The sequence below is a fragment of the Corynebacterium sp. A21 genome (assembly GCF_052266655.1).
Taxonomy (GTDB): Bacteria; Actinomycetota; Actinomycetes; order Mycobacteriales; family Mycobacteriaceae; genus Corynebacterium.
The window spans coordinates 692,059-805,904 of sequence record NZ_JBQPQY010000001.1; the positions used below are offsets into that span (position 1 = coordinate 692,059).

General features: G+C 62.6%; 111 protein-coding genes, 1 tRNA gene and 2 pseudogenes (2 of these 114 only partly in view). 83 read left to right on the top strand and 31 right to left on the bottom strand.

The genetic code is table 11. The features are described 5' to 3' along the window. Window positions 1–892, bottom strand: partial view of a transketolase gene (gene tkt / locus ACTU46_RS03095; protein ID WP_443378841.1) — the 5' end (the start) only. It extends 1,202 nt beyond the left edge of the window; the window shows 892 of its 2,094 coding nt (coding positions 1–892); its start codon is at window positions 890–892; its stop codon lies off the left edge, out of view. A gap of 482 nt (window positions 893–1,374) precedes the next feature. On the opposite strand from tkt, the gene ACTU46_RS03100 reads away from it, so the two are divergent. After that, the gene (locus tag ACTU46_RS03100; protein WP_443379440.1) at window positions 1,375–2,334 is read left to right on the top strand and encodes a heme o synthase; all 960 of its coding nucleotides are present in this window, start codon (window positions 1,375–1,377) and stop codon (window positions 2,332–2,334) included. 97 nt (window positions 2,335–2,431) lie between these two features. On the opposite strand, the gene ACTU46_RS03105 is transcribed toward ACTU46_RS03100, so the two are convergent. The 5 genes from ACTU46_RS03105 to mptB form a co-directional block, all read right to left on the bottom strand. Beyond that, a complete protein-coding gene (locus tag ACTU46_RS03105) occupies window positions 2,432–3,394 on the bottom strand; it encodes a quinone oxidoreductase family protein (RefSeq protein ID WP_443378844.1) in 963 nt (320 codons plus the stop codon). A 241-nt stretch (window positions 3,395–3,635) separates the two neighbouring features. Further along, window positions 3,636–4,652: a COX15/CtaA family protein gene (locus tag ACTU46_RS03110; protein ID WP_443378847.1), complete on the bottom strand. Its 1,017-nt coding sequence runs from the start codon at window positions 4,650–4,652 to the stop codon at window positions 3,636–3,638. 80 nt (window positions 4,653–4,732) lie between these two features. Then, window positions 4,733–5,512, bottom strand: a complete 780-nt coding sequence (locus ACTU46_RS03115) for an ABC transporter permease (protein ID WP_443378850.1) — start codon at window positions 5,510–5,512, stop codon at window positions 4,733–4,735. A 4-nt stretch (window positions 5,513–5,516) separates the two neighbouring features. Further along, the gene (locus ACTU46_RS03120) at window positions 5,517–6,482 is read right to left on the bottom strand and encodes an ABC transporter ATP-binding protein (RefSeq protein ID WP_443378853.1); all 966 of its coding nucleotides are present in this window, start codon (window positions 6,480–6,482) and stop codon (window positions 5,517–5,519) included. 39 nt (window positions 6,483–6,521) lie between these two features. Next, window positions 6,522–8,297, bottom strand: coding sequence for a polyprenol phosphomannose-dependent alpha 1,6 mannosyltransferase MptB (gene mptB / locus ACTU46_RS03125; RefSeq protein ID WP_443378856.1), 1,776 nt, complete (start codon window positions 8,295–8,297; stop codon window positions 6,522–6,524). Window positions 8,298–8,566: 269 nt separating this feature from the next. Here mptB and ACTU46_RS03130 point away from each other — a divergent pair, with 269 nt between their 5' ends. The 7 genes from ACTU46_RS03130 (at window position 8,567) to ACTU46_RS03160 (ending at window position 14,912) form a co-directional block, all read left to right on the top strand. Continuing rightward, window positions 8,567–9,301 carry a helix-turn-helix transcriptional regulator gene (locus ACTU46_RS03130; RefSeq protein WP_443378859.1) on the top strand — a complete coding sequence of 245 codons (735 nt, stop codon included), beginning with the start codon at window positions 8,567–8,569 and terminating at the stop codon, window positions 9,299–9,301. Beyond that, window positions 9,298–10,740, top strand: a complete 1,443-nt coding sequence (gene sufB / locus ACTU46_RS03135; RefSeq protein ID WP_443378862.1) for a Fe-S cluster assembly protein SufB — start codon at window positions 9,298–9,300, stop codon at window positions 10,738–10,740. The genes ACTU46_RS03130 and sufB overlap by 4 nt, the downstream gene beginning before the upstream one ends. Before the next feature lie 3 nt (window positions 10,741–10,743). Further along, complete coding sequence (sufD, locus tag ACTU46_RS03140) at window positions 10,744–11,934, top strand: Fe-S cluster assembly protein SufD (RefSeq protein WP_443378865.1); 1,191 nt, start codon at window positions 10,744–10,746, stop codon at window positions 11,932–11,934. Between the two features lie 92 nt (window positions 11,935–12,026). Continuing rightward, window positions 12,027–12,782 (top strand): Fe-S cluster assembly ATPase SufC, encoded by a 756-nt coding sequence (sufC, locus tag ACTU46_RS03145; protein WP_443378868.1) that lies wholly within the window; start codon window positions 12,027–12,029, stop codon window positions 12,780–12,782. 8 nt (window positions 12,783–12,790) lie between these two features. Next, window positions 12,791–14,056, top strand: coding sequence for a cysteine desulfurase (locus ACTU46_RS03150; RefSeq protein WP_443378871.1), 1,266 nt, complete (start codon window positions 12,791–12,793; stop codon window positions 14,054–14,056). Further along, window positions 14,053–14,499, top strand: coding sequence for a Fe-S cluster assembly sulfur transfer protein SufU (gene sufU, locus ACTU46_RS03155; RefSeq protein ID WP_443378874.1), 447 nt, complete (start codon window positions 14,053–14,055; stop codon window positions 14,497–14,499). The genes ACTU46_RS03150 and sufU overlap by 4 nt, the downstream gene beginning before the upstream one ends. Then, entirely contained in the window at window positions 14,496–14,912 is a 417-nt protein-coding gene (locus ACTU46_RS03160) for a metal-sulfur cluster assembly factor (protein ID WP_443378877.1), read from the top strand. Before sufU ends, ACTU46_RS03160 begins: the two co-directional genes overlap by 4 nt. A 116-nt stretch (window positions 14,913–15,028) precedes the next feature. Here the strand turns inward: ACTU46_RS03160 and ACTU46_RS03165 are convergent, their stop codons facing one another. Then, complete coding sequence (locus tag ACTU46_RS03165; RefSeq protein ID WP_443378880.1) at window positions 15,029–15,694, bottom strand: hypothetical protein; 666 nt, start codon at window positions 15,692–15,694, stop codon at window positions 15,029–15,031. Window positions 15,695–15,780: 86 nt separating this feature from the next. Between ACTU46_RS03165 and ACTU46_RS03170 the strand changes: the two genes are divergently transcribed. From ACTU46_RS03170 to ACTU46_RS03200, 7 genes are all read left to right on the top strand, one after another. Continuing rightward, the gene (locus tag ACTU46_RS03170; RefSeq protein ID WP_443378883.1) at window positions 15,781–17,412 is read left to right on the top strand and encodes an ABC-F family ATP-binding cassette domain-containing protein; all 1,632 of its coding nucleotides are present in this window, start codon (window positions 15,781–15,783) and stop codon (window positions 17,410–17,412) included. Window positions 17,413–17,684: 272 nt separating this feature from the next. Next, window positions 17,685–18,095: a hypothetical protein gene (locus ACTU46_RS03175; RefSeq protein WP_443378886.1), complete on the top strand. Its 411-nt coding sequence runs from the start codon at window positions 17,685–17,687 to the stop codon at window positions 18,093–18,095. Between the two features lie 157 nt (window positions 18,096–18,252). After that, window positions 18,253–18,747, top strand: coding sequence for a DUF1990 domain-containing protein (locus ACTU46_RS03180; RefSeq protein WP_443378889.1), 495 nt, complete (start codon window positions 18,253–18,255; stop codon window positions 18,745–18,747). Window positions 18,748–18,763: 16 nt separating this feature from the next. Further along, window positions 18,764–19,039 carry an alpha/beta fold hydrolase gene (locus ACTU46_RS03185; RefSeq protein ID WP_443378892.1) on the top strand — a complete coding sequence of 92 codons (276 nt, stop codon included), beginning with the start codon at window positions 18,764–18,766 and terminating at the stop codon, window positions 19,037–19,039. Next, a complete protein-coding gene (locus tag ACTU46_RS03190) occupies window positions 19,012–19,356 on the top strand; it encodes a hypothetical protein (protein WP_443378895.1) in 345 nt (114 codons plus the stop codon). Before ACTU46_RS03185 ends, ACTU46_RS03190 begins: the two co-directional genes overlap by 28 nt. Before the next feature lie 251 nt (window positions 19,357–19,607). Next, a complete protein-coding gene (locus ACTU46_RS03195; protein ID WP_443378898.1) occupies window positions 19,608–20,447 on the top strand; it encodes a GDSL-type esterase/lipase family protein in 840 nt (279 codons plus the stop codon). A gap of 135 nt (window positions 20,448–20,582) precedes the next feature. Beyond that, window positions 20,583–22,277, top strand: a complete 1,695-nt coding sequence (locus tag ACTU46_RS03200; RefSeq protein WP_443378901.1) for an AMP-binding protein — start codon at window positions 20,583–20,585, stop codon at window positions 22,275–22,277. A gap of 134 nt (window positions 22,278–22,411) precedes the next feature. Here ACTU46_RS03200 and ACTU46_RS03205 read toward each other — a convergent pair whose 3' ends face one another. Further along, entirely contained in the window at window positions 22,412–23,776 is a 1,365-nt protein-coding gene (locus ACTU46_RS03205; RefSeq protein WP_443378903.1) for a PFL family protein, read from the bottom strand. 15 nt (window positions 23,777–23,791) lie between these two features. After that, window positions 23,792–24,058, bottom strand: coding sequence for an ACT domain-containing protein (locus ACTU46_RS03210; RefSeq protein ID WP_443378906.1), 267 nt, complete (start codon window positions 24,056–24,058; stop codon window positions 23,792–23,794). 136 nt (window positions 24,059–24,194) lie between these two features. On the opposite strand from ACTU46_RS03210, the gene ACTU46_RS03215 reads away from it, so the two are divergent. The 3 genes from ACTU46_RS03215 (at window position 24,195) to ACTU46_RS03225 (ending at window position 26,137) form a co-directional block, all read left to right on the top strand. After that, window positions 24,195–24,449, top strand: a complete 255-nt coding sequence (locus ACTU46_RS03215; protein ID WP_443378908.1) for a PLD nuclease N-terminal domain-containing protein — start codon at window positions 24,195–24,197, stop codon at window positions 24,447–24,449. A 27-nt stretch (window positions 24,450–24,476) separates the two neighbouring features. After that, window positions 24,477–25,130 carry an NAD(P)H-binding protein gene (locus tag ACTU46_RS03220; RefSeq protein WP_443379443.1) on the top strand — a complete coding sequence of 218 codons (654 nt, stop codon included), beginning with the start codon at window positions 24,477–24,479 and terminating at the stop codon, window positions 25,128–25,130. A 323-nt stretch (window positions 25,131–25,453) separates the two neighbouring features. After that, a complete protein-coding gene (locus ACTU46_RS03225; protein ID WP_443378911.1) occupies window positions 25,454–26,137 on the top strand; it encodes an NAD(P)-dependent oxidoreductase in 684 nt (227 codons plus the stop codon). On the opposite strand, the gene ACTU46_RS03230 is transcribed toward ACTU46_RS03225, so the two are convergent. From ACTU46_RS03230 to acnA, 3 genes are all read right to left on the bottom strand, one after another. After that, a complete protein-coding gene (locus tag ACTU46_RS03230; RefSeq protein WP_443378913.1) occupies window positions 26,134–26,931 on the bottom strand; it encodes a glutamine amidotransferase in 798 nt (265 codons plus the stop codon). The genes ACTU46_RS03225 and ACTU46_RS03230 overlap by 4 nt on opposite strands. A gap of 121 nt (window positions 26,932–27,052) precedes the next feature. Beyond that, window positions 27,053–27,619 carry a TetR/AcrR family transcriptional regulator gene (locus ACTU46_RS03235; RefSeq protein ID WP_443378916.1) on the bottom strand — a complete coding sequence of 189 codons (567 nt, stop codon included), beginning with the start codon at window positions 27,617–27,619 and terminating at the stop codon, window positions 27,053–27,055. 117 nt (window positions 27,620–27,736) lie between these two features. After that, the gene (gene acnA / locus ACTU46_RS03240) at window positions 27,737–30,538 is read right to left on the bottom strand and encodes an aconitate hydratase AcnA (protein ID WP_443378919.1); all 2,802 of its coding nucleotides are present in this window, start codon (window positions 30,536–30,538) and stop codon (window positions 27,737–27,739) included. Window positions 30,539–30,838: 300 nt separating this feature from the next. Between acnA and ACTU46_RS03245 the strand changes: the two genes are divergently transcribed. From ACTU46_RS03245 to ACTU46_RS03255, 3 genes are all read left to right on the top strand, one after another. Further along, window positions 30,839–31,345 carry an Rv1476 family membrane protein gene (locus tag ACTU46_RS03245; RefSeq protein WP_443378922.1) on the top strand — a complete coding sequence of 169 codons (507 nt, stop codon included), beginning with the start codon at window positions 30,839–30,841 and terminating at the stop codon, window positions 31,343–31,345. A gap of 682 nt (window positions 31,346–32,027) precedes the next feature. Beyond that, complete coding sequence (locus ACTU46_RS03250) at window positions 32,028–33,911, top strand: DIP1281 family NlpC/P60 protein (protein ID WP_443378925.1); 1,884 nt, start codon at window positions 32,028–32,030, stop codon at window positions 33,909–33,911. Window positions 33,912–33,934: 23 nt separating this feature from the next. After that, window positions 33,935–35,017 (top strand): ferrochelatase, encoded by a 1,083-nt coding sequence (locus ACTU46_RS03255; RefSeq protein WP_443378928.1) that lies wholly within the window; start codon window positions 33,935–33,937, stop codon window positions 35,015–35,017. On the opposite strand, the gene ACTU46_RS03260 is transcribed toward ACTU46_RS03255, so the two are convergent. Beyond that, the gene (locus ACTU46_RS03260) at window positions 34,984–35,754 is read right to left on the bottom strand and encodes a hypothetical protein (protein WP_443378930.1); all 771 of its coding nucleotides are present in this window, start codon (window positions 35,752–35,754) and stop codon (window positions 34,984–34,986) included. The genes ACTU46_RS03255 and ACTU46_RS03260 overlap by 34 nt on opposite strands. 34 nt (window positions 35,755–35,788) lie before the next feature. Here ACTU46_RS03260 and ACTU46_RS03265 point away from each other — a divergent pair, with 34 nt between their 5' ends. From ACTU46_RS03265 to ACTU46_RS03275, 3 genes are all read left to right on the top strand, one after another. Then, window positions 35,789–36,631 carry a DUF3097 domain-containing protein gene (locus ACTU46_RS03265; protein WP_443378933.1) on the top strand — a complete coding sequence of 281 codons (843 nt, stop codon included), beginning with the start codon at window positions 35,789–35,791 and terminating at the stop codon, window positions 36,629–36,631. A 255-nt stretch (window positions 36,632–36,886) separates the two neighbouring features. Continuing rightward, window positions 36,887–37,315 carry an NfeD family protein gene (locus ACTU46_RS03270; RefSeq protein ID WP_443378935.1) on the top strand — a complete coding sequence of 143 codons (429 nt, stop codon included), beginning with the start codon at window positions 36,887–36,889 and terminating at the stop codon, window positions 37,313–37,315. After that, complete coding sequence (locus ACTU46_RS03275) at window positions 37,316–38,572, top strand: SPFH domain-containing protein (protein WP_443378938.1); 1,257 nt, start codon at window positions 37,316–37,318, stop codon at window positions 38,570–38,572. It abuts the gene before it with no gap. A gap of 156 nt (window positions 38,573–38,728) precedes the next feature. Here the strand turns inward: ACTU46_RS03275 and ACTU46_RS03280 are convergent, their stop codons facing one another. The 4 genes from ACTU46_RS03280 to ACTU46_RS03295 form a co-directional block, all read right to left on the bottom strand. Next, a complete protein-coding gene (locus ACTU46_RS03280; protein ID WP_443378941.1) occupies window positions 38,729–40,792 on the bottom strand; it encodes a hypothetical protein in 2,064 nt (687 codons plus the stop codon). Between the two features lie 27 nt (window positions 40,793–40,819). Next, the gene (locus tag ACTU46_RS03285) at window positions 40,820–41,440 is read right to left on the bottom strand and encodes a MarR family transcriptional regulator (protein WP_443378943.1); all 621 of its coding nucleotides are present in this window, start codon (window positions 41,438–41,440) and stop codon (window positions 40,820–40,822) included. 94 nt (window positions 41,441–41,534) lie between these two features. Further along, window positions 41,535–42,230: a TVP38/TMEM64 family protein gene (locus ACTU46_RS03290; RefSeq protein WP_443379446.1), complete on the bottom strand. Its 696-nt coding sequence runs from the start codon at window positions 42,228–42,230 to the stop codon at window positions 41,535–41,537. Window positions 42,231–42,328: 98 nt separating this feature from the next. Continuing rightward, on the bottom strand, window positions 42,329–42,766 hold the full coding sequence (locus tag ACTU46_RS03295; protein WP_443378945.1) for a hypothetical protein: 438 nt from the start codon (window positions 42,764–42,766) through the stop codon (window positions 42,329–42,331). Between the two features lie 424 nt (window positions 42,767–43,190). Here ACTU46_RS03295 and ACTU46_RS03300 point away from each other — a divergent pair, with 424 nt between their 5' ends. Further along, complete coding sequence (locus tag ACTU46_RS03300; RefSeq protein WP_443378948.1) at window positions 43,191–43,691, top strand: hypothetical protein; 501 nt, start codon at window positions 43,191–43,193, stop codon at window positions 43,689–43,691. 190 nt (window positions 43,692–43,881) lie between these two features. Here ACTU46_RS03300 and ACTU46_RS03305 read toward each other — a convergent pair. Then, window positions 43,882–43,967 (bottom strand) — tRNA-Leu (locus ACTU46_RS03305). 213 nt (window positions 43,968–44,180) lie between these two features. Here ACTU46_RS03305 and ACTU46_RS03310 point away from each other — a divergent pair. From ACTU46_RS03310 to ACTU46_RS03325, 4 genes are read left to right on the top strand one after another with little or no spacing between them, the layout of a single operon-like run. Continuing rightward, window positions 44,181–45,812: an ABC transporter transmembrane domain-containing protein gene (locus tag ACTU46_RS03310; RefSeq protein WP_443378951.1), complete on the top strand. Its 1,632-nt coding sequence runs from the start codon at window positions 44,181–44,183 to the stop codon at window positions 45,810–45,812. Beyond that, on the top strand, window positions 45,809–47,626 hold the full coding sequence (locus tag ACTU46_RS03315) for an ABC transporter ATP-binding protein (protein WP_443378954.1): 1,818 nt from the start codon (window positions 45,809–45,811) through the stop codon (window positions 47,624–47,626). Before ACTU46_RS03310 ends, ACTU46_RS03315 begins: the two co-directional genes overlap by 4 nt. Window positions 47,627–47,658: 32 nt before the next feature. Beyond that, window positions 47,659–48,198, top strand: a complete 540-nt coding sequence (locus tag ACTU46_RS03320; RefSeq protein ID WP_443378955.1) for a YbhB/YbcL family Raf kinase inhibitor-like protein — start codon at window positions 47,659–47,661, stop codon at window positions 48,196–48,198. Between the two features lie 13 nt (window positions 48,199–48,211). Next, complete coding sequence (locus ACTU46_RS03325) at window positions 48,212–48,631, top strand: DUF7937 domain-containing protein (RefSeq protein WP_443378957.1); 420 nt, start codon at window positions 48,212–48,214, stop codon at window positions 48,629–48,631. Window positions 48,632–48,719: 88 nt separating this feature from the next. Here the strand turns inward: ACTU46_RS03325 and ACTU46_RS03330 are convergent, their stop codons facing one another. The 3 genes from ACTU46_RS03330 to ACTU46_RS03340 form a co-directional block, all read right to left on the bottom strand. Then, entirely contained in the window at window positions 48,720–49,832 is a 1,113-nt protein-coding gene (locus ACTU46_RS03330; protein ID WP_443378959.1) for a quinone-dependent dihydroorotate dehydrogenase, read from the bottom strand. Between the two features lie 65 nt (window positions 49,833–49,897). Beyond that, on the bottom strand, window positions 49,898–50,923 hold the full coding sequence (locus tag ACTU46_RS03335) for a hypothetical protein (RefSeq protein ID WP_443378961.1): 1,026 nt from the start codon (window positions 50,921–50,923) through the stop codon (window positions 49,898–49,900). A 24-nt stretch (window positions 50,924–50,947) separates the two neighbouring features. Continuing rightward, window positions 50,948–51,874, bottom strand: a complete 927-nt coding sequence (locus tag ACTU46_RS03340; RefSeq protein WP_443378963.1) for an aldo/keto reductase — start codon at window positions 51,872–51,874, stop codon at window positions 50,948–50,950. An 87-nt stretch (window positions 51,875–51,961) separates the two neighbouring features. On the opposite strand from ACTU46_RS03340, the gene ACTU46_RS03345 reads away from it, so the two are divergent. The 10 genes from ACTU46_RS03345 to aspA all read left to right on the top strand — a co-directional run bounded on the left by ACTU46_RS03345 (window position 51,962) and on the right by aspA (window position 61,738). After that, window positions 51,962–52,792 carry an undecaprenyl-diphosphate phosphatase gene (locus tag ACTU46_RS03345; RefSeq protein WP_443379449.1) on the top strand — a complete coding sequence of 277 codons (831 nt, stop codon included), beginning with the start codon at window positions 51,962–51,964 and terminating at the stop codon, window positions 52,790–52,792. Window positions 52,793–52,827: 35 nt separating this feature from the next. Then, entirely contained in the window at window positions 52,828–54,081 is a 1,254-nt protein-coding gene (mshC, locus tag ACTU46_RS03350; protein ID WP_443378966.1) for a cysteine--1-D-myo-inosityl 2-amino-2-deoxy-alpha-D-glucopyranoside ligase, read from the top strand. A 145-nt stretch (window positions 54,082–54,226) separates the two neighbouring features. Further along, a complete protein-coding gene (locus tag ACTU46_RS03355; protein ID WP_443378968.1) occupies window positions 54,227–54,607 on the top strand; it encodes a hypothetical protein in 381 nt (126 codons plus the stop codon). Window positions 54,608–54,916: 309 nt separating this feature from the next. Continuing rightward, entirely contained in the window at window positions 54,917–55,993 is a 1,077-nt protein-coding gene (dctP, locus tag ACTU46_RS03360) for a TRAP transporter substrate-binding protein DctP (protein ID WP_443378970.1), read from the top strand. Beyond that, window positions 55,990–56,562 (top strand): TRAP transporter small permease, encoded by a 573-nt coding sequence (locus ACTU46_RS03365; RefSeq protein ID WP_443378972.1) that lies wholly within the window; start codon window positions 55,990–55,992, stop codon window positions 56,560–56,562. Before dctP ends, ACTU46_RS03365 begins: the two co-directional genes overlap by 4 nt. A 3-nt stretch (window positions 56,563–56,565) precedes the next feature. Continuing rightward, the gene (locus ACTU46_RS03370) at window positions 56,566–57,876 is read left to right on the top strand and encodes a TRAP transporter large permease (RefSeq protein ID WP_443378974.1); all 1,311 of its coding nucleotides are present in this window, start codon (window positions 56,566–56,568) and stop codon (window positions 57,874–57,876) included. 123 nt (window positions 57,877–57,999) lie between these two features. Continuing rightward, entirely contained in the window at window positions 58,000–58,683 is a 684-nt protein-coding gene (locus ACTU46_RS03375) for an HAD family hydrolase (RefSeq protein ID WP_443378977.1), read from the top strand. Between the two features lie 15 nt (window positions 58,684–58,698). Further along, complete coding sequence (locus ACTU46_RS03380; protein ID WP_443379451.1) at window positions 58,699–58,974, top strand: phosphoribosyl-ATP diphosphatase; 276 nt, start codon at window positions 58,699–58,701, stop codon at window positions 58,972–58,974. An 11-nt stretch (window positions 58,975–58,985) separates the two neighbouring features. Beyond that, window positions 58,986–59,831, top strand: coding sequence for an ATP phosphoribosyltransferase (hisG, locus tag ACTU46_RS03385; protein WP_443378980.1), 846 nt, complete (start codon window positions 58,986–58,988; stop codon window positions 59,829–59,831). A gap of 461 nt (window positions 59,832–60,292) precedes the next feature. Beyond that, entirely contained in the window at window positions 60,293–61,738 is a 1,446-nt protein-coding gene (aspA, locus tag ACTU46_RS03390; RefSeq protein ID WP_443379453.1) for an aspartate ammonia-lyase, read from the top strand. Between the two features lie 67 nt (window positions 61,739–61,805). Here aspA and ACTU46_RS03395 read toward each other — a convergent pair whose 3' ends face one another. Both ACTU46_RS03395 and ACTU46_RS03400 read right to left on the bottom strand, forming a co-directional pair. Beyond that, on the bottom strand, window positions 61,806–62,159 hold the full coding sequence (locus ACTU46_RS03395; protein ID WP_443378982.1) for a DUF202 domain-containing protein: 354 nt from the start codon (window positions 62,157–62,159) through the stop codon (window positions 61,806–61,808). Further along, entirely contained in the window at window positions 62,156–62,533 is a 378-nt protein-coding gene (locus tag ACTU46_RS03400; RefSeq protein ID WP_443378985.1) for a YidH family protein, read from the bottom strand. Before ACTU46_RS03400 ends, ACTU46_RS03395 begins: the two co-directional genes overlap by 4 nt. Before the next feature lie 43 nt (window positions 62,534–62,576). Here ACTU46_RS03400 and ACTU46_RS03405 point away from each other — a divergent pair, with 43 nt between their 5' ends. From ACTU46_RS03405 to ACTU46_RS03460, 12 genes and pseudogenes are all read left to right on the top strand, one after another. Then, on the top strand, window positions 62,577–64,292 hold the full coding sequence (locus ACTU46_RS03405; protein ID WP_443378987.1) for a formate--tetrahydrofolate ligase: 1,716 nt from the start codon (window positions 62,577–62,579) through the stop codon (window positions 64,290–64,292). Between the two features lie 124 nt (window positions 64,293–64,416). Continuing rightward, window positions 64,417–65,934, top strand: a pseudogene (locus ACTU46_RS03410) (cryptochrome/photolyase family protein). 147 nt (window positions 65,935–66,081) lie between these two features. Beyond that, window positions 66,082–67,608 (top strand): SDR family oxidoreductase, encoded by a 1,527-nt coding sequence (locus tag ACTU46_RS03415; RefSeq protein ID WP_443378989.1) that lies wholly within the window; start codon window positions 66,082–66,084, stop codon window positions 67,606–67,608. 251 nt (window positions 67,609–67,859) lie between these two features. Continuing rightward, window positions 67,860–68,507 carry a lipocalin family protein gene (locus tag ACTU46_RS03420; protein ID WP_443378992.1) on the top strand — a complete coding sequence of 216 codons (648 nt, stop codon included), beginning with the start codon at window positions 67,860–67,862 and terminating at the stop codon, window positions 68,505–68,507. A gap of 54 nt (window positions 68,508–68,561) precedes the next feature. Continuing rightward, a complete protein-coding gene (locus ACTU46_RS03425; RefSeq protein WP_443378995.1) occupies window positions 68,562–69,356 on the top strand; it encodes a glycosyltransferase family 2 protein in 795 nt (264 codons plus the stop codon). A 2-nt stretch (window positions 69,357–69,358) separates the two neighbouring features. Beyond that, window positions 69,359–70,318 (top strand): polyprenyl synthetase family protein, encoded by a 960-nt coding sequence (locus ACTU46_RS03430; RefSeq protein ID WP_443379456.1) that lies wholly within the window; start codon window positions 69,359–69,361, stop codon window positions 70,316–70,318. Continuing rightward, the gene (locus ACTU46_RS03435) at window positions 70,311–71,228 is read left to right on the top strand and encodes a phytoene/squalene synthase family protein (RefSeq protein ID WP_443378998.1); all 918 of its coding nucleotides are present in this window, start codon (window positions 70,311–70,313) and stop codon (window positions 71,226–71,228) included. The genes ACTU46_RS03430 and ACTU46_RS03435 overlap by 8 nt, the downstream gene beginning before the upstream one ends. 3 nt (window positions 71,229–71,231) lie before the next feature. Next, window positions 71,232–72,833: a phytoene desaturase family protein gene (gene crtI / locus ACTU46_RS03440; protein ID WP_443379001.1), complete on the top strand. Its 1,602-nt coding sequence runs from the start codon at window positions 71,232–71,234 to the stop codon at window positions 72,831–72,833. Next, a complete protein-coding gene (locus tag ACTU46_RS03445) occupies window positions 72,833–73,183 on the top strand; it encodes a lycopene cyclase domain-containing protein (protein WP_443379004.1) in 351 nt (116 codons plus the stop codon). Before crtI ends, ACTU46_RS03445 begins: the two co-directional genes overlap by 1 nt. Then, window positions 73,180–73,476 (top strand): lycopene cyclase domain-containing protein, encoded by a 297-nt coding sequence (locus ACTU46_RS03450; protein ID WP_443379007.1) that lies wholly within the window; start codon window positions 73,180–73,182, stop codon window positions 73,474–73,476. The genes ACTU46_RS03445 and ACTU46_RS03450 overlap by 4 nt, the downstream gene beginning before the upstream one ends. A 2-nt stretch (window positions 73,477–73,478) precedes the next feature. Then, window positions 73,479–74,333 (top strand): prenyltransferase, encoded by an 855-nt coding sequence (locus ACTU46_RS03455; protein ID WP_443379010.1) that lies wholly within the window; start codon window positions 73,479–73,481, stop codon window positions 74,331–74,333. Window positions 74,334–74,433: 100 nt separating this feature from the next. Further along, window positions 74,434–75,024: a MarR family winged helix-turn-helix transcriptional regulator gene (locus tag ACTU46_RS03460; protein WP_443379012.1), complete on the top strand. Its 591-nt coding sequence runs from the start codon at window positions 74,434–74,436 to the stop codon at window positions 75,022–75,024. Between the two features lie 42 nt (window positions 75,025–75,066). On the opposite strand, the gene ACTU46_RS03465 is transcribed toward ACTU46_RS03460, so the two are convergent. Next, entirely contained in the window at window positions 75,067–75,936 is an 870-nt protein-coding gene (locus tag ACTU46_RS03465) for a RecB family exonuclease (protein ID WP_443379015.1), read from the bottom strand. A 78-nt stretch (window positions 75,937–76,014) separates the two neighbouring features. Here ACTU46_RS03465 and ACTU46_RS03470 point away from each other — a divergent pair, with 78 nt between their 5' ends. The 16 genes from ACTU46_RS03470 (at window position 76,015) to ACTU46_RS03545 (ending at window position 93,916) form a co-directional block, all read left to right on the top strand. Further along, entirely contained in the window at window positions 76,015–76,170 is a 156-nt protein-coding gene (locus tag ACTU46_RS03470) for a hypothetical protein (protein WP_443379017.1), read from the top strand. 766 nt (window positions 76,171–76,936) lie between these two features. Next, window positions 76,937–77,395 carry a hypothetical protein gene (locus ACTU46_RS03475; RefSeq protein WP_443379020.1) on the top strand — a complete coding sequence of 153 codons (459 nt, stop codon included), beginning with the start codon at window positions 76,937–76,939 and terminating at the stop codon, window positions 77,393–77,395. 89 nt (window positions 77,396–77,484) lie between these two features. Next, window positions 77,485–78,744: a M18 family aminopeptidase gene (locus ACTU46_RS03480; RefSeq protein ID WP_443379023.1), complete on the top strand. Its 1,260-nt coding sequence runs from the start codon at window positions 77,485–77,487 to the stop codon at window positions 78,742–78,744. A gap of 23 nt (window positions 78,745–78,767) precedes the next feature. After that, on the top strand, window positions 78,768–79,604 hold the full coding sequence (locus ACTU46_RS03485) for a tRNA (adenine-N1)-methyltransferase (RefSeq protein ID WP_443379026.1): 837 nt from the start codon (window positions 78,768–78,770) through the stop codon (window positions 79,602–79,604). A 53-nt stretch (window positions 79,605–79,657) separates the two neighbouring features. Next, window positions 79,658–81,172: a proteasome ATPase gene (arc, locus tag ACTU46_RS03490; protein WP_443379029.1), complete on the top strand. Its 1,515-nt coding sequence runs from the start codon at window positions 79,658–79,660 to the stop codon at window positions 81,170–81,172. 10 nt (window positions 81,173–81,182) lie between these two features. Continuing rightward, a complete protein-coding gene (dop, locus tag ACTU46_RS03495) occupies window positions 81,183–82,748 on the top strand; it encodes a depupylase/deamidase Dop (protein WP_443379031.1) in 1,566 nt (521 codons plus the stop codon). A gap of 56 nt (window positions 82,749–82,804) precedes the next feature. Beyond that, window positions 82,805–82,999 carry a ubiquitin-like protein Pup gene (locus tag ACTU46_RS03500; RefSeq protein WP_443379034.1) on the top strand — a complete coding sequence of 65 codons (195 nt, stop codon included), beginning with the start codon at window positions 82,805–82,807 and terminating at the stop codon, window positions 82,997–82,999. Window positions 83,000–83,004: 5 nt separating this feature from the next. Next, window positions 83,005–84,432: a Pup--protein ligase gene (pafA, locus tag ACTU46_RS03505; protein WP_443379037.1), complete on the top strand. Its 1,428-nt coding sequence runs from the start codon at window positions 83,005–83,007 to the stop codon at window positions 84,430–84,432. Window positions 84,433–84,452: 20 nt separating this feature from the next. Next, complete coding sequence (locus tag ACTU46_RS03510; protein WP_443379039.1) at window positions 84,453–85,403, top strand: helix-turn-helix transcriptional regulator; 951 nt, start codon at window positions 84,453–84,455, stop codon at window positions 85,401–85,403. Further along, on the top strand, window positions 85,404–86,396 hold the full coding sequence (locus ACTU46_RS03515) for a helix-turn-helix transcriptional regulator (protein ID WP_443379042.1): 993 nt from the start codon (window positions 85,404–85,406) through the stop codon (window positions 86,394–86,396). A gap of 31 nt (window positions 86,397–86,427) precedes the next feature. Beyond that, on the top strand, window positions 86,428–86,736 hold the full coding sequence (tatA, locus tag ACTU46_RS03520; protein ID WP_443379045.1) for a Sec-independent protein translocase subunit TatA: 309 nt from the start codon (window positions 86,428–86,430) through the stop codon (window positions 86,734–86,736). Window positions 86,737–86,873: 137 nt separating this feature from the next. Further along, complete coding sequence (gene tatC / locus ACTU46_RS03525) at window positions 86,874–87,845, top strand: twin-arginine translocase subunit TatC (protein WP_443379048.1); 972 nt, start codon at window positions 86,874–86,876, stop codon at window positions 87,843–87,845. A gap of 189 nt (window positions 87,846–88,034) precedes the next feature. Further along, window positions 88,035–90,821 (top strand): DEAD/DEAH box helicase, encoded by a 2,787-nt coding sequence (locus ACTU46_RS03530; protein WP_443379051.1) that lies wholly within the window; start codon window positions 88,035–88,037, stop codon window positions 90,819–90,821. Window positions 90,822–91,073: 252 nt separating this feature from the next. Then, window positions 91,074–92,183 (top strand): alpha/beta hydrolase, encoded by a 1,110-nt coding sequence (locus ACTU46_RS03535; RefSeq protein ID WP_443379053.1) that lies wholly within the window; start codon window positions 91,074–91,076, stop codon window positions 92,181–92,183. A 129-nt stretch (window positions 92,184–92,312) separates the two neighbouring features. Continuing rightward, window positions 92,313–92,885, top strand: a complete 573-nt coding sequence (locus ACTU46_RS03540) for a phosphoesterase (protein ID WP_443379056.1) — start codon at window positions 92,313–92,315, stop codon at window positions 92,883–92,885. An 830-nt stretch (window positions 92,886–93,715) separates the two neighbouring features. Next, entirely contained in the window at window positions 93,716–93,916 is a 201-nt protein-coding gene (locus ACTU46_RS03545; RefSeq protein WP_443379059.1) for an antitoxin HicB, read from the top strand. A gap of 26 nt (window positions 93,917–93,942) precedes the next feature. Here ACTU46_RS03545 and ACTU46_RS03550 read toward each other — a convergent pair whose 3' ends face one another. Next, on the bottom strand, window positions 93,943–94,557 hold the full coding sequence (locus ACTU46_RS03550; RefSeq protein ID WP_443379061.1) for a trypsin-like peptidase domain-containing protein: 615 nt from the start codon (window positions 94,555–94,557) through the stop codon (window positions 93,943–93,945). An 82-nt stretch (window positions 94,558–94,639) separates the two neighbouring features. Between ACTU46_RS03550 and ACTU46_RS03555 the strand changes: the two genes are divergently transcribed. The 4 genes from ACTU46_RS03555 to ACTU46_RS03570 are packed head-to-tail and all read left to right on the top strand — an operon-like array spanning window position 94,640 to window position 98,036. After that, window positions 94,640–95,758: a M24 family metallopeptidase gene (locus ACTU46_RS03555; RefSeq protein ID WP_443379064.1), complete on the top strand. Its 1,119-nt coding sequence runs from the start codon at window positions 94,640–94,642 to the stop codon at window positions 95,756–95,758. Window positions 95,759–95,763: 5 nt separating this feature from the next. Continuing rightward, window positions 95,764–96,546, top strand: a complete 783-nt coding sequence (ygiD, locus tag ACTU46_RS03560) for a 4,5-DOPA dioxygenase extradiol (protein ID WP_443379067.1) — start codon at window positions 95,764–95,766, stop codon at window positions 96,544–96,546. A gap of 3 nt (window positions 96,547–96,549) precedes the next feature. Beyond that, entirely contained in the window at window positions 96,550–97,290 is a 741-nt protein-coding gene (locus tag ACTU46_RS03565) for an SDR family oxidoreductase (RefSeq protein WP_443379070.1), read from the top strand. Window positions 97,291–97,298: 8 nt separating this feature from the next. Then, on the top strand, window positions 97,299–98,036 hold the full coding sequence (locus ACTU46_RS03570; protein WP_443379072.1) for a precorrin-6A/cobalt-precorrin-6A reductase: 738 nt from the start codon (window positions 97,299–97,301) through the stop codon (window positions 98,034–98,036). Between the two features lie 42 nt (window positions 98,037–98,078). Here the strand turns inward: ACTU46_RS03570 and ACTU46_RS03575 are convergent, their stop codons facing one another. Both ACTU46_RS03575 and ACTU46_RS03580 read right to left on the bottom strand, forming a co-directional pair. Beyond that, window positions 98,079–98,594 carry a peroxiredoxin family protein gene (locus ACTU46_RS03575; RefSeq protein ID WP_443379075.1) on the bottom strand — a complete coding sequence of 172 codons (516 nt, stop codon included), beginning with the start codon at window positions 98,592–98,594 and terminating at the stop codon, window positions 98,079–98,081. Between the two features lie 37 nt (window positions 98,595–98,631). Further along, window positions 98,632–99,414, bottom strand: a complete 783-nt coding sequence (locus tag ACTU46_RS03580; protein WP_443379078.1) for a hypothetical protein — start codon at window positions 99,412–99,414, stop codon at window positions 98,632–98,634. A 126-nt stretch (window positions 99,415–99,540) separates the two neighbouring features. Here ACTU46_RS03580 and ACTU46_RS03585 point away from each other — a divergent pair, with 126 nt between their 5' ends. From ACTU46_RS03585 to ACTU46_RS03595, 3 genes are read left to right on the top strand one after another with little or no spacing between them, the layout of a single operon-like run. Further along, window positions 99,541–100,113, top strand: a complete 573-nt coding sequence (locus ACTU46_RS03585; protein WP_443379081.1) for an FxsA family protein — start codon at window positions 99,541–99,543, stop codon at window positions 100,111–100,113. Next, window positions 100,110–101,741: an apolipoprotein N-acyltransferase gene (lnt, locus tag ACTU46_RS03590; RefSeq protein WP_443379083.1), complete on the top strand. Its 1,632-nt coding sequence runs from the start codon at window positions 100,110–100,112 to the stop codon at window positions 101,739–101,741. The genes ACTU46_RS03585 and lnt overlap by 4 nt, the downstream gene beginning before the upstream one ends. A gap of 53 nt (window positions 101,742–101,794) precedes the next feature. Then, window positions 101,795–102,598, top strand: a complete 804-nt coding sequence (locus ACTU46_RS03595) for a polyprenol monophosphomannose synthase (protein ID WP_443379085.1) — start codon at window positions 101,795–101,797, stop codon at window positions 102,596–102,598. Window positions 102,599–102,687: 89 nt separating this feature from the next. Here the strand turns inward: ACTU46_RS03595 and ACTU46_RS03600 are convergent, their stop codons facing one another. Beyond that, on the bottom strand, window positions 102,688–103,074 hold the full coding sequence (locus tag ACTU46_RS03600) for an RNA polymerase-binding protein RbpA (protein WP_443379088.1): 387 nt from the start codon (window positions 103,072–103,074) through the stop codon (window positions 102,688–102,690). A 111-nt stretch (window positions 103,075–103,185) separates the two neighbouring features. On the opposite strand from ACTU46_RS03600, the gene ACTU46_RS03605 reads away from it, so the two are divergent. The 6 genes from ACTU46_RS03605 (at window position 103,186) to ACTU46_RS03630 (ending at window position 107,255) form a co-directional block, all read left to right on the top strand. Further along, a complete protein-coding gene (locus ACTU46_RS03605) occupies window positions 103,186–103,530 on the top strand; it encodes a hypothetical protein (RefSeq protein WP_443379091.1) in 345 nt (114 codons plus the stop codon). Window positions 103,531–103,533: 3 nt separating this feature from the next. After that, window positions 103,534–104,229, top strand: coding sequence for a YceI family protein (locus ACTU46_RS03610; protein ID WP_443379094.1), 696 nt, complete (start codon window positions 103,534–103,536; stop codon window positions 104,227–104,229). Between the two features lies 1 nt (window position 104,230). Then, window positions 104,231–104,413, top strand: a complete 183-nt coding sequence (locus tag ACTU46_RS03615) for a hypothetical protein (RefSeq protein ID WP_443379097.1) — start codon at window positions 104,231–104,233, stop codon at window positions 104,411–104,413. A 935-nt stretch (window positions 104,414–105,348) separates the two neighbouring features. After that, a complete protein-coding gene (locus ACTU46_RS03620) occupies window positions 105,349–105,783 on the top strand; it encodes a hypothetical protein (RefSeq protein WP_443379100.1) in 435 nt (144 codons plus the stop codon). Window positions 105,784–106,124: 341 nt separating this feature from the next. Further along, a complete protein-coding gene (locus ACTU46_RS03625; protein WP_443379102.1) occupies window positions 106,125–106,277 on the top strand; it encodes a hypothetical protein in 153 nt (50 codons plus the stop codon). A gap of 357 nt (window positions 106,278–106,634) precedes the next feature. Then, complete coding sequence (locus ACTU46_RS03630; protein WP_443379105.1) at window positions 106,635–107,255, top strand: hypothetical protein; 621 nt, start codon at window positions 106,635–106,637, stop codon at window positions 107,253–107,255. Window positions 107,256–107,339: 84 nt separating this feature from the next. Here ACTU46_RS03630 and ACTU46_RS03635 read toward each other — a convergent pair whose 3' ends face one another. Then, entirely contained in the window at window positions 107,340–108,713 is a 1,374-nt protein-coding gene (locus tag ACTU46_RS03635) for a glucose-6-phosphate dehydrogenase (protein ID WP_443379107.1), read from the bottom strand. 115 nt (window positions 108,714–108,828) lie between these two features. Between ACTU46_RS03635 and ACTU46_RS03640 the strand changes: the two are divergent. Together ACTU46_RS03640 and ACTU46_RS03645 are read left to right on the top strand one after the other, a co-directional pair. Further along, window positions 108,829–109,080, top strand: a pseudogene (locus tag ACTU46_RS03640) (trehalase-like domain-containing protein); the annotation flags it as partial. A gap of 401 nt (window positions 109,081–109,481) precedes the next feature. Further along, on the top strand, window positions 109,482–109,892 hold the full coding sequence (locus ACTU46_RS03645; RefSeq protein ID WP_443379109.1) for a four-helix bundle copper-binding protein: 411 nt from the start codon (window positions 109,482–109,484) through the stop codon (window positions 109,890–109,892). A gap of 780 nt (window positions 109,893–110,672) precedes the next feature. Here ACTU46_RS03645 and ACTU46_RS03650 read toward each other — a convergent pair. Then, window positions 110,673–111,827 (bottom strand): flavin-containing monooxygenase, encoded by a 1,155-nt coding sequence (locus ACTU46_RS03650; protein WP_443379112.1) that lies wholly within the window; start codon window positions 111,825–111,827, stop codon window positions 110,673–110,675. Between the two features lie 33 nt (window positions 111,828–111,860). Continuing rightward, window positions 111,861–112,931, bottom strand: a complete 1,071-nt coding sequence (locus ACTU46_RS03655; protein WP_443379115.1) for a methyltransferase domain-containing protein — start codon at window positions 112,929–112,931, stop codon at window positions 111,861–111,863. A 107-nt stretch (window positions 112,932–113,038) separates the two neighbouring features. On the opposite strand from ACTU46_RS03655, the gene ACTU46_RS03660 reads away from it, so the two are divergent. Continuing rightward, window positions 113,039–113,846: the 5' portion of a BTAD domain-containing putative transcriptional regulator gene (locus tag ACTU46_RS03660; RefSeq protein WP_443379118.1), read on the top strand. It continues 2,909 nt past the right edge of the window; 808 of the gene's 3,717 nt are visible here — the first part of the coding sequence; its start codon is at window positions 113,039–113,041; its stop codon lies off the right edge, out of view.

Below are 113,846 nucleotides of genomic sequence, written 5' to 3' on the forward strand. Positions count from 1 at the left end.
CACGCTTGGTCGCGGCAACCTCTTCCTCACCCAGGGCGGCACCGTGGGCGGCACCCGTGTTCATCATGGTCGGGGCCGGGAAGCCGATGATGGTGCGCACGCGGACGAAGGTCGGGCGGGAGGTGTCGGCCTTGGCTGCGGCCACAGCTTCCTCGATGGCCACGACGTCCTCGCCGCCCTCGATCTCGATGGTCTGCCAGCCGTAGGCCTGGTAACGGGCGACGACATCCTCGGTGAAGGCGATCTGGGTGTCATCCTCGATGGAAATGCGGTTGTCATCCCAGAAGACGATCAGGTTGCCCAGCTGCTGGGTGCCGGCGAGGGAGGAGGCTTCACCGGTCACTCCCTCCTGGAGATCGCCGTCAGAGGCGATGACATAGATGTAGTGATCGAAGGGGGAGTCGCCGGCCGGAGCCTCCGGGTCCAGCAGACCACGTTCGCGGCGGGCGGCCATGGCCATGCCCACCGAAGCGGCCAGACCCTGCCCCAACGGGCCTGTGGTGATCTCCACACCATCGGTGTGGCCGTACTCCGGGTGGCCCGGGGTCAGTGACCCCCAGGTGCGCAGCGCCTTGAGATCCTCAAGCTCGAGCCCGAAACCACCCAGGTAAAGCTGGATGTACTGGGTGAGTGAGGAATGTCCGGCGGAGAGGATGAAGCGGTCGCGGCCAGCCCAGTTCTTCTCGGCGGGATCATGGTTGAGCACACGCTGGTACAGGGTGTAAGCCAGGGGAGCCAGGCTCATCGCGGTGCCCGGGTGGCCCGAACCGCAGTTCTGGACCGCATCGGCGGCAAGCACACGGACGGTGTCAACCGCCTTGGTGTCTACCTCGGTCCAATCAGCGGGGTAGTTGCGGACGGTCAAGGCCTGAAGATCGGGCGACAGGGTCACGATGGTGATACCTCACAAGTTCTAGTTGCTGGAAAATTCCGGTTTGGTGATACCAACATTTTGGGCCTCGGAAAAATTCCGACGGACCCGGGTCGCTGGGACGTGCCATCCGAAAATCTGCGTCGGGTACCACCATAGTTGTTTTTGGTCCCGGGCTGTGACATCGATACCACTACTTTGGGTGATGTGCGGCTACCCACGGTCGCCCAGGGGAGATCAAGGCGGCGGGGGATTGTGGAATGCGGGAGCTGAGCGGATAGCATGGAACAGCTGTATATGAGACTTCACTGGCAGGTCTCAGGGGGCCGGGAACTTTTCCGGCATCGCAGCCGACTACTGGGTCAGCACGCTCCGCACCTGTACCGGTGGAGCGCCGCAGAAGCCCGTCGACGCGAGCGCGCGCCGGGTCTGGGTCGGTATTTTCGGAGCGACTTCAGTCGTGAAGAACCCCGGAATGACGACGCAGCACTGCGATACAAAGAATCACTGAAAGTTGGAGGAATCAACCCTTGGACACCATCAAGGCCTATATTGCGCTGACGAAACCAAGGGTGATCGAACTACTCCTTGTGGCCACGATCCCTGCGATGCTGCAGGCGGAACGTGGCGCCAATAACATCACGCTCATCCTGCTCACCGTGATCGGTGGTTGGATGGGCGCCGCAGCAGCCAACACCTTCAATATGGTGGAGGATTCCGATATCGACCAGAAGATGGGTCGAACCCGAGCCCGGCCGCTGGTCAAGCACACCGTCTCCAACCGGGACGCCACGATCTTCGCTTGGGTGCTGACCGTCCTGAGCTTCCTGTGGCTGTGGCTCCTATGTGACTCACTGAGCGCCGCGATTTTCGTGTTGGTCACCATCGCCTTCTACATCTTCGTCTACACCAAGCTGCTGAAGCGCCGCACCTCTCAGAACGTCGTCTGGGGCGGTGCCGCAGGCTGCATGCCCGTGGTCGTCGGCTGGGCCGTAATCACTGACAACCTGCCCGCCGAGGTCCCCGACCAGTGGTGGCAGGCCATCGTGATGTTCCTCATCGTCTTCTTCTGGACACCGCCGCATACCTGGGCACTGGCCATGAAGTACAAGGATGACTACGCCGCCGCCGGTGTACCGATGCTGCCGGTGGTGCGTACCCCCGTCGAGGTCACCCGCCAGATCGTCTGGTACACCCTGGCCACCGTCCTGGTCTCCCTGCTGCTGATCCCCGCCACCTCATGGATCTACCTGGTCGCCTCCATCGGCGGTGGAATCTGGTTCCTGCTCAGCGCCATCACGCTGCACAACGGCATCAAGAAGGGCGGCGAGGTCAAGCCGCTGAAGCTGTTCATCCTCTCCAACAACTACCTCGCCCTGGTCTTCGTGGCGCTGTCCGTGGATGCGGTCTTCAACTGGGACACCATCGGCATGATGCTGGGCTGGAACACCACGTTCTTCTGATCCCCGATAGCTGAATAGATAAACCGGGAGGGGCCGCCGAAAATTCGGCGGCCCCTCCCGGTTTTGACCTGATTGCGGGTGGTGTCGGGACGGGGAGCTAACTCACCTGCAGCACGATTGAACCGGTGGTTTTTCGGGCATGGATATCACGGTGGGCCTGCGCGGCATCGGCAAGCGGGTAGACCCCGCCGATCCGGAAATTCAGGGTGCCCTCCACGATGCCCTGGGTGATAGCTTGGGCACGCATCGCGAACTCACCCTCACCGGCGGTGTAGGCGCCGGCGGATGGCCGAGTGAGGAAAATCGAGCCGTGGGTATTGAGCAGCTGCGGGTCAAAGGGCCCCACCGGGCCAGAAGCGGCACCGAAGAGGCAGACGAGGCCACGAGGGCGAACGGCCTCCAGGGATTCATTGAAGGTCTCCTTGCCGACGCCGTCATAGACCACGTCCACCCCGACCCCGCCATTGCGTCGGCGAACCGCCTCGGCCAGCCCCTCGGAGTAGCGGAAGACCTCCGTGGCACCAGCCTCCAACGCCAACTCGGCCTTCTCATCGGTGGAGACCACCGAATACACCCGAGCGCCCTTTGCCACTGCCATCTGGGTGGCCAGCAGACCCACACCACCGGCGCCGGCAGTGATCAGGCAAGACTCACCCTCCTGCAGATCATGCACCCCGTGAGTGAGATAGTGCGCGGTAATGCCCTGCAGCAGCATTGTTCCGGCGACCAGGGGATCGATGCCCTCTGGGACTGCGACGAGTCGGTCCCTGGCGACACAGACCTGCTCGGCATAGGAACCGAAGGCGTCCATCCAGGCCACCAGGGTGCCTGCCGCAATGGTGCCCTGCGGATCATGCAGCACCCGACCAGTACCTTCCAATCCCGGCACGAAGGGTGTGGCGGCGTGGTAGATGCCTTCGCGGTAATAGGTGTCGATGTAGTTGACACCGGCGACATCCACCGCGATGAGTACCTGATCGTCATTCGGGGTCGGGGGGTCAATATCCCGAAGCTGCAGAACCTCCGGGCCACCTGTCTCTGAGATTTGAATTGCCTTCATATGCTCAAGGCTAATGAACTTCGACTCCGGCTGTGGCCGATTGTGGGTGATCCACCGGGTGGCACCGGATTCCGGCCGACTAATTCAGGATGCGAGTGCCCTGCCTATCTTCCCGGGCACCTCGACTTTCCAGGCTTTCCGGGCGAGGCTTGTGGCACCGGGACAGCTGCACCCCGTATCCAGGTTGCCGATACCTGGATGCGGGGTGCAGCTGTTGTGGCGTCTGTCGCAGGAAGGTCTGCTACTGCGTGAGGGTGGCCTCACGCCGGTGGAGAAGCTCATCACCTTCGGTGGAGCCGGTACGCAGCTCTGAACCACCCTGGCGGAGGATGCCGTGGGAGTAGAGGAAGGCCGAGAAGGCCACGACGACGGAGGACATTGCGATATGGACGGGAACAGACCAACGGGGCACACCGAGGTTGTATTGGGCGATGCCGATGCCAGCCTGGACCAGAATCATCGCGATCAGGACCCAGCCGGTCTGCTTGGCACCGGTGGAGGCCTTCTTCCAGAAGAGCATTGCGACAATGATCAGGGTGAAGGCCAGGTAGACGTACATGCTGTAGCCGTGCACGTGGGCGATCCAGTCGATGTCCACCTCTAGGCGGCCCTCCATGCCCACGCCATCATCACCGGAGTGCGGGCCGGCACCGGTGACCATCGTGCCGGTGGCCAGCACCACGGACAGGGAGATGACGGAGATCAGGGTCATCACCCGGATCAAGGCAGGGAAGGCGCGGGTCGGGGTGCCGTCATCGGGTTGGGCGAGCCGGGTATAGAGCAGCGCAGCGACCCACACCAGCACCATGGAGGGGAGGAAGTGGATAGCCACAGTCCACCAGTGCAGGTCCATCAGTACCGAGATGCCGCCGAGCACCGCCTGGACGATGATGCCCACACCGGAGATGACAGAATAGACCACGATTTCGGTGCGGCGCTTGGCGCGCATGATCAGGAAGAAGAGGATGATGGCGGCGGCCGCGACCACGAAGGTCAGCATGCGGTTGCCGAATTCGATCGCCTGGTGGAGCCACGGTGCGGCACCTGCCTGGGGGACCAGGGAGCCTTCATGGCACAACGGCCAGGTGTCACAGCCGAGACCGGAGCCGGTCACCCGGACGATACTGCCGGTGACGGTGATGCCGCCTTGTGCCAGCAACAGGATGAAGGCGGCGATCCGCTGGATCCGCAGGGTGGGGATCCACGGTGTTTTGGGGGCTGGGTTATCGGTTGAGGCAGAGGTAGTCGCGGTACTCATAATTCCTGAGTCTAGCCCTCCTGCCAGCCACAATGACAATCTCTTCCGGGGACTGACAGTGGCTTAGGCCACCGTGTGATTTAGGCGGCGAAGCGGAACCATTTGGTGGCCGCAACCGACGCGAGGAGCAGCCAGACTGCCAGGATCAGCAACTGGATCCAGGGGATCGTACCCTCGAAGGAAAGCGTCAGGCCCGAGGCCAGCGCCACCGAGGGGATCAGGTTGGCCCAGCCGGCATCATGCAGGCCCTGGGCCATCATTACCCAACCGACCAGGCCGCAGAGGATCACCCAGATCAGGTTCGCCAGGGCCAGCACCACCTCGGAGCTCAAGGTGCCACCCATCAGCAGGCCGAGGGAGGAGAAGCTCGCCACACCGATGATGAGAGTCAGGGCGCCGACCATGATGCCGAGAGCATCGGGCCGCCAGCCCAGGACCAGCGCGGTGCCACCCAGCAGGATGGTCTGGATCAGCACCATCGTCACCACTGCGGCGGCCTTGCCCAGGATGATCGTCCAGGCGGGGACACCGGATGCGCCGGTGCGCTTCAGAGCACCGTATCGGCGGTCAAAGGCCAGTGCGATGGCCTGGCCGGTGAATCCGGAGCTCATGGCGGCAATCGCCAGGATCATCGGGAAGGCCACGTCGATCGGCTTGTCGGTATCAAGGATCTGAACCTTGGCGAGCACGAGGAGCATGGCGAAAGGAATGATCATGCTCAGCAGCTGCTGTTCGCCATGGCGGAGGAAGAGCTTTGACTCGATGCGGGCCTGCGCGGCGATCATCCGCCCGGTCGGGGCTGATCGGGGATCCGGGGAGAAGGTCCCCGGGGCAAAAGCCGTGGAATTGTTGGCGCTCAAGATATTAGCTCCTCAGTTCTTTGCCGGTGAGCTCGAGGAAGACCTGCTCGAGATTACGGTGGTCGGCCTCCAGCCGGCGGATCAGTACATCCTGCTTTGCGACGGCCGCGGTGAGCGCCGCCAGCAGCGGCGGGGTCGCCGCGGTGGGCAGGGTGTAGTGCAGTGGGCGGATCGCCTGGAGGGCGGGGATCTGGAAGCCAGCGGTGGCCAACGCGGCGTCGATAAGCGGGGTGTCCAAGGCCTGCTCCGTGGTCAAGCTCAGCGTCTGAATTCCGGCGGCATCGCCATTGGTCAGCTCCGCTGGGGTGCCGGCGGCAACCGTGCGGCCATGATCGATGATCATGATGCGGTCGGCCAACGCCTCCGCCTCATCCATCAGGTGGGTGGTCAGCACGACGCTGACCCCGTCCCGGCGCAGCTGGGCGATCAAGTCCCAGACCAGCAGCCGTGATTGGGCATCCATACCGGCGGTCGGCTCATCGAGAAACACCAGTTCCGGCCGGCCGATCAGCGCCAGCGCGAGGGAAAGCCGCTGCTGCTGGCCGCCGGAGAGGCGGCGATAGGTGGTGCGGCGCTGCTCCTGCAGGCCGACGACTTCGAGCAGCCACTCGGGATCCTGCGGGTTGGCATTGTAGGACGCCGCCAGGTGTAGCATTTCGCCGACGCGGACACCGGAATAGGAGCCACCCCCCTGAAGCATGATGCCGGTGCGACGCCGTACCTGGTCGGGATCTCTCGTGGGATCCACCCCGAGCACCCTGATGCTGCCGGAGCTGGGGGATTGGAATCCCTCGCACATTTCGATGGTGGTGGTCTTGCCGGCGCCGTTGGGGCCGAGGAGGGCGAAGACCTCGCCCTGTTCGACCCTGAGATTCAGGTCGGCTACTGCCGTGGTGGATCCGAAGCGCTTGAAAACATCACGCAACTCCAGTGCGGGGGCAACCGCGGGGTCATCCGTAAGTTGGTGCACGGGCCCGCCCTGAACGTCCGATTGAGCAGTCACAGACAGTTAGTCTAGGACAAGGGGCGCCCGAACTCTTAATAGCCACCAGCCCAGCCCCCCGATGATGACGAAGCTCACGGCCGCCCCCACATAGATCGCGACCACCGTATCTGGCGGGAGGGCCAGGCCCCGGGGCAGCACAAAGAAGCTGAAGGCCGCGGAATAGGCCACCACGCAGACCCGGAAGAAGAGTCGGTTGGCCCACGCCGCCAGGGGAACGATCGCCCACAACATGTACCAGGGGTGCACCACGGGAAAGAGGATGACCAGCACAAAAGTTGACACTCCCAGCGCACCTACCGGGTGAATTGTTCCGCGGAAGGTGGCGAAGAGCATGCGGACAATGAACGCGCCGGCCACGGCCACTCCTGCCGCCCGGGTGATCACCAGTATGGCGGCGGTGTGATCGCCCAGGCCGAGCAGCATGCCCAGCCAGCCGGCGATGACTCCGGAGTCGGTGGTCACCGACATCCAGCTCCGGATGGAGGCCGCGCCACCCTGTCCCGTGATCCAGCCGAGGCCGATGCCGGAGAGCAGGGTGAACGCCGCGATGGTGAGGGTGAGGATGAGGATCTGGCAGAGGACGGCCAAGCCGATGGCGGACCAGCGGGCGTGGCCACGCTGATGTAGGTGTCGGGCAAGTGCCATACCCACGAAGCCCAGTGCCAGGAAACCAGTGACCTTGACCATTCCGGCACAGGAAATCAAGGCGGCAGACAGGACGATGAGGGCCAGGCCCTTGTTTCGGTGTGCATCATTGAGATGGTCAATCCCGCGTAGGCCGACCTCGAGCCCCAACAGGGCGAAGCCGAGCAGCACCGATTCATTATGGATGCCGCCGACCAGATGCAGGATCGTGAGTGGATTGAGGATGCCCAGCCAGAAGGCGGCGGAGGGGTTGACCCGGCAGCGTTTGGCCAGCATGACCACGGCCCAGCCCGCCACCAGAACGCCCGCCAGGGAAAGGACACGATGTGCCAGGACGCCGAGCAAGATGGAGTCATTGGTTAATCCGCTGATGAGAGCGGCCAGGCCCAGTGCGACCGGGCCATAGGGGGATGCCGACTGTGACCAGATGAAAGGCACCGAGCGTGCCAGTGGGTTCTCCGTCCCCAGCAGTGCGACCGGGCCCGCAGAGTAAGGGTCCAGTCCTTGGAGGACGATCGAGCCATTCGCCAGATAGGAATAGATGTCCTGGGTGAACAGTGGGGCAGTGAAGATAATTGGCAGGGTCCAGCCAATGAAGGTGCGGCGCAGCTGTGAGATGGTCGCGGTGCCCCGGAGTTGGGAGTGGTGCCGGAGTGGTGCCCCCACGTAGGGGACCATGAAAATCCAGGCCACCACCAGGAGGCCGACGCCCACCAGGACCACCATTGAGGAGGTCTGCAGCATTCGCGACATCAGGGAGCCGCCCGGATAGTACTGATAAGGATTGTCGACCACCGGAAGGGCTCCGGCACCCAAGGCGCCGAAAGCGAGCATCAGGGCACCAACGGTGCCGATCCAGCGCAGCACCGTAAAGCGGGTCAGGTCCGGTCCGGCCAGCTCTCGGTCTGGCTCGGTGGGGAGATTCTCGGGACCATCGGCCGGGACGGTGTCGGAGCCACTCTCCGGCGTGTGGCGATCGACGGTGGACACGGCAGGCACAGAGGTGGCTTGCACCATCGGCTCATGATGCAGTTCGGCGGAACGGGAGCCCGCGGTACCGATTCGTGGCAGGTCGCGGGTGAGTGTCCGCCATATCCTCCGGAGCAATGGGTCTGATGGTTGCACAGGCCACATCCTACGCAGGCCGACGGACCTGCCTTGTCACGCCCGCCAAGATTCTCCGCACACCCGCCAAGATTTCCTGCTCCCCTCGCCCGGAGAGTGTCTGGGGAAAGGAAAAGTCGAGGTTGGAGGTGGCTCATTGACGCTCTTGGGGAAGGGTGTTGCATTCGGGTGCACACGTTGGACAAGGGAATAGAATTAGGGCACACTAGTGTTGTCTAATGATGAGAGCCGAAATAACAGGGGCCTGGGCGGCCCGGAAAATCTGGGAGGTGAAGACTGTGACTGAAGCCATTGTGCGCAGCACGACTGAGACCCGAGCTACCGAGACCCGCTCCACGGAGGGCGAGACCCGGCACCAGCTCATGCTTCATCTTCTTCAGAAGGGGCCGTCCACTGCTTCTCAACTCGGTGATCATCTCGGCATTTCTGCCGCAGGTGTCCGTAGACACCTGGACATTCTGGTGGACGAGGGGCTGGCTGAGGCGGTTACCCGTCGCAGTCGACCACGTTCCGGGGTATCTCCCTCCAGGGGGCGTCCCGCGAAGGAGTTTCGGCTGACCGATTCCGGTCGGACACATTTCGGCCATGACTATGACAACCTGGCACTTCGGGCCTTGACCGCACTGCGTGATATCGGTGGGGAAGCGGCCGTGAGAGAATTTGCCAGGAAGCGTATCGCTGAGATCGTCGAGGGCATCGCCCCCGCCGATGTCGGTGAAGAATCCGTGGAGGCCACAGCCCGGGCCCTCGCGGAGGCATTCGGTGAGCACGGATACGCTGCCACCGTCACGAATGCCGGCGGAGGGGTTCAGATCTGTCAGCATCACTGCCCGATCTCGAACGTCGCCGTAGAATTCCCAGAGATCTGCGAAGCGGAACATGAGGCAATTTCTAGCCTCGTGGGAATTCACGTCCAGCAGCTGGCTTCCATTGCTGAGGGACACGGCATCTGTACTACGAATATTCCCTTGACCCCCATTAACAACACTCCTGATGAGAGGAGCGGACAATGACCCAAACTCAGAATCCCGGTGTCAACACCCCCAAGAGTGATGACGAGATCATCGACTCGATTGGCCCGTACAACTTTGGTTGGCACGATGACGACGCCGCCGGCGCTTCCGCACGACGCGGCTTGAGCGCTGAGGTTGTCACGGATATTTCCGGCAAGAAGGATGAGCCCGAGTGGATGCTCGCAGCTCGCTTGAAGGCGCTTGATATCTTCGACAAGAAGCCGATGCCGACCTGGGGCGCCGACCTTTCAGGTATTGACTTCGACAACATCAAGTACTTCGTCCGCTCCACCGAGAAGCAGGCCCAGTCGTGGGAAGACCTGCCCGAGGACATCAAGAACACCTACGACCGCCTGGGTATCCCGGAGGCTGAGAAGCAGCGTCTGGTCGCCGGTGTCGCAGCTCAGTATGAGTCTGAGGTTGTGTACCACCAGATCCGCGAGGACCTGGAGGAAAAGGGTGTCATCTTCATGGACACCGATACCGCTCTGAAGGAGCACCCGGAGTTCTTCCATGAGTACTTCGGCAGCGTCATCCCCGCCGGTGACAATAAGTTCTCCGCGTTGAACGCAGCTGTCTGGTCCGGTGGATCATTCATCTACGTTCCCAAGGGTGTCCACGTGGACATCCCGCTGCAGGCCTACTTCCGTATCAACACCGAGAACATGGGTCAGTTTGAGCGCACCCTGATCATCGTTGATGAGGATGCCTACGTCCATTACGTCGAGGGTTGTACCGCTCCGATCTACAAGTCCGACTCCCTGCACTCCGCAGTCGTCGAGATCATCGTGAAGAAGGGCGGCCGCTGCCGCTACACCACGATTCAGAACTGGTCCAACAACGTCTACAACCTGGTGACCAAGCGCACCAAGGTTGAAGAGGGCGGCACCATGGAGTGGGTCGACGGCAACATCGGCTCCAAGGTCACCATGAAATACCCGGCAGTCTGGATGACCGGACCCTATGCCAAGGGCGAGGTTCTCTCGGTGGCCTTCGCCGGCGAAGGCCAGTTCCAGGACACCGGCGCCAAGATGATTCACATGGCTCCGCACACCTCCTCGAACATCGTCGCCAAGTCGGTGGCCCGTGGCGGCGGACGATCCGCTTACCGTGGTCTGGTGCAGATCAACGCCAACGCGCACCACTCCACCTCCAACGTTGAGTGTGACGCCCTTCTGGTGGACAACATCTCCCGTTCGGACACCTACCCCTACAACGACATCCGCAATGATCACGTGTCGCTGGGCCACGAGGCAACTGTCTCGAAGGTCTCCCAGGAGCAGCTCTTCTACCTGATGAGCCGCGGCCTGGCTGAAGATGAGGCCATGGCGATGATCGTCCGTGGTTTCGTCGAGCCCATCGCGAAGGAATTGCCGATGGAGTACGCACTTGAGCTCAATCGCCTGATTGAACTGCAGATGGAAGGATCGGTGGGTTAGGGAATGACCGACACAATCGTTAAAGACGTAACCGTTAAGGCTGCCACCCCTCACAACACGAAGGGTGATATCTTCTCATCCTTCGATGTGGAGGACTTTGAGATCCCGAAGGGCCGCGATGAGGTCTGGCGTTTCATCGCGCTGCGCCGCATCCGCGGCCTGCACAACGGCACCTTCGCAACCGCAGTGGAGCAGGACATCTCCGTTGAGCTGCCGGCCTCCGCTTCCGGAATCAGCATCGCCACCTTGAACAAGGGCGATGAGCGTCTCGGCCGTGCCGGTGCTCCGGTCGACCGCGTCGCGGCTCAGGCCTGGACCTCCATGGAATCCGCGCAGCTGGTCAAGTTCGACCGCGAGTCCGTCAACGCTGAGCCGGTGGTCCTCACCATCACCGGTCGTGGTGAGGATGTCACTTCCTTCGGCGCCACCGTCATCGAGGTTGAGGCGGGCGCTGACGCGACCGTCGTGCTGCGCTACCAGGGTTCTGGTACGCACGCAGACAACATCGAGTTCCTGATCGGGGACAACGCACGTCTCAACGTCGTCGTTGACATCGACTGGGCAGATGACGCCGTGCACCTTTCCGGCCAGCTGGCGCAGCTCGGCCGCGATGCCGTGCTCCGCCACAACCTGGCAACCTTCGGCGGCCAGATCGTCCGTGTCGTGCCGCGCGTGAAGTTCACCGGGCCCGGTGCCGATGCTGAACTTCTCGGTGTCTACTTCGCCGACGATGGACAGTACATCGAGCAGCGACTGCTGATCGACCACTCTGTTCCGAACTGCCGCTCCAATGTCTTGTACAAGGGTGCACTGCAGGCTGATCCGTCCAGCGATAAGCCTGAGGCACGTACTGCCTGGGTCGGCGATGTGCTGATCCGCGCCGAGGCTCATGGAACCGATACCTACGAGGTCAACCGCAACCTCGTGCTCACCGAGGGGGCGCGCGCCGATGCCGTGCCGAACCTTGAGATTGAGACTGGCGAGATCGCCGGTGCCGGCCACGCCGCCACCGTCGGACGCTTCGACGACGAGCACCTCTTCTACCTCATGACCCGTGGTATTTCGGAGGAGGAAGCCCGCCGACTCATTGTCCGTGGCTTCTTCTCCGAGGTGATCAACCACGTTCCGGTCGAATCGATCAGGAATGAGTTCGAAGCGCGTATCGCCGCCGAGCTCGAGGCTGTCACCGCTTAAAGGACCACACCGCTTTATCACGGCACCGCCTCAGCCCGGCTCCACCGGGCGAGTAGCGGCATCACCCACGATCTAGAACTGAAAGAGCATCAATGAGTACCCTTGAAATCAAGAACCTCTCCGCCCAGGTCCTGCCGAACGATGATTCCGCTGAGCCCAAGCAGATCCTGAAGGGCGTGAACCTCACCATCAACTCCGGCGAGGTCCACGCTGTCATGGGCCCGAACGGCTCCGGCAAGTCCACCCTGGCTTATGTCATCGCGGGTCACCCCCGTTACGAGGTCACCGGCGGCGAGGTGCTGCTCGACGGCGTCAACATCCTCGAGCTCGACGTCGACGAGCGTGCCCGCGCCGGCATGTTCCTGGCCATGCAGTACCCGACCGAGATCCCGGGCGTCTCCATGTCCAACTTCCTGCGCTCCGCAGCCACCGCTGTCCGCGGCGAGGCCCCGAAGTTGCGCGACTGGGTCAAGGAGGTCCGACAGGCTCGCGAGGACCTCGCCATCGATCCTTCCTTCGGTGAGCGTTCCGTGAACGAGGGCTTCTCCGGTGGCGAGAAGAAGCGCCACGAGGTGCTGCAGCTCGATATCCTCAAGCCGAAGTTCGCCGTCATGGATGAGACCGACTCCGGTCTGGACGTCGATGCATTGCGTGTCGTCTCTGAGGGTATTAACCGCTACCAGGAGGAGACCAGCGGCGGTATCCTGCTGATCACCCACTACAAGCGCATCCTCAACTACATCTCGCCGGACCAGGTTCACGTGTTCGCCGACGGCCGCATCGTCGCTTCCGGCGGCGCTGAGCTCGCCGACAAGCTCGAGGCCGACGGCTACGACCAGTTCCTGTGAGGACTGAGATGACCTTCACGAACCCTGACGGAACCCTCGACGTCCAGGCCATCCGGGCAGAATTCCCGATTCTCTCGCGCACGGTGCGAGAGGGGAAGCCCCTGGTTTACCTGGATTCCGGTGCGACGTCACAGCGCCCGGAACGGGTATGGCGGGCGGAGGAGCACTTCGTGCTTCACACGAACGCTCCGGTCCACCGCGGTGCCTACCAGCTCGCGGAGGAAGCCACCGACGCCTATGAGACGGCGCGCGAGAATATCGCCGCCTTCGTGGGGGCGGACTCTGATGAGATCGCCTTCACCAAGAACGCCACCGAGGGGCTCAACCTCATCGCCTATGTACTTGGCGATGATCGGGCAGGGGAACTGCAGGTCAAAAAGGGCGACACGGTCGTCGTCACGGAGTTGGAACACCATGCGAACCTGGTGCCCTGGCAGGAGCTGTGCCGTCGTACCGGTGCCACCCTGAAGTGGTACTCGATCACCGAAGACGGCCGCATTGATCTCGATTCACTCGAGCTCGATGAGACCGTCAAGGTAGTGGCCTTCACCCACCAGTCAAATGTCACCGGTGCGGTGTCTGATGTCGCTGAGCTGGTTGCCCGGGCGAAGGCCGTTGGGGCGCTGACGGTGCTGGATGCCTGCCAGTCGGTGCCGCATATGCCGGTCAACTTCCACGAGCTGGATGTCGACTTCTCAGCGTTCTCCGGTCACAAGATGCTCGGCCCCGCCGGGGTCGGCGCCTTCTACGGAAAGGCGGAGCATTTGAAGAAGCTGCCGCCATTCCTAACCGGTGGTTCGATGATCGAGATCGTGCAGATGGATGGGTCCACCTACGCCCCGGCACCGCAGCGCTTCGAGGCGGGTACCCAGATGACCAGCCAGGTCGTCGGGCTCTCTGCCGCGGTGGATTTCCTTCGCGAGGTGGGTATGGAAGCCATCCATACCCATGAGCAGGACCTTATCGCCTATGCGTTGCCGAAGCTGGCGGAGATTGAGGGTCTGCGGATCATCGGTCCGCTGGACACCCACCTTCGTGGTGGTGCCTTCAGCTTCGTGGTCGACGGCATTCACCCCCACGATCTGGGGCAGGTGCTCGATGACCGCGGCGTGTCCATCCGGGTGGGTCACCACTGCGCCTGGCCGCTGCACCGTTGCCTGCATATTCAGGCCACAGCACGGGCATCTTTTTACCTGTACAACACCCGCGAGGAGATCGACGCCCTGGTCGACGCCATCATCGCGGCTAAGGAATTCTTTGAGGTGAGCAAGTGAATCTGGAGTCCATGTACCAGGAAGTGATCCTGGACCATTACAAGCACCCGATGCACGCTGGCCTTCGGGATCCCTTTGAGGCTGAGGTGCACCACGTCAATCCTTCCTGCGGCGATGAGATCACCCTCCGGGTGCACCTCTCCGCGGACGGCAAGGTTGTCGAGGATGTCTCCTATGACGCTGAGGGTTGTTCCATCAGCCAGGCCTCAACGTCGGTCATGGCGGAAGAGATCCTCGGCAAGCCGGTTGAGGAAGCAATGACCAAGCTCGCCTCTTTTGAGGAGATGGTCACCTCCCGCGGCAAAAAGGAGGGTGACATCGAGCTGATCGGAGACGGCGTCGCCTTTTCCGGCGTGTCCAAGTACCCCGCCCGAGTCAAGTGCGCCCTGCTCGGCTGGAAAGCCTTCCAGGCCGCAACCGCAGATGCATTGGAGAAGCTATGAGTGAACAAGACACCACCCAGACCGAAAACACTGAATCGACTGAGTCCAGCAGTACTTTCGAGAAGCAGACGGCTCGTCCCACGCAGACCGAGGAACAGATCGCCATGGCTGCTGATGTCGAGGAGTACATGCGCGACGTCATCGACCCCGAGTTGGGCATCAACGTCGTTGATCTCGGCCTGGTCTATGACATCTGGTTCGAGGGGGAGCGTGACGCCAAGATCGACATGACCTTGACCTCACCGGCCTGCCCGCTGACGGATGTCATCGAGGATCAGTGCAACTCGGCGATCGTCGGCAACAAGGTTGCCGACAGTCTCACGATCAACTGGGTGTGGGTGCCCTCTTGGGGCCCGCACATGATCACCGAGGATGGCCGCGAGCAGCTTCGCGCGCTCGGTTTCGCGGTCTAGAAACCGCAACGATCTAAGCACCGCAGGAAACAGTTCACCCCGGTCCGCCAGAAATGGCGGCCCGGGGTGTTCGGCGTCCCCGGACGCTAATCGACGCCGCGTCTGGTACGGGTGTGCTATTCCGCGAGCAGGCAACCCCAGAGGAATGCGGCATTGGGCGGGGACACCGGGAATTCAGTCGGGGCATTTGAGATCAGCAGATTCAGGGGGCTGTCGGAGTCACCACGGTGGGTCTCAAGGGAGTCCACGCAGTAACTCAGTCGCTCGGCGCCTTCGCTCGAGGGGCTGATGCTGCCTACGTCCCCGCCGTTGTGGCGGGCGTCCTCATTGATGAAGGAGAAGACGAGGAAGAGCATGATCAGGATGCTCAGTACCCGGCCCCAGCGAAATCTTTTCTTCACGAGGGGTTCTTCGATGCTCGCCTTCGCTGTGCTGGTGCTGCGAGCGCTACTGCGGGCGGGGCGGGCGCCGGTGGTGGGCACCCACTGGGAGGGTGGTGGTGCGGGCTGGGAGTATCGATGGCTGTTCGATTGTGGTGCGGGGTGGCGGCTGGCCTGCCGCATGGCCAGGGTGGGGACAATCTGGGCGCTGATGTCGGTGATGCTGTGCGGGCTGACGCCATAGTTGGCGACGGCGTCGATAAGCTGTTTCCGGCTGGGGTCACTCGCGAAACGCAGCACCAGGGTGCCGTTCTGATAGGGCGAGGTGGAGTAGCGGACCAGGTAGTCCCGCCCGGTCTTCGGGTCTGCCGGATTTCCGTCCTGAGATGTGGTCTTCGCCATACCCGCAGTCTATGTGGTGGCGGGGAACCCTGTGCCCGAATACCGCCGTTTAAGTTCCGGCTCCCAGGTTGATACACTGGCCCGTTGTGATTGTCACCAATGATCTTGAAGTTCGCGTCGGCGCCCGAACCCTCCTCAATGCCCCCGGGCAGCTCTTGCGCGTCCAGGCCGGTGACCGCGTCGGACTGGTCGGCCGCAACGGTGCCGGAAAGACCACCACCATGCGTATTCTCGCAGGTGAAACCCAGCCCTACGGGGGAACGGTGTCCTCTTCAGGCGGCATCGGATACCTGCCTCAGGATTCCCGTGAGGGAAATATTGAACAAACCGCCCGGGACCGCGTGCTCTCCGCCCGCGGCCTGGACCAGATCCGTTCCGCCATGGAACGGCAGCAGGAAATCATGGAGACCACCCTCGATGACGGCAAGCGTGACGCCGCCATCCTGAAGTACTCCCGTTTCGAGGAGGAATACTCCTCCCTCGGCGGCTATGAAGCTGACTCCGAGGCCGCCCAGATCTGCGAGAACCTGGGCCTTCCGGCTCGCATTCTGGATCAGAAACTCAACACCCTCTCCGGCGGTCAGCGCCGTCGTGTGGAGCTGGCGCAGATCCTCTTCGCCGCCACCAACGGCTCCGGAAAATCGTCCACCACGCTGCTGCTGGATGAGCCCACCAACCACCTTGACGCAGACTCCATCACCTGGCTGCGCGGCTTCCTCTCAAAGCACGAGGGCGGTCTGATCATGATCTCCCACGATGTTGAGCTGCTCAATGACGTCTGCAACAAGGTCTGGTACCTCGACGCGGTGCGCAGTGAAGCTGATGTCTACAACATGAACTTCACCAAGTACAAGGATGCCCGAGCCACCGATGAGGCCCGTCGTCGCCGGGAGCGCACCAACGCCGAGAAGAAGGCGGGTGCGCTGAAGATGCAGGCCGCCAAGCTCGGTGCGAAGGCCACCAAGGCCGCCGCCGCCAAGCAGATGCTCGCGCGTGCGGAGAAGATGGTCAACTCCCTCGATGACATCCGCGTGTCCGACCATGTTGCCCATATTTCCTTCCCGGAGCCTGCCCCCTGCGGCAAGACCCCGATGAATGCGAAGGGCCTGACCAAGATGTACGGCTCCCTCGAGGTGTTCGCCGGCGTGGACCTGGCCATCGACAAGGGCTCCCGCGTGGTTGTCCTCGGCTTCAACGGCGCCGGTAAAACCACCCTGCTCAAATTGCTCGCCGGTGTGGAACGCACCGACGGAGAGGGCGGCATCGTCTCCGGCCACGGCCTCAAGGTTGGCTACTTCGCCCAGGAACACGACACCATCGACCCGGATAAATCCGTCTGGCAGAACACCCTGGAAGCCTGCCCGGATGCCGTGGAGCAGGACCTGCGCGGTGTGCTCGGTGCCTTCATGTTCACCGGCGATCAGCTGAACCAGCCTGCCGGCACGCTCTCCGGCGGTGAGAAGACCCGACTGGCACTGGCCGGACTGGTCTCCTCCCGCGCGAACGTGCTGCTGCTTGATGAGCCCACCAACAACCTGGATCCGGTATCCCGTGAACAGGTGCTGGACGCGATCCGTACCTACACCGGTGCCGTCGTCTTGGTCACCCATGATCCGGGTGCCGTCAAGGCACTGGAGCCGGAGCGCGTCATCGTGCTGCCGGAGGGCACCGAAGATCTGTGGAACGACCAGTACATGGAGATCGTCGAGCTGGCCTAAGATTTTGCGGGAAATCCGAGGTCACGCCCTCTCGCGGCGTGACCTTCGGGTGTTGATCCCGCAAAAATCCCGCAGGTATCCGTTGCGCTGAGATCGCCTGCTTCAGTATCCACCGGACCTTCGCTCTTGACCCTTGAGGTTTCGGCGGAAGGGTTTTGTGGCTGGTAGTCGAGCTGCCGGCGAGGCCCCGGCTTGGGGCGGTTCATCACCAAAGTCACCGCCGGCCGATAATCTTGGGACATGCAGACACTTTCATGCAGACACTTTTAGGAATGCTATGTCCCACTGCGGTCGTGGGCTGGGTGGTGAGCCTGCTGGTATTTGTCGCCACCGCTTTGATGGCCCTTGACGGTTGGGATACGAATATCGGTGCCGGGGCCGCGCTGCTGGTCGCCCTGCATTTTGCCTTCCTGTCGGGGTTGATCACGATTGCCGCCGTGGTGGCCTGGGCGGTTGGGCGGGTTCGGGGCCAGCTGACCGAACCTTATGTCCCGCTACGGAACTTGCTCTGGGGCGCGACAGCGGTGCTGGTGCTTGGGGCAGCAATGTTGCTGTTCACTGGCTTCCATCTGACTAGTCCCGGGGTCGTTTACCTGCTGGGCGGTGCAGTGGTCACCGGAATTACCGCCGTGGTGGTTTCAGTGAATCCCCGACAAGAATCCCATCGGAGAGCTACTGGCTGAAGTCGCTAGGAAACAATGAGGAGTCGACCAAGCTATGGATGGATTCACTTCTACCCTATGCAAAGTCATTTCTGAAATGTGTGAAGGGGAAAGCCCGGCACCGTTGCAGAAACATACCTGAATCTGGGACAGGGCCACCCCGGTAGGATCGATGACCATGACGAACCTGAGCTACCCCGCGCACCTTCGCGGATTGAGCCTGCGGTTGGCAGCGGGGGAGACCCCTGTCGAGCTCGGTCTGCAGGGCTGGCAGATCACTGATCGCTCCCTGCTGCTTGGCCACGGCCGGGACTGCTTCGAGCAGGCCACCGAGCGGTTGCTCAGCTGGCGGGCCCACGCCCATGCCCACGTCAGGGTTCATCAGGAGGGCCAGGTGCTTCGCCTGCGTTTTGGTCCGACGCTGTCGCCCTGCCTGATCCTGCGTGAGGAGCGTAGCCCGGAGCGCACCTTATTGATGTACGGCACCATGCCCGGGCATGTGGAGCGCGGCGAAGAGGCTTTTCTTATTTCGCGCTCGCCACAGGGGGAGGTCATCGCACGCTGCGTGGCCTTCTCGCAGCCGGACTGGTTCTGGGCCCGGCTGGGCAGGCCGGTGGCCCGACTGGTACAGCTGGCGGTCACCGGCGCCTACCTGCGGGGCATGCGCCCCTGATCTACGCTGTGCTGCCATGAGTGGGCAATGCAGTGTGATCCGCGGGGTGGAACGGGCCTATAGCCTGACCGGTCCAGAGTCGGGCCCGCCGGTACTCCAACTCCATGGGCTGGGGTCGAGCCGTCGGCGCGAGGACGTCAGCGGTACCCATGCCACCGCTGCCGCCGAGGGGCTGCGGGTGCTGCGTATCGACGCCCCGGGGCACGGGCCCTCCAGCCCAGTTGTGGCCGCGGCGGACTATACCCGGCAGGCTATGCCCAGCTGGTGGCCGACTTGGTGCGGGAAGTTTTAGGGGAAACCCCGGTGCACGGGGTGGGGGCCTCGATGGGGGCGGGAGCGCTGATCCACGCGGCCGTCGAGAAGCGGTTTCCCCTGGCTTCGCTGACCCTGTTGATTCCACCGACCGCCTGGGAGGAACGGCAGGCGCGCCGGGCCGGATATGAGGCCACTGCGGAGTTCATTGAGGCGCAGGGCTTTGCGGTCTTCGCGAACCTGGCTGGGGAATTCCCGCCACCTTCGGCCGCAGCTGCGAGGCAGCCGGTCCAGGTGCCCGATCTGCGCCCAGAGTCTGCAGCGGCGGTCCCGGTGCCTCATACTCCGGCGGGGTAGCGGCCTGGCCCGGGCGTGTCGCGGGGTTCATCCATTCACTCACGTAACCATATTGTTATGCTTCTTGGAGCCTCGATCCAGCCAGCCCCCAGCAGATGCCATATTTACTGGTACTTTTGTGACTGAAGAGATGAGAGTTAGCCCCTGAGGTTCATGAGTCCTTTTGTTCCCCCAGCTATCTTGGGATAATTTTCCCAGCCGTAACAAAGTCGCGGGCGCGGCCGAAGTAAGCCCTGAAGGTGGTATTGAAGATGAAGAAACGTTCTCTGGCGGCAATCGCTGCTACGGTCCTGACAACCATGGGATTGGCGGTGGCTCCCCAAGCGGCTGCCTCCCCGAATGCACTGGTCGCTTTCGGTGATTCCGTGATGTCCAACCCGGCGATTCCGGAGTGGATCAATGCCAAGGCAATGGGATCCTCCGGTTCTTCCGGAAGTGCCGGTACCGGCAACCGGACTAACTGCCCGACTGATCCGAATGGCTTCGCCAAGCACGCGGCCTGGCAGCAGGGCTTGACCCCACATGATTACTCTTGCACCGGCGCCTCCGTCTTCAGCGGTGGCGTTTCCCTGGCGCAGCAGGTCGATTGGGCCATGCAGGATGGTCACCTCGATGGTGGAACCCGGGAGGTGCTCCTCAACTTCGGTTTCAATGACACCTATGGCCCGCTGTTGAACGGTGCCTCGGAACAGTGGATCCGTGACACCTACATCAACATCGCCGCCGGCCAAGTTGACCGCATCAGGTCTGCCGCTCCCAATGCGGAGATCAAGATCGTCGGTTACCCGGCCATCACCAACGGCCACGCCGTCTGCCTGTTGCAGCTGGGCAACAATATCCGGACCTATGAGCCGCTGCCGATCATCGTGCAGTCGGAGAATCTCATCCAGTCCATGCAGTCCGGCCTGGCAGCGCGCACCGGCACCAAGTTCGTCGATGTCCGTGCCGCCTCCCGCGGCCATGAGATGTGCGCCCCCGACGGTCAGCGTTGGTATGGCGCGATCTTCGACTTCGGCGAGTCCATCAACCTACCGATCCACATGACCGCTCGCGGCATGACCGAGGTCGGCGGAGTTATCGCCCGCGCCTAAACCCTGTGTGCCGCATCTGGTCGAGCTTGATCCAGATGCGGCACACCCTTAAGACACTCCCCACTCCGCAGCCTTTCCCGGGCCCGTTTTCTTCGGCCCGAAGGGGCAACGACACAGACCCGAGGAAACCTCAACGTGGCAAAGAATCAACCGATCGGCTCCGTCCTAGACGTGGAGATTCCGCGCACTGTCCTGGCCCGGCAGTTCGTGGAGTCGGTGCCTTCCTTGGCTGGCGCCGGCGCCTTGGCTTTCCGTGGAGTTGGCGGGGTGGCCACCCTCGGCCAGGCCGTCACCCGCTGGGGAATGTCCTTCGCGTTTCTGGCGGAAGCCGCTGCCAGCTACAGTCCCCAGCGCGCCGCCGTCATCGATGACATGGGTCAGCTCAGCTACCGTGAACTTCGCGACGGCGCCCGGGCGCTGGCCCGCGGCCTCCGTGCCCGGGGTGTGCGTGAGGGCGATAACGTCGGTGTGCTCTCCCGTAATAGCCGGGTTAACCCGTTGACCTTGATCGCCTGCGCCTACCTCGGCGCCAGCCCGCTGATCATGAACCCCTATTCCTCGGGGCATCAGGTCCGCGCGGTCCTGAAGCAGTACGGTGGCGTGGCGCTGGTCGCCGATGCCGAGTATGTCGAGGCCATCGGCGACACCGCCGGTATCCAGGTCATCCTCGGCTACAACCCCTCACCAGCGGACCTCCCGACGTCGGTGACTGTTCATCCCGGCATCATGGAGGTCATCGCTGCGGCTGACCCGAACATCAAGCTGCCGACGCGGCCGGTTCAGCACCCCACCATCATCATGTCCTCCGGCACCACCGGCACTCCGAAGGGCGTGGTCCGCGGCGTGCCGAAGACCCCGCAGGTGCTCGGCTCGGTGCTCCCGAAGGTGCCCTGGCGCCTCGGTGGTACCATCCAGCTCAGCGCCTCACTCTTCCACGCCTGGGGCTGGCTCAACCTCAACATCGCCCTGCTGACCAAATCCACCATGGTGCTGCGCCGCAACTTCGATCCGTCCCAGGCCGTGAGTGACTGCGCCGAGCACGGTATCAACGGTGTGGTCTCGGCGGCGGTTTTCCTCCGTGATTTCATCGCCGTGTTGGAGTCTGCGGAGGGCGCGGATCCGGCACTGCGTTCCCAGGTCGGGCCGCTGGAGTTCATCGTCTCCTCCGGCAATGCCATCCCGCCTTCCCTGGTGCGCACTCTTAACAACCGTTTCGGTCCGGTGGTGTGCAACTTCTATGGTTCCACCGAACACGGCCCCGTCGCCGTGGCCAGCGGCGCCGAATTGGCGGCAGACCCGGACCGGGCGGGCACCGTCGCTACCGGCGTTCGTACGGTCATCCTGTTGGAGGATGGTTCGGAAGCGCCGGTCGGCGAGGTCGGTGAGATCTTCAGCTCCAACTCCGAATCCATGCGGGGCTACCTCTCCGCCAAGGATGAGGTGCGCTCCCATGACGGGATGCTCGCCACCGGTGACCTCGGCTTCTTTGATGCGCAGGGCTACCTGCACGTTCGTGGCCGCGCCGATGACATGGTGATCAAGGGCGGCGAGAATGTCTACCCGCGGGAGCTGGAGGAATTCCTGGTTAAGCAGGAGGGCGTGGCGGATGTCTTCGTCAAGGGTGTACAGAATGACATCATCGCCGACCTGAACTGCTACCTCGTCCGCGAGGACAGCGAGGCTGGGCGGGCGCTTGATGAGGATGCGGTGCGCAAGCTCGCCAGCGATAATCTGGCCTGGCAGAACATCCCCGACAATATTGTCTGGTGCGAGGAACTGCCCCGCAATGACGCTGGCAAGGTCGTGCCGCGGGAACTTCCTGAGGTTTAAGTCTTTACAGCGGTGCGCGGAACTTCCTGGAGAACTTAGCCGGGAATAACGAAAGGTGCGCGGAGCCGGGTTGAAGATCCCGGTTCCGCGCACCTTTCGCCTTCGGCTGCCAAGCCGCCGATGTTACCGGCGCACTAGTTCCGGAAGCCGTGGACCGGGGAGGGGATGAACCCGCCACGGTTGATGAAGGCGGAGTTGCCGACCTGGTTGACCGGGATGACCGGGGCATAACCGAGCAGGCCGCCGAAGTTGACCTCATCGCCGGGGACCGTTCCCGGCACCGGGATGACTCGGACCGCAGTGGTCTTATGGTTCATCACACCGATGGCCGCCTCATCGGCAATCATGCCGGCGATGGTCTCCGCGGAGGTGTCACCTGGGATGGCGATCATGTCCAGGCCGACCGAACAGATGGCGGTCATGGCCTCAAGCTTGTCAATGGAGATGGCGCCGGAGCGCACGGCATCGATCATGCCCTTGTCTTCGGAAATCGGGATGAAGGAACCGGAGAGCCCACCCACGCGGGAGCAGGCCATCATGCCGCCCTTCTTCACGGCGTCGTTAAGCAGTGCCAGGGCAGCGGTGGTGCCGTGGGTGCCCACCTGGTCCAGGCCCATGACCTCCAGGATATTGGCCACGGAGTCGCCGACCTCAGCGGTCGGTGCCAGGGAGAGGTCGACGATACCGAAGGGAACCCCGAGGCGCTCGGCGGCGAGGTTGCCCACCAGCTGGCCGGCGCGGGTGATCTTGAAGGCGGCCTTCTTGATCTCCTCGGCGACCTCATTGAGGGTCGCGCCTTCCATGCCGGTCAGGGCGCGGGAGACCACACCGGGGCCGGAGACACCGACACTGACCACGCAGTCCGGCTCCTCGATACCGTGGAAGGCACCGGCCATGAAGGGGTTGTCACCGACGGAGTTGGCGAAGACGACCAGCTTGGCGCAGGCGATGGCGCTGCGGTCGGCCGTCATTGCGGCAGCTTCCTTGACCACGCGACCCATCTCGGCGACGGCGTTCATGTTGATGCCGGCGCGGGAGGAGCCGATGTTGACGGAGGCGCAGACCACGTCAGTGACGGTCAGGGCTTCCGGGATGGAGCGGATCAGCTTCTTCTCGGCAGTGGTGCCGCCCTTTTCCACCAGCGCGGAGTAGCCGCCGATGAAGTTCACGCCGACCTCCTTGGCAGCGCGGTCCAGCGCCTTGGCCAGGTCGACGGGATCACCGTCGAGGCCACCGGCGATCAGCGAGATCGGGGTGACCGAAATCCGCTTGTTCACGATCGGGATGCCGAGTTCGCGTTCAATGCCCTCGCAGACCTCCACCAGTCGGCGGGCCTGGGTGGAGACACGGTCATAGACGGCCTCACAGGTCTCGGCCATGGTGGAGCGGGTGCACTCCAACAGGCTGATGCCCATGGTGACCGTGCGGATATCCAGTCGGTAGCGCTCGATCATCTCGATTGTGTCGAGGATCTGAGTGCCCTTATCATCGAATGCCATGGTGAGTTTCTATCCCTAAATTTCGTTGACTGCGGTGAAGAATTCTTCGGACTGGATGCGGATGACCAGCTTCTCCTGATTTTCCACGTCTGCCATCTTCTCCTGGACGGTGGCGATGTCCAGCCCCTCGGGGAGGACGACGTGCAGGATCATGGTGAAGAAGTTGTCCATGATGGATTGCTGGACGTTGTGGATGTTGATGTTCTGCTCTGCGATCGCGGTGGCAACGGCGGCGATGATTCCGGTGTGGTCGATTCCGGTGACAGTCATGATGGCTTTCATGTCTGCTCATGCTACCTGGGTGAGAATTCCCGTCTCGACTGGGGGTTTGGTCACATCCCCTCCTCAGGGCGGTTGAGCTGGCAGTCCCGTTGCGTTAGCAGGAAAGTTTCCGCGATGGCTAATATGCTGGGGTCTTGTGGATGACCTGATCAGATATCTTCAGAAGAACGTTCATGAGCAGCGCCGTGAATTGCAGCGCCGGATCGGCCGGAAGGGCGAGCGTGCCCTGATCGTCGGGGTAGTACTTGAGCTGGCCACCAAAGTGGCCACCTGGGTTTCTCTCGCGCGGCGTTCCCGGGATGAGGTCCGCGGCCCGAAGTGGGTGTGGGCGCTGGGTGCTTTCCTCAACGGCATCGGCCCAGCCACTTACTTGTTTGTCGGCAGAAAGTAGTTGTGCACCGTAACATCTATAACTGTGATGAAAAATGCGCTGATCGTCGGCGGCAATGAAACTGTCGCCCGGCTGACCACCCCGAAGCTGCTTGCGGGGGGATTCTCCGTCACGTCGGTGATCCGTGACAAAGACCGGGTCGGGGAGATCCTGGAGCTGGGGGCGTCCCCGGTGATCCAGGACATCGCCCGGGCTGATGTGAATACCTGGCGGACCCTGCTCTCCGGAATACAACTGGCGATCTGGTCCGTCGGGGAGTCCGCGGAGAGCTCACCGGAAGCTGAGTACGATGCCGCGATCCAGCTGATCGACACCATCGGCTCCTCACCCAACCCGCCGAGGTTGCTGCTGCTCAGCGCCACTGCGCATACTGCTGCGGAAGCGGCTGCGGACCCTGATCTGGCGGAGCTGCTCGCGGCCCGGCGCGCGGTGGATGCCTACTTCTGTGCTCGTGCGCTCGAGGATGCTCTACTCATCGGCCCCGGAAATTTCCATGATGATGCGCACTGCGGCATTCGGCTTATCGACGCCGCGGCCACCCCGGCGAAGTTCGATTATCCGGGCAGCACCTCCCGGGAGCTGGTGTCCCAGGTGCTCGCTGAGATGGCCTGCCGCGAGGATCTGCCGCTACGCGGCCGACTCGATTTCATCGACGGTCAAGGAAACGTCGAGGTCCTCTAGGAAGCTATCCGTCATTCCCTCCTGCAGGAAGAGCACCGGGAAGCCGGGGGATGCAAGCATGAGGGTGGCCCGGGGGTCCGTAGATCGCCAAGCTGAAATCGCTCATCGAGCTGTTGGATAGATGTCCCGGATGAGGGTGGACATGCCTCCTGGCTCCTGAGTTGGGCTTGCGCTGACCGGCGGAATCATGAGGGAAAGAGGTAGTGGCGAGGTATCCGGGAGGATGGTTGGCGGCGACCGGAGAAGATGATCTGTTCCACATTCTCATCGATATTGAGACCGGGGTCCCTGCGAAGCGCGGAAGCCTTAACTAGGGTGGGGCCATGGTAGACACAAAGAGCAAAAAGGTACTGATCATCGGCGGCCACGGCCGCGTGGCCCTGATCGCGACCCCGAAGCTGATTGCTGCCGGGCACGATGTCACCTCTGTTATCCGCAACCCGAACCACGTCTCCGATATCGAGGCCATCGGTGCGACTCCGCTGATCCGCGATATTATCGGCTTGGAAGTTGAGACCTGGGAGAAGCGCCTGGTCCAATATGACGTGGTCATCTGGGCTGCCGGGCACGGCGACAGTGGAAGTGTCGAGGGCACCTACGCGGTGGACCGCGACGCGGCACTGACCTCGATCGAGGCCATTCGCAATCTCCTGGCGCGAGGGGAGCAGGTTCCCCGCTATCTCATGGTGTCCTTCCTGGGGTCACTGAATCTTCAGGTGGATCCTGAGGATGACTTTTATGCCTATGCCGAGTCGAAGAAGAAGGTGGACCGGGAGCTATTGGCCACCGAGGGGCTGGATACCCTCATTCTGGCCCCGGGATTGCTGACGATGGAGGAGTCCACCGGCGGCACGCTTCTCGAGGATGAGAATGAGCAGGTCTGGGATCGTAAGACCTCCCGCTACCTGGTTGCCGATGTGATCACGGAGATGACCGGGCGGAGCAAGCTGCCCGAGAAGAAGATCCTCGCCTTCACTGACGGGAACACTCCCGCCAATAAGTTCTAGCCAACGAGTGTCGGCTGCAGTTCGCGCCCCGGACGTCGGTCCGTGGTGCGGACTGCGGCGGTGCGGACGGGAGCCGCACTTTTCAGGGCGCAGTATCCGACGAAATTGCGGAGCACCTGATGGGACCAGGTGGTATCCACGCTGGGCAGACCCGCGATGATGTGGTCATAGTCCGCTGGGGAGAAGTATCCGTAGTTGAAGTAGAAGTCCATCCGGTCTTTCATCGCCGCTGCGTCCATATCTGCATGGAACTGGCAGGCCCAGGTCCACTCATTGGTCCGGACCATCTGCACCGGGCAGCTCGGGCCGGTAGCCAGCACCGTCATGCCCCGGCCGATTTCCTCGATGTTCTCGGTGTGCCCGGTCAGGGAGGTGAAACGCTCAGGAAGATTGGCGGTCAGCGGGTCGTGTCGACCGGCCTCGGTCAGCTCGACCACAGTGGGTCCGCTGGGCTCGGAGTGGCTGCGGCCGACCTTGCCGCCGGTGGCGTAGGTCAGGAAACTGGCGCCGTAGCAGACCAGCAGGGTGGGGATGGGGGCCTTGGCGAGCCAGGTCAGTTCCTCGTGGACCCTGCGCTGCCAATCGCCATAATCAAAATCCGTGACATTGAGTGAACTGCCGCCGACGATGACGCCGTCGAAGCTACTGAGGTCGCCGATCCGGGAGACCTCGGAATCAAGCATTCGCTGGGTCAGCTCCTCGGGCCGCAGGCCGGAGGCCTTGAGCACGTCGCGGTATTCGGCAGCGGCAACGGCTGCGCCTTGACGAGGGGAAACGAGAAGCACTGAAACCATACCGAGCAGTATAGACCAAGCGGTATATATGTTCCATAATTTGCAGTCTAGAAGGAGAATGGCCCGCCCCCGGGGCACGTATGAAGGTGCCTCGGAGGCGGGCTGGAAATCCTCGGTGGTCTTAGGAACTGCGGCGGACCGAGTCCTCCACGAGATCCAGCATCTGGTCCAGCCCGGCCGCCGATCGGCCGGAGGCCAACCGGGAGAGGAGGCCGTCCATCACGGTCTCCAGGTAAACATGCAGGACATCGACGGGCACGTCGGTGCGCATCCGCCCTTGCTCGGCATTGCGGGTCAAGCGTGAGTGGATGGCCTCGTCGAGGACCGCCTGATGTTCCTGCCACCGGGCCTTGAAGACCTCGTCGGTGCGGATCATCCGGGTGATCTCCAAGCGGGTGGCCAGCCAATCGTGTTTTTCCGGGTGGTCCAGAAGATCACGCATGACTTCGACCAATCCTTCTTCCGTCACCACCTCGGCCATTCGTGCCGCATCCTCGCGTGCGAGAGCGAGAAAGAGGTTCTCCTTGTCACCGAAATGATGGAAGATGGCTCCGCGGGATTTGCCGGTGGCCTGCTCCAGTCTTCGGACCGTCGCACCCTCATATCCGAAGTCGGCGAAACACTTGCGTGCACTTTCCAGAATCTCGTGCCGACGTTTGGATAGCTCAGGTTTACTGACAACAGGCATTAGCGCCTCCTTGTCTTGGAGTGGCCCACATATCGGGAACCACAAAGGGGACTGCACCAGCGATACCGGGACAGGCCCGGAATCGAGGTACAGCCCCCTTCAGCTGAACGCGATGAACTAGGAGTTGATCATCTGGCGCAGAACGTACTGCAGGATACCGTCGTTGCGGTAGTAGTCAGCCTCACCGGGGGTGTCGATGCGGACGACTGCGTCGAACTCAACCTTGTCGCCGTTGTCCTTGGTGGCGGTGACGTGGATGGTCTCCGGGATGGCATCGCCTTCGTTGAGGGCGATGATGCCGGAGATATCGAAGGTCTCGGAGCCGTCCAGGCCCAGGGACTTCCAGGACTCGCCAGCCGGGAACTGTGCCGGGATGACACCCATGCCGATCAGGTTCGAGCGGTGGATACGCTCGAAGGACTCGGCGATGACAGCCTTGACTCCCAGCAGACGGGTGCCCTTGGCAGCCCAGTCACGGGAAGAGCCGGTGCCGTACTCCTTGCCACCGAGGACGACCAGCGGGGTGCCGGCGGCCTGGTAGTTCTGGGAGGCATCGTAGATGAAGGCCTGCGGAGCACCTTCCTGGGTGAAGTCGCGGGTGTAACCACCGGAGACATCATCCAGGAGCTGGTTCTTCAGGCGGATGTTGGCGAAGGTGCCGCGGACCATGACCTCGTGGTTACCACGACGGGAACCGAAGGAGTTGTAGTCCTGACGGGCGATGCCGTTGGCGTCCAGGTACTGCGCGGCCGGGGTGCCGGGCTTGATGGTGGATGCCGGGGAGATGTGGTCAGTGGTGACCGAGTCGCCGAGCAGGGCCAGGACGCGGGCGCCCTGGACATCCTGAACCGGGGAGGGCTCGACGGACATGTCGTCGAAGTAGGGGGCCTTACGGATGTAGGTCGAGTTCTCGTCCCACTCGTAGACCTTGCCCTCGGGAACCTCAAGTGCCTGCCAGCGGTGGTCACCGGTGAAGACGTCCTTGTAGTCCTCGACGTAGAGCTCGCGGGAGATGGACTGCTTGATGGTCTCCTGGATCTCCTCGGCGGAGGGCCAGATGTCCTTCAGGAAGACGTCATTGCCTTCCTGATCCTGACCCAGCGGCTCCTTCTCGAAGTCGAAGTCCATGGTGCCGGCGATGGCGTAGGCAATGACCAGCAGCGGGGAAGCCAGGTAGTTCATCTTCACGTCGGGGGAGATACGACCCTCGAAGTTACGGTTACCGGACAGCACTGCGGTGGCGGCGATGTCGTTGTCGTTGATGGCTGCGGAGACCGGCTCCGGCAGCGGGCCGGAGTTACCGATGCAGGTGGTGCAGCCGTAGCCGACGAGGTAGAAGCCCAGGGCTTCGAGGTCCTCCCACAGGCCGGAGCGGTCGAAGTAACCGGTGACGACCTGGGAACCCGGGGCCATGGAGGTCTTGACCCACGGCTTGGCCTTCAGACCCAGACGGTTGGCGTTGCGGGCGACGAGGCCGGCACCGAGCATGACCGAGGGGTTGGAGGTGTTGGTGCAGGAGGTGATGGACGCAATGGCGACCATACCGTGGTCGACGACCATTTCCTGACCAGCGTATTCGACCTTGGCCGGTGCGGTGGCGCGGCCGGCGTTGCCGCGGGCCAGGCTCGGGGCGTCGGCAGCGACGGCGGCGATCTCCTGGGGGATGCCGTGGTCGCCGGTGTTGCCACCCTCGGAGACGAAGTCCTGGACGTCGGAGACGCCGGAACCGTTGGTGTAGCTGCTCAGGTCCTTACGGAACTGCTGCTTGGACTCGGCCAGGATGATACGGTCCTGCGGGCGCTTCGGGCCGGAGATGGAGGGAACGACGGTGCCCAGGTCCAGCTCGAGGTACTCGGAGAACTCCGGCTCGACGGAGGTCTCGGGGTTCAGCCACATGCCCTGAGCCTTGGCATAAGCCTCGACCAGTGCGATGGAGTCCTCGTCACGGCCGGTCAGGCGCAGGTAATCGATGGTCTCGGAGTCGACCGGGAACATGGCGGCGGTGGAGCCGAACTCCGGGGACATGTTGCCGATGGTGGAGCGGTTGGCCAGCGGAAGCTGGGCAACGCCGGCACCGTAGAACTCGACGATCTTCCCGACGACACCGTGCTTACGCAGCATCTCGGTGATGGTGAGCACCACGTCGGTGGCGGTGACGCCAGCCGGGATCTCGCCGGAGATCTTGAAGCCGACGATGCGCGGGATGAGCATGGAGACCGGCTGGCCGAGCATGGCAGCCTCTGCCTCGATGCCGCCGACGCCCCAGCCCAGGATGCCCAGGCCGTTCTGCATGGTGGTGTGGGAGTCGGTGCCGACGCAGGTGTCGGGGTAAGCCAGACCATCGTTGTCGAAGACGACGCGTGCCAGGTACTCAATGTTGACCTGGTGGACAATGCCGGTTCCCGGGGGAACGACGCGGAAGTTGGAGAAGGCGCCGGTGCCCCAACGCAGGAACTGGTAACGCTCCTCGTTGCGCTCGTACTCGATGTTGACATTGTCCTCGAGAGCGGAGGAGGTGCCGAAGCTCTCGATGATGACGGAGTGGTCGATGACCATCTCAGCCGGGTTCAGCGGGTTAACCTTGTCCGGGTCGCCGCCCAGGGTCTTGACGGCCTCGCGCATGGTGGCCAGGTCGACTACACAGGGAACGCCGGTGAAGTCCTGCATCAGGACACGTGCCGGGGTGAACTGAATCTCAGTGTTCGGCTCAGCGGACGGATCCCAGTTGGCGATGGCGTTGATGTGATCGGCGGTGACGTTCTTGCCGTCCTCGGTCCGCAGGAGGTTCTCGCCGAGAACCTTGAGGGAGTAGGGCAGCTTCTCCATGCCGGGCACAGCGTCGAGGGCGAAGAAGTCATAAGACTTCTCGCCAACTTCGAGCTTGCGCTTGGCGTTGAAGGAGTTCTTGCTTTCAGTCACAGTGAGCTCCAATGCTTCGGATTTAATGGGTAAGTTCTGCGGACGGCACCGACATCGGCTGGAAGTGGCAGCCGCCAGAACACGACGGATCGCACCTCTAAGTCTAGGGGGGAGTCCCGCCGTCTGCCGATAGTCTAACAGTACGAGCGTTCTGTTGTGTGGCATTGCCCCCTCGACGTGCCCCGGCCCAGCGAAGGGTGGGGGCCTAATATAACGGGGGCATGGGATTTAGCGATCCCCTTATTGTTGAGACAGTCTCACCTGAACACCGCACAGCCCAGCACAAGGACGGTCACCTGCATGATTCCCGCCGAAGTCAATATTGAGGACCTCGCATCCCAGCTCCAGGAAGATGGGGTCGCCATTGGCGAGGTTGCCCGGGACTACCCCTCAATGGAGGGGGAGCTGCAGGGGGTATTGGCCGATGCGGACACCGCGGGATTCGGGTCGGTCGGCATGGTCCTGCTCGATCGGGCACCGGCCCAGACTGCAGATCAGCGAGACATCGCCAGTGAGCTGATCAATGCCACCGGGCTGGATACGGTGATCGTGCGCAGTCCGGGCTCCGGGGCCATTGTCAGCGAGGTGCACACCCGGGCAGATATTGAAGCTGCCCAGTGGCACTTCCTGGGAGATAGTGACTATGTGGGGGCGACCCGGAATCTGGTGGACCAGATCACCGCCACTCCAGGGCCAAATTGGGTGCTGGCATCCTCCCTGGCAATCATTCTCATTCTGGCGGTGGTGGTGTTGACCTGGCTCGGTCTCAGTGGCCGAAAGGGTCTCATATCGGTCTCGGGGTCCTGAAGCTGCTGCGGGATTCTCTGTCGGCGGTTGGGTGCTGGTCACCTTTTTAGAAAGGCTTGTTAAGTAAATCGGATCGGCATGGTCCAGGTGCTGGGTCCGGAGATCTAGGTATGCCTGATTTTCTTAGGTGCGGACCGGGGTCCAGATATGTTTCTGAGATTGGTTTCTCAGGTTTGGGCCAAGAACCCTCAAGTCAAGGTTGAGGAAATGACCTCCCTTCCGGCGACGGGGGATATGCCACCGTCCCCACCGTCACCCGTTCCGGCCCCTGCGATGAGGGGTGCCAGATTTCCGTTGTGATCATTGTCACTATCTGGGGTCCGGTTTGTGATCTGGCTGGCAGGGGCAGTTGTTCGGTAATGTTTCAGGCCTTTACTTTTGTGACTCTTGTGAACAATGTCTGCGCCTGTAGCTGCTGTGGCCTATGGTTCTAATGTCGGCTCACGGGTCGATGACTTTAACTGAGACAATTTTGGATTGTTCCCAAAAATGTCAGGCCCTGGGGCTTGACGGGGAGTGGCCCTTATGGCTCCGGGCACGCGGGGAAGCTTGCCGGGAGGGGTCAAAATCTCAAATCAGTCATGATTGAGATCGTTCCGTGAGCAAAAGTATTGGACGGTCGGCCGGCTGTCGGAAGAGGTGGTTTTCCATTTCTTCGGCGGCCCCGAGAAGAGGAGAATCTGTGGCTTCCACCCACGACGCACCCGGGCAGCACATCCGCCTACTGCTCAAGCGCACCGCAGCTGTCGTTATCTGTGGTGCACTGCTTGCCCAGGCTCCCCCCGCGCTGGCCCAGCCAGTCAACCCTGACGACGAGACACTGCAGGCGGTGCGTGATCAGATCGGAAACGGCACTGCCACGGTCTCCACGCTCGCCGGCCAGATCTCGCAGTCGCAGGATGAGATCAACAAGCTCGAGCTCGACATCGGAGGTCTACGCGAAAGCGTGAACAAGGCCCTGGTGGACCTGCATGATGCCCAGGCCACCGCCGAGCAGGCTCGACAAGCCGTCACCGCGGCGAGGTCGGATCTGGATGGAACCCAGGCAGAAATCGACACCGCCCAGGAACTTCTCAATGAGATCTCCCGGGCCGCGTATCGCAATGGTTCGAAGAATGCTGCCGTGACCGCGGCGGCCGGTGGCGAGAGCGTCGAAGATTCACTGGACCGTCAGACCTACCTGCGAACCAATGCCGAGAGCCAGCGCTCGGCCGTCGATAAGCTTGATGAGCTGCGCACCCGCCAGGCGAATGAGGAATCCCGGCTGCGCGAGACCCGTAACCTCGCCGAGCAGCGCGAGGCTTCGGCGGAGGCCGCGAAGGCGGACACCGAGCGTCAGATCGAGGAGACCAACTCACGCCTGGCGGGGATCACCGCGGAACGTGCCCGTCTGGCTGCTGAGCGGGACACCGCCCAGGAGGAACTGAACCGCTCCCGGGGCAATGCGGATCAGCTGCAGACGCAGCGCCGGGAGTACCAGGAACATGTGGCCGCGGAGGCCACCCGGAAGCAGGCGGAGGCAGCGGCCACCGCCGCTGCCGAAGAGCGTGCCCAAGCCGAGGCTGAAGCCATCAAGGCGGAAGCGGCGGCGAAAACCGCCGCAGAGAACGAGCGGGCAGCAGCCGCCGAGAACTCAGTCGCGGTGGAGCCCGAAGCGCCAGCTGAAACACCTGAGGTTACCCCTGAGGTCGCCGAAAACAGCGAGGCCACTGAATCCCGCCAGGAAGCTGAAGCCGCCCGGGCGGCTGAGGTTGTGGAGGCCGCGGAGGTCGAGGAGGCAGCGGAAGCTGCGGAGCGCGCGCGTCGAGAAGCAGATGCCGCAGGTGAACGCGATGCGCAGGCACAGCAGCTTCGCGACGTCGCGTTAGTCGCTGCAACCGCCGCCGCCGCAGCGCTGGTCGCCCAGAACATGGCCGATCACAGTGCACTGGACAACCCCTATCCGAGCGGCGAAGACGCCGCCGATGTCCCGATCGCCGCGGTCCAGAACCCGGCGGCTGCCGATACGGCCCCCGAAGAGGACTCCGCCGAAGCCGGGGAGGACTCCAGCTCACCGCTGGCGGAGGTGGAATTGGTTCAGCTGGAGCCGTTGGAGACCTTGGAGTCCGTCAGCGAGCAGGCACAGGAGACCGTCTCGGGCTCCCGGGAGGAACTGATCGAGCAGGTGATCGCCCGCGCCCAAACCCAGGTCGGCGTACCTTATTCCTGGGGCGGCGGTGATGCCAGCGGCCCGACGACGGGCATCCGCGATGGTGGGGTGGCTGATAGCTACGGCGACTACAACAAAGTCGGTTTCGATTGCTCCGGCCTCATGGTCTATGCCTTCGCCGGCGTCGGCATCGCCCTGCCGCACTACACCGGTTACCAGTACAACCACGGAACCAAGGTTGATCCGAACCAGATGCAGCGCGGTGACCTGATCTTCTACGGTGCCAACGCGGAGCATCATGTCGCCATTTACCTCGGTGACGGCAAGATGCTCGAGGCCCCGCAGTCCGGTTCCACTGTTCAGGTCAGCGATGTGCGCTGGTCGGGGATGTCACCCTCGGCGGTTCGTTTGATCTAGGGTCGTATTGATAGTCTGAATTCATGTCTGAATCAAGGACTCATAACTATGATGCTCTCCTCGTCCTCTCCTTCGGTGGTCCCGAAGGGGAGGAGGAGGTTATTCCTTTTTTGGAGAATGTCACCCGGGGTCGAGGCATCCCCCGGGAGCGCTTGAAGGTTGTCGGCGAGCACTACTTCCACTTCGGTGGGGTCAGCCCGCTCAACCGTCTCAACCGCGAGATCATCGCCGAACTGCAGGTTGAACTGGGGGACCGGGGGCATCAGCTGCCGGTCTATTTCGGCAACCGCAACTGGCACCCGATGGCCGAGGAGACCGCCGAGCAGATGGCTCGGGACGGGGTGAACAACGCCCTGGTCTTCGCGACCTCCGCCTGGGCGGGTTATTCTGCCTGCCTGCAGTACCACGAGGATATCCGCCGGATCAGAATGCACCTGGCGCAGCAGGGACTCCCTGAGGTCAACTTCACCAAGCTGCGGCAGTTCTATGATCATCCGCTGTTCATCGAGGTCATGGCCCGCAATGTCCGCGCCGCCTTCGAATCCCTGCCGGCGGATAAGCGGGAGGATGCCCGCCTGGTCTTCACCGCGCATTCGGTGCCCTCGGCCGCGGATCAGGCCGCCGGTGGTCCCGATGATGGACATCTCTACTCACGCCAGGTGATCGAGGCATCCCGTCTCGTCGCGGCGGCAGCAGGGGTCACACAGTGGGATCAGGCCTGGAACTCGCGCTCCGGCAACCCGGCAACCCCGTGGCTGGAACCGGATGTCGTCGATCACCTCACCCAGATTCACCAGGATGAAGGCGTATCAGCCGTGGTGTTCTGTCCGATCGGATTCATCTCCGATCACATGGAGGTGATTTGGGACCTTGACTCCGAGCTGGCGGCTGCCGCAGATCAGCTGGGCGTGGCCTTCGCCCGCGTCGACACCGCCGGCGCGACACCGGAGTTTTCCCGGATGGTCGTCAACATCATCGAGGAACTGCTTGACGACGCCGCGCCCGCCCGGCTCAGTGACCTCACCCTCTCGGGTTGCACCCTCAACGGTGCGCCCTGCGCGCCGGGCTGCTGTCAGATCTCCCGGCCAAACTCCCGCACGGCATAACTGACCCCGGCCATCCGCGCCTGCCGAATGTGGCGCCACAGCCCCAGCAGGTGCGGATCCATGGAATGATCTGCCATCCGCTCGGTGACGGTCTCGATGATCGCGGCCACGCGGTCCGCCCGGGCGAAGAGCTTCGCGGCGCGCGCCGGGGTGGATCCGGGAAGCCCTGGGGTGTCATAGAAGTCCGCCAGGGTGCCCACCGTCAGTCGTGGATTATTCAACGCGGTGGTGCGGTAGCCGGAACCCTCGATCAGCTTTGCGGCCTTGTTGGTCGCCTCGGACAGCAGGAGATCGGCATCGCCGGGGGAGAGATAGGCTGGAGCCGGCAGCGGGCCGGACTCCTGAAACCATTCCCACTCGGTTCCGCCTTCCCCGGCACTGGGCACCAGCACATGGGTGGTCAGCGGATCGATATCACGCAGGATGATGGCGCCCATTCCATTGGCCGCTGTCGCCTGGGCGGCCTCGGTGCCGGCGCGCAGGCCCGGGGCTTCGCCGGGGCCGGAGAGCACCAGTCTCATCACCGGCTCTTCGCCGGCGGTGAGCGCCTGTTCGGTGACTTCCCGGGTGGCGCGCAGCAGGTCCGGGATGCCGCGGCCGTCGACAAGCGTGTGCCTGCCGCCGAGGGCCTGCAGGGCTTCGACCAGCTCATCGGTGGACTCGAGTCCGTGAAGCCAGGCGGCCAGCCAGACGGCGGTGTTCTGGAGGGGGGAGTAGACATTGGCGCGGATATCCATGGTGCTGGGAGTCTAGCCGATAAGGTGGAAACCCATGAGCTTCAAGGACCCTTATTCCCATGACATCCTCGCCGGGCATTCCCGCAACACCCGTCCGACCTACCCGAAGATCCCGGCGGAACCCGGCATCGTGGTGGAGGTCAAAGCCAGCGGCTATGTCGGCGCGGTGGTTGGTTTCGAGCGCACCTATGATGGTGATTTCATCCGGTTGGAGGATCGGCGCGGCGCCCAGCACCTATTTAAGATGCGGGAAGGTGCCTTCCTCCTTGAAGGCAAGCCGGTGACCTTGACCCGATTCGTGCCGACGCAGGCACCACAGCGCTCGAACTCGGGTTCGCGGAAGGTGGCGAATGTGCAGGCCAAGGTTGCTGCGCCCTCACGGATCTGGGTGGAGGGCATTCACGACGCCGCGATCGTCGAGAAGGTCTGGGGGCATGACCTGCGCGTTGAGGGGGTGGTGGTGGAATACCTCGAGGGACTGGACAACCTCCCGGAGCGACTGGCGGAGTTTCAGCCCGGACCGGGACGCCGGGTCGGGGTACTCGCCGATCACCTGGTCAAGGGCTCGAAGGAAACCCGCCTGACCGAGAGCGTCGGAGAACACGTCCTGGTCACCGGCCACCCCTATATCGATATCTGGGCTGCGGTGAAGCCGGAGCGAGTGGGCATTAAGGCTTGGCCCCAGGTACCCCGCGGGGAGGACTGGAAGACCGGAATCTGTCAGCGCGTGGGGTGGTCAGACCCGCGGGAGGGCTGGCACCGGGTGTTCAACGCAGTGGGATCTTTCCGGGATCTCGATTCAACCCTGATCGGCGCGGTGGAGCGCCTGGTGGACTTTGTGACCACGCCGGAGATCTCCAAGTCTGATCTCATGTAGCTCTCCAGCAGCCAGGGGGCAGTCGTTGTTGCCTGTCGGGCGCCCACGTATCCGACCCGGGGTGTGCGCACCGCGCAATAAGTTATAGCGCATATGTCTGCTGGAGTTCAGGCACCAGTAGCAGAGGTGGCACCAGTGGCCGTGCGCTGGTGCGCGACCCATGCGTTGCGGCTTATTGCGCAGGTGCGCAATCAGAAGTGCGCCAGATAAAGAGTTCCGCCCTGAGCTGTCCCTTTTTCAGGTAGTTTGAGGTTTGTGGGAGCAATCGTTTGGTTCATCGCGGCTTTGGTACTCGGCGGCCTAGAAATGATGGTCGGCGATTTCACGCTGCTCATGCTGGGGGGCGGGGCGCTGGCTGCGGCGGGAGTCTCGGTGGCTGGTGCTCCCCTGTGGGGTTCCACCCTGGCTTTTGCGCTGGTCTCCATCGGATTGATGGTGTTTCTCCGGCCGGCGCTGAAAAAGCGGCTCCAAAAGCCCATGGTGCTCGACACCTCGACGAAGGCGCTGGTGGGAATGCGTGCCGAGGTCCTCGAAGAGGTGGACGGCGGCAACGGTCAGGTGCGGTTGGATGGTTCGATCTGGTCTGCCCGGAGCATGGACCCCTCACATTCGTTTACCGTGGGCGAGCGCGTCACGGTCATTAGTATTGACGGCTCAACGGCCGTCGTATGGAAGGAACCTTAAATGGTCGAAACAATCCTCCTTCTGGTGGTACTTATCTTTGTTGCCACCGTCGTAATCAAGTCCATAGCCCTGATTCCACAGGGTGAAGCTGCGGTGATCGAACGTCTCGGCCGTTATACCCGGACGGTCTCCGGTGGCCTGACCTTTCTGTTCCCTTTCATTGACCGCGTGCGCACCAAGATCGACACCCGTGAACGCGTGGTCTCTTTCCCGCCGCAGGCCGTGATCACCCAGGACAACCTGACCGTGGCCATTGATATCGTGGTGACCTTCCAGATCAATGACCCCGCCCGCGCCATTTACGGCGTGGACAACTACATCGTCGGTGTCGAACAGATCTCGGTGGCGACTCTCCGCGACGTCGTCGGTGGCATGACCCTGGAGGAGACCCTGACTTCCCGTGATGTGATCAACCGTCGCCTGCGCGGCGAGCTGGATGCCGCCACCACCAAGTGGGGTCTGCGCATCAGCCGCGTCGAGCTCAAGGCGATTGACCCGCCGGCATCGATCCAGCAGTCCATGGAGATGCAGATGAAGGCCGACCGCGAGAAGCGTGCCACCATCCTCACCGCCGAAGGCCAGCGTGAGTCCGATATTAAAACCGCCGAAGGCCAGAAGCAGGCCCGGATTCTTTCGGCCGAGGGCGAGAAGCACGCCACCATTCTTCGCGCGGAGGCCGAGCGCCATGCGGCGATCCTGAACGCCGAAGGCGAGCGTGCGGCCAAGTACCTGCGCGCACAGGGTGAAGCGCGTTCCATCCAGAAGGTCAATGCCGCGATCAAGGCTTCCCAGTTGACTCCTGAGGTGCTGGCTTATCAGTACCTGGAGAAGCTGCCGAAGATGGCGGAGGGGCAGGCATCCACCATGTGGATGATCCCGAGCCAGTTCGGCGACTCCCTGGAAGACTTCGCCAAGGCACTGGGCAAGAAGGACGATGAAGGCGTCTTCCGTTATGAGACCACTCCGGTTCCTGAAGAGACCCGGGAGTGGGCAGAGGCAGATAATCTGGAGGAGTGGTTCTCCACCAAGTCTGATCCGGCTATCGCAGCTGCCGTCGCCGCCGCCAATGCGGTGGCGCAGAAGCCGGTTGACCCGGAGCCCGGTGAACTCCTGCCGAAGAAGAACGGCGGCGCACAGCGCGCTGTCCCGACCACCAACTCACTGCCGTCTCCAGCGGCTGAGGACACCTTTGGTTCCGCCAGTGAGCAGCCCTCGCTGCCGGACTGGGGTAATAACCCGGAGACCCCGCGCAGCTGATCCACTTCGGCTGATGCCAAAGCCCGCGTTGAGGCGGCGGCACAGCCTGGAGCACCGCGGCGTCGATAAGCACTGCACCCCGTCACCGAGATGGCCCAGGATGAAACCAGGGCTCGTCCCGGGGCGGGGATTTTTCAGTTATCCGCCGTACAAAAATCAGCCTGAGGTCCAGTCGGCACATAATTCGCGCGGGGCACCGTTCAGCGCCGCGGCGTGCCAGCCGGTCTCCGGGGTCCAGGTTCGGACCTCAGTGAGCGCACGCCCCTCCCCGTGATACGCGGACTGGGAGTGAACCGCCACCACGATCTTTGCCCTGCTGGCCCGGGCCAGGTACAGGAATTCTCCCGGTGGGATATCAATGCTGCTCAGCTGTCGGCCGTCACCTTTGTCCAGGAAGCGGAACCCACGTTTTGATGTGAGGGTGATAACGTGGCCCCAGGACTCATAGCGCAGCGGGTCCTCGGCGGGAGGTTCCACCCGCAACAGGTTCAGGTCCGCGTCCAGGTGGAATGCGGTACCGTTCCCACTGCTGACCAGATAGCCCTCCCCAAAGCGGAATCCCGCTAAAAGCGTCTCTCTCTCAGTCAAGAGGGGGCGCAGACGCGGTGTCTTATCAGGGCCGTCCGACCCCGTCAGTGCCACGGCGTAGTCGAACCTGCCGGAGGTCAGATTGAAGCGGGCGAGCCGGACCAGCCCGTCATCCAGGTCACGGGACAGCTCCCACCCATCGGGAAGCTGCAGTGGGGCTGATCGTTGTGGCGGGCCGGATACCGCCGCCTCGATAGGTTGCGCCACTGATTCCTCCCCGAGCAGGAAAGAGCCCGTAGCGCCGGTCACCACGGCACCCCGGCCGGAATCGGCGCGGAGGCGAAGACCGCTTAGCGGCAGCACCGGGACAGGTATCAGGGTCTCCCCGAGAAAAGCTCCGGTGGCCAAGTCGAAGCTGCGGGCCACCGGGAGTTCCCGGTCGAGGATCCAGAGCCGCGAATCATCGGCGGCCACCTGGGTGTCACGAAAGTGCCGCGGGGAAGGGGGCGGTGCTACCTCATCGAGGCTGACATCAAGGATCAGGTTGCGGGGATGCCAGCCCTGGGCGTCGATATAGCCGTCCTTGGCGGCAGTGACCTCCTGCCAGAACCGGTGCGGTGATTCGAACTGCTGGTGGTAGCCGATCTCGGCGAAGATCCGGGTGATCTTCATATGGTTGAGATAATCCACGGTGCCGTGAGTAGCGTCAAAGAAGTATCCACTGAGGGTCTGATCTCCGATGGCGGGGATCCTGGAGTACAGCGTGGCGGCCCAGCCGTCACCGCGGAACAATGACTCCCAGGAGACCTTTCCCCGGGACACATTGGGTTCTGCATTATGGGGATTGATAAAGCCCCGGCGGCTGCTCAGCAGATTGTCCACTGGCGCAGTACCCGTGGCATCAAAGCCCAAGGCCAGGCGGATGGTCTGGCCGACCCGGTAATCCGGCACAGTGCCCTCCATGGCAACCTCGCTGATCAGTACCCGCAGGAGAGGCCTGCCTGTCAATGACTCCGGGTGAGCGGGGATGGCGGCGAGGTAGCCGGGAACGCTGGCGGTATCCGGTGGCGGCGGAATCAGCTCGGCCGGACCTAGGGCGGGTTGCTCCTGGGCCGGCCCCGGCCAGGCGGGATCGGGAATCTCGGAAGGGAAGGTGATCTCGGTGACCTCCACGCGCTCATCCCGGTGCTCCACGGCAAGCATCACCCCGGTCTCCTGATCAAGGTGGATGACCAGCGGGCCGTGCTCGACGAGGAAATGAATGAGCCAGGTCTTCCGGCCGAGCAGCAGGCCGGTGGTGATGGCGGCTGGCGGGGAAAGGTACCGGGGCAGATTCTCGCTGAGCTCCCGGGAGGACAACACCAGCCAGAGCACCGCGCCGATACCTTGGAACCGTGGGGTGTGGTGATGGGTGGGCACGGGAAGCTCGCCGTCTTCACCGAAGCCCCAGCATTCCTGCCGGTTACGCCGGAGGATCTCAGTGTCCCCGCGGCGCAGGTGCAGCAGGAGCCCGTGCCGGCTGACCTGGAGATCCACTGGGTCTGGTGCGATGAACGGGTCTTCGGGGTGGGTCGCCACGAACAGGGGCTCACCTGCCGAGAGCGCCTGTGTTCGGGCGAGGCGGGCCTGATAGGGCACGGTGTCGCCGTGTCTGAGCAGGTCGATGATCTCCTGGAAGGTGGGGACGGACATGCAACCGAGTTTAAGGAGCCGGGGGACTCAGCGGTCTTCGTCGGGGTGATTCGCCCAGTCGATCAGGTGGACCGCCAGACCTGAGCCGGCATTCTCCGCCTGCCAGCCGGCTGCCTGCAGCCGCTGGGACATGGCCTGTTTGGAGATGCCGAGTTCCTCGGCAGCCTCATTCTGGTTCAGGCCGCGCCGCACCAGTGAGGTGGCCTCGCGGCCTTCAAGGGAGCGCTTGGAGAGCACCTGTCCCAGCAGCTGGAAGGCGGCGGCGATATCGGAGGCCGCAGTTCCGGCGGTCTTGGTGGAGTCCACGACCTTGACCCGGACGGTGCCTGCCCGGGCGCTCCGGCTGGCCGGACCGAAGGCAGCGGTGGCCACGGCGCGGGCGGCAACCTCGACCTTTTCCGGCTGATCAGTCGAGAAGTCCAGGCTGGAGTCGATACCGAGGCCAATGGCCCACTCGCCGTCGGAGAGCAGGGCCATCACCACATCGCAGGCAGCTTGGGCCGAGTCGATGACGGCACAGATATCCTCCACGCCGAGGAGCTCAAACTCGCCGACCCCCTCCAAGGTGGACAGTGCGGCAGCGGAACGCTTCACCAGATCTGCCCGACGAACGGCTTTCCCACGGTAACGGGCATGCACTGCCAGCACGGTAACTTCTCCTTGTTCTCAGGCGCACCGAAAAGAGGCGCACTCACACTCTGAAACTTCAACGATAATTCTCAGTGTACCTGGGAGTCCATGCTTAGGGCTTGACGGGGAGCTTGGTGTCTAAGGCGAGTCCCAGTACTCCCATCACAGCCAGGGCGATGGTGATCGCCACCAGGGCCGGATCGGCCTGTCCGGTGAGGGTGTTGCCCAGCAGGACAGTCACGATGGTGCCCGGTGCGGACCCGACCAGGGTGGCCAGGGCGAAGGGGATCAGCGGGACCGAGGTCAAGGCTGCAACATAGTTGAGCACGGAGAAGGGGACCCCGGCGATCATGCGCAGGGAGGTCACCGCCAACCAACCGCGGTGTCGCAGTCGGGCGTCGATGCCGACGACCGCGGGGTGGGTCAGACGGGGGCGGATCCATTCGCCGAGCAGGCTGCGTACCAGGCTCAGGGAGATGGCGGCGGCGACGGTGGTGGCGGACAGTGCCAGGGCAATGCCCAGCCAGGGGCCGAAGAGAACGCCGGCCGAGAGGGTGAGGAGGGTCCGCGGAATCGGGAATTGGGTGATCAGGACGTAGCCGAACCAGAACAGCACCACAAACCAGTTGCCGGCGGAGTCCGCCCAATCCCGGAGGGTACTCAGCGGGGGAACATCGACCACCACGGTGACGACTAAGAAGCTCAGGAGGGCGGCGATCACCAGGATCCGCCGCAACCAGGACCATTCCAAGAAGGTGGTTATGGCATCGCTGAAGATTCCGGCGAGAAATTGCCCGAGGCTTCTCATCCGGGTGGCGATGCTGAGAGATTTCACGGGAGGTGAGCTTAGTGTGCCTCCGCTGACCTGCCCAAGCCGGGGGTTGTCGGTGTCCGGTGGGTCTGATCCTAATCGCGTGGGAAAATGAAGCGCCCGCCGATCCAGATGGCCCCGGTCGCGGTCAGTGGGATGAGCATCCAGATCGGCCAGAAATCCTGCGGACCATTGGTGATGGCGATGATGCTCCACACCACCAGGCTGATGACGGTGGCGGTGGCGACCATGAAGAAGGGGACTCCGGAGGCTTTTCGGCTGACCTCGCCGGCACCGGTGTGGTGTCGGGCCGGCGCGGGCAGTGGCATGCTCGGTGTTGACCCCTGGTGAAGTTGTACCCGTCGGCCCACTTCACTTAAATCTGCGACGACCTCCTGCGCAGTGTCCTCGTCTGGGGCCTCGGCGATAGCAGCCAGCCTGCGGTCCAGATCCGCCAGGTCGATCCAACCATTGGCGAAGGCATTTTGGGCGGTGGCGAAAGCCGTGGGGCGAGTAGGCTGCGGATCGCTCATGAGCTGGGGTACCTCAATGTCAGGGGTGGGAGGCTAACACGCTGTAGCTTAGTTCAGCACTTTCAAATATTCAGCCCATTCAACGGCACCCGGGAGGTGCGCTCTCCGTTGCCGGAGACGGCGATTTCAGGGGCGCCGGGGTCGGCGGACAGTCACCCGTTCGAATCAATCATGAGAGTTGCTCTAAAGGGTCTGCACTGTTCCAGACGACGTCGAGGACGTGGCTGGCAGTGGGGGAGATATTGCCCGATATTCTCCTAAATTAGGCCTATTAGCTGCGGTGATGAAATGTGAGCTCGGTGGCCCCTGCGGGATTCCAGGCCGCCGGGAGGGAAGATAAGTATTACGTTTGGGGCTCAATTTGATAAACTTATCATTAAAAATACCCCTATGTTGAGATAAGATTTCCGCTAAAGTTTGAGAGGTGAGTTCCCTTCGCCTTCATCCCGCTACCGAGGACCAGGTCCTCGAGGATTCTTTCCGGACGCTGTTTCCTTCGCTCGCCTCGCCGCTGCCGGATGAGGCGACGGACCCTGCACCGCCCCATGGCCACTCTCCGTTGCCGGCGGAGATCGGGGAGCTGTTGCGTGTAGCCGTTGAGTCCTATCACCTCAGCCGCTTCGGTAATCACACCGATCCCGAGCTGGAACCCCTCGCAGACTACTGCGCCCAGCTGGCGACAATCAAGGATCTGCCGCTGGAGTCAACGATCGCCCTGGAACAGGTCGGCTTTGAGCGGGTCAGCGTCAAAGTGCACGCCTACCGGATCTCCGAGGCTGCATCCCTGGCCCAGCTTTTCGGGGAGCAGGCCAGGGAGTACCGGGACGCCGCCTACAGCTATGGCCTTTCGCAGGCGGTGGGTCTGGATCAGGATCGGTGGTTCCTCTATATCGCGGTGCTCACCGCATCTTCCACCATGCGCTGACTCGGGGAAACCCATCCAAGGGGGATAAGTAGCTGCCAGGAGCCCGGGAATCACGGTTTTCAGCCCCCGGACATGCCTTCCTGCAGCTATTCCGCCACGCTCCCCGGTCCCCATGATCAGCAAGTCAGTGCGCCCCGCAACGAAGAAAGCCCTGATCTCAGTGAAGAGATCAGGGCTTTCAAACAATCTGTGCCCGGAGGGGGACTTGAACCCCCACGTCCGTTAATAGGACACTAGCACCTCAAGCTAGCGCGTCTGCCATTCCGCCACCCGGGCTGGGTGTTTGTGTCTTCAACCTCTCGGCTGGGCACTTGCAATACTGTAGCCCGAAGCCTTATTTCTTCACAAATCGGCAGGTAGACAGGGGTTTTTCAGGCCTTGTTAATGACACTGTTGTAATCCTGATGAGGGGAGGGGCCCCGCAGCCGGACTTTCCGCCTTTTCGGCGCCCCTATTGCGGCCCGGCGGCTTCCGGTAACCTCAGGCGCCATGGCCCCGCGTTTCCGGCGCATGCGTACCTGGTCCTGGTTCGTGCCCGAGGATCCCCCGAATGACCGCCCGCTTATCGACGCCGCGCTGGGCCCCAGCACCGCGCCCGGGGCTGGCATCTCCCGAAGCACCTGGCGCTTTCTCTGGGCACACCGCATGGCCTCAATCGGGGTGACAGTGAGCATGCTCCTGGGCAACCTGCTCGGTGCGCTGGTGTCCGTGGTCATCGGCCGGGGGACCGATGCCGCCTTCGGCGAGGGGGAATTGGGTGCGGTGCTGCTCCCGGTGGGCCTGATCATCGGCCTGTTGTTCGTCGGCTTCATTCTCGAGACCACGGGTGACGCCCTGACGGATCTGGGCTCCGCCCGGACCGTGCACACCATGCGTCTGGAGCTCAGCGGGAAGCTATTGCGCGCCCACCACCGCAGATTGGCGCCCGGCACGGTACTCAACACCGTGGACCAGGATTCCGTCCAGGTGGGGGAGCTGAAACAGATCCTGAACTTTCCGGTGATGATGATCGGTTTTCTGATCGGCTCCACGATCGCCCTGATCCCGATCTCCCCGGTGATCGCGCTGCTGCTGCCGATCGTGGGGGTAGGCACCGGGCTGGCCTCCTGGCTGACGGCCAAACCACTGACCCAGGTGTCCGCCCGTCGTCGCGCCGCCGAAACAAGGTCCATCGCGCTGGCCACCGATCTGGCACAGGGCTCCCGGGTGGTCAAGGGCCTGGGCGCCATCGAACAGAGCGAGCAGCGGTTCGCGGTCGCTGCGGATCAGGCACTGGAGATCATGCTGGTTGAGGCCCGCCTGCAGGCCTGGCTGACCTTTCTCCGGCAGCTGGTACCCACCCTCGGCACCATCGGCCTGCTCTTCTACGCCGGAGCCCTCGCCTTCAAGGGGCAGATCACACCCGGGGAGATGATCACCGTCACCCTGCTGGTGCCACCCTCGCTGACCGTCATGGGGCATTCCTTCGGCCTGCTCACCGAAGTGTGGGCCCGGGGTGCCGCCTCCACCGCCCGGGTGGCGGAGCTGGTCCATGATCTGGCCGAAGACCCCGGCGGGCTGCGGGACTCCGCCCCTCCCAGGGCGGTTCCACCAGGCCTGAGCGTGTGGCACCCGCAGTCCGCCACCGAGCAGCAGGCCATGGAACGGGCCCTGGCTCACCTGGCGGAATCCGGGGAGGCTATCTTCGCCCCGCACCGGGTCAGCGTCTTCGAGGGCACCCTGGCCGAGAACCTCGACCCCCTGAACACCGTCCCGCCCCGGCAACTGGTGGCCGCACTCGAGGCCGCCGCCTGCCGCGATATCATCCTCCGCCTGGGAGGAGACCCGGATCATCTCCACGACGCCCGGGATCTGCCGCCGGCCCAGATCGGGGAAGCCGGGTTCAATCTCTCCGGTGGGCAACGCCAGCGGGTGGCCCTGGCCCGGGTGCTCGCCCGCGATCCAGCCGTGCTCATCCTCGATGATCCGACCACCGGGCTAGATGCCGTGACCCTGGATCGGGTGGCCCGCTCGATCAAGCAGTTGCGCTCGCACAGATCGACCATCATCCTCACCGCCAACCCCACCTGGCACGCGCTGGCGGACCGGGTCGTCGACACGCTCGGGGAGCTGCCACGATGAGCACCCCAGCACAAAGCGCCGACCTCCTCCAGCCGGCCACCCTGACGCACTCGTTCCGCCACCTGAGATCCCTACCCAGCCGGCCGGGCCCGCGCTGGTTCCTGCTCGCCCTCCCGGTGTTCCTGTTGACCCTGCTGGGGATGGTCGGCTCCTCAAATCTGCTGGGCTTTTCCGTCGATATCATCGCCGGGCAGTCGCTTCCCCTGCTCGGCGGCGGCGCCCGAGGCTTCGCCCTGCTCCTGCTCCTGGTCGCCGGCTGCCTGCTGCTGGAAACCACCGGCCGCGCCGGGGCCGGCTACCTGATCACCTCACGCACCCGCCGACTCTCGGTGGACCTGCGCAAGGACGCACTGTCTGCCACACTCAAGGCCCCAGTGCCCGAGGTGCTGGCCCTGGGCACCGGCAACGTGATCACCAGACTGACCCAGGACATCGACACGGCCGTCCGCATCACCTCGATGATCGGCGTCCGACTCATGATCACCGTGCTGATGTTCCCGGCCACCCTGATCTCCCTGGGCCTGATCCACTGGGGATACCTGCTGCTTTTCGGACTCGTCGCCCTGATCCTGGTCCCCGGGGTCCGCACCGTCCTCATCCACATCCCCCCGGCGAGCAATATCGTCTCCAGCGCCGAAGCCCGACGCAATAACCTCCTGCTTGACACCATTCGCGGCGCCGAGACCCTGCGCGCCCTGAACCTGGGCACCTGGGCCACCAACAGAATGGCCCTCTCCTCTTGGAACGCGGTGCAGGCCAGGGCAGACCGCACCCCGATCTTCACCCGCATTCTCGGACTCGGCTTCCTCGCCTACGGGCTCCTCCTGCTCAGCTCCTTCGCCCTGGGCACCTGGCTGGTCCATGCCGGCACCCTCAGCCCCGGCGCGGCCACCGCCGCCGTGATCCTCATCGTGCGCATGGAGATCCACGTGTTCAACGTGATGTTCTTCGCCAGCGAGATCCAGACCGCCGTCACCGGACTCGGCCGAGCCGTCTCCCTGGCGACCCTCAGCGGGGGACAGGCGCGCCGGGCAGAACCCGCAGATCTGATACTGGCCCCTGAAGTCAAGATCAGTGGCTTGTCCTACGCTTATCCTGGTGGTGCCGCTGTTCTACAGAACCTGGATCTGACCCTCAGCGCTGGCACCACGACCGCTCTGGTGGGAACCTCAGGGGCGGGAAAATCGACCCTGGCGGCGCTGATCGCCGGGCTGCAGCGCCCGGATGCCGGGCGCGTGTGGCTCGGCGGCGTCGATACGCGGGAGGTCTCTGATACCTGGACCGCCCGGCAGGTGACCCTGCTCAGCCAGGAGGTCCACCTCTTCTCCGGGCCACTGCGCCGAGACCTGCGCATGGCGGCCCCCGGCGCGGCGGATGCGGTGCTTATCGACGCCCTCGCAAAGGTCGGGCTGGCACCGGGTACCGCGCATTTTGCCCGCTGGTTCCCCCAAGGGCTCGACACCCCGATTGGGGCCGGTGCGGAGGAACTCGCCCCGGAGATCGCCCAGCAGATCGCGCTGGCGCGCGTGGTGCTGCGGGACCCGCCGGTCCTGATCATGGATGAAGCCACCAGTGAAGCCGGCAGTGACAACTCCCGGATGCTGGAGCAGGCAGCCACCGCAGTGGCGCAGGGGCGGACCTCCTTGGTGGTGGCTCACCGACTGGATCAGGCGATGGCCGCCGACCGGGTCATCGTCATGGCGCAGGGCGAGATCGTCGAGGACGGCACACCTGCTCAACTGCTGGCCGCCGGGGGCTACTACGCCGGCCTGTACCGACGTTGGCGGCCGGGGGCTACCGGGCAAAACAGCTGAAATAACCTGTGGCTTAGGGTACAAACGAGAATATGAGTACCTACGCACATGACAGCCGTTTCCCCGGTCCTGACCCTTATGCTCCCCTGAAGGACCTTCCAGCCTTCCCACTGAGCTCCCTGGACCTGGAGAATGGGGCACAACTGGGTGTGGAACAGACCGCCGACCACCATCTCTCACCTCACCTGGCCTGGTCCCAGCTGCCCGAGGGCACCAAGTCCCTGGCGGTGACCTGCCTGGATCCCGATGCGCCCACCGGTGCCGGCTACTGGCACTGGGCGGCCTTCAACATCCCGCTGAGCACCACCGAGCTGCCCACCGGTGCCGGCTCCACCAGGGACCTCGGGCTGTCGGGGGTGATCACCCTCAAGGGGGATTCCGGTGATCACAGCTACTTCGGCGCTGCACCACCGGCCGGTCATGGCCCGCACCGCTACCTCTTCGCGGTGCACGCCGTGGGAGTAGAGCAACTGGATATCCCCGAGGATGCCACTCCCACCGTCCTGGGTTTCAACCTCTACTTCCACACCCTCGGTCGCGCAATACTCTGGGGTTGGCACGAGAACAGTTAAGCTGGATCACATTATGGCTAAATCCTCCACCGCCCCTGCCGGGTTCCGCGTTCCGCTTCCGCTCCGAGTCGGCGGCGCCTTCATGGCGCTGGCCCTGGTACTCTTCATCTTCTTGATGATCGAGTGGCTCACCACCGGCTTCTTCGCCCCCTTCGCGGTGACCCCGCGCTTTGTGGTGATCGTGCTCGCCGCCCTGATCCTCGGCGCCTTTGCGACGATGAGCCGTAATCAGGAATCCAGCCGCACCCAGGTCATCGCCCTGGCGGTGGCCATGGTACTGGTGATCCTGAGCCGCTTCCTGCCGAATGAGGCGATCGCCGAGATGGCGCAGGAATGGCTGCTTGGCTATGTCATCCTGGCACTGATCTGTGCTCTGGTGATCCGCCGCTCCATGACACCGAAAACCCCGGCGAAGAATCCGAAGAAGAAGTAACCCCGGAACAGCCACAGCACCGCCCGAAACCACAGCGTGGTCTCGGGCGGTGCTGTTATCTCGCGCTCCGGGGTTGGGGCCCGGAGCCTCAGGCCTCGAGCCAGGGGAGATCGCAGCCGATGGCCTCGGAGATATGGCGGAAGCCGTGCGCCTTGAGCTGGGTGGCGATACCCCGGTGGATGTCACGGATCCAGTCGGGCCCGCCGTAGATGAAGCCGGTGTAGCCCTGCAGCAGGGTGGCTCCGGCGGCGATGCGCTCCCAGGCCTGCTCCGGGGTGGTGATGCCACCGACCGAGATCAGCACCTGCTGATCCCCGACGCGGGCGTAGAGACGCTTGAGGATCTCCAGGGAACGCTCCGCCACCGGCAGCCCGGAAATGCCACCGGCACCCATGTCGGCGACCTCGCGCGCCGGAGTCCGCAGACCCTCGCGGGAGATGGTGGTGTTGGTGGCGACGATGCCCGCTAGACCCAGCTCCAGGGAGAGATCGGCCACGGCGTCGACATCCTCATCGGAGAGATCCGGGGCGATCTTGACCAGCACCGGGATCTCGCCGCTGGCCTCCTGCACGGCCTTGAGGATCGGGCGCAGGGACTCCACGGCCTGCAGGTCACGCAGACCCGGGGTGTTCGGGGAGGAGACGTTGACCACCAGGTAATCAGCCAAGTGGCTGAGCAGGGAGGCGGACCGCCGGTAGTCATCGACAGCCTCCGCCGCCGGAACTACCTTGGTCTTGCCGATGTTGATGCCGATGATGTCCTGGGATTTGCGACGACGCAGGTTCCCGGCGACCTCCGCGGCCCCGTCATTGTTGAAACCCATCCGGTTCAGAATGGCCTGGTCAGCCTTGAGGCGGAAAAGTCGGGGCGTGGGATTGCCGGGTTGTGGGGAGGCGGTGACGGTGCCGAGTTCGGCATAACCGAAACCGAGCGGCGACCACACATCCGGGGAACTGGCGTTCTTATCGAAACCGGCGGCCAGCCCTAGCGGCCGGGGGAAGGTGACCCCGAAGACCTCCTGGGAGAGACTCTCATCTTTGACCGGGAGAACCTGGCCCATGGCCCGGTTCGCCGGTCCGAGGAACTGTGCCGCGCCCAGCGCGTTATTGATGTACCCGTGGATCCGCTCGGGACGGATGGTGAACATCACCTTGAGCGCGCTGTCGTAGAGCTTCTTGCGGAGGGGGAATGGTGTGGCCATGGTGTTATCTCCTCAGTCGAGGTGGGGGCGAGGTCAGAAGATGAATCTTTAAGGAACCCGCTGGATCAGGACAGCGGTTGTGCAATAACCTGGAGACCATCACCGGACTCCGAGGCAGCGAGCAGCGTGCCATCGTCGAGGACGAGGATGTTCTTGGCATCGGCCACCGAGTTCACCTGGCCCTTTTCCGTGGGGACACCCTCGGAAATATCGTAGGCCGTGATGGTGTTCGTCGCGGTGGCGGCGATCCACGCCAGGTTATTGGCCGGATCCCAACTGATGCCCCAGGGGCTTTCCTCCACCGGGGCAGTCTGATGCAGCCGGATGATGTCGCTGGCGGAGTAGACCGCGATCTGGGGAGCGAGGTTATCTGAGGCCAGGACCAGTCCATCCGGGCCAGCGGCAATCTGGCCCACCCCGATGCCGACACGCAGGGTGGCACCCTGCTCATTTTCCGTCCAGTTCACGTCCTGGATCAGGGTCTCCGGATTCCAGGTGCGGATCACGGCATCGGGCTGTCCCTCGACCGGCACGGAGATCAGCTGGGTGTTGGCGCCCTCGACCACGAAGGTCTCCGGCTCCTGGCCCTCGCGGTAGATGCTCAGCGATTCATCGATGTCATTGCCCACCAGCAGTTCGCCGGTGGAGGTCTGGGTGGCCACGGTGGCGGGGCTCTCCACGGCGACAACATTGTTCAGCGCCGGGGCGGCGGCGTCAATCAGGTAGACATCGGTACCGCAGGGCAGGGTGAAGGTATCACCGGAGCCGCTGACCGCGAGATCACCGCAGGTGGTGTCAATGTCGAGGACGGTGGCATCCCCGGACTCTTGGGCGGCGAGATCACCGATGCTCAGCGTGGTCTCCGAGCGCAGGGCGATGATCTCCCCGGCGCGCTCCATATCGGTGACATGTGCCCGCTCGGCGGGAAGTTCGATGATGCGGCCAGCCGGGTTGCTGGCCGCCGGGGAGACGAGGGCCGCCGCGTTCCCCATTTCCGGGCCCGGTTCCGGCACACTGCCGGTGGTACAACCACTCAGGAAGACGGTGGCCGTAGTGGCCAGGGAGCACAGGATCAGTCCACGCTTTTTCACAAGTTTCAAGCCTACCAGCAGGCACTATCGGGAGACGTCGTCGAGCGCCTTGCCGATCGCGCGGGGGAGGGTCTTGCCCGCGGCGTCGAGCAGTTCCGCCAACTGGGTCCGGGTGCGCACCCCGACCACGGCACTGGAGACCCCGGGGCGGTCCCGGACCCAGGCCAGGGCGGCCACCGATGCGGAGATCCCCAGACCTGCGGCCGCGGTACTCAGCGCCTCGACGATGGTGCGGGTGTGATCTCCCAGATAGGCGTGCACCTCCGCCTCACGTTCGGAATTCCCGGCCGGGGTGGGGATACCGCTGCGGTACTTGCCGCTGAGCACGCCCTGGCCCAGGGGGGCGGCGGCGATCACCCCGACCCCGAGGTGCTGGGCGGCCGGTACCAGCTCCTCCTCAATGCGGCGTACCAGCAGGGAGTATTCATTCTGCGCGGCGACGATCCGCCCCGGGGTGGCAGCCCCGGTCACGGCCAACTGCCACCCGGTGTAACCGCGGACCCCGGCGTAGCGCACCCGACCGGTACGCACGGCGTAGTCGAGGGTGTCAGCCACCTCTTCGGGTGGAGTTCGGTCATCCCAGTGCCCCACACTCCACAGGTCCAGGTGGTCGGTGCCCAAGGTGCGCAGGGTGGCATCGAGCTGGGAAAGCAGACGTCGCCGGGAGCTGTCGACCCGGCTGCCGATCGGGGAGTGCGGGTCCACTCCACCGGCTGCGGAGATCACCAGTTCCTCCCGGGAAACCGTGCCTCTTAGCTGCTCAGCGAGAATTTCCTCGGCGGTCCCCGGACCTGAGACCCGGGAACAATCAATCAGGGATCCGCCGTGGTCCAGGAAAATCCGGAGCATATCGCCGGCTTCCGTGGCCGTCACACCAGATCCCCAGGTGGAGGTTCCGAGACCAATTTCCGAGACCCGCAAGCCGCTGACGCCGAGCAATCTTTGTTCCACGGGATCAACTCTAGTAGTACCGTTGTCCGCGTGAATGATCTGACAACGTTGGCGCAGTCCACTGCGGATGCCGCCACCGCCGGGGAAATGACCTGGCTCCAAACCATTGTCCTGTCCATTGTGCAGGGACTCACCGAGTTCCTGCCTGTCAGTTCCTCCGGTCACCTCCGGATCGTCTCCGAGCTGTTCTGGGGGGTTGATGCCGGGGCCTCCTTCACCGCCGTGGTGCAGCTCGGCACTGAATTAGCGGTGCTGGTGTTTTTCGCCAAGGACATCTGGCGGATCCTCAACGCTTGGTTCCGGGGCCTGTTTAACAAGGAGCAGCGCAACTTCGACTACCGCATGGGTTGGTACGTCATCGTCGGTTCCGTCCCGATCGGCGTCGCCGGAATCCTCTTCCAGGATCTGATCCGTGACAGCCTGCGCAACCTGTGGATCACCGCCACCGTGCTGGTGCTCTTCTCCTTCGTGTTCATCATCGCCGAGAAGGTGGGCAAGAAGGAACGTGATTTCGAGGATCTGACCATGAAGGACGCCCTGATCATGGGCTTCGCCCAGTGCCTGGCGCTGATCCCGGGTGTCTCCCGCTCGGGAGGAACCGTCTCCGCCGGTCTGTTCACCGGTCTCGACCGGGAGGTGGCCACCCGATTCAGCTTCCTGCTCGCCATCCCGGCGGTGCTGGCCTCCGGGCTGTACTCGCTTCCCGACGCCCTCTCCGGTGAGGCCGGTGGCCAGATGGCCTCCGCCCCGATGCTCATCGTCGGCATCATCATCTGTTTCATCCTGGGTTATGTCTCGATCGCCTGGCTGCTGAAGTTCGTCTCCCACCACTCCTTCGCCTGGTTCGCCGTCTGGCGTATCCCGGTCGGCCTGCTCGTCATGCTGCTGCTGGCTACGGGGGTAATGTCCCCGCTGTGATCGCGTGACTGAACCGAAACGTTAGAGTGTGTGTCATGCAATCCTGGCCCACTCCTTCGGTTCCTGACGCGGCAGGCTCGCCCGTCCCCCTCGCTCTCTATGACACGGCAGACCAACTCGTCCGCCCCGTGTCGCCGGGGGAGACCGCCGGCATGTACGTCTGCGGCATCACCCCCTATGACTCCACCCACCTGGGGCACGCCGCCACCTACCTGACCTTCGACCTGGTCTATCGCCAGTTGCTCGACAACGGTCACCAGGTTCACTATGTCCAGAACATCACCGACGTCGACGACCCGCTCTTCGAACGCGCCGCCCGCGACGGTATCGATTGGCGCGATCTCGGCACCAGCCAGATCAACCTCTTCCGCTCCGACATGGAGACTCTCCGGGTGATTCCGCCGCGCGATTATATCGGCGCCATTGAATCCATCGATGAAGTCATCGACCTGGTGTGCAAGCTGATCGACGCCGGCGCCGCCTATGTCGTCGATGACGCGGAGTACCCGGACGTCTACGCCTCCATCGAGGCCACGAAGAACTTCGGCTACGAATCCAACTACGACCGCGAGACCATGGAGACCTACTTCGCCGAGCGCGGCGGCGACCCCGAGCGCGCCGGGAAGCGCGACCCGCTGGACGCCCTGCTGTGGCGGGCACGTCGAGAGGGGGAGCCCAGCTGGGAGTCCCCCTTCGGGGAAGGGCGCCCCGGCTGGCACATTGAGTGCTCGGCCATCGCCACGAACCGGTTGGGGGCCAACTTCGATATCCAGGGTGGCGGCTCGGACCTGATCTTCCCGCACCATGAATTCTCTGCGGCCCATGCTGAGGCCGGTCATGGCTGCGACCGGATGGCTGACCACTACGTCCACGCCGGCATGATCTCCCTGGACGGGGTGAAGATGTCGAAGTCCCTGGGCAACCTGGTCTTCGTCTCCAAGCTCACCGCCGCTGGGCATGATGCCGGTGCCATCCGCCTGGGTGTCTTCGCCAGCCACTACCGCTGTGACCGCGACTGGTCCGATGAAGTGCTGGCACAGGGGGAACAGCGCCTGGCCACCTGGCGTGACGCCGTGGCCAGCGCCACTGACGGCAATGCCGCCGCCGAACTGGTGCAGCAGCTGCGGGAGCGGCTGGCCGATGACCTGGACACCCCCGGCGCCCTGAACCTCATCGACCGCTGGGCTGCGGGGATCAACGGATCCGGGGCGGCAGGGGAGCCGCTGACTCCGGCCGGTGAAACCCTCAACACCGCCATCGATGCGCTGCTCGGTGTGAAGCTGCACTAGCAGCTTCTCAGAACCGGATCCCCGGTGTTCGGCCTCTCCGCCGGCACCGGGTTTTCGCTGCCGGAGCCAGGATTGGCCTGACGTTCAGGGAAAGTTTTCCGGCGCTAAGCCTGCAGGTTAATGAACATCCGGTATGAATAGAGCCATGAGCATTCGCGCCACCTTCCAGCCGACGGTTGATGAATTCATCGACAACCTCGAATCCTTTGCCACCGGCAGTTACCTCAAGCCCGACGAGAAAGAGTTCTGGGAGGAGCCGTTCGACGCGGCTGTGCTCCCGGAACTGCGGGACATCCTGGAGAAGTTCCTCGACGCCCTCGATCTGCTGGCCGGCGATCCGCCCGTGGAAACTCTGGTCAAGGTGGTCCAGACCACCATCGATGACCTGGATACCTTCAACGTCCGCAACGCCGACGCGGTGATCGAGCCGGAAGAGAAAGAAGAGCTGACCCAGCTCCTCCACCAGGCCTGTGCCGCCACCGGCGTGGAGGCCGCGGTCATCGCAGAACTCCCCGAAATGGATTAACAGCACGCAGGCCTTCCGCAGAGGACGGCCGACACTTCCACCGACAACCCCGACCGGCCTGAGGCATGTTCGCCGCAGGCCGGTTTTCTTATGCCCACAGGCACGGGGCGGGGGATAAGCCGCGGGATTCATAGGGGATCCTTTAGCACGGCGGGAGGAAGTCCTCATTCCGTAGAACGCAACCTGAAAATAGCATTACCTAAGTCACATAATTGTATTTCTTGTGATCTAACACCGCCCATTTTCAAGAGTTGTCGATTCACCGCAGGAGGATCCTTGATGCGATCGGCTCGAACCATAGTTTCTGCCTTGCTCACCATCCCGTTGTTTCTGACCGGATGCTCAGCTGCCACACCGCCCTCAACTGAGGAGGATGGGCGAGCGCCGGTCACCTTGACTCTGGCCACCAGCTTCAACCGCTCCCACTCCAACAACGATGGCATGTGGATGTTCGTGGAGAACCTGAAGGAGAATGCCCCCTGGATCACCATCGACTACAAGGGTGGACCTGAGGTCATGGCGCCCAATGTGCTCATCGAGGGGGTCTCCGCAGGTGTCTTCGACATGGGTTCCCTGCCTGGCGACTACTACGTCGACCAGATGCCTGCCATGAACGTTCCCCGCTTCACCCCGTACTCGCCGATGGAGGAACGTGAGCTCGGTATCACCGCCATCTACGACGAGATGCACCGTGATCAGCTGGGGATCACCTACCTCGGGCATTCCGTGGCAGGCATGGCACAGGTGATCCTCGTGGATACCCCGATGACGGAAGCGAACCTACAGGGAAAGTCGATCCGTACCTCAGCCGCCACCTCCGGCATTGTGGAATCACTCGGCGGCGTACCGGTGGACCTGCCGGGCGGGGAGGTCTACACCGCCCTGGAGCGCGGTGTCGTCGACGGCGCCAGCTGGGCCGCCGTGGGGCCTTCCAGCCTCGGTCTTCAGGAAGTAGTGGGCTACCACCTGGCGCCCCGGTTCTATGAGTCCGTGGCCAACCTGGTGATGAATGAAAAGACCTGGGAGGACCTCGATGAGGACACCCGACAGGCGATCACGGACACCATCGCCGAGAGCGAACCCGAGATCTTTGAGCACTTCCTGAGGAAATCTGTGGATGAGACCCGGGAATGGGAAGCCGCCGGGGTCGAAGAGACCATCCTGCCCGATGCCGAAGCGGACAAGATCTTTGAGATCGCCTACCACGAGCAGTGGGAACAACTGCCCTGGGAGGACATTCTCGCCACCACACCGGATGCCGCAAAACTCAAGGCCGCCTATGAAGAGGGCCTGAGTGGAGATTTGGCGGACGCCGTCCCCGGCGGTGCCACCATCGAGCGCACCCTCAACCTGATTGAGGCACTGGAGCAGGAGAAGAAACCATGAGCCGACCAGATGACCGCATTGAGGTCGTAGACCTCGGTGCGGAAGCAAATACCCCGCACGACTTCAAAGACCTCAGTTCCCGGATCTACCTGCCACAGCGGGTGCTGCAGGGCATCGGGGCAGCACTGCTGCTTGTTCTTTCAGTCTTCATCACCATTGCCGTGATCCTGCGCTACACCGGCAACGGCATCATCGGCGCCGTCGAGATCGCCGCGCTGCTGATGGTGGTGATCACCGTCCTGGTCATCCCCGCCGCCACCGCCGCGGATGAGAATTTCCGGGTGGAGGTCGCCGACTTCTTCGTCAAGGAAAAAGGGCTGCGCGCCCTGGACGTGTTGAGCCTGGTGGTTCAGCTGCTGGTCGCCTTCTTCCTGGCCGCTGCCGCCATCGACCTGCTCATCAACGACATCCTCACCCGAACCACGATGGGCGGGGAACTCGAACTCCCGCGCTGGCTGCTCTCCCTGCCGGTGGCCGCAGGCTTCATCGGAATCGTGTACTCGACGATCATCGCCATCATCAAGTTCCGATCCACCAGGGTCGACCGACACATCTACCCGGAGGCCTGAGCCATGGAATGGTTTACCTTTCTTCCGCTGTTTATCCTTGCCCTGGTGGTGGTGTTGCTGCTGCGCATCCCCGTCGCCTTCGGCATGCTCGCCATCGGCATTATCTCCAGCTTCATGATCTTCGAGAGCTTCTCCGCCGCCTCCAAGCTGGTGGGCCTGAGCGTGATCAGCTCCGTCAACAGTTTCACCTTCTCCGCCATCCCCCTGTTCATCCTGATGGGTGAGATCCTGTTCCGATCCCGCATCGCCCAGGACGCCCTGGCTGAGATCTCCATCCTGATGCGCGGGGTGCCCGGCCGACTGCCCATGGTCGCGGTGGCCGGCGGCGGTGCCTTCGGTCTGCTGTCTGGCTCCTCACTGGCCAATACCGCGCTGTTCAGCCGCACCTTGCTCCCCCAGATGCGCGACGCCGGCTACAACCGTGACCTAGCCGCAGGCTCGATCCTGGCCTCCGGTGGCCTGGCGATGGTGCTGCCCCCGAGTGCCCTGGGCATCCTCTGGGGCGGTATCGCCCAGGTGCCGATCGGACCGCTGATGATGGCCGGCATCATCCCCGGCATCCTGATGGCGGTGGGATACGTGATCATCGTCCTGTGGCGCAGCCGCGGCGACAATGACGTCAAGGTCGCCGACACCACCCACCGCTCGCCCCGCGACGTGCTGCGCGGTGTCTTCAAGAACCTGCTGATTCCCGGGATCCTGGCCTTCATCATCCTGGGACTGATCTTCTTCGGAATCGCCACCCCGACGGAATCCGCCGCCCTGGGTGCCACCGCTAGCGTCATCGTGGCGGCAGTGATCGGTCGGCTCAAGCCCCGGGAACTGTGGGACGCCGCCATCGCCTCGGTACGCACCACCACAACCATCTTCTTCCTCGTGATGGCCTCGACACTGTACTCCCAGATCATGGCCTACATGGGTGCCACCCAGGGGCTGGTGGCCTGGCTGACCGAATCAGTCTCCAACGGCGTCCTCATGATGGCGATCATCATCATCCTGCTGGTGATTCTCAGCGCCTTCATCGATCAGGCCTCCATCATGATGATCACCGCACCCCTGCTCATGCCCATCGCCCTACAGTTCGGCTGGAACGGCATCTGGTTCTCCATCATCGTCCTGGTCACCCTCCAGATCGGCAATATCTCCCCGCCCTTCGGTATGGGATTGTTCGTGATGAAGTCCACGGCTCCATGGATACCGATGTCCGCGCTCTACAAGGCCGCGATCCCGTGGATCATCTCCGACCTGGTCGTCGTGGTGATCCTGGCGCTCTTCCCCTGGCTGGTCATGGTGATACCCAACCTGATGAGTTAACTTCGGGGCCACCCCACGCAGTACCGCACCGAGGTCCGGGCCCACCGCCCGGACCTTGGCATTTCACCCACCCCAGGAAGTCTGACCCAGGCCGAACCCGGCTGAGCTGCTAGAATAGCCGCCATGCTCAAAGCGATCTTCTGGGACATGGACGGCACGATGGTGGACTCCGAGCCACTGTGGGGCGAGGCGACTTTCGAGCTCAGCGAAGCTTTGGGGAGGCGGCTGACCCCGCAACTACGAGAGTCCACCGTGGGAGGCAGCTTCCCCAACACTCTCTCGGTGTGCGCCCTCCACGCCGGGGTGGAACTGCACGAGGAAGACTACCCGCGCTACCGCCGGAAGATGTTTGACCGGATGGCCGAGCTGTTCTCGGACAACCTCACCCCGAACCCCGGAGTGCGGGAACTACTCGGCGAACTCAAACGCCAGGAGATCCCCATGCTCGTGACCACCAACACCGAACGCGAGCTGGCGGATTCCTGCATCGACGCGGTGGGACGGCACTTCTTCTGCGACTCCGTCACCGGCGATGAGGTCCCCGCCCCCAAACCCGCCCCGGACATGTACCTGGAGGCGGCGCGCCGGGTGGGTGCGGATCCGGCGCATTGTCTGGTTTTCGAGGATTCCTTCGCCGGGATGTCCGGTGCGATTGCTGCCGGATGCAAGGTAATCGGTCTGCCGGAGGACCCCCGGGGGCCGGTCCCGGAGGGGGTGACGCTGCTGCGTTCGCTGCATGGAACTAACTCATTCCAGGGGGTGACGGCGGCCCATGTGCATGATTGGTTCGACCGTATCCCGCATTAATTTCGGTGGCGTGGAATAATGCATGAGGTGAAGAACTTCGACTCGCTTTTTGCTGAACTGACTGAACGCGCTACCACCCGGCCTGAGGGCTCTGCCACAGTTGCCGCCCTGGACGCAGGTGTGCATACCATCGGCAAGAAGATCATCGAGGAGGCCGGCGAGGTGTGGATCGCCGCGGAATACCAGACGGATGAGGAATTGGCTGAGGAAATGTCCCAGCTCATCTACTGGACCCAGGTCATGATGGTCTCCCGTGGGCTGACCCCCGAAGACATCTACAAGAACCTCTAGGAGCGCACCCCATGATCAAGATTGCTGTTCCCAATAAGGGCTCTCTTTCTGAGGCTGCCATGGAGATCCTCTCGGAGGCCGGATATGCCAGCCGGGGGGACTCCAAGGAGCTCAATGTCTTCGATAAGAAGAATGATGTTGAGTTCTTTTTTCTGCGCCCCAAGGATATCGCCATCTACGTCGCCAGCGGTCAGCTGGATCTGGGTATCACCGGCCGTGACCTGGCGGCGGATTCCCGGGCCGAGGTGGATGAGGTCCTGACACTGGGTTTCGGTGGCTCGACCTTCCGTTATGCGGCGCCGATGGACCAGTCCTGGACCGTGGAAAAGCTCCAGGGCAAGCGGGTCGCCACGTCTTACCCGAACCTGGTTCGTGATGATCTGGCGTCCCGTGGTGTGGAGGCGACCGTCATCCGGCTTGATGGTGCCGTGGAGATCTCCATCCGGCTGGGGGTGGCTGATGCCATCGCCGATGTCGTCTCCACCGGCCGGACCCTGCGCAAGCAGGGGCTGACCCCCTTTGGTCCGGTCATCTGTGACTCGGAGGCCGTGGTCATCGGGCGTCGGGGCATCAAGGTGTCCTCCGAGCAGTCCCGGCTGCTGCGCCGCATCGAGGGCATCCTGCACGCTCAGAACTATCTGATGCTCGACTACAACATCAACCGCGAGAACCTTGAGGCTGCCTCAGCGATCACCCCGGGGCTGAAGGGGCCCACGGTCTCCCCGCTGGCGCTGGCGGACTGGGTCGCCGTGCGCGCCATGGTGCACAAGTCCGATGCCAATAATGTGATGGATCAGTTGGCGGATCTCGGTGGGCAGGCCATTCTGGCCTCCGAGCTGCGGATCGCCCGCATCTGACCAACGCTGTCTTGAGCACGCTACCCATCCTCGGGCGGATCTCCCCGAGGGTGGGTTTTTCGCATCCCTGAGTCCCCGCGGCGTCGATAAGCACACTCCGGGGGAGCTGTGGACCTGACATGACACGCCCGCAAGGGTTTTGAACGCGAAGTACCCACCGCGCCTGAGGGTTGTGGTTACCATTGGGCGGCAGTGCGTGAGAGAACTAACATTTTCCAGTGAAAGGTTTCGTCACCATGCCCACCAGGAAGCAGCGAAGCGATGTAAACAGCGCACCGAATTCGGCTGTGGAGAAGCCTTCAACCCACCCTCAAGAAGCACAGAAGACCGGAGCAGAAGATACCGTGAGCACCCAGTCCACCGAAGCCCAGGACCTCCCCGCCAAGGATGCCGCTGCCGGAAAGGTCGCGGCAGCGGCTACCGCTGCTCGTGACAGTGATAATGCGAAGGCCGAGCGGCCGGTGTCGAAGGCACCTGCGGCCCGGGCCGGTTTCCGGATCGAGGAAGACCTGCTGGGCACCATGGAGGTCCCGGAGGATGCCTACTACGGGATCCACACCATGCGTGCGGTGGATAACTTCCAGATCTCGCGCACCACCATCAACCACGTCCCGGAGTTCATCCAGGGCATGGTCCAGGTGAAAAAGGCTGCGGCGATGGCCAACCGCCGGCTGCACACCCTGCCCAAGGTGAAGGCGGAGGCGATTGTCTGGGCCTGCGACCAGATCCTCGAGCAGGGTCGCTGCATGGACCAGTTCCCGATCGACGTCTTCCAGGGTGGTGCCGGCACCAGCCTGAACATGAACACCAACGAAGTGGTGGCGAACCTGGCGCTGGAGCACCTGGGGGAGAAGAAGGGCAGCTACGACATCATCAACCCCAATGATGACGTCAACATGAGTCAGTCCACCAATGATGCCTATCCCACGGGATTTCGCCTAGGTGTCTTCGCCGCCATGTCCAAGCTGATCGTCCAGATGGATCTGCTGCAGTCCTCCTTCCAGGAGAAGGGCAAGGAGTTCATCGACATCCTCAAGATGGGACGCACCCAACTCCAGGATGCGGTGCCGATGACCCTCGGCGATGAGTTTGAGGCCTGGGCGCACAACCTGGCCGAGGAACAGGCCGTGCTGCGCCACGCCGCGGACCGGCTCCTGGAGGTCAACCTCGGTGCCACCGCCATCGGCACGGGGGTGAACACCCCGGCCGGCTACCGCCACCAGGTCACCGCTTCACTTTCCGAGGCCACCGGCCTGGACATCAAGTCCTCCCGGGATCTGATCGAAGCCACCTCCGATACCGGCGCCTACGTACTGGCACACTCGGCGGTCAAGCGTGCCGCGATGAAGCTCTCGAAGATCTGTAATGATCTGCGTCTGCTCTCCTCCGGCCCGCGTGCGGGTTTCAACGAGATCAACCTGCCTCCGCGTCAGGCCGGTTCCTCGATTATGCCGGCCAAGGTCAACCCGGTGATCCCGGAGGTGGTCAACCAGGTCTGCTTCAAGGTCTTCGGCAATGACATGACCATCACCATGGCCGCGGAAGCCGGTCAGCTCCAGCTCAATGTGATGGAACCGGTCATCGGTGAGTGCATGTTCCAGTCCATCCGCATGCTGGGCAATGCCGCCGACACCCTGCGCACCAAGTGTATTGACGGCATCACCGCCAACCCCGAGGTCTGCCAGGCCTATGTGGACAATTCCATTGGCATCATCACCTACCTCAACCCCTTCATCGGCCACCACAATGGCGATCTGATCGGTAAGGAGGCCGCCATGACCGGCCGGTCGGTGCGAGCGCTGGTACTGGAGAAGGAGCTGATGGATGAGGCGACCCTGGATCAGGTGCTCTCCAAGGAGAACCTGATGCACCCGACCTTCCGGGGCAAGCTCTACCTGGACTTCTAGGATCTTTTCGGGTGGCGCGGTGCTTATCGACGCCGCGCCCGGGGCCCGGTGGCCTCGACACGCCCGCCTAGCCCAGCAGCACCAGGACAATGGCGCTGATCCCGAACAACACCAGCGCACCTGACATCAGCAGCACCCCGCCGAGATTCGCCGGGGCCTGCTCCGCAACAATGCTGTGCACCAGCCGGCGGTAGCGGCGGTCCTGGGTCAGCGCCACCGTCAATGAGACGGCGAGCAGACCCAGGACCAGTAGGAGCACCATCGGCCCCAACACCCACGCCCAGCGCAGTAACACCGCCGCGCACAGGGCATAGGCCAGCGCCGTACGTGTCCACGCCATATCCGTCCGCTCCGGCTGCAGTCCGGGATCCTGGTGTTGAAGCCGACTCTCACGCCGGATCGGCTGTGGGCGATCGCTCATGCCAGGAACACCCAGATGGCGAGGACACTGGCCATGACCGCAGAACCAGCCAACACCGGGATGATCGCCGGGGCGGGGAGCGGGCGCTGATGCCGCATGGCACGTTCGATCCGCAACCAACGGAAAGCCGCACCCAAGGCGATGAGCACCCCGACTGCGATCAGGAAGACCGCCAGGCCGGTGCGAAATAACTCCGGGACGTGCTCGACCGGGAACGCCGCCAGCGCCACCCCGCCAGCCATGAACGCCAGGGCGGTCCGGATCCAGGCGAGGAAGGTCCGCTCATTGGCGAGCGTGAACCGGGGGTCAGGTTCCTCCCCACCAGGCAATAACTGCTGCGCCCACCATGATCGCTGATCGGGTTTTTCACTCACGTTCCCCGATGATAGTCCGCGTGGCATCGCTAAGCTGAGAGACATGAGCGAAAATATCACCACAACCCTGGACCACACTAAATCCTTGGAGCAGGACCCGAGCAATCCGCGCAGCGACGTCGAGATCGCCCAGGCCCACCGCCTGGAACCGATCGCCGACATCGCGAGGCGGGCCGGGATCCCCGAAGACGCCGTGATTTCCTACGGCACCACCAAAGCGAAGATCGACCTGAGCAAACTGGAGCAGCGGAAACTCGGCAAGCTGGTGCTGATCACCGGCATCTCACCGACCCCAGCGGGGGAAGGCAAGTCCACCACCTTGATCGGTTTGGCTGATGCGCTGCGCCTGGCGGGCAAGAACTCCATCGCCGCCATCCGGGAACCCTCCCAGGGACCGGTCATGGGGATGAAGGGCGGAGCCGCCGGCGGTGGCTACTCCCAGATCGTGCCGATGGAGGACATCAACCTGCACTTCACCGGTGACTTCCACGCCATCACCTCCGCCACCAACACCCTGGCCGCCGCGATCGACAACCACATCCACCAGGGCAACCAGCTGAACATCGACCCCCGCCGGGTGACCTGGCAGCGCTGCATGGACGTCAACGACCGCTCGCTGCGTGGGGTGGTCACCGGTCTGGGTGGCCCGGGAAACGGGGTGCCCCGGGAATCCGGCTTCACCATCACCGCGGCCTCGGAGATCATGGCGATCCTGGGACTGGCCACCGACCTGGGTGACCTCAAGGAACGCATCGCAGCGATCACCATCGGCGAGACCTATGACCGCCAGCCGGTCACCGTCGGTGACCTCGGCGTCGCCGGTGCGCTGACCGCCCTGATGAAGGAGGCGATTAACCCGAACCTGGTGCAGACCCTGGGGGGTACCCCGACCTTCGTCCACGGCGGCCCCTTCGCCAATATCGCGCATGGCTGCAACACCCTGATGGCCACCCGCACCGCGCTGGAGTACGGCGATATCGTGGTCACCGAGGCGGGCTTCGGCTCTGACCTGGGAGCGGAGAAGTTCTTCGACATCAAGGCCCGCGCCGGGGAGCTCAATGTCGACGGTGCCGTCATCGTGGCCACCATCCGCTCGTTGAAGTACAACGGCGGCGTGCCCCGCGAGGATCTCAACGAGGAGAATGTCGCGGCGCTGCGCCAGGGTGTGGTCAACCTGGAGCGCCACGTGGCGAACATCCGCAAATTCGGCGTGGAGCCGGTGGTCGCACTGAACCTGTTCATCTCTGATTCGGCGGCCGAGCGGGATTGGATGAAGCAGTGGGCCCGGGACTTCGGGGTGGCTCTGGCGGAGGCTGAGGTCTGGGCCAAGGGCGGTGCCGGGGCTGCTGAGCTGGCGGAAAAGTTGCTCGCCAACCTTGAGGGTGACTCGAAGCAGCTCTATGATCCGGCCGAGGGCGTAGAGGCCTCCATCCGCACCATCGCGCAGGAGATCTACCGCGCTGAGGGTGTTGAGTTCTCTCCGAAGGCGCTGAAAGACCTGGCCACCATCAAGACCAATGGTTGGGACCAGCTGCCGGTGTGCATCTCCAAGACCCAGTACTCCTTCAGCGATGACCCCACAGTCCTCGGCGCCGCCACCGGCCATACCCTCCACGTGCGTGAGCTGCTGCCGCGCACCGGCGCGGGCTTCATTGTCGCGCTGACCGGTGAGGTGATGACGATGCCCGGCCTTCCGAAGAAGCCAGCCGCGCTGAGCATCGACATCGACGAGCAGTCCCAGATCTCGGGACTGTTCTAGAACGGGGACCAGCGGGCGACACCTGGTGCGGGACCATCGCCAGATAGTTCTGCGGCTGGTGGAGCGCGGCCAATGCAGCTGACCGGCCATCGTAGGATGATCAGGGCGTCTGCGATGCCCTGGCATGCATCCGGCTGAGGCTCCCTCCCTCATGTGGTTCCGGGACGATCTGCGGATCGTCCAGAACGAAGCACTTGCCGCTGCGGCCTCCCACGGCCCGGTGATCGCGGTGTACATCATGGAGGATGTCAACACGTCAAAGGTGCGGGCGATGGGTAGAGCAGCACAGTGGTGGCTGCACCACAGTCTGAACAGTCTGATTGACCGGCTCACTGATCACGATATCCCGATGATCATTATCAGTGGTGATCCCAGGGATCTGATTCCCAGGATCGCAGCCAGAATCGATGCCGCCTACGTCTGCTGGAGTCGCCGCTACCATCAACCGCATCAGGAACTAGATGCGGCGGTTAAAGAGCTGCTTCGCACCGCACAAGTGTCGGCGCATAGCTTTCCTGGCCAGCTACTGGCAGAACCATGGACGATTGCCACCGGCCAGGGCGGGGCCTAGAAGATTTTCACCCCATTTTCCAAGAAATTGAGAACGGCGGTTGAGGACAACCTGGAGGAATCACCCGTGAACCTGACTCCGACTCCGGAAGCTCTGCGCGGCCCGGGCGCAGTCCCGGAGTTGAGCCGTGCGGAACTCGAGGACCTGGCGTTGCTGCCTACCCATCCTTCGCGCCGGGAGCCGGATTGGACCAAGGGACTTGCAGCGGCGTGGGTCCCCGGGGAGGAAGGCGCGTGGCAGCGGCTCGAAGCCTTCTGTCACACGATGGTGCCGGGTAGCGGGCCGGGTTATTCTGAAGGACGTGACCTTCCCAGCTTATCGGTAACCAGTCGATTTTCACCTCACCTGCGTTTCGGGGAGATAAGTCCCCGGACGGTGTGGGCGAAGTCCGCTTCCGCTGGTAGTCGTTCTGATTTCTCGGTTTTTCACAGTGAACTCATGTGGCGGGATTTCGCCTGGCATCGCCTCTATCATCGACCAGATCTGGCTACCGCCAATGTACGGCCGGAGTTCGATCGATTTGCCTGGTCCTGGGATCCCCAGGAATTCACGGAGACCACTGCAGGGGGAAGGGACGGCCGCCGTAGTGCCCAGTTGCACGGTCCCGGCGGAGGGAGACGTGACCCCCTGAACTCCCCGGATTTTCGGGAGGAGCTCAGCGACTGGCGTTCCGGAACCACGGGGATCCCCCTGGTTGACGCAGGAATGCGTGAATTGTGGCACACCGGTCATATGCATAATCGGGTTCGGATGGTGGTGGCTTCCTTCCTGACCAAGAATCTCGGCATACATTGGCACCACGGGGAAGAATGGTTCTGGGACACCCTGGTTGATGCGGATGCGGCCAGCAATCCCTTCAACTGGCAGTGGGCAGCTGGCTGCGGAGATGACGCTTCCCCGTATTTCCGCATCTTCAACCCGGAGACCCAGGCACGGCGTTTCGATCCGGACAACACCTATACCACTGGCTGGATTCCGGAACTCAGTAGTCCGCACTATCCTGACCCAGTGGTTGATCTGCGGGAGAGCCGGATCCGGGCGTTGGCAGCCTATGAAGACATCAGGCGTTGATCACTGGGAGGTGGCATCAGGGTCGGAGGGCCCGACGGAGCTCTCAGCGGTGGTCAGGAATGCCCGGACACACTGAATTCCAGGGTTCTCCAACTTTATTTCCGCTCAGCCCACATGGTACGACCGAAGCGTGTTTAGCTTGGGAGCATGGCAACCTCAATTCCCGCGACCCTGAGCTACACCGCCCGCCACGGTGAGCGAACCGTGCTTGTTACCGGGGCCTCCGGCTATGTCGGTGGTCGATTGATCACTGAGCTGCTCGCCGCCGGTTTCACGGTGCGGGCGTCCTCCCGAAATGCGGAAAGCCTCCAACGCTTCGATTGGAGCGAGGAGGTGGAGATCGTCCAGGCGGATCTCACTGATCCGGCTGATGTCGCCCGCATCATGGAGGGTGCAGACGTGGTGTTCTACCTGGTGCATTCCATGGGGGAGAAGGGGCAGGATTTCGAGAAGATCGAGGAACAGACGGCCCAGACTGTCGCCCGAGCCGCCGATGATGCCGGCGTCAGTCAGATGGTGTATCTCTCCGGGCTCCATCCGCGGACGAAGAAGCTGGAGGAGTTGTCCAAACATATGCGTTCCCGGGAGCGGGTGGCACGTGTCCTGCTGGGGGCGGCGACTCCCGCACTGGTGTTTCGGGCGGCAACGTTGATTGGTTCCGGTTCGGCATCCTTCGAAATCATCCGGCATCTCACTGAACGTCTGCCGGTGATGGTGGCACCAAGGTGGATCAGCAATGACATTGAACCGCTGGCTATCCGGGATGCGTTGTACTATCTGGTTGCCGCGGCGGATCTCGCGGTCCAGGTGAACCAGGAAAGTGACATCGGGTGCGGGCGGTCCTACAAGTTCGCTGATCTTCTCAAGATCTACGGCCGGGAGAATGGTCTCCGTCGTCGGATCTTTGCTGTCCCGTTGCCCCTGCCCATGGACCGGCTCTCGGGCGGGTGGATCGGTCTGGTCACGCCGGTGCCCGCACGGTTGGCGGTTCCGCTGGCTCAATCGATGGCGGAGGATGCCGTTACCGAGGAACACGACATCGCCCGGATCATCCCTGATCCGCCGGGTGGGCTGATCGACTACGCCACGGCAGTCAAGCTGGCGGCCAAGGCTGAGCGGGGCCGGGGAGTGCCGACGTCATGGGATCGGAGCTGGGCCAGGGTTGTCGACGCCGCAGACAGTCTGCCCACCGACCCGGAGTGGTCGGGGAGGTCGGTATATGAAGATGCCCGCTCAGCCGACTGTGATCTTCCCGCTGGAGAGGTGTGGAAGGTCATCGAGGGGATCGGCGGGGCCAATGGGTGGTACTCGGTCCCGGTACTGTGGCGGATCCGGGGAATCATCGACCGGTTGATCGGTGGGCCGGGCCTCGGTGGTCGACGCGACCCCCAGCACCTGGCGTTAGGGGACCGGGTGGACTGGTGGCGGGTCGCTGAGCTGGACCCACCCCGCCGCCTGGTGTTGGCAGCTGAAATGAAGATAGACGGCAAGGCTTGGCTGGTCATGGAGGTCGAAGAGCAGGCGGAAGGCTGCACCTATACTCAACGGGCACTGTATGCCCCGACCGGTCTTCCTGGTCGGCTGTACTGGTGGTCCGTCGCCCCCTTTCATTTCTTCATCTTCCCGATCATGCTGCGCACCATCCTCAAGACGGCTGAGCGCGGTAGCAGCTGAGCTAGGTGATCGTTGGCCAGGTTCTTTGGGGTGGCATCAGCTCATGATCGGTTGGATCAGGGAGTTGCGGGAACGTCTGAGCACCTTTCCGGAGATTCTCTGGGTTTCGAGGTGAGATCCGGCTCGTTTCCTGCTGCTGTTATGTCCGCTACGCACTTTCTTGCATCTAAATTTTATTATCTTCTAGGTTACATTCGCATGTATGTGTATATTCAAAAATTGGAAAACAAATTCCTAAGTGAAAGGCCGTCATGCGCCGTCTCCTGACTTCCCTGATCCCCTTGACCATTGCCGCCGCTTTACTGGTGCCCACCGCCAGCGCGCAGGACATCTTCAACGGCGGTCGTCTCGGCGGTGGCTCCTCACAGGTGCTCCCGTCTGCCTCCTCCACCGCCGCCAATCCGCTACCCGAGACAGCGGGACCGGTGGACCTTGAGCGCTATGCAGGTAAGTGGTATCAAGTTGCGGCACTCCCGCAGCCATACTCCCTCCAGTGCGCGCGGGATACCACTGCGGAGTATGCCGTGATCGATGACTCCATGATCTCCGTCCGCAATTCCTGCGGCACCCTGGTGGGTCCGGATTCAGTCATTGAGGGAACGGCAACCCTGCGTTCGGAGGCCTCATTGCGGGTGAACTTCCCTGACGTGCCCTTCCAAGATCCGAACGGCCCCGTCAACTACCGGGTGACCTACCTGGCGGATGACTATTCCCTGGCGATCGTCGGTGACCCGGGCCGCAACTCCGGCTTTGTACTCTCCCGCACCCCGGACCTGAGCCCCGCACAATGGTCCCAGGTACGTACCACCGTGGAATCCCGTGGTTGGTGGTCCTGCGCATTCCTGACGGTGCCGATGACCGGTGGCCGCGGCGATGTCGCACCCCTCTGCACCCAGTAGTGGATCTGCGCAGACCCCCGGTTCCCGTTCCGCTCTCACCACAGAGGAAGTCCCATGATGCAACCAGCAGGTCTCGATGAGCGACCATCGGTGAGTCTCGTGATCCCGTGCCTCAATGACGCGCAGCTCCTGAAACGCTGTTTGGCCAGCTTTGGGAATCAGAGGATACGCCCGGACGAGATCATCGTGGTGGACAATGGTTCCACCGATGATTCCGCTCAGGTGGCCCGGGAGGCGGGTGCTCAGGTGGTCGTGGAAGCCCGGCGCGGAATCACCTGGGCGACGCTCACCGGTTTCGATGCCGCCGACGGGGACATCCTGCTGCGGGTCGATGCAGATGCGGAGGCGGCCCCCGATTTCATCGCCAGACTGCATCGGGCATGGAAAGCCGCTGAGCAATCCCCCGGACGAAGGGTGATCGGGGTGACCGGTTCTGCCCGCTTTGAACTCCCAGGTGCTCTGGGCAGGATCTTAAGCTCTGTCTACCTCGGGGCCTATCTCTCAAGTGTGGGGTCAGCGTTGGGACACTATCCCTTCTTCGGCACCAATTACTCAATCCGGGCTGACTGGTGGCGTGAGGTTCGCGATGGTGTCGACTTCAGTGATACCTACGTCCATGAGGACATGCATCTTTCCTTCGCGGTGCGTGACCATGAAACCGTATGGTTTCAATCTGATCTTCTGCTGACCATGGACAATCGCGCCCTGCACGACAGTCGTCAGCTGCTGGTGCGCTTCCTGCGGGGTGTTTACACCATTCGGTGCAATTGGCGCTCCCACCCACCACATCGGCGCTTAGCGCGACGCGGTCTCCTGGGTTCTCGGCTCAATGGGGTGGTGAAACCTTGAGCATGGACCTGGAGGAGCGTGTCGCCGACTCCATGAGGTTGTTGAAGGAATTTCTGGATCACGGCCGGCGTCTGGTGCCCACCGATGCACGATTGTTGACAATGGCCTATGACGGAGTGTCCACCTTCTCCCTGGGGGGAAAACACCTCCGCTCTCGGCTGGTTCATGTCTCCGCCGGCGAGGTGGACCAGGACGGCCTGTATGCGGCAACAGTTTTCGGCGCGTGCGTGGATCTGCTGCACGGCGCATTCCTGATCCACGATGACATCATTGACCGGGATGACCTCCGCCGCGGACTGCCGACCATTCATGCCGCGGTGCGTGATGAATTCGGTGATAGCCACCTGGGAGACTCCATCGCGATCGTGGCGGGGGATCTGGGTATCAACGGAGCGTTGCAGCTGCTACTGAATTCCGAACTCGAGGATGACCTGGTGCGCCGCGGCATGAAACTCCTCGCCGCGGCAGCCCAGGAAACCATCACCGGTGAGATCCTCGATGTCGCGCATCAAGCCGATCCTCATCCCGAGGTGGAGCAGGTTCGGTTGAGCAACCAGCTCAAAACAAGCGAATACAGTTTTGGCACCCCCCTGAAACTCGGAGCTCTGGCGGCGGGGCGGGACCCTGCGCCGATGAGTCCCATCGCCCAGGAACTGGGCTGTGCCTACCAGGCTGCCGATGACATCGCCGGCGCAGTGGGGGAGAGCACGATCACCGGAAAATCAGCAGCGGGAGACATCATCAGGGGTCGCGCCACCTTGATGACCATCCGGATGTCCGCTGGATTCCCGGTTACCCCCGATCAACTCGCCGAGATCATCAGGCTAGTCATTTCCGAAGGGGATGCCCATCTCGCCCGGGCTCGCCTCCTCATTGACGGCACCACTCAGGATCCCGGTGTCCGGGAAGGCTTACACCAGATCACCAACCACATCGAAGGAATGCTCCGTACACATGCCTGAACAGCCCACCGGATACCGTGGATCCCTCGGTACGTTTCTGAGCCGATATGACCAGATGGCGGTGCAAGCGGCGCATCAGGTGATTGTTCACTACTCCACCAGTTTCTCCCTGGCCACCCGCCTGTTGGGGAAACAGGTGCGCACTGACATCCGAAACCTCTATGCCATGGTGCGCATCGCCGATGAGATCGTCGACGGTACCGCCGCAGCAGCCAGGTTGACCCCTGCGGAAACGGCGAAAGCACTCGATGATTATGAACTCGCGGTCCTTGCCGCCCCAGAGAACCGTTTCCACGTCGATCCGGTCCTCCATGCCTATGCAATCAGCGCGCGACGGTGCGGATTCAACCCGGAACACGTCCGGTCCTTCTTCTCCTCCATGCGGCGTGATCTCAAGCAGTCCACCCACGACGAAGCCAGTTTCGATGATTATGTCTACGGCTCTGCCGAGGTGATAGGGCTCCTGTGCCTGGCGGCCTTCCTGGCTGACCACGTGGTCACCGCCGGGGAGCGGAAGCGGATGGAAAGCAGCGCCCGTTCCCTGGGGGCAGCCTTCCAGAAGATCAACTTCCTGCGCGACCTATCAGAGGATTCAGAAGCTCTGGGACGCTCCTACTTTCCCGTGCTTGCCCAACACTCGCTCAGTGATACCGATAAAGCCGAGCTGATCACGGATATCAGGAAAGATCTTTCCGATGCCCGCGGCGGCATCGCGCTGCTACCGGGCTCGGCGCGGGTGGGCGTTCTGGCCGCCACCGAACTCTTCGCTGACCTGACCGACAGATTAGATGCATTATCCGCGACCACAGTGAGTCACTCTCGGGTCAGCGTACCGCGACGGATCAAGGCCGTGATTCTGGTCAGGGCACTTGCGGCCGCGCCGGGTATGAACCGCCGGAAAGGCAATTAGATTATGAGCAGTGACAACCCCCGTACCGCCCTGGTGATTGGAGCCGGTGTCGCCGGATTGGCCACCGCAGCTCTCCTGGCCCGGGATGGAGTGAAGGTCACCGTCGTCGAACGCACCGACTCCATCGGTGGCCGCGCCGGCGACTTTGCCGTGGACGGTCACGATGGTTTCCGTTGGGACACCGGGCCGTCCTGGTATCTGATGCCTGATGCCTTCGATCATTTCTTTCGTCTAATGGGTACCACCACTGAGGAACAATTCGATCTGGTGGATCTCACGCCTGCCTACCGGCTGTTCCCCGAGGGGGAGGCGCCGTTGGATGTCCCCAGCGGTATCGATGCAGCCACCGACTTCTTCGAGTCCCTTGAATCCGGGGCGGGCCTGAAACTTCGCAGGTACCTCGACAGTGCGGGGGATACCTACCGGGTGGCGGTTGAGCGCTTCTTGTACAGCACCTTCGCCACTCCCGGTCCGCTGTTGCACCATGATGTCCGTCAACGGGTGGGGAAGCTGGCTAAACTGCTGACCCGGCCGTTGGCGGGCTTTGTCAATGAACAGTTCACTGACCACCGGTTGCGCCAGATACTGACCTACCCGGCGGTATTCCTGTCCTCTCGGCCGGAGACCACGCCAGCGATGTACCATCTGATGAGCCACACGGATCTGGTACAGGGGGTGCGTTATCCCGTCGGCGGTTTTAACGCGGTCATCCAGGCGATCCACCGTCTGGCGGTGTCGGAGGGCGTGAGTTTCCGGTTGAAAACCGATGTCACTGCTATCACCACCGAGAGAGACGGCCGAAAGAGCCGGGCTACCGGCGTGCGTGCGCTCGGGGAGGATGGTCAGCTCATGGAACTCTCTGCCGATATCGTGGTCTCTGGTGCGGATCTGCATCATACTGAAAACCACTTGTTGCCCGCATCACTTCGTAGTTACCCTGAAAAATACTTCGCCACCCGCGATCCCGGGTTAGGCACCGTTCTGCTCATGGCTGGGGTGCGGGGCCGGTTGCCACAGTTGCGTCACCATAACCTCCTGTTCAGTCGCGACTGGTCGCAGGATTTCTCGGTGGTCTTCGATGGGCCACACCCGGCGCGCCCGATGGATGCCTCCCGTTCGATTTATGTTTCAATGCCCTCGGCCACGGATCCGGATGTTGCGCCTGCCGAGCACGAAAACCTATTCATCCTCGTACCGGTCCCGGCATCCGAGCAGATCGGTCACGGGGATGCCTACCGCGGTACGGCGTCACCCTCGGTGACGTCGATTGCCGACGCCGCGATCGCTCAGATCGCTGACTGGGCAGGGGTCCCCGATCTGGCCGAACGGATTGTGGTGCGTAGAACGATGGGCCCAGCCGACTTTGCCGAACGGTTCAACGCCTGGCGAGGTGGCTCAATCGGTCCAGGTCACTCCTTGCGACAGTCAGCCTTCCTGCGTGGCCGCAACATCTCAGGCAAGGTCAATGGTCTCTACTATGCCGGTGCCACCACGGTTCCAGGTGTGGGTGTGCCCATGTGTCTGATCTCTGCGGAGAACGTGATTAAACGACTGCGTGGGGACACCACCCCAGGCCCGCTCCCGGAGCCGGGAGTTGAGCACTAATGGAAACCTTCCTGCCGTTCGCCTATCTGAGCATTCTCCTCATCACCATAACGTGCATGGCCCTGTGTGACTGGCGCTGGCGGCTGGCCTTTTTTCTTGATGCCCGCCGTGCCGCCATTCTCAGCGTATTGATGGTGGCTGCTTTTCTGGTCTGGGATGCGCTCGGGATCATCAGTGGATCATTCTTCCGTGGGGGCTCCGAATATATGACCGGAGTTGTCCTGGCACCCGAGATGCCGGTCGAAGAACCCCTCTTCCTGTTCTTTCTGACTTACCTCACCATCAACCTGACGTCCGGTGTCCGCATGCTGCTGAAGGCAGCTGACGAGGGGAAAGGCCAGACTGTATGACCTATCTGGTGATAAGCCTGCCATTTCTCATGCTCGCGCTAGTTCTCTGGGTGCTCCGGCGAAACAGCCTGCCCCGCCAGGTGGCGGTGACGGCGATTGTCGGCGCGGCCTTGCTCGTCCTGACCGCACTATTTGACAACCTCATGATCTGGGCAGAACTGGTCGGCTACGGGGACAGTCAGCGGCTCGGTGCGCAGGTCGGGTTGGTACCCATCGAAGACTTCTTCTATCCGATCTTCGTCGCCCTGATTGTTCCGGCTTTCTGGCCGGGCGGGAAGAAGCCCCACCAATGAGAATGTTCACCGGAATCCTCTCGGCGTCTCGCCCAGTCAGCTGGGTCAATACATCCTTTCCCTTCGGCCTGGCGTATCTGCTGGCTGGCGGAGGGCTGGACTGGTTGTTCTGGGTCGGGGTGTTCTTTTTCCTGATTCCCTACAACATCGCCATCTACGGCATCAACGATGTGTTCGACTATGAGTCCGATATCCGCAATCCACGCAAGGGTGGCATTGAAGGTGCGGTGTTACCCCGGGAAATGCATGGTCCGCTGCTGTGGGCCTCGGTGGTCACGACGGTCCCTTTTCTCATCGTGCTCTACACCGTGGGTACCTGGACCTCCGCGATCTGGTTGACCCTCGCCATGTTTGCGGTTGTGGCCTACTCCGCCCCGCCCCTGCGGTTCAAGGAACGCCCAATCCTTGACTCGGTGACATCCTCGGCGCACTTTACGATGCCCGCGATCATCGGTGCAGAAATCTTCGGTGGTGATGTCGACGCCCACTTCTGGTTCGCGGTGGGTGCGTTCTTCCTCTGGGGGATGGCCAGCCATGCCCTGGGTGCGGTACAGGATGTGAGAGCCGACCGGGCAGGCGGATTGAGCTCCATTGCCACGGTCGTGGGCGCTCGGCTCACCACCCGGCTGTCTGCCGCAGCCTATCTGGGGGCCGCTCTGCTGGTTTTTGCGATGCCATCCCCGGCCTGGGCCATCGGTATCGCGGGCCTGGGATATGTGGTGAATTCGCTGCGCTTCTGGACCATCACCGATGAAACCTGTGAGCGTGTCAACCGTGCCTGGCGGGTGTTCCTCGGGCTCAACTACTTCACCGGTGCGTTGGTCACCATAACGTTGGCCGCGACGCTGTGGGGTTAGGGGATCAGAGGCAAGAGATTCCGAATGATGAAATAACCTACATATTAAACCTAAGGTTAATATATCTGCTTTTTCAGAGTTAAGGCGTACTATTCCGGCTATGTCAGATGCCAGTGACCAAGGGACCCAGAACGCGATCTCCCAAAACTTGTACAATGTCGACTCCAGTGACCCCGACAGTGAACTGGTGGATCGTTCAAGTCTGTCCCCGGAAGAAGTCACCCATATCGGTGAACTGATGAAAGCACTGTTTCAACTCCGGGAGACAGAACGAGCAGTGGCCGCAGCCGCCGAAAAGTACATGAAGCTCAGCTCCCAGGACATGCGGGCACTGCATTACCTGATCGTGGCAAATAACCGGCAGGAAGTAGCGACCCCCGGGATGATCGCCGCACACCTGAATATTTCTCCGGCATCCACCACGAAACTTCTCAACCGGTTGGAACGTGATTCCCACATTGTGCGGAGGGTTCACCCGGTTGATCGCCGGGCCTTCGCCATCGATGTCACCCCGGAGACCAGGGCAACGGCCATGCAGACCATGGGTCGGCAGCAGTCAAAGCGGTTCCACGCCGCCGCCCGGCTCAGCCATGAGGAAAGGGAAGTGGTGATTCGTTTTCTGGCGGACATGACCCAGGAGATCTCCCTGGCCAATGCGGACTGGGCGGATGCTTCCCAGCAGGAAGGGTAGCTAACCCGCCCCAGGAACGCGGCGTCGATAAGCGCGCCGGGTTTACTTGTCCGCGGTCGAGCCCGGCCAGCCCGGGTACTCCGGCGGAGTGCCCTCAAATGCGGGGCACAGCTGCTGGAAGGAACACCAGTCACACAGCTTCGAGGTCTTCGGCCGGAAATCACCGGTCTTACCGTCACCCTCGATCTTGGACCAGAGATCCGCCAGATCCCGCTCGAAATACTCCAGCTCCTCCTTGGAGGGCGCCAGGTACATCGAATCCATCACCTTCAGGTACATCAGACGCAGCTGCGCGGGAATGGTCTGGTACAGCCGCCAGTAGACCAGGGCGTAGAACTTCATCTGGAAGGTCGCGGACTGACTGTAGCGCGGCAGCGGCTTCTTACCGGTCTTGTAGTCGACCACCCGCACCGCACCCGAGGGGGCGATATCGACCCGGTCGATGAAGCCTCGCACCGGCACCCCATTGGGCAGCACCGTATCCACATACATCTCCACCTTATGGGCATCAAAGCCCTGCGGGTTCTCCATCTCGAAATAACCACGCAGCAGCGTCCGGCAGTCCACCAGGAAATCATAGAGCTCCGCCTCCGGGACCAGCTCCACCAGCTCCGGGTCCTTGGCACACATCTGCTCCCAATGGGGCTTGAGACGCTTGACCGCCACCGGATACTCCCGCTCCGTCCGCGGCAGTTCATGCATCTCCTCCAACACGGCATGCACCAGATTGCCCTTGACCTGCGGCACCGTCTTCGGCTCCGGGAGCTTGTCAATGGAACGGAAACGATAGAGCAGCGGACACTGCTGATAGTCCGAGGCCCGGGAAGGAGACAACGCCAACGGACGGGCCTTCCGCGGCTTGTTCACAGGTTCAGGGGAGGGAATATCGGCGGCTTCAAAAAGATCGGTCATGATAGTTTCGACTTTAACCGATGAAGGAGGGTTTCCCTGCCCACGGACAACCCCGAGCACTACCGCTATCAGCCGGAGATGAACCATCTCGCCGGTAACCCCCAGGCCTCGATGCCGGACACTGTCCCACAGAAGTCGGATCAGAGCAGCGATTCACTGAAGTCCCGCATGATGGCCGCCGCCATCAGCATCCTGGTCTTGCTGGGCATCCTCCTCTACTTTGTTCTGACCTAGCTGATTGAGTCCCCGTAGCAGGTTCCCGAGATTTGAGGGTAGATGCTGAAGCCAACGCTGGCGGACGCACAGGTGATGGCGTTTCCAGAGAAGTGAGGCTTTCTTGTGGAGGGTGATGCGTCCGAGAAGTATCTGACGATAGATTCAGGTGGGCTGACCTTAAGGGCTGTCGTTGTCCAGAACGCTTCTCCTGAATTGAGAAGCACAGTCACGCACAGTCCACGGGAGCCCACCGTGGTGTCCGAGGTCGTGATGCACACACCAGCCGGTCACCTAAAAATGATGCTTAGTTCGATACCCGGAGATTCACCCGGAGTTGATGTCAGCTCGCCCCTCAGAGATGCAACGGAGATGGTTCATTCTCAAGCGGAAGGGCGCTTGAACATCGGAGTTGGTCTATTAGATTCCCCCTCCACATTGGTCATCACCCTGCGGCACAGTCACCTTGCTGTGGATCCAGAGAATGCCACCCTGGTTTTTACTGAAACCGCTCGTTGTGCCAGAGAATTCCAAGAGTCTATCTGGGGTCCCGAGGGCAGGAGCGAACGGGATTGGGAGTCCGTCTCATCGCTAACGTTGGGACATGAATTGATCCAGGTCCACGTTCGCCTTCAGGTTCAGGAAGAACGCTAGCCTCCTGAGAGGATAATCCTGGGATCCACCACCGCCTACAGACCGTTGACCGTAGGCGCGCCGGGGTAGCACCGGCGCGACACGCAATCAGGATGATCCGCAGACCCAGAAGGAACCCCAGGGTGAACATTCGATGATCAACGTCCGGACAGTAGTGGCCCTGGTTCTCGGCGCAGGGTTCTTAAGCGGTTGCACCTCAGACTCCGACGGGGAGATTGCCCGGGCGGTACAGGAGCGAGCGTCCTTCAGCCTGGCCGAGGTGGTCGAAGGACCGGTCACGGCGGCCTATGTGTTCTGCCAGTACACCAACGCCGCAGACGGCGTGGCCCGGGGCTTTGAGGAATCAGACTTCTTCGGGATCCATCGGGACCCGATTGCGTGGGAGGCATATACCGGAATCGGATTAATATTCGAAGACGGCACCGCGTCACGGGTGGAGTGGTTCGCACCAAAGGACATTAATGCCTGCCCTGCATCCGCAGACCCGCTCCGTCAGCTTGACCCGGATCAGACCATCACGGTCAATGAGGTCCCGGTGAGGTTTGTCCGCAGCACAGAGGACGTGATGGTGAACATGCTTTCCTATAGCTGAGTGAGCGCCCATCAAGAGCGCAGCCTGACTCCTGGGACTGGGGGCCAAGCAGCACCCACCGGGGCAGAAATCTGCTTAGGGTGGGGGACATGAATGAAACCCGTGATTTCCTCGACTTCCTGGCCGCCTCGCCCAGCTCCCACCACGCCGCTGAACAGGTGGCCATCCGCCTCCGGGCGGCCGGCTTCATCTCACAGGAACCCACGGATCCCTGGGACGCCACCCCAGGCGGGCATGTGATGATCCGTGGGGGAGCCGTGATGGCCTGGTGGGTTCCCGAGGATGCTTCCCGGGACTCCGGCTTCCGCATCCTCGGCTCGCACACCGACTCACCAGGTTTCACCCTCAAGCCCAACCCAGAGCTGACTGTCGCCGGCTGGCAGCAAGCAGCGGTGGAGGTCTACGGTGGTCCGATCCTCGCCTCCTGGCTGGACCGGGAACTGACCCTGGCGGGCCGGGTGGTCCTGGCTGATGGCTCCCAGCGGTTGGTGGATACCGGCCCGATCCTCCGGATCCCGCACCTGGCGATCCATCTGGACCGCAGCACCGAGCTCAAACTCGACCGGCAACTACACATGCAGCCGGTCTATGCCGTGGGTTCCCCGGAGCTCTCCCTGATGGAGGGCATCGCCGCTACCGCGGGCGTGGCACCCGAGGACATCATCGCCCACAACCTGATCACCGCCGACACCCAGCCCGGTGTCGTCTTCGGCGCCGGGGGAGATTTCCTCGCGGCCGGCCGGCTGGATAACCTCAGCTCGGTCTACCCCACGGTCCAGGCGCTGCTGCGCGCCATCGACTCCGGGGACACCGGATCAGATGTGCTCGTGCTCGCCGCCTTCGACCATGAAGAGGTGGGCTCGGCCTCCACCACCGGTGCCGCCGGGCCGATCCTGGAGGATGTCCTGGTGCGCACCGGCACCGCGCTCGGGGCCGGCCCCGAGGAACTACGGCAAATGTACGCCCGCTCCTCCTGCGTCTCCGCCGATGCCGCACATGCCGTGCACCCGAACCATGTGGGCAAACATGATCCCAGCCATCATCCGCTGATCGGGGGCGGTCCGGTACTCAAGATCAACGGCAATCAGCGCTACGCTTCGGATGCCGCCACCGCCGGCATGTGGCAGCGCGCCTGCCTGTCCGCCGGGGTGCCCAGTCAGACCTTCGTGGGCAATAACGCCGTACCCTGCGGTTCGACCATCGGGCCGATCACCGCCACCCGCCTGGGCATCGACACCGTGGACGTCGGAGTACCTCTCCTATCCATGCACTCCGCCCGGGAGTTGGCGGGAGTGCAGGACCTGCTGTGGTTCTCCCGCGCCCTTGAGGCATACTTGATCAATCAGTAATTCCGCCTTTCCGAAAGGACCCCATGGCTTACTCTGGCCCCTTCCAGCCCGGTGATCGCATTCAGTTGACCGACGCCAAGCGACGTCACTTCACCATCGTGTTGGAGGAGGGAGGGCAGTACCACACCCACAAGGGTGGGATCCTCCACGATGACATCATCGGTCAGCACGAGGGGACCGTCGTCAAGTCCTCCGGGGCCGGCGACTACCTCTGCTTCCGTCACCTGATGGTCGACCACGTACTCTCCATGCCCCGTGGCGCCGCAGTGATCTACCCCAAGGACACCGCCCAGATCCTGGTCGAGGGTGATATCTTCCCCGGCGCCCGCGTCCTTGAAGCCGGTGCCGGTTCCGGCGCACTATCCATGGCGCTGCTGCGCGCAGTGGGGGAAAGGGGCGAACTGATCTCCTATGAGATCCGCGAAGACCACCTCGAGTACGCCGAATCCAACGTCGATGAATTCTTCGGCGGACGCCCAGCAAACTGGACCCCCCGACTAGGTGACCTCAAAGAAGTCACCCTCGAAGACACCGACGGCCCCGTCGACCGCGTCATCCTCGACATGCTCGAACCCTGGGAATGTCTACCGGTGGTCCGCGACCTGCTCATCCCCGGCGGAGTCTTCATGACCTATGTGGCCACCGTGCCACAGCTGATGAAGGTCATGGAAGGCATCCGTGAACTACAGTGCTTCACCGAACCCAAGGCCTGGGAATCCCTGGTGCGCGAATGGAAGGTAGAAGGACTGGCCACCCGCCCGGAACACCGCATGAACGCCCACACCGCCTTCCTGATCATGGCCCGCCGACTAGCTGATGGCGTCACCCCGCCCCGCCCACAGCGCCGCGCCCGCAAGTAGACCAACCTACCCACGGACCTCAGGCGAATGCCGGGTGGTACTAGATTGGGGTCATGAACCCCGCCGAGACATTTTCACCCGAACCCGCTGATCTCCAGCGCGAACTCAAAACCCTCACCGCACGCAACGCCAAGCTGGCCCAACTGCTGACGGCGTCGAAGAAGAAGCTGCAGGAACTCAACTCCCAGATTGACGCCCTGGCAGAGCCAGCCTCCACCTACGGCGTCTTCCTGAAATCCTCCGGATTCGGCAATGACGCCGAGGTCTTCACCAATGGCCGACAGATGCGGCTGAAGGTCTCACCGACCCTCGACCGCTCCCAACTCAATCCCGGAACCTTAGTGCGCCTGGGAGACGGCTCCCTCGTGGTGGAAGCCTGCGGTTACCCAGACACCGGAAACATCGCCACCCTCACCGAACGCTTCGACACACAGCGCGCCCTGGTCTCCGACCACAATGGTGAAGAACGGGTGATTCACCTGGCATCCCCCATCGCGGCCACCGCCCGCGCCGGGGACACCCTGCTGGTGGATTCCCGGGCGGGCATCGCCTTAGAACGCATCCCCAAGACCGAGATCTCCAGCCTGTCGCTGGAGGAGGTCCCCAATATCACCTATGCCGATATCGGTGGGCTGGATTCTCAGATCGAGCAGATCCATGATGCCGTTGAGTTGCCCTTCTCCCACCCGGATCTCTACCGGAAGTATGATCTGAACCCGCCTAAGGGGGTGCTGCTCTATGGCCCACCCGGCTGTGGCAAGACCTTGATCGCCAAGGCAGTGGCCAATTCCCTGGCGGCCCGCGTCGGTGATGGTTCCCCCGCCTGGTTCCTCAATGTCAAGGGGCCGGAGCTGCTCAACAAGTTCGTCGGTGAGACGGAGCGCCGGATCCGGTTGATCTTCGAGCGCGCCCGGGAGCTGGCGTCCGCCGGCCGCCCGGTGATCATCTTCTTCGATGAGATGGAGTCCATCTTCCGTACCCGTGGCTCGGGGGTCAGCTCTGACATGGAGACCACCGTGGTCCCGCAGCTGCTCACCGAGATGGATGGCGTGGAAGGGCTGCGCAATGTGATCATCATCGGTGCCACCAACCGTGAGGAGTTGATCGATCCGGCGCTGCTGCGGCCGGGTCGGCTTGATGTGAAAATCCGCATTGAACGTCCGGATCGGGCCGGGGCGAGGGATATCTTCACCCGTTATCTGCGGGAGTCCATCCCCCTGGCCACCCCTGCTGAAGGGCTGATTGACGCGGCCGTCGAGAAGCTTTTTACCCCCCGGCCCTATGTCGAGCTGGACCTCGCGGACGGCACCCGGGAGGTGCTGCACTACTCGGACTTCATCTCTGGCGCGATGATCGCAAATATCGTGGACCGGGCCAAGAAGCTCGCGATCAAAGATCAGATTGCCGGTGTTTCAGATGCTGGGGTGAGTATCCGGCACCTGGAGGAGGCCGTTGAGATGGAGCAGTCCGAATCTGAGGACCTGCCCAACACGGCCAATCCGGATGAGTGGAGCCGTATTTCCGGCAGGCATGGCCAGGTGGTCATTGCCGCCAGGGTTCTCCGATAAGGTGTGCCCCATGGCACGATTTATGGGAACTGAGACTGAGTATGGCATTGCCACTCCGAGCGATCCCTCGCTCAGTCAGATCATCACCTCCACTCACGCAGTGGTGGCTTATGCGGCGGTCAACACCGGTGCCCGGACCCGGTGGGATTTCGAGGACGAGGCGCCGCTGAAGGACACCCGCGGTTTCGACCTGCGCCGGTATCGCACTGTTCCGGTCGTCGATCCGAACGCGGTGGGGGTGGCCAATGTGGTCATCGATAATGGTGCTCGGTTCTACGTCGATCATGCGCACCCGGAATACGCTTCCCCGGAGTGCTCCAATGCCTGGGACGCGATGATCTGGGACGCCGCCGGTGACCTGATCATGAATAAGGCCGTCGCCGATGTCGCGGAGCTGACCGCCGAGGGCATCTCCATCCTGGACAAGCACGAGCCTTGCCCGCCGCTGAAGATCTACAAGAACAACGTCGACGGCAAGGGCGCCTCCTATGGTGCCCACGAGAACTACCAGTACTCCCGCAAGACCGATTTTGAGCTCATGACCCAGGGTCTGATCCCGTTCTTCGTCACCAGGCAGGTCATCATCGGGGCCGGCCGCATCGGCCTGGGCGAGGAGGGCGATCAGCCCGGCTTCCAGATTTCCCAGCGCGCGGACTACTTCCGCCAGGAGGTTTCCCTGGAGACCACCCTGAACCGCGGTATCATCAACACTCGCGATGAGCCGCACGCCAATGCCGTGCACTACCGCCGGATGCACACCATCATCGGTGACGCGAACATGTCCCAGACCTCGAACTTCCTCAAGCTGGGCATGACCAAGCTGGTCATGGACGCCATTGAAGCCGGGGTGGATTTCTCCGATCTGAAGCTGGCCACCCCGGTGGAGGACCTGAAGACCATCTCGCGTGACCTCAGCCTCACCGTCCAGGTCACGCTTGTCGACGGCCGTGAACTCAGCGCCCTGGAGATCCTGCGGATCTACCGCGAACGCGTCACCGCCACCGATGAGGTGGATGAGCGGGTGCTCACGCTCTGGGGGGAGGTCCTGGAGCTGCTTGCCGAGGACCCGCTGCAGACCTCCCACCTGCTGGACTGGACCGCCAAATGGTCGCTGATCAAGTCCTACCTCGACCGCGGGGTAGACATCACCGACGCCAAGTTGGCCTTGATCGACCTGCAGTACAGCGATATCGACCCCGCCAAGAGCCTCTACCATGCGCTGGTGCGCAAGGGACGAATGAGAACGCTTGTCGACGCCGCGGAGATCGAGGCGGCAGCCAAGCACCCGCCGCGCACCTCCCGCGCCTACTTCCGCGGCCGGGTGGTCTCCCGCTTCGGTGAATCCGTCACCGCCGTCAGCTGGCAGACCATGGTGCTCAACCTCGGGGACCACTCCGCCAAAATCTCACTGAGCGAAGTGGCCGGGATGAACCAGGACATCGCCGGGGAGCTCGTGGATAATGCGGCGACCGTGGCCGATCTGGTTGCCGGGCTGAGAGCGCATGGCGTGTTCACCGAGGAGATCCGGACCCAGCATAATTTCCAGGGCGAGATCAATAAACCCCACCAGCACTAATGAGCATCTAATTTAATGTCAGGGACACCCCGTCCCCAAGAAAGGATCTACCCACCATGTCAGGAACCAATCAGGCCCAGGTCAACTCCGGCGGCGCCGGCGAAGACAACACCGAGGATGTCGCGCTCTCCGGCGGTCAGGCCCAGATCGACAACACCGGCACCGATGATCTCCTCGCCGAGATCGACGGACTGCTCGAGACCAACGCCGAAGAGTTCGTCCGCTCCTATGTTCAGAAGGGTGGACAGTAGCCCTCATGCCCGCTTCCGAGGTGTTCACCCGCCGCATCGTCGGCCTGGAAACTGAATACGGGATCACCTGCACCGGCCAGGACGGCACCCGCCGGCTCGGGCCGGATGAGATCGCCCGCTATCTCTTCCGCCCGGTGGTGGAACGCCATTCCAGTTCCAATGTCTTCCTGCCGAATGCCTCGCGCCTCTATCTCGATGTCGGTGCGCACCCGGAGTACGCCACCGCCGAGTGCGACAGCCTGATGCAGCTGCTGGCGGCTGACCGGGCAGGGGACCAGATCCTCGATAATCTCTCCCAGCAGGCCGAGCAGACACTCGCTGACGAAGGTATCGGCGGCAAGGTCTACCTCTTCCGCAATAACGTCGATTCCACCGGCAGTTCCTATGGTTGCCACGAAAACTACCTGGTGGGCCGCTCGGTGGTGCTCAAGAAGCTCGGCCACCAGTTGCTGCCCTTCCTGATCACCCGTCAGCTGATCTGTGGTGCCGGAAATATCACCCGCGCGACCAGTGGATACAAGCCCGGTTGGGTGGTGTCCCAGCGTGCCGACCATGTCTGGGAGGGAGTTTCCTCGGCGACGACCCGAGCCCGGCCGATGATCAACACCCGCGATGAACCGCACGCCGACTCCGAGCGCTTCCGCCGCATGCACGTCATCGTCGGTGACTCCAACATGGCGGAGCCGACCACCGCGCTCAAGGTCGGTTCCATGCTGCTGGTCCTCGAGATGTTTGAGGCTGGGCTTGATCTCCCGGATCTGCAGCTGCGTAACCCCAGCGCTCATGTCCGCGATATCGCCCGCGACCAGACCGGACAGACCCTGTTGGAGAAGGTGGACGGTTCCACCCTGACCGCGCTGGAGGCACAGCGGATTTACTGCGAGGCCGCCGAATTCTGGCTCCAGGAACGCCCCGATAACGGCACCCCCAATGAGGTGTTTCACCAGGTCATCGACCTCTGGAAGCGGATGCTCCACGCCATTGAAACCCAGGACTTCTCCCGGGTGGACACCGAGATCGACTGGGTGATCAAGCGCAAGTTGCTGCAGCGCTACCAGGACAAACTGGGATTGAGCATCGAAGACCCCAAGCTCGCCCAGATTGACCTGACATATCACGATATCCGCCCTGGTCGGGGACTGTTCTCGGTGCTGGAGTCCAAGGGGATGATCAAGCGCTGGACCACAGCTGCCGAGGTCGACCACGCGAAGGTACACGCCCCGGATACCACCCGAGCTGCGCTCCGTGGAAAATTTCTCACCCGGGCCCAGGAATTGGGTGCCCCGGTGATCGTCGACTGGCTACGCTTGAAGGTGGATCAGCCGGAGTCCCGTGCGGTTCAGCTTGACGATCCCTTCATCACGGTCGATGATCGCGTGGATGAATTGATCGCATACATGGATGAGCACCGGGATTCGTACCTGGGCAACTAGTTTCTAGGAAAGTGGCGCCGGTGACCGAGGCAGACCCCCAGATCGAGAGATTGACCAACCTCACCTTCGCGTTCCTGGACGCGGACCGCGCGGGCCGGCGCTTCCTCACCAATGAATGGATCCGTGCCCAGGTCAAGGGCTATAACGGTGGCAGCTATGAGGCGGCTGCGAAGCTGCTCAAACGCGATATTTCCACCCTTATCCGGGCCGGTGTGCCGATCGAGACGGTGGCTGCGGATGAGGGGAACCGGTACCGCCTGCAGTCCGAGGATTACTCCCTTCCCGAGGTGAATTTCACCCCGGAGGAGGCGGGCATGCTCGGCTTAGCCGGCGAACTCGGGCAGGGTGGCGAACTCGGCGCCTTCACCCGATCGGGGTGGACGAAGATCGCTGCTTCCGGGGCCACCCGCCCCCTGAGCAGCACCCCGATCTTCAATACGGTCAACGATCTCTCCCGATTGTCCGCCGTGCAGTTGGATATCATTCTCACCGCCTGTCGGGAGCACCGGCGCATCAGCTTCAGCTACCGCTCCGACCCGGTCTCCGAACCCACCTGGCGCATCATGGACCCCTGGGGGATGGTCAACCACCGAGACCTCCTCTACCTGGTTGGCTATGATCCCGAGCGGGAGGCACCACGGAGCTTCCGGATTTTCCGGGTCACCGAGATCGAGGATATCGGCGCTGCCGTCCACCACCACCGGGACGAGGACCTGCAGGCACTGGTGGAAACCAGCTTGCGGAATCAACGCTCATTGGTCGATGCCCTGATCTCGGTCACCGAGGGACATGCGCTGGAGCTGACTGAGCGGGCAGAAGACCTGGGACAGGGCCGGTGGCGATTCATCGATGTTGACCGCGACTGGCTGGTGCGCACCGCCGCCGGATACGCACCAGAGGTGGTGCTGGTGGAACCGGCGGAACTCCGGGAAGAAATCAGGGCGCTGCTGTCCCAGACAGGAAAGATCTAGATGTCGAAGAAATCCGAGCGATTGGCAGACCTGGTCCGCATGCTCAATCTCCTGCCGTACTTCCAGTCTCATCCGAACCGAACCATCATGGAGGCGGCCCGCGATCTCGGCCGCCAGCCCAATGAGATCAAGGATGACCTGAACCGGCTCTGGTGCTGTGGGCTGCCGGGGCATGGCCCCGGTGATCTGGTAGATCTTGAGGCCGACTATCAACAGGTCACGATCATGGATAACCAGGGCATGGACAAGCCTCTCCGGTTGACACAGACCGAAGCCGGGGCGCTCCTGCTGACCCTGGAATCACTGGAGAATACCCCAGGCTTGTTCAACCAGGAGGCGGTGGTCTCGGCGGCCGCTAAAATTCGCGGCATCATGGGAGCTGAGACTACGGCCGTCTTTGACTCCATCGGGGAGGACCGGGAGGAAGAGTCCCAGACCCTGGTCCTGATCCGGGATGCCATGCAGTCCGGCAATCAGATCACTTTCGACTACTTCTCCGCCTCCCGGGATAGCCGTTCCCGTCGGACAGTCAGCCCGGCGCACCTGTTCACCCATGAAGGGGAGACTTATCTCACCGCCTGGGACTCGGCAGCAGATCACCACGGCGCCCACCGGATCTTCCGCGTCGACCGGATGCGCAAGCTGGAGATCAGTCCGGAGGTTTCCCAGCCCCATGCCCGCAAGCTGGAATTCAATGCCGCAGATCCCTTCAATTTCGCTGAGGTGGAACTCCAGGCGGAGCTGCTGATCCGCCCTGATGCCACCTGGTTGGCCGATTACTATCCGATTGAGCTCGGGGAGAGCACCGACTCCGGCATGGTGCGTGCCACCATGACCGTGGGCTCGGTGGAGTGGTTCCTCCGCTTCGCGATGGGGCAGTCCGATCGGGTGAGCCTGAGTGGTCCGGAGAATTTGAGAGCTGTACTACTTCAGCGGGTGGAATCTGCGGTCACGGCGTATGATCAACCGGCAGGCCACAACCCTGAGGCCTGAGTTGACTCAGTTGATTTTTTGAAAGGTGATCATGCCTACTCCCGGAATCTGGGAAATCCTCATCATCGCGGTCGTCGTGATTCTCCTCTTCGGTGCGAAGAAGTTGCCGGATGCCGCCCGCTCGATTGGCCGTTCGATGCGCATCTTCAAGTCTGAGGTCAAGGAGATGGGTAGCGACGGCGAAAAGGACACCCCGCAGCAGGGACAGCTTCCGCAGGCCCAGCCGGAGCCGGACTTCTGGGAGCGCCCGGAGAACCAGCCGAACGCACAGCAGAACCTCCAGCAGCCCCCGGCTCAGCAGCAGCCTAACCCGCAGCAGCACCCCAACCAGTCGAACTAGCACGCTTCGGCGTACTGATCTGAGTTCATATGACTAACTCCGCTGTGCCTAATTCGCCGGCCAGTCCCGGAGCGCCCGCTAAACCAAGGAAGCGCTTCCTCCGCCTTAAAAAAGCCAAGCCGGCTCCTGATGGCTCAATGTCCCTGGTTGATCATCTGAGGGAGCTGCGCCGCCGCGTGATCTATGCGGTCATCGCATTGCTCATCGGATCTCTCGTGGGTTTCTTCTGGTATCAGCATGCGGTGAATACCCCATGGTTCACCCTGTCTTCGCTCGGTGACATTCTGCGCGATCCCTACTGTGCACTACCGCCGGAGAGCCGGGCTGATTTCTCCTTTGACGGTGAATGCCGACTGCTGGCGACGGGCCCCTTCGAGATGTTCCTGTTGCGCATGAAAGTTGGCGCTCTCGCCGGTATCGTATTGTCCTCACCGGTCTGGCTCTACCAGGTCTGGGCTTTTGTGACCCCGGGACTGCACAAGGGTGAGCGTCGTTGGACCTTCACCTTCGTCGGCCTCGCCGTGATACTTTTCGTCGCTGGTGCCGTCCTAGCCTACTTCGTCGTTGACTACGGCTTGGCCTTCCTGATGACCATCGGTGATGAATTCCAGGCAGCTGCATTGACCGGTGAGAAATACTTCAACTTTGTGCTGGCACTGTTGCTGATCTTCGGTGTCAGTTTCGAGGTACCGCTGATCATCGGCATGCTCAATGTCGTGGGCATCCTGGCGTATGAGGACATCAAGGATAAGCGTCGGATGATCGTCATCATCCTGTTTGTCTTCGCAGCGGTGATGACTCCGGGGCAGGATCCCTTCTCCATGGTCATTCTGGCCTTCGCGCTGACCATCCTCGTGGAGCTCGCGATCCAGTTCTGCCGCTGGAATGATAAGCGCCGGGATAAGCACCGCCCCGAGTGGCTTGATCAGGATGATGAAGCTGCTTCTGCGTTGGATTACACGCCAGCGCCGATCGATCCGGCGGAATCCGGCATGCAGGTCCAGACCCGCACTGACCTTCGTGCTCAGCCGCCGGCAACGCAGCGGCCGCAACCGCAGCACCCCCCGGAGAACTTCGGTGGTGGCTCGAACTTCGACGATGTCCTCTAGTTCCACCCCCTGAGGTAAAGACCTTGGGGTTGAGGAGCTGTCGAAACCGTGGGGCCTCGCCCCGAGGAACTCCCTCCCGCCGTGATCTGAGATCACAGTGGGAGGGTTTCGCTGTGTCGGGTCTTAAAACAATTGCTCTGAAAGCGCCCGCCGCGCGAGGTGTCCAAGCCAGGCGGTAGCGTGGTGGACATGAGTGACTTGCACTTCGAGCGGTTTCGCACCGCCCTAGAATTCCCCCTCGATGACTTTCAGATCGAGGGCTGCCATGCCGTCGAAGCCGATCATGGAGTGCTGGTCTGTGCCCCGACAGGTGCCGGCAAGACCATTGTCGGTGAGTTCGCGGTTTCGTTGGCGCTCTCGCGGGGCACGAAGTGTTTCTACACCACCCCGATCAAAGCGCTGAGCAATCAGAAGTACCACGACCTGGTGGAGATCCACGGCGAGGACGCCGTGGGCCTGCTCACCGGTGATGTCTCCATCAACGGCAGCGCTGAGATCGTGGTGATGACCACCGAGGTGCTGCGCAACATGATCTACGCGAAGTCGGCGGCCTTGGACCGGCTCAGCCATGTGGTGATGGATGAGATCCACTTCCTCGCGGATGCCTCTCGGGGCTCGGTGTGGGAGGAGGTCATTCTCAACCTGGATGAATCCATCAACATCATCGGGCTCTCAGCGACGGTCTCCAACTCCGAGGAGTTCGGGGAATGGCTCTCTACCGTCCGGGGCGATACCAAGGTCATCGTCTCGGAGGTCCGCCCGGTACCGCTGGATCAGTGGATGATGGTGGGCAAGAAGGTTTTCCCGCTCTTTGAGCCCGGTACCGATCAGGTCAGCCGGGAACTCCAGCGCACCATTGAACGTCTCGAGTCCGGAGATGCTGAGGAGGGCCGGGAGGATTATCGCTCCGGTAAGGGCTTCCGTGCTCGTGCTCGGGGAGAGCGCCAGGATCAGCGTCCGGCACCTTCCGGCAAACCCCGGACAACTGACCGCTACCGGCCGATGGGCCGCCCGGAGATTCTGCAGGTGCTCAAGGGCCGGAACATGCTTCCGGCCATCGTGTTCATCTTTTCCCGGGCAGGATGCGATGGTGCGCTCTACCAGTGCCTGCGTTCTCAGCTGATCCTCACTGACCAGTCCGAGGCCGATGAGATCGGCCGCATCATTGATGCCGGCGTTGTGGGAATCCCGGAGGAGGACCTGGAGGTGTTGAACTTCCGGCAGTGGAAGGCCGCGCTCCAGCGCGGCTTCGCCGCCCACCATGCGGGGATGTTGCCGGCGTTCCGCCACATCGTCGAGGAGCTCTTCGTCAAGGGGCTGGTTCGGACCGTCTTCGCCACCGAGACCCTGGCCATGGGTATCAATATGCCGGCCCGCTCGGTGGTGCTGGAGAAGCTGGTCAAGTTCAACGGCGAGGCTCATGTCGAGCTCAGCCCGGGCCAGTACACCCAGCTCACCGGCCGGGCGGGACGTCGTGGCATTGACGTGCTCGGAAATGCCGTGGTGCAGTGGGCTCCGGCGATGGACCCCCGGGCGGTGGCAGGGCTGGCCTCAGCACGAACCTATCCGTTGATCTCCACCTTCCAGCCCGGTTACAACATGTCCATCAACCTGCTGGGCACGATCGGTTATGAGCCTTCCTTCCGGCTATTGGAGAAATCTTTCGCTCAGTATCAGGCGGATGGTTCGGTGGTGGATGAGGTCCGGGAGATTGAGCGTGCTGAGCACCGGGTCACCCAGTTGCGGGAGCAGCTGGGTGAGCTGGTCGCCGCTGTTAATCCGCCCACCCGGGACGATGAGCCTGAGGCTGCCGAGATGCTCGTGGAGTACATCCGGCTGCGTCGTGAGCTCAGTGAAGAGGAGAAGCAGGCGCGCCGATACAGCATCGAGCAGCGGGAGCAGGAGACGGTGAGTTTGCTCGCCAAGCTCCAGCTGGGCGAGGTCATTGCCATGCCCGGCCGTAAACGTCCAGTTCTCGCGGTCGTCGTCACGCCGGCGAGCCAACCCCGGGACCCACGCCCCATGGTCATCACCGAGACCGGTTGGTCGGGGCGGATCGACGCCTCCGATTTCGCCAACCCGCCGGTCACGCTGGGGCGGATGCGCCTGCCGCGTGATGTCACGCATCATCCCCGTAAGAACTCCAAGTTCATCATCGATTCTTTCCGTCGAAACAGCTTTGGTCGACCGAATAAGCTCAAGCTGGAGGCGAGGGTGCGGGACACCGCCCCGATGGTGGAGCTGCGCAAATCACTCCGTGAGCACCCGGTCCACCACTGGCCGGCCACGGACCGTGAGCAGCTGGCCCGGATCGCGGAGAAGCTCACCCGCCGGGAACGGGATCTGGAGAAGCTGCAGGGTACCGTCAGCCAGGCCACCGATACCCTCGGCCGGACCTTTGAGCGCATCATCAACCTGCTGACTGAGATGGATTATGTCTCGGTTGAGGAGGGTGAGCCGCGTATCACGGAGGAGGGTGAGCGTCTGGCCCGGATCCACAATGAATCGGATCTGCTGGTCGGGCAGTGCCTCAAGCGTGGGATCTGGGATGAGTTGGACCCCGCGGAGCTGGCCGGGGTGGTGAGCATGTGCACCTTTGAGAACCGCAAAGAGACCAGGGGAGAGCCTGATGCCGCCTCTGATCTGATGGCGGAGGCGATGAACGCCACGGTGCGGGTGTGGACGGAGCTCAGTGCCGATGAACAGCGCCACCGACTGCCGGTGACCCGCTATCCGGAGGCCGGTTTCTCCTTGGCGGTGCACCAGTGGGCGGCAGGCGCACCGTTGGGTTATTGCATGGCGGCAGCCGCGGAATCCGGGGCGGAATTGACCCCGGGTGATTTCGTGCGTTGGTGCCGGCAGGTCATCGATCTGCTCGAGCAGGTGGCCAAGACCGGCTATACCAGTGAGATCAAGCGCACCGCGCGCCAGGCGATTGAGGCGATCCGCCGTGGAGTGGTCGCGATCGGCGCTTAGCAGTACAGTGCTCCGCTGCGTCCTTGAGCCCGGAGGTGTTTTGTAACGAAAGTGAACGGGTGACAATAGTCTCTAGTGAGAAGCTAATGTCTTACTCAGTGGATATTGAGACCTGAACGGCGCGGCAGCGATTGCCCTCTGGGCTGGGACTGATATTCTCGACAGAAACCACCCCTGCCCCTCCCAGACAGCGCTCATCGCGCGGTCGGTCGGAGGCGGGAATCTCCAGGATGATTCTAAGAAAGAGGACCGATGAGTCTGCTTCGTCGCATCGCCGCCCCGGCTGCCGCACTGACCCTTGCCGCCACCTGTCTCACCGGAGGGGTCATGGCACCGGTTGCCGGTGCCGCAGAGTACACCCCGGCACAGGTGAGTGGCGATGCCCAGCCTGCCGGGCTGAACGAGGCTGCGAAGAGCGGTGCCGCCACCGAACCCTATTGGCGTCGCCTGATCGCTCAGGACAAGACCGACCGTCTGGTCGAGCTGACCGCGACCTCTCCGGCCATGAACGACCGCAAGGTGCCGCTGGCAGTGCTCAAGGCCGAGTCGGAGAATGCCCCGACCATCTACATGCTCAACGGCGCTGATGGCGGCGAGCAGGGCGGTGCGAACTGGATCCAGCAGACCGACATCATCAACTTCTACATGGACAAGGATGTCAACCTGGTCATCCCGATGGCCGGCATGTTCTCCTACTACACCGACTGGGAGTCGGAGAATGCCACCCTGGGCGGCGTGCAGAAGTGGGAGACCTTCCTAACCAAGGAGCTGCCCGGCCCGCTGGAGGAGTACCTCGGTGCCGATAACCGTCGTGCTATCGCCGGTATGTCGATGACCGCGACCACCTCACTGCTGTTCGCCCAGCACAACCCGGGCTTCTATGACGCCGCCGGTTCCTACTCCGGCTGTGCCGCCACCAATGATCTCGTCGGCTATGAGTCCATCAAGCTGACCCTGGACCGTGGCAACGCCACCCCGGAGCAGATGTGGGGCGCCCGCGGTAACGGCACCTGGATCCACAATGACGCGCTGATTAACTCTGAGAAGCTGCGTGGCACCGAGCTCTACATCTCCAACGGTTCCGGCCTGGTCGGCGCCTGGGATCTGCCCTCCAGCCCGCGTCTGGAAGGCTTCAGCGAGCTGGAGAAGCAGGCTGCCCTGCTGGTCACCGGTATCGAGGGTGGCGCTATTGAAGGTGCCACCAACTGGTGCACCCACAACCTGAAGACCAAGCTGGATGCCCAGGGCATCCCGGCCGACTGGAACCTCCGTTCCACCGGCACCCACTCCTGGGGCTACTGGCAGGATGATATCCACCAGTCCTGGGAGACCTTCGCCCGCGCCTTCGACATGGAGGCCTGATTCAGATCTGATCTGAACCAGTTCACCGGCCTGCCCTCACCCCGAGGGCAGGCCGGTTTCGACTTTTCGGGAGGGTTTTCCGCCGGGGGAGTCCCGTCGGTGGTGCACCACTGCCTAGGGTTATCAGACGTGTCTGAAAAAATTGCCGCCGCGCTCAGCGAGCTCTTCGCCCCCTGGATCATCAACATCGCCTTCTTCCTGGTGCTGGGGGTGATCACCGGAGCCTGGCTTCCGGCCCTGGCGGCGGCGATCGGTACCGGAGCGGCCCCGATGATCCTGATTCTGGTGCTGATGCGCGGTGGCAAGGTGGGCAACCACCACGTCACCTCCCGGGAACAACGCGGCGGCGTCATTATCGGCATCGCGGTGTGCGTGCTGGTGCTCCTCGCGGTGCTGGCGCTTATCGACGCCCCCCGCCTGATCTGGGTGGCGGTCTGGTCGGCGTTGATCTTTCTCGGGGTTTTCGGGGTGGTCACCACCGCGCTGAAGATCAAGGCCTCGATCCATGTGGGCCTCTGGGTCTGCGTGATCACGTTCCTGGGCCTGACGGTGGATTCCTGGTGGTTCCTGGGCTTGCTGATGGCTCCGGTGATCGCCTGGTCCCGGGAGGTGATCAGTCATCACACCCGCCGCGAAGTCATCGTCGGTGCGCTGACCGGCCTGGTGGTGACCTTTGTGAGTGCGGAGCTCTTCCTCGGGTAGGTTGCGCTGACACCGTGCTTGGGAGTGTCAGCCTGAGTTAGTTTAACCGGGGGTCTTCAGGAATTCTTGTGGAATGCCGGGTTTGCCCACGTGGGAAAACCTCGTCAATATTTTTGGGGCGGAGGGGTATCTGACCTGGAGTTTCGCCGGTTGAATTCTCCCGGCGGGACCAGTTCTACCTTCTACATAGGATTTCGTCTGTGCTCCGTTGAGTATGCTTCATTTCGCATACAGTCAGCCAGGAATGGTTTAGAAATGCATCTTCTAAACCTCCCGGAAAAGTAAAACGCTCCCGCACGATGCTTCAGTCTAAAAGACTGGTATTCGCGACGACAGCGTTTTGGGGATGGGGTCAGGGAACCTTGCGACTCCTGCCCTCTCAACGGTGAGACTATACGATAGTGACGCCAAACGCGCCCTTGCTCTATACCGGTGGAATGGCGAAGTCTCAGCGTCCTTCTGGCAGCTCATCTCCGTAGCGGAGGTTATCCTACGTAACCGCCTGGACGAATGTATCGGGGCGTGGTGCCAGCGCAACGGTGGTAGCCGTGATTGGCTACTCAACCAAGAAACGATGCCACAAGCGTTGAGGGTTGAGTTTTCAGGTAGGACTAAAACTTTTCGTGGTTATGCCGTCACGGCCAAGGGGAATCGAGACAAAGAGGGTGGGATAATTCTTACTACTCCGCCCCCGTGGTCGGGCTTGATTTCCGGGGACCTGTGTACTTCTATCAATGATGGGAAACCGATGGCGGAAATGCGAAGGCCCACCAGGTTTGAGAGTCGGTGGAGAAGACAAAGCGCAGGAGCTGTGGCAGGGAAGAGGGAAAATGGACGCCGATAAGTACACCTATCAAGTCTCCTGGTCAGAAGAAGATCAGGAGTATGTGGCTACTGTGTGGGAGTTTCCGGCCCTGTCCTGGCTTGCTCCGGCCCCTCAGGAAGCGGTACACAGACTGGTCGAGCTTGTTGCTGGGGTTCTGGCGGACATGGCTGACTCCAGGGAGCAGATCCCCGCACCTTTGGGGTGATAATCCTGGCAGGCATTCTGTCGCCCTCAGCTGTCCGCCGGGTGCAATTCCGCAATCGCCTTCCTGATCGCCCTGAGGTGTGGGGCCACCTGGGAGACGGTGGCAATCCCCAGATTATGGCCGAAGGGGTCCAAGATCAGGGACTGTAGTCCGACCACTTTTTCCTCGCTGATCACCGGCCCACCGGAATCGCCGCGAATAGCAGCGGGGGAGTTGTAGAGCATGGCGCCGGCTCGGACGAAGGTGCGCAGATCACGGGACAGCGAGATCGGAACCTTTGCGATCACCCGCCCCGGCCGTACTTGATGGCTGCCTGGACTGCCGCCGAATCCGGAGGTTCTGGTGGATGTGAGCCAGCCTGCCCGCCGCGTGGACACTGCCGGGAGTTCCTGCATGGGACATTCCTTGGCCAGTCGCACCACCGCGATATCGGTCCACGGAATGGTGCGGACCTCTTCCAGGTGGGTGTGGAAGGCCTGACCCTGCACCGGAGCCTTCGTTCTATCGGCATGGAAGTAGTGGGCACAGGTCAGTGCGATGCGGGTGCGGGCCTGGGTGGCGTGCTGGAGGTCTGGGGCGATGAGCACCCCGGAGCAGTATCCGGCCTTTCCACCGATGCGGATCGCGGGGGAGGAGTTCATGTCCGCCCAGCTTAGCGGTACCTGTCACCGGCAACCTCGGTCCTCGCGGGCGTCGATAAGCAGCGGCTCCTACACTTGGGGCATGCCAGAACTTTTTGAATCAGATGTTTATGCCCGGCGGCTTCTCGCCGCAGCTCAGCAGGCCGCCCATGCTGGTCTGGATGGGTTGATCATTGGTGCCGGCCCGGAGTTGGCTTACCTGACCGGCTCCTGGATCAGCTCTCATGAGCGGCTCTCCGCTCTGGTGATCCCGGTTCAGGGCCGTCCTGCCCTGGTGGTTCCAGAGGTGGATGCCGGGGATCTCGTCGCCTCGGCAGTGCCGGAGCTCGAGGTCGATGTCCACGGCTGGCGTGATGGGCAGTCCGCCCACCAGATCGCCGTGGGGCACCTCAAGGGGGAGGGACCGGTGGCGCTGGGTAGCTCACTGACCGCCGATCATGTCCTGGCGATCCAGGAGTTGCTGGGAGGTCGCCGGACCGTGCTGGCCACCGCTGCGCTGAAGGAGCTGTTCATGCGCAAGGACGCCGCCGAGATTGCGCAGCTGCGCGCGGCCAACCACGCCATCGACCGGGTACATGCCCAGGTTCCGTCCCTGCTGCAGCCCGGCCGGACCGAGGCGGAGGTGGCCACTGATCTGGAGAAGCTGATCCTCGCCGAGCATGATGTCGTGGACTTCATCATCGTCGGTTCCGGTCCCAATGGCGCCAACCCGCACCACTCCTTCTCGGAGCGCGTGCTCGAGGCCGGTGATCCGGTGGTCATCGACATCGGCGGTACCTATGGGGTGGGCTACCACTCCGATTCCACCCGCACCTATGTGGCCGGCGGTGACCCTGCCCAGGCGCCAGCGGAGTTCCGGACGTTCTATCAGGTGCTTTTCAACGCCCAGGAGGCGGCGCGGGCGGCGGTGCGCCCGGGTGTCACTGCGGAGTCCATTGATGCGGTCGCCCGGGATGTCATCACTGCGGCAGGCTATGGCGAGTACTTCAGCCACCGCACCGGTCACGGCATCGGCTTGTCGACCCACGAGGAGCCTTTCATCATGGCCGGTAATGAGTTGGCCCTGGAGGAGGGGATGGCCTTCTCGGTGGAGCCGGGCATCTATATTCCGGGTAGTTTCGGTGCCCGGATCGAGGATATCGTCGTGGTCACGGCCGATGGTTCAGAATGCTTGACACGGCAACAAAGGCTGCTAAACTAAGGGCCATGACAACAAAGGCACTCTTCGTCGGCCACGGCACCCCCATGAACGCCATCGAGGACAACGAATACACCAACACCTGGAAGACCCTCGGCTCCGAGATCTCCGGCAGCGCCCCCCGCGCCATCCTTTCGGTGTCCGCCCACTGGTATACCCGGGGCACCGGAGTGACCGCCATGACCAACCCCAAGACCATCCACGACTTCTGGGGCTTCCCCCCAGAGCTCAACGCAGTGCAGTACGACGCCCCCGGTGACCCCGAAATCGCCGAACTGGTCAAAGACATCGCCAAACCCACCCTGGTCCAGGAAGACTACAACTGGGGCCTGGACCACGGCACCTGGTCCGTCCTCAAGCACATGTTCCCCGAAGCCAAGATCCCCGTGGTCCAGCTGAGCATCGACGGCACCAAAACCTTCGCCGACCACGTCTCACTGGGCAACCGCCTGGCACGCCTGGCCGAGGAACACAATGTCCTCATCGTCGGCTCCGGCAACGTCGTCCACAACCTCTCCATGGTCCAGTGGCACGCCGGCAACACCGGCTTCGACTGGGCAGACCGTTTCGACGCCGCCGCCAAGGAGATCATGCTCGGCGACCCTGACCGTGCCGAGTCGCTGCTCCACCACGAGAACTTCCGCCAAGCGGTGCCCACCCCGGACCACTTCCTGCCCCTGGCCTATGTCGCCGGCGCCACCGCCGCCCTCAAGAACTCCGAAGTCTCGGTATTCAATGACGAACGCACCATGGGATCAATGTCGATGACGGGATACCAGGTATCGTCCTAAAACATGGACGGATCCGTACTTCTCCTCGGCGCTCACAGTGACATCGGCGGCGAACTCGCCACCCAACTCTGCGCGGGGAGGGAAGTACACCTGGCCGCGCGCCGGGCTGCGGGTCTCGCGGGCGTCGAGAAGCGTCTGCTTGAGGCCGGCGCCACCGCGGTGCACCACCATGCCTTCGAGGCCACCGATTTCGCCTCCCACCGCACGCTGATCGAGACCGTGCGCGCCACAGGCGAGATCTCGGTGGCCATTCTCGCCTTCGGGATCCTCGGCGATCAGGAACGTGCCGAGGTCGATGAGGCCCATGCCGTGGAGATCGCCACGGTGGACTACACCGCGCAGCTGGCCATGCTCACCGTGCTGGCGGATATCCTGCGCAAGCAGTCAGGGGCATCCAGCCTGGTGGCCTTCTCCTCCATCGCCGGCTGGCGGGCCCGGAAGGCCAACTACGTCTACGGCTCCACCAAAGCCGGCCTGGATGCCTTCTGTCAGGGACTCACTGACTCCCTGCACGGCAGCCAGGTCTCGCTGATCACGGCACGCCCCGGATTCGTCATCGGTTCGATGACTACCGGGATGAAACCAGCCCCCATGTCGGTGACCCCGGATGAGGTGGCCACGGCTGTGGCCATGCAAGTGGACAAGGGAGCTAGCGCCACCCTCTGGATTCCGGGACAGCTGCGACTGCTTGCCTGGATCATGAAGCTCGTTCCGCGCCCGCTGTGGCGTAACATGCCTCGGTAGGAGGACTGATGCGCGCACTGATTCTGGGGGGTACCGAACCCGCTCGACTATTGGCCACTGAGCTCGATGAACGTGGCTGGCATGTGACCACCAACATGCCCGAAGGTGCCACCTATCCGCCCGGGGTGGTGCGGATCGGCGGCTTTGGTGGGGCAGCCGGCATGGCGGCCTTTTTAATGCAGCAGCAGATCCAGATCATTATCGATGCTTCCCACCCGTTCGCGGAAGAAGCCACCTATGATGCCGCAGAGGCCTCTCGGGCCACCGGTGTGCCGGTGCTGGCACTCCAGCATGTGCTTTGGGAACCCCGAGAGGCGGATTGCTGGACCAGCGTCGCCGACACCCGGGCCGCCGCCGATCATTGCGCCCGGCATTTCAACCATATTTTGCTGGACCTCGATGAAGGACCCACCCGGGACTTTTCTGCGGATCCGCTGAATCTCTATGTCATCCGGGGTCCACGGCCCAGCCGCACCCCGGCCCGATACCGGATGCTGGCGGGCACTGGCCCCAGAACTCTAGACACCGAGAAGAAGCTGCTGCGTGACAACCAGATTGACGGTATCGTGCTGCGTCATGTCGGTGACGTTAGCGGTCAGCTCACCCTTGATGCCGCGCGGGAGCTGCGTATCCCGGTGGTCCTCATTGATCGTCCCCGGCAACCGCGGGTATGGGGGCGAGTGCACTCGGTCGAGGAGGCGGTTAACGTGCTGGTAGCCCGTCGCCGCCCTGATCCGGAGAACTGATCTGAGAGATCGCCCAGGCAGTGATCCCCAGGAGTTGAACCCTCAGGGCTGCTCGGCGATCAGGGTGCCGAGCAGCACCCCGAGTGTCAGGTCATCGACCTGCCCGAACTGGATCTGCCGGAGCCGCCCGCTGCGGTCCACCAGAATCAGCGAAGGGGTGCCCTGCAGGCGGTAGGCATTCATGGTCGTCGGGATGCGGTGCCCCTCACGGGGAAGGTCCACGGCGACGGGGAAGCGGACCCCGAATTCCGAGAGAAAGACGCGCAGTGCTGCCGGGGTCATCACCTCATGATGCTCAAAGACACTGTGCAGGCCGATGACCTGCACCTGCTGCGGGTCCATCATCTGGTGCACCCGCTTTGCCTGGGGGATGCCGTGGTTCACGCACCCTGGGCAGAGCATCTGGAAGACCTCGATGAGTACCACCTTGCCCCGCAGGTCCGCCATGTCCAGCCCGGGATGTCCGAGCCACTCCTGCACCTGGAGTTCAAAGAGCGGCGCATCAGGTGTATTCACTGCCTCGGACATGCCGGCTACCTCCACGGTTGTGTTGTACACCACAGCCTAGTTGGCCCTCCAACGGAAGCCAAGGGGATCAGAGCCGGGAGGAATTCTCGTCGAAGATCAGGCCCAGCGGGGCCAGTACCCGCAGCACCTGGTCCGCAATGGACTCAGAAAGATCATGGATGAGCAGCCCCTGCCAAGGTGTGACGGTGGTGGGAACCTCGATGACGTCGAGCATCCGGGCGAGCTGGGCATCCAGCAGACCCCCGGTGATTCCAGCACCCAGGGTGATAGTGCCATCGGCGGCCGGGAGCCAGCCGATGGCGCGGGAGTCCCGGGCATCCTGGGTAGATCCAGGTTCCGGGGTATCTGGGCTGGCCTCGAGCTCGTGGAGCATCGCCACCGCCTGGTCCAGAGGCAACAGTTCCGTAGCGAGGTGCCCGGCCTGGATGAGGCGGGCCTGCTCGCGGCTCTCATCGAGCTGCAGGCCCAGGTGCGGCCGCTGGGCGAGGATGTCACCGCTGCCGTCATCGATGCCCACCAGGAGCCGTGCATCCCGCGCAGCCACCACCTGTTCGACCTGCTGCACCAGTGCATCGAGTCGGGCCAGGGGAGAGGCGATCAGGGAACACCCGGGGCGGAATCCGGCGGCGGTGGCCACCGATACAAACTGCTCGGCATCGACCACACCCCGGATGTGAAGGTTGCCCCGTCGACTCAGCTGGATCCTGCCATCGCCCAACTCCGCTAACTCCGCGATCCTGGTCCAGCGCCCCGGTGCTACCCGACCACCGGGAAGTCTTAAGCGGAGGATTCCCTCTTCGGTGGTCTCGGGGGGCGCTGTGTTTGTGTTCTCTGGGGCATCTTCCTGCATGTCGGGAGATATTATCGGAGTACAGGGGCAATTCCCGAAACGCAGCAGAAAACTCCCGGTTCCGCTGTGAGCGAACGTAGCCGCCGGGGTTTAACCGGAGGGCTCCGGCGGCGGTACTCTGGAACTGTGCCACTTCTGATTGCCCTCCCATACATCATCCTCGAGGTTTTGACCTTCTGGGGACTCGCCACCTGGCTCGGCGTCGGCTGGGCGCTGCTGGTGTTGTTGCTCTGCTTCTTCGGCGGACTCTGGATCGCCGCCTTCGAGATGCGCCGCATCAGCCAGGCAGCCGCCAAACAGCAGATTGACCCGGGCCGCGCCGCAGGTGACTATGGTCTGCTCGCCGCCGGCGCGGTGCTGGTCGCCCTTCCCGGTATCGCCTCCTCGCTGATCGGCCTGCTACTGATCATCCCGCTGACCCGCGCGGTGGTCCGTAAGATGCTGGCCCGCAAGCTGCGCGCCTCCATTGAAAACATGGGTGTCCGTAGCTTCGAGGCGACGAATATGTACCGCCAGCAAGCCAGCTACGGACACTTCGCCGATCCGAATTCAGCTCCCACCCCCTCGGCTGCCACCGACTCGGCTCACCCGGTTATCGATGAGGAGGAGATCCAGCAGTGGACCTCCACCCTTGATCCCGATGATTTTCGCGGCGGCGATGACACTAATGGTTCCGATAAGGAGCAGTCGGACAAGTGATTAAGCTCCTTCGGATCCTGGGGGCCGCAGCCTCCGGGCTGCTGGTCTATGCCAGTTATGAACCGCTGGGTTGGTGGGTCTCCGGGATCCTCGGCCTGGCGTTGCTCTATCTCAGTCTCAGCCCGTACCAGGGCAGGGCCGTGAGCCTGCGGTGGGGTGCCTTGATCGGCTTCGTCCACGCGTTTTCGCTCTACCTCCTGATGTTGCCGTGGATCGGCGAGTTTGTGGGCAACCTGCCCTATGTCGCCCTGTCGGTGGTGCTGGCGCTCTATGCCCTGGCCACCGGCATTGGTGGCGCCGCCATCGCCCGCTGGCGCTATGGCTTCCTCGCCTTCCCGTTCTTCTATGTCGCCGTCGAGTTCCTCCGCAGTTCCTGGCCCTTCGGTGGCTTTGCCTGGGTGCGGCTGGCCTGGGGGCAGATCAACGGCCCCCTGGCGGATCTCGCGCACCTGGGGGGACCAGTCCTGGTCTCCCTGGCCACTGCACTGGCGGGTAGTGCGCTGGCGGTGCTGGTGAGTACCCGGGTCTGGGAGCATCGGCAGATGCTCATCCCCGGCGTGGCCACTGTATTGACGGTCATCCTGGCAGGATTGGTGGCCGGGATTCCCGTCAACAATCCGGACAATACAACCGATACCGTCACTGTCGCCGCGATCCAGGGCAATGTGCCGCGGATGGGCCTGGACTTCAACGCCCAACGCCGAGCCGTACTGGCCAATCACGTCCGGGAGACGCAGGCACTGGACCAGCCGGTGGACCTGGTCTTCTGGCCGGAGAACTCCTCCGATGTCAACCCCTTCACCGACCCGCAGGCGGGGGCGCTTATCGACGACGCGGTTCAGGCCGCCCAAGCACCCATCCTGGTCGGCACGATCACCCGCGATGAGGTGGGCGACCGCAACACCATGGTGGTCTTCGACCCGGACACCGGCGTGGGGGAGCATCACCACAAGATCTACCTGCAGCCCTTCGGTGAGTACATGCCCTTCCGGGACTTTCTCCGGAATTTCTCGCCTTATGTCGATGCCGCCGGCAATTTCAAGCCCGGTTCAGGAAACGGCGTGGTGCACATGGGAGATATCGCCGTCGGCGTGGCCACCTGTTATGAGGTCGCTTTCGATAACGCCGCCCGGGATGCGGTGCTCAATGGCGCTCAGATCCTGACCACCCCCACCAACAACGCCACCTTCGGCTTCACCAAAATGACCTACCAGCAGCTGGCGATGAGCCGGATGCGGGCGATTGAGCTGGACCGGGCCGTGGTTGTGCCCGCTACTTCGGGGGTATCCGCCATCGTTCATCCGGATGGTTCGGTGAGCCAGCGAACCCAGATCTTTAGCGCAGATACTCTGGTGGAGGAACTTCCGCTGCGGGATTCCCTTACCTTTTCCGCACGTTGGGGTTCAGTGGTTCAGCTGTTCTTGGTTATGATCGGTGTTATCTGTGTCATCGCGGCGTTGTGGACGAAGGCGCGGACGACTGCCGTTCCAGCAAAGAAAACCCCGAAGAAGTCTGGCTCCACCAGGACATCAGCTTCCCGGGGTGTCAAAAGTAGCAGCAACGCCACGAACGCAAAGATCACAACCAAGAAGCCCACTAACAGATCCGGGAGTGCCGTGCGCCGCTAGACACGACGCCTGCCACACCCCAGAACTAGTACCGACTGCGAGGAGCGCATCTGATGGATAAACCCAGCGACAGAACTCTGGTGATCATCCCGACCTTCAATGAGTTGGAGAATCTTCCCCTGATCGTCGGCCGGGTGCGCAAGGCCGCCCCGAAGGTCGATATCCTGATTGTCGATGACAACAGCCCGGACGGCACCGGTGAACGGGCCGATGAACTGGCCGCCGAGGATGAGCACATCAACGTCTTGCACCGCGAGTCCAAGGGTGGACTCTGCGGCGCTTATGTCGCCGGTTTCGGTTGGGGCCTCGAGCGCGCCTATGGCGTGATCTGTGAGATGGACGCGGATGGCTCCCACGCTCCGGAGCAGCTTCATCTGCTGCTTGAGGAGATCAACCAGGGCGCTGATGTGGTCATCGGATCGCGTTATATCGAGGGCGGCCGCGTAGTCAACTGGCCGAAGAACCGTCTGGTGCTGTCCAAGGGCGGCAATCTCTACATCTCGATGGCGCTCGGCGCCGGTCTGACGGACATGACCGCTGGTTACCGTGCCTACCGTCGTGCCTTCCTCAAGGACATCAACCTCCGCGAGCTCTCGAATGCCGGCTATATCTTCCAGGTCGATCTGGCCTGGCGCGCGGTTCGTGGCGGCTATGACGTCCGCGAGGTGCCGATCACCTTCACTGAGCGTGAGATCGGTGAATCGAAGCTGGATGGCAGCTTTGTCAAGGATTCCCTTGCCGAAGTCACCAAGTGGGGTCTAAAGCACCGCGGTGGTCAAGTTAAGGACCTCAGCATCGAGATGGCCAAGTTGACCGGTTATGAACTCAACAAGATTCGCCGTAAGTACCACATCTAGCGGCTGATCCATGAGCTAACGGAAAAGTGGCTGTCACCCCGAAGTTGGGGTGACAGCCACTTTCGCTTGAATCTGGTTCTGCAGGCTAATTAAGCCTGCTGATCAGCTTCTTCCTCACGCTGCTGCTTGAGCAGGCGAGCGGCGTTACGACGTCGCTTGCGGAGGTGTTCGACGCGCTCCTCCAGGAGGACATCCAGCTCCTCCAGGGAACGCCGCTCACGCAGCATGTCCCAGTGAGTACGAGCAGGCTTGATCGGCTTAGCCTCAACCCCCTCGCCCTCCATGAGGGTGCCCATCTGGCCGTTCTTGCACATCCAGGCGCCGGGAATCTCAGCGTCATCCGCAAAGGGGACTTCGTAGATCTCACCGGCATCAGTCCGGTACTTCACCATCTGGCGGGGAGCCAGATCGTGGTCACGGTCGGTTTCATAGCTGACAGCACCCATTCGGCTGCCGCGGAGAACGCGATCTGCCATTCCGGAATCAGTCCTTTCCCTGGTCGTTACCACCAAGGCAGGTGGCTCTATAGGTCGACGTATCAGTATAACGGACGACCCGGCTACTTTGTTCCCGAAGGATGGACTAATGTGGATCAAGTGACTCCGACCAGCCCCACAGCGCCAGCGACCTGCGCCTGGTGTGGCCAGGAACTCCACAATAATCCCCGGGGGCGGCCTAGGAAATACTGTTCACAGTCTTGCAAGCAGCGAGCCTATGAACAACGAAGCAAGCTCTCAGGTACCGAAATCCCGGCTGAAGCAGTTATCATTCAGCCAGAGCGCGCCGCAGCCCTGAAAGACTCCCTTTTCGAACTGAGGTGCGCAGCGGAGGATATCGCCACCGCCTCGGAAGAAGGTGCCGACCCAACCGAGATCCGGGAATTGTGCCGGGAACTCATTGAGTTGGCGCGAACAATTGAGAAATTAAGGTAGTACATGCTCAAACGTCAGAAGACCATCGTCTCGATCGTCGTCGTGCTCGTCCTGCTCATCGGGCTGGCCGTTGTGGCTCCGGTGATCTATGCACTCATCATGGGACCAGGAGTGAAGACCGGGGGACTGAACGCCGAGTCCGCGGAACCCGCCAGCGTTGAGATGGACGGCCAATGGACTGTCGTCCGTGGCGACCAAGACAACCTGACCGCCGTTGGTTTCACCTTCGCTGAGATTCTGCCGGTTGAAAAGAAGATCACCTCCGGCTCGACCGGCGATGTCACCGGTTCCGTCACCGTCGAGAATGAGACCCTGAGTGCGGGTGAGATCTTCGTGGACATGAACAATCTGACCACGGACAATGAACGTCGTGACGTCAATGTGCGCATGAAGATCCTGCAGACCGATCAGTATCCGGAGGCATCTTTCGTCATCACCGAACCGGTGGACCTCTCTGCGATCCCCGCCGATGGCACACCCGGCCAGGTTCAGCTCAGTGGTGACCTGGAGATCCACGGCACCACCAAGCCCGTGACCGAAGCCTTCGACGTTCTCCGCGACGGTGACAAGGTGATCATCTCCAGCGACCTCAGCTTCAACCGACTGGAGTACGGGGTCGAGTCCCCGGAATTCGTCGCCGCGAAGATCGCCGAAGAAGGCGAGTTGAACATTCGTATCGCCCTGAGCAAGGAAGAGTAGAATGATCGCCTCACGTATGATCCCGATGATCTGGTTCCGCCTGATCGTACTGATCGCCTTCGCCGCCTTTGTCAGCTGGGAAGGGACGTGGTGGGCGGTGGGCATCACCGTACTGCTGATGGCCATGACCATCTGGCAGCTGTCTGTGGCATATCGCGAAAAACGTGCATCCGAGCAGCAGTAGAAGAAGCGCACCCCAATAACGTAACCGTGACCTTATTGAGCTAAGCTTCTCCTGTTCGGGGCCGGGGGATGGAATATCCCCACATGGCTTCAAGATCCGACCTGTCTGGGCAGGTCGGATCTTTTCTACCTTTGAGATGAGGCAAAGTCGGGCATCCTCCCATTGGCTGGGAGGGCGCAGCTGAGAAGGCTCAATGACCCGCGGATTCTCCTGCCAGACCGGGAGGATCACCTCGATTCACGGATGGGATCGGTGCTCAATTTTACAAGTATTAATAACGATTACTGGTAATTCTGTAGTGCCGTGGCTGTAGAGTTCGCGAAATTTTTTAGCGATAGGCTAGTGGATCCCCTCAGCAGCAATGACCAAATATGGTTTCCACAGGGGACAGGTGAGCGGTCTGTCGGAGGGCCGGCTATGGCGTCTGAGCGGCCCCGCAGGGGGTTAGGGGTTTCGGTGGGATGTGGAGGGGATGGCGATGTGATGGCAACCGTGGAGGAATGCGGCCAGGGAGTATCGGAAGTGCCTGGGGCAGATAGTTTCAGGGTGGATATGGGGCGGCATCTCACCGGCACTTGGAGGGCAACCTGAGACCCATAAGCCCTTCCATCGGAAGGTGCTACGTACCTGGCAGGGCCACCTTGATGTAGCAGCAACCCAGCCGCTCTATTTTACAAGTATGTTTAATGATTTCGGGTAGTGCAGTAGTGCCATAGCTCTAAAGATGGTGCAATTTTCAAAAAGCAGGAGAGTGCCCGACTTTCCCAGCAACGACGAAAGGAATTCGTCCATATCTGGTCGGTAGCAGGGCGAATGGGATGTCGGACCTGATTACCGGTTCCTGCGTGCTCGATGCGGGTTTCGCCGAGTGGTTACATCAGCCCCAAAGGGGTGAACTGGGGGAGTCCTGCCCGGTTGTCACGTATCTTTAATCCATGAATCTCGCTTCCAGTAGCTTCCAGCCGCTCATTGAGCAGTCGGTTAATCAAGCACTGAGTACCGCAGCCGTCCTCGCCGCCTCCTTTGGGCTAATCATCCCGGGTCTACCCGCACCAGCGCCGCAGCCGATACCGGCGCCGGTTAACGGCAGCTGCGATGTCTCCGTCATCGCCCGCGATATCGGTGTCCCTGAGATGGACACAGTTCTGTACTGTGATGGGCAGTGGGCGCGTGTCAACCAGAACCGCACCGACTGGCTGATCACCGTGCGATGGGACGGCCAACAGTGGTTTAACCCGGCCTACGACGGAGAGTCCTGGGCGGGCATGAACTCCGGCTGCTACACACACGAGCATATGAACCAACTCGGCGGGGCACCTGAGGGTGTGCACATCACCTACTGCGAACCCGGTACGTCGAAGCTGTACTAGTAAAGGGGTCTTGGGTTTGCTGAGATCTTATACTGCGGAACTACTTGATCCGGAGAGCTTGTCGGCAGGTGCGGCGAGGGCAATGTCGACGGCTTCCTTGTAAAGGGCGGCGTCGATTACCTCAGTTGAACAATCCATGCGGACCGCAATATCCGACCGCGGGTCATCCCCATTGAGTCCGTACTTTTCGCGGCATTCAAAGCGGCCAATGCTGGCCCTCGTTGCGCCATACCTCATTTTACAATGATCCAGCAGCGAATTGACGGCGCAGGACGCTAGTGTCCGCGTCAAGTTATTTCAAAGTGGCTAACCGGGCCAGAACCCAGGCCGTCCAACAGGGAATGACATACGTCCTGGATTGCTCGGACCACTTCTTCATCGCTGCGGACCACCCTGAGCTCGTGGCCATCCTCCTGGGCCACCTCGACCCCGAGACCGCCGACCTGGCCGCCGTCTGCCTCAACTGCCAGCCCCTCGATGTCCTCGGTGACTGACTGACCCCGCGGAGGCTGCCCCGTTGTGCGCTGATTTACTCATAAACAGCGCTTCACAATCGAGGGTGTAGTCGGAGCTTGAATCCGCCGGCCGCCAGGAGCGATGCCCTCACACCCGCAGCGTCGACACCACTGGTGGGGGCTCGCTCACTCGGCTGGCGGGCACCGCGCGGCCCGCCGATCACAAGACCGAGCTCGTCCAGTCCGGTGAACGTGGTCAGGTCAGGGGTAGAAGTTGGCGTCGGGCACTCAAGGTCTTCCTGATGGACAGTGCGCCGTGAAAGAGCCATGAAAGGCCTAGGGGGCACCATAAGACCATATCGACATCGACGACATCTAAGAGAGGAGATGGGCAACATGGGATTCAAACTGCGTCTGCGTGAGGTCTACGCCGTGGACGAAACAAACACGATGGGCACGGAATGGGGCTCCGACGAGATTTACGTCGGTGGTGCCGGCCTGGAACTCAGAGGAAATGTCGACCCGTGGGTACATAAAATTAAACCCTTCAAGGTGGCATCGTTTGAGGACCGCGGCCGGAAAACATACAGTCCTCCACGCGAACTGGCGGACTTCGGGCTCGGCTCCAGCGTCTTCCCAAAGGGAATTGTGATCGTTCTCTTCCTCGCGGAGCATGACGGCGGAGATGACATCAAGAAGGCGTACCGCGAACTCTGCGAAGAGTACGAAGGGCTCGCGAAAGATCTGAAAGCAGACATGGCTGCTGACGATGGCCCTGCGAGCGAGATGGAACAGAAGATGAAATTGATCCGCTACGCCAAGAAGGCATGGGATACCGCGAACTTCGTCTACAACCAGTGGAAGGGCGACGAGATGTTCAAGCCTGAGGAGATGACCACGACCATCGAATCCGAGGAGTATCGGTGGAACGGCAAAAAAGTCAGCCCCGAAAAAGAACTGCATTATAAGGGGCACGGTGGGCACTACATTCTGAGATACGACTGGGCGGCGCCCTGAAATATGACTGGGTGGCGCTGGCGGCATCTTCAAGAGCCCGGCAGACGAGACTGGGCCCATCCTTGGGAAGTGGGCCCTGAGAGGTTAACTGCGATTCCCGAAGCGCTGCGGACCTGGGCCGCCAGCCTGGTAATCCTGCAGCGGCACTGTGCCCTCTGCAAAACTCGCCCAGATCTGCTCAAGGATCCGCCAACCCTGCTCGGCGGCGTCACCACGCACACTAAACGTAGGATCGGCATCCAGAATGCCGCGGAGCACGCTGCCATAAGCCGATAAACCCGGCGTAGCCATATCTGACTGGGCGGTCACCCGCGTCATACCGCGTGAATCGAACGGCCCACCCATGTTGAGCTCAATGGTTAGCTGCTCATCATTGAACTGCATGCGCAGCACGTTCGCTGCCACCTGTCCCTGGTGTGGGAATTGTGGATACTCATGCGGTGGCCTGCGAAACGTGACAACGATCTCCTGCCGAGGATCACCGATGGCCTTGCCGGAACGCAGTGTCACCGGCACCCCGTTCCACCGCCAGGTGTCGACCTCTAGGGTGACCTGTGCGAAGGTTTCGGTGTTATTGGCCGGGTCGACACCGTCCTCGGCGGTGTAGTCCGGCAGATCCTTACCACCCACATGACCGGCGGTATACCGACCGCGCACCACCGAGGTCGCCGGGTCGTCGCCGAAGATTCTGGTCGAACGCAGGATATGGGCAGTCAGTGCGGGCAGCTCGACGTGGTCGAACCTGGCTGGGGGGTCCATCATCACCAGTGACATCACCTGCAGCAGGTGGGACTGGATCATGTCACGGAAGGCGCCGGTGGTGTCGTAAAACCCGGCCCGGCCCTCCAGTCCCAGTGTTTCATCGAAGACGATCTCGATCGATTCCACATGGTCGCGGTTCATCAATGGCTCGAGCATCTGGTTGGCAAAGCGTAGACCCACGAAGTTGAGCACCGCCGGCAGACCGAGAAAGTGGTCGACGCGGAAGATGTGGTCCTCAGGCACGAGGCGGGCTACGAGCGTGTTGAGGTGTTCGGCTGAGTCACGGTCATGGCCGATCGGTTTCTCCAGGGCCAGGAACAGGTCCTGGGGTAGCTCGAGCCCAGCCATGCCAGCCAGGGCTTTCATCGTCACCTGAGGCGGAATGGCGAAGTACAGGCACGCGGGGGTCTCGAGCGTGGCCAACAGGGCCGACAGGTCCTGGGCACTGGTGACATCGCACTGCACGAACCGGGTGGTCTGCTGGGTGTGGTTGACAGCTGACCCGGAAGCATCCACCGAGGCAAAGGCGGAGGTGACGGTATCGGACCAGTTGTCATCGCAGGCTCGATCTGCGCCGATCACCGTGATGCGCCGTTGCGGTGCTGAGGTCAGCAACGTGCCCAGACCCGGCAAGAGCAGTCGGGAAGCCAGGTCGCCGGTTGCTCCGAGAATGATCAGGTTCTTTATCCTCTCCATCCTTGCACCCTACTCTTACCCCTGGTCCATGTGCGGCCTTTTATCGCACTGATCAGGCGATATCGCAGTGGTTGGAAAGTCTGAGGAATCCGGTCCACTCTGTTTCAATGGACAGATGGAACACGAACACAACGATCACGTCTCGACCCCGCTGGGAGATTACGCCCTGCTCTCGGACTTGCGCACCGGCCCGCTGGTCTCGCGTCAGGGCAGCATCGACTGGTTGTGCTTTCCCCGGTTCGATTCACCAGCGGTGTTTTCCGCCCTGCTCGGCACCCCTGATGACGGCCGCTGGCAGATCTCAGCCCTCCACGGTGAGGTCATCTCACGCCGCTACCTACCACGCACCTTCGTTGTGGAAACGACCATTGTCCGTGTTGATCGAATCACGCCAAGGATTTATCAACGTCCTCAGTCTCAACCAGCCACATCTACTCCGCGATGCGACGCAGACGTTGCGTACCGACCGCAGCGCCTAACCAATAGAGAAGGTAGGTGCCGACCATGGATCCGGCAGTGGCCCAGATAAACGCTGCGTAGACACTGCCGTCAGGAGCTTCACGGGGGTTCAGTTGCTGCCGATGGTGTAAGTCTGGGTGGCCCATGCCGAAGCTTTGGCAGGTGGGTCGAGATCCCCGGGTGGTGTTCTTCATGGACTCTTCACAAATAAGCTCCCCATCACGCCTGCGCAGACCTCTAGGGTCGGGGTAAGGGTCGGTCGGCTCGACCAGCCTGGCTTTTGGGATTACCTCGAGAATGGAGCACGACATGACCCATCACGTACGCACCATGCTGGATACCCACCCGAAGGATCTGGGCCAGATCGACAAAGACATCCTGGCTGAATGCATTGAAGCGTGTTTCGAGTGCGCTCAGACCTGCACCGCGTGTGCCGATGCCTGCCTGAGCGAGGACATGGTCGCGGAACTGACCACGTGTATCCACCGGAACCTGGACTGCGCTGACCTGTGTGCGGTCACCGGCCGGGTGCTCTCACGCCAGACCGGATACGACGTCACTCTCGTCCGATCCCTCCTGGAAGCCTGCCGCATCGCCTGCCAAGCCTGCGGGGAGGAATGCGAACGACACGCTGACATGCACGAGCACTGCAAGGTCTGTGCCGAAGCCTGCCGACGCTGTGAAAAGGCCTGCACCGACCTGCTTGCCACCTTGGGCTGACTCCCAACTGCGGACCCCAGCTGACCATGCCGGGCACGAGTTCCTGACCTGCTCGGTCTTCAGCCGGTAGGACGCAGACGTTTAAGGCCTCCGCAGGTATGCGGCGGCCCTTAAAGCTACCTCCCCAATCAGGAAAACCTGGCTGCAGGTTCTCCTGCATCTGCTTCAGCGATGCGGTTGGGTGGCACACCCCTGCCGCGGGCGTTGATCCTGGCTATCTGTACGAAAAAACAAGGCCAGGCAAAACATTCCCGACACCGCTTAGCTACCCCTCTGCGGGGATTGTCCCTTATTTTCCTTTCTCTTCAGGGGATCGTGAGACACGTCACTTTCCAGTGCATTCAGTTGTAGACGGTCATGATTTAAGGAGTAAGCATGTCTTCCGCCAGTTAGGGAAACCGCAGAGAACACCATCAATTCAGGGCATAAAGCCCCTTGGAACACATCGATGCATAGGTGGGGTAGTCGGTTCTGAGGTCTCCATGGGTCTGCAGATTGCGGAGAAGTCCCCGGATTGGTCTTTTTCTGGTGACGGTGGCGTTGACCCTGCGCGTTGGCCGTCCGGCCGTGAACCTGCTGGCCATGAAAAGACCCTCTGGTTTCACAGTGGCACTGCATGGCACTATCTACGGACGCAATCTCTCATTGAGATGGTGGTCGTAGTCTGTGGTGACGATGTGGGACTTGAAAAGAATCTCCGGCGGTGTGAATTCACGCGCATTCTCAGGGAGATGACTGATCACTCGACCCGGGCACAGGTCGAGTGATCAGGAAATCCGCTCAGGCCGGGGTCGGATGAGCCTGCTGCGCGTGCAAGGACGCAATCTCCCGCGCCACCCGCCGGGCGATCCTGCCTACGTAACCGGTCAGACCGGGACGGTAGACGTAGCCCACGAACCGGAGGCCGGGCGCAACCTCCCCACCAGTGCAGTCGCGTGGCAGGCCGCGTTCATCGAGAACATCAGGATAGTCGATGAAATCGTCGAGTCCGGGTCCGTAGCCGGTGGCCAGGACTACCGCGTCGGTGGGGAGGTACCGTCCGTCGGCGACGATGACCGAGTCACCGTCCAGACCGGTGACCGCTGGGACGCATTCAATGGTGCCACTGCGGATGGCATCGATGACCTCCCGGTCGACCACGGCGGGGCCAGTTCCGTCGGCTGCCTTCTGCTGGGACTTGATGCCACGGGTGGGATTCGGCAGCCCATACCCGCTCAAATCACCCACCATGCGGCGTTGCAGAGCGAATCCCAACCGGTCGGCGAGCCTGGTCGGGAGCCGAAGAACCAACGGGGCCGGCAGATCACCCGGCAGCCCGTTGATCTCCCGCAGGAGGATATTCGGTGGGGTACGCACCGCCAGCCGAACCTTGGCGGCGCCACCTTTCGCCAGCTGGTGGGCGATCTCCATGCCCGAGGACCCCGCCCCGACCACGAGGACTGATCGGCCGGTGAAGTCGGTGGGACCCTGGTAGGCGGATGAGTGCAGGACCTCTCCGCGGAATCCCGGTTCCGTGGCCCAGCCCGGAATGCGCGGCCGGTTGAACAGGCCCGTGGCAACAACCACGTGGCGGGCCCGCCGTTCCCCGGCGGAGGTGGCGAGCACCCAGCCAGTTTCGGTGCGGGAGATCCCGGTGACCTCGATCCCGGTCTCCACCGGGATACGACGGTCGGCGGCATAACGGTGCAGGTAGGCGAGATACTGATCACGGGTGGGGAACTGGCCGTACTCACGGGGGAAGGGGGCGCCCGGCAGCGCCGAGCTGCGCCGGGACGTGTTGAACCGCAGTCCCGGGTAGCGCGCAGCCCACGAGGCACCGATTTGGGTGCCGCGTTCAAGCACGATTGTCGGCACGTCGCGGGCCAGTAACTCGCCCGCGGTCGACAATCCCGCGGGGCCCGCCCCGACGACGATGACGGTGGTGGTGGTGGCCATCGGAGGCTCCTTGTGTGAGGTTAAGCCAGGTGGTCAGGCCCGGGCCTGAAGAACCATGTTGAAGGGAGTGTCGGCGATTCGGCGGATGGTGCTGAATCCGGCCTCGTTGAGCACCGTGCGCAGCATGCGTTCCCCGGCCTGGCCACCCAGGGCGAGACCCACCGGTTGGGACAAGGAGTTCGGGGTGCACATGAAGGTCGAGGCGGCGTAGCCGAGCGGTGCCGCCGGGTTCCGGAGGTTTGCCGCGAGGTCGTCGGCGGCCTGGGGTTCGACCAGCAGCAGCGCCCCATCCGGGGCCAGGGCGTTGCGGGCGTAGGCGGCTGCGCCGACGGGGTCACCCAGGTCATGGAGGGTGTCGAAGAAGGTGATCAGATCGTAGTCACGGCCCGGGTAGTGGTGGCAGGTCGCGACCTCGAAAATCACCTGGTCTTCCACGCCGGCGGCGGCCGCGCGTTCCCGGGCGACCCGGATCGACGGCTCGTGGGCGTCGAACCCGAAAAAGCGGGAATTGGGGAAGGCCTGCGCGAGCATGATCAGGGCGGCGCCGTGCCCGGTGCCGATGTCCGCGACGGTGGTGCCGGCGGTGAGCTTGCCGGGAACGTCGTCGAGTGAGGGGATCCACTCGGTGAGCAGGTGTTCGCGGTACTGACCGGACCAGAATCTCTCCGTGGTCTCGAAGACCATGGGGTCGTGGTCGCCCCAGGGGATTCCCTCCCCGCTGCGGAATACCCGGAGCAGGATGTCGAGGTCACGGAACATCGAGGCGGGGTTGAGGCAGCTACCGAGCATCGCCGGGTCGGTGAGGACGACAGCCCACGCCGGCGGTAGCATGAAGGTCTCATCCGTCGGGTCGAAGCGCAGGAATCCCGCGGCGGCCTGTTGCGCCAGCCACTCGCGGGCGTAGCGTTCCTTGATGTCGGTGAGCTCGGCGAGCTGGCGGGAGGTCACGGGGTCGTGGTCGGCCAGGGCCTGATAGAGACCGAGACGGTCGCCGACGACGATCATCGCTGTCGTCGCTGCCGCAGTGACGTGGCCCAGAAGTTTCTGGACGTTCTGTTGCACCTCGGCGGTGTCGGGTTCCGGATGCATCTTTCGGGTGGTCATGGCGGGATCCTTGCTGATGATCGGGGACGTGCCTGACAATTCTCACTGTGCCCGCGCCCCCTTTCACGGGGCTTTCAACGCCTGCGCAAAGGGCGGACAATAGAGGTATGACAACAGTGCCCATCCAGATCGACGTGCTGGGATCTCTCGCAGTCCGGTGCGATGGGGTGTCGATGGAACTGCCCGGCCCCCGGCTCCGGGCGGCACTCGCCGCACTCACCGTCCATCATCCACACCCGCTATCCCCGGAGGGTCTCGCCAGCGCCATCTGGGGACTGGAACTTCCGGCCCGACCCCGCGGTGCTGTGCACACCGTCGTGTCAAGGCTGCGTTCGGTACTCGGTGAAGGAGTGCTCTACCACGAACCCGCCGGCTATCGCCTGGAGCTTCCCACCGGGGCGGTGGACGCACACCGGTTCGAGACGTTGTGTCGACAAGCGGACGGGTTGCCACCGACCCAGGCTGCAGACGCGCTCGACTCCGCCCTGGGGTTGTGGCGCAGCCCGGCCTACGAGGAGTTCGCGGACCAGGAATTCGCGGTTGCCGAGATCGCCCATCTGACGGAACTCCGGGCGGCGACGATGGAGCACCGCGCCGTGCTGGCATTAGAACTCGATGACGTCGACACCTCGGTGTCGCTTCTGCAGACGGTAGTCACCGAGCAGCCGCTGCGGGAGCGGGCCCACGGCCTTCTTATGAGGGCGCTCTACCGAGCAGGCAGAACGGCCAAGGCCCTCGACCAGTACGAGATGTTGCGCCGCCGCCTCGTGGAGGAACTCGGGCTCGACCCCTCGCCCGCGCTGCGTGAGCTGCAGGTGCAGATCCTCGACCACACGGTACCGCCGGGCCCGATATCTCGTCACCGTCACGCACCACCACCGGTTTCCCACCCGCGACTGGGACGGTTGCCACCAA

What these genes read in the sequence shown, in the direction of transcription:
- ACTU46_RS03105 (WP_443378844.1), bottom strand. Translation starts at nt 3,394, where the DNA reads ATGAAGGCAATTCAAATCTCAGAGACAGGTGGCCCGGAGGTTCTGCAG.
- ACTU46_RS03110 (WP_443378847.1), bottom strand. Translation starts at nt 4,652, where the DNA reads ATGAGTACCGCGACTACCTCTGCCTCAACCGATAACCCAGCCCCCAAA.
- mptB (WP_443378856.1), bottom strand. Translation starts at nt 8,297, where the DNA reads ATGTGGCCTGTGCAACCATCAGACCCATTGCTCCGGAGGATATGGCGG.
- sufB (WP_443378862.1), top strand. Translation starts at nt 9,298, where the DNA reads ATGACCCAAACTCAGAATCCCGGTGTCAACACCCCCAAGAGTGATGAC.
- sufD (WP_443378865.1), top strand. Translation starts at nt 10,744, where the DNA reads ATGACCGACACAATCGTTAAAGACGTAACCGTTAAGGCTGCCACCCCT.
- sufC (WP_443378868.1), top strand. Translation starts at nt 12,027, where the DNA reads ATGAGTACCCTTGAAATCAAGAACCTCTCCGCCCAGGTCCTGCCGAAC.
- ACTU46_RS03150 (WP_443378871.1), top strand. Translation starts at nt 12,791, where the DNA reads ATGACCTTCACGAACCCTGACGGAACCCTCGACGTCCAGGCCATCCGG.
- ACTU46_RS03160 (WP_443378877.1), top strand. Translation starts at nt 14,496, where the DNA reads ATGAGTGAACAAGACACCACCCAGACCGAAAACACTGAATCGACTGAG.
- ACTU46_RS03165 (WP_443378880.1), bottom strand. Translation starts at nt 15,694, where the DNA reads ATGGCGAAGACCACATCTCAGGACGGAAATCCGGCAGACCCGAAGACC.
- ACTU46_RS03175 (WP_443378886.1), top strand. Translation starts at nt 17,685, where the DNA reads ATGCTATGTCCCACTGCGGTCGTGGGCTGGGTGGTGAGCCTGCTGGTA.
- ACTU46_RS03180 (WP_443378889.1), top strand. Translation starts at nt 18,253, where the DNA reads ATGACGAACCTGAGCTACCCCGCGCACCTTCGCGGATTGAGCCTGCGG.
- ACTU46_RS03185 (WP_443378892.1), top strand. Translation starts at nt 18,764, where the DNA reads ATGAGTGGGCAATGCAGTGTGATCCGCGGGGTGGAACGGGCCTATAGC.
- ACTU46_RS03195 (WP_443378898.1), top strand. Translation starts at nt 19,608, where the DNA reads ATGAAGAAACGTTCTCTGGCGGCAATCGCTGCTACGGTCCTGACAACC.
- ACTU46_RS03205 (WP_443378903.1), bottom strand. Translation starts at nt 23,776, where the DNA reads ATGGCATTCGATGATAAGGGCACTCAGATCCTCGACACAATCGAGATG.
- ACTU46_RS03210 (WP_443378906.1), bottom strand. Translation starts at nt 24,058, where the DNA reads ATGAAAGCCATCATGACTGTCACCGGAATCGACCACACCGGAATCATC.
- ACTU46_RS03220 (WP_443379443.1), top strand. Translation starts at nt 24,477, where the DNA reads ATGAAAAATGCGCTGATCGTCGGCGGCAATGAAACTGTCGCCCGGCTG.
- ACTU46_RS03225 (WP_443378911.1), top strand. Translation starts at nt 25,454, where the DNA reads ATGGTAGACACAAAGAGCAAAAAGGTACTGATCATCGGCGGCCACGGC.
- ACTU46_RS03230 (WP_443378913.1), bottom strand. Translation starts at nt 26,931, where the DNA reads ATGGTTTCAGTGCTTCTCGTTTCCCCTCGTCAAGGCGCAGCCGTTGCC.
- ACTU46_RS03235 (WP_443378916.1), bottom strand. Translation starts at nt 27,619, where the DNA reads ATGCCTGTTGTCAGTAAACCTGAGCTATCCAAACGTCGGCACGAGATT.
- ACTU46_RS03245 (WP_443378922.1), top strand. Translation starts at nt 30,839, where the DNA reads ATGATTCCCGCCGAAGTCAATATTGAGGACCTCGCATCCCAGCTCCAG.
- ACTU46_RS03255 (WP_443378928.1), top strand. Translation starts at nt 33,935, where the DNA reads ATGTCTGAATCAAGGACTCATAACTATGATGCTCTCCTCGTCCTCTCC.
- ACTU46_RS03260 (WP_443378930.1), bottom strand. Translation starts at nt 35,754, where the DNA reads ATGGATATCCGCGCCAATGTCTACTCCCCCCTCCAGAACACCGCCGTC.
- ACTU46_RS03265 (WP_443378933.1), top strand. Translation starts at nt 35,789, where the DNA reads ATGAGCTTCAAGGACCCTTATTCCCATGACATCCTCGCCGGGCATTCC.
- ACTU46_RS03275 (WP_443378938.1), top strand. Translation starts at nt 37,316, where the DNA reads ATGGTCGAAACAATCCTCCTTCTGGTGGTACTTATCTTTGTTGCCACC.
- ACTU46_RS03280 (WP_443378941.1), bottom strand. Translation starts at nt 40,792, where the DNA reads ATGTCCGTCCCCACCTTCCAGGAGATCATCGACCTGCTCAGACACGGC.
- ACTU46_RS03290 (WP_443379446.1), bottom strand. Translation starts at nt 42,230, where the DNA reads ATGAGAAGCCTCGGGCAATTTCTCGCCGGAATCTTCAGCGATGCCATA.
- ACTU46_RS03295 (WP_443378945.1), bottom strand. Translation starts at nt 42,766, where the DNA reads ATGAGCGATCCGCAGCCTACTCGCCCCACGGCTTTCGCCACCGCCCAA.
- ACTU46_RS03310 (WP_443378951.1), top strand. Translation starts at nt 44,181, where the DNA reads ATGGCCCCGCGTTTCCGGCGCATGCGTACCTGGTCCTGGTTCGTGCCC.
- ACTU46_RS03315 (WP_443378954.1), top strand. Translation starts at nt 45,809, where the DNA reads ATGAGCACCCCAGCACAAAGCGCCGACCTCCTCCAGCCGGCCACCCTG.
- ACTU46_RS03320 (WP_443378955.1), top strand. Translation starts at nt 47,659, where the DNA reads ATGAGTACCTACGCACATGACAGCCGTTTCCCCGGTCCTGACCCTTAT.
- ACTU46_RS03325 (WP_443378957.1), top strand. Translation starts at nt 48,212, where the DNA reads ATGGCTAAATCCTCCACCGCCCCTGCCGGGTTCCGCGTTCCGCTTCCG.
- ACTU46_RS03330 (WP_443378959.1), bottom strand. Translation starts at nt 49,832, where the DNA reads ATGGCCACACCATTCCCCCTCCGCAAGAAGCTCTACGACAGCGCGCTC.
- ACTU46_RS03345 (WP_443379449.1), top strand. Translation starts at nt 51,962, where the DNA reads ATGACCTGGCTCCAAACCATTGTCCTGTCCATTGTGCAGGGACTCACC.
- mshC (WP_443378966.1), top strand. Translation starts at nt 52,828, where the DNA reads ATGCAATCCTGGCCCACTCCTTCGGTTCCTGACGCGGCAGGCTCGCCC.
- ACTU46_RS03355 (WP_443378968.1), top strand. Translation starts at nt 54,227, where the DNA reads ATGAGCATTCGCGCCACCTTCCAGCCGACGGTTGATGAATTCATCGAC.
- ACTU46_RS03365 (WP_443378972.1), top strand. Translation starts at nt 55,990, where the DNA reads ATGAGCCGACCAGATGACCGCATTGAGGTCGTAGACCTCGGTGCGGAA.
- ACTU46_RS03370 (WP_443378974.1), top strand. Translation starts at nt 56,566, where the DNA reads ATGGAATGGTTTACCTTTCTTCCGCTGTTTATCCTTGCCCTGGTGGTG.
- ACTU46_RS03375 (WP_443378977.1), top strand. Translation starts at nt 58,000, where the DNA reads ATGCTCAAAGCGATCTTCTGGGACATGGACGGCACGATGGTGGACTCC.
- hisG (WP_443378980.1), top strand. Translation starts at nt 58,986, where the DNA reads ATGATCAAGATTGCTGTTCCCAATAAGGGCTCTCTTTCTGAGGCTGCC.
- ACTU46_RS03395 (WP_443378982.1), bottom strand. Translation starts at nt 62,159, where the DNA reads ATGAGCGATCGCCCACAGCCGATCCGGCGTGAGAGTCGGCTTCAACAC.
- ACTU46_RS03405 (WP_443378987.1), top strand. Translation starts at nt 62,577, where the DNA reads ATGAGCGAAAATATCACCACAACCCTGGACCACACTAAATCCTTGGAG.
- ACTU46_RS03415 (WP_443378989.1), top strand. Translation starts at nt 66,082, where the DNA reads ATGGCAACCTCAATTCCCGCGACCCTGAGCTACACCGCCCGCCACGGT.
- ACTU46_RS03420 (WP_443378992.1), top strand. Translation starts at nt 67,860, where the DNA reads ATGCGCCGTCTCCTGACTTCCCTGATCCCCTTGACCATTGCCGCCGCT.
- ACTU46_RS03425 (WP_443378995.1), top strand. Translation starts at nt 68,562, where the DNA reads ATGATGCAACCAGCAGGTCTCGATGAGCGACCATCGGTGAGTCTCGTG.
- ACTU46_RS03430 (WP_443379456.1), top strand. Translation starts at nt 69,359, where the DNA reads ATGGACCTGGAGGAGCGTGTCGCCGACTCCATGAGGTTGTTGAAGGAA.
- ACTU46_RS03435 (WP_443378998.1), top strand. Translation starts at nt 70,311, where the DNA reads ATGCCTGAACAGCCCACCGGATACCGTGGATCCCTCGGTACGTTTCTG.
- crtI (WP_443379001.1), top strand. Translation starts at nt 71,232, where the DNA reads ATGAGCAGTGACAACCCCCGTACCGCCCTGGTGATTGGAGCCGGTGTC.
- ACTU46_RS03445 (WP_443379004.1), top strand. Translation starts at nt 72,833, where the DNA reads ATGGAAACCTTCCTGCCGTTCGCCTATCTGAGCATTCTCCTCATCACC.
- ACTU46_RS03450 (WP_443379007.1), top strand. Translation starts at nt 73,180, where the DNA reads ATGACCTATCTGGTGATAAGCCTGCCATTTCTCATGCTCGCGCTAGTT.
- ACTU46_RS03455 (WP_443379010.1), top strand. Translation starts at nt 73,479, where the DNA reads ATGTTCACCGGAATCCTCTCGGCGTCTCGCCCAGTCAGCTGGGTCAAT.
- ACTU46_RS03460 (WP_443379012.1), top strand. Translation starts at nt 74,434, where the DNA reads ATGTCAGATGCCAGTGACCAAGGGACCCAGAACGCGATCTCCCAAAAC.
- ACTU46_RS03465 (WP_443379015.1), bottom strand. Translation starts at nt 75,936, where the DNA reads ATGACCGATCTTTTTGAAGCCGCCGATATTCCCTCCCCTGAACCTGTG.
- ACTU46_RS03470 (WP_443379017.1), top strand. Translation starts at nt 76,015, where the DNA reads ATGAACCATCTCGCCGGTAACCCCCAGGCCTCGATGCCGGACACTGTC.
- ACTU46_RS03475 (WP_443379020.1), top strand. Translation starts at nt 76,937, where the DNA reads ATGATCAACGTCCGGACAGTAGTGGCCCTGGTTCTCGGCGCAGGGTTC.
- ACTU46_RS03480 (WP_443379023.1), top strand. Translation starts at nt 77,485, where the DNA reads ATGAATGAAACCCGTGATTTCCTCGACTTCCTGGCCGCCTCGCCCAGC.
- ACTU46_RS03485 (WP_443379026.1), top strand. Translation starts at nt 78,768, where the DNA reads ATGGCTTACTCTGGCCCCTTCCAGCCCGGTGATCGCATTCAGTTGACC.
- arc (WP_443379029.1), top strand. Translation starts at nt 79,658, where the DNA reads ATGAACCCCGCCGAGACATTTTCACCCGAACCCGCTGATCTCCAGCGC.
- dop (WP_443379031.1), top strand. Translation starts at nt 81,183, where the DNA reads ATGGCACGATTTATGGGAACTGAGACTGAGTATGGCATTGCCACTCCG.
- ACTU46_RS03500 (WP_443379034.1), top strand. Translation starts at nt 82,805, where the DNA reads ATGTCAGGAACCAATCAGGCCCAGGTCAACTCCGGCGGCGCCGGCGAA.
- pafA (WP_443379037.1), top strand. Translation starts at nt 83,005, where the DNA reads ATGCCCGCTTCCGAGGTGTTCACCCGCCGCATCGTCGGCCTGGAAACT.
- ACTU46_RS03515 (WP_443379042.1), top strand. Translation starts at nt 85,404, where the DNA reads ATGTCGAAGAAATCCGAGCGATTGGCAGACCTGGTCCGCATGCTCAAT.
- tatA (WP_443379045.1), top strand. Translation starts at nt 86,428, where the DNA reads ATGCCTACTCCCGGAATCTGGGAAATCCTCATCATCGCGGTCGTCGTG.
- tatC (WP_443379048.1), top strand. Translation starts at nt 86,874, where the DNA reads ATGTCCCTGGTTGATCATCTGAGGGAGCTGCGCCGCCGCGTGATCTAT.
- ACTU46_RS03530 (WP_443379051.1), top strand. Translation starts at nt 88,035, where the DNA reads ATGAGTGACTTGCACTTCGAGCGGTTTCGCACCGCCCTAGAATTCCCC.
- ACTU46_RS03535 (WP_443379053.1), top strand. Translation starts at nt 91,074, where the DNA reads ATGAGTCTGCTTCGTCGCATCGCCGCCCCGGCTGCCGCACTGACCCTT.
- ACTU46_RS03545 (WP_443379059.1), top strand. Translation starts at nt 93,716, where the DNA reads ATGGACGCCGATAAGTACACCTATCAAGTCTCCTGGTCAGAAGAAGAT.
- ACTU46_RS03550 (WP_443379061.1), bottom strand. Translation starts at nt 94,557, where the DNA reads ATGAACTCCTCCCCCGCGATCCGCATCGGTGGAAAGGCCGGATACTGC.
- ACTU46_RS03555 (WP_443379064.1), top strand. Translation starts at nt 94,640, where the DNA reads ATGCCAGAACTTTTTGAATCAGATGTTTATGCCCGGCGGCTTCTCGCC.
- ygiD (WP_443379067.1), top strand. Translation starts at nt 95,764, where the DNA reads ATGACAACAAAGGCACTCTTCGTCGGCCACGGCACCCCCATGAACGCC.
- ACTU46_RS03565 (WP_443379070.1), top strand. Translation starts at nt 96,550, where the DNA reads ATGGACGGATCCGTACTTCTCCTCGGCGCTCACAGTGACATCGGCGGC.
- ACTU46_RS03570 (WP_443379072.1), top strand. Translation starts at nt 97,299, where the DNA reads ATGCGCGCACTGATTCTGGGGGGTACCGAACCCGCTCGACTATTGGCC.
- ACTU46_RS03580 (WP_443379078.1), bottom strand. Translation starts at nt 99,414, where the DNA reads ATGCAGGAAGATGCCCCAGAGAACACAAACACAGCGCCCCCCGAGACC.
- ACTU46_RS03595 (WP_443379085.1), top strand. Translation starts at nt 101,795, where the DNA reads ATGGATAAACCCAGCGACAGAACTCTGGTGATCATCCCGACCTTCAAT.
- ACTU46_RS03600 (WP_443379088.1), bottom strand. Translation starts at nt 103,074, where the DNA reads ATGGCAGATCGCGTTCTCCGCGGCAGCCGAATGGGTGCTGTCAGCTAT.
- ACTU46_RS03610 (WP_443379094.1), top strand. Translation starts at nt 103,534, where the DNA reads ATGCTCAAACGTCAGAAGACCATCGTCTCGATCGTCGTCGTGCTCGTC.
- ACTU46_RS03615 (WP_443379097.1), top strand. Translation starts at nt 104,231, where the DNA reads ATGATCGCCTCACGTATGATCCCGATGATCTGGTTCCGCCTGATCGTA.
- ACTU46_RS03620 (WP_443379100.1), top strand. Translation starts at nt 105,349, where the DNA reads ATGAATCTCGCTTCCAGTAGCTTCCAGCCGCTCATTGAGCAGTCGGTT.
- ACTU46_RS03625 (WP_443379102.1), top strand. Translation starts at nt 106,125, where the DNA reads ATGACATACGTCCTGGATTGCTCGGACCACTTCTTCATCGCTGCGGAC.
- ACTU46_RS03630 (WP_443379105.1), top strand. Translation starts at nt 106,635, where the DNA reads ATGGGATTCAAACTGCGTCTGCGTGAGGTCTACGCCGTGGACGAAACA.
- ACTU46_RS03635 (WP_443379107.1), bottom strand. Translation starts at nt 108,713, where the DNA reads ATGGAGAGGATAAAGAACCTGATCATTCTCGGAGCAACCGGCGACCTG.
- ACTU46_RS03645 (WP_443379109.1), top strand. Translation starts at nt 109,482, where the DNA reads ATGACCCATCACGTACGCACCATGCTGGATACCCACCCGAAGGATCTG.
- ACTU46_RS03650 (WP_443379112.1), bottom strand. Translation starts at nt 111,827, where the DNA reads ATGGCCACCACCACCACCGTCATCGTCGTCGGGGCGGGCCCCGCGGGA.
- ACTU46_RS03655 (WP_443379115.1), bottom strand. Translation starts at nt 112,931, where the DNA reads ATGACCACCCGAAAGATGCATCCGGAACCCGACACCGCCGAGGTGCAA.